We start from the raw sequence: 115,343 nt of genomic DNA, 5'->3' as shown, positions 1-115,343 counted from the left end.
TGTCTTTAAAATCTACATTATGAGCTATAATCCTCATTTTGTAGTCAAGACTTTTTCGAAACTCTTTGGCTTCTTTCTTTTCTTTATCTTCTTCTCTCTCCTTAATAACACTCTTAGGAAGTTTTTCTTTGTGTTCTTTCAAGATAAACTTATCAAGCTTTGGTTTGACCTCCGATGCACGAAGTGTTGCCCCTTTATCATTCGCCTGAAAGTGAATGATAGGGGTATGTTGAATGAGTTCAAATGTTAGTCTTTGCATACCTTTATTAGTTATGTTTTAATTATTACTCTCAGTGCTTATCTCTGCAAGACTTAATGATTTCCTCATTGGACTTTAGTACAGATTGTATTACTCTCTGCCAATCGGCATGATTATTTAAGATCGCATCCTGACGAAATTTATCAATCTTTTCCTCATGCTCCAGCTCTTCTTTTCGGATCTTTAGTTTCATACATCTGTCAATCCAAACAATTGCGACAGAAGCTATTGCTAAAATAGCAACACAACAGCATACACAACAAATAACATTCATAGCTTTTTATTTTTTATGAGTTAAGTAATATCGAATAGGGACAAATAGGCACAAAGCCATAACAAGAAGTGTTACAATATCTCCTGCATGCCATTGGATGTATAAGTCACTACCAAGGAATTCAGAAAAGATTCCTCCCTTTGCAAATGTATTTATTCCCAAAACTCCTGTTAATAGCCCTAAAGGCAGATACAGATTGGCAATTCTATTGAGCTTACTCTGTTCATCTATGTCCAGATAACCAAACAGCTCTGTCATTTCACCTTCTAAAGCTTTAGTATCACGCTCTATATTCATATTTTTTTGGAACATCTCATACATCTCCATACCTTGTATCTGCGATGTAACCTCTCGGAAATAGAGTTCATTCAAAAAACGAATATAGTTTTCATAAAGCTCCTTGATATTGCTACCGGCTTTCCTCTTTCCCCTACGAATCTGACTTGTAAGATAGGATATCTCACCGCTAAATCTTAGGACAGAAGCACGCTGTACCAAACACAAAATAGCCATCTGATAGTACATACTCATAAAATGTCCTTCTATAACATCCCAACCTATGGTGTATACAGCAGAATCTCTCGTAATACCAATCAGGGTACCAGCCTCTATCCATCTCTCATAAGAGCATCTTTTGATCTCTTCCAACTGCAGACGATCACTTGCTACCCCCTTAAAGAGTCCGTCTCCGAACAGATAGCGATACCAGAAATCTCTTTTCTTTCCAACTTCGTATGCATATCCCATCTCCGGCAAAAAGCATAGTCCCCCTTGTATTTTTTCTTCTCTTGAAAAATTCCTTTCACTTTCTTTTAAACTCTCAGCTAGTTCTCTACTATAAAAACAGCTTAAAAAATACATCCTGTCATCCATGACCGGAGATATTCTAATTCGCCCTGTCTCTTCATCGCTATTTCTAAAGACAAACTTACACCGGTCATCTCCGAGTTTATCCGTTGGCTTATAACCAAAAACCTGACGAATATGATCCGGAGGTAAAAATATATCGGTATGATTTATGAGCTGTTCAAACTGACTGAAGTCATCATAAAAGCTCATATCTCCAATACTTCCGGAGATAGAGTTTGCCAAGAAAGTTGTTTTTGCTTTTAAGCGATCATCCGAAGCCATAAACTGAGGATAGAGACGACGTCCAAAATCGTTTATACGTAAAACATCTTCCTCCTCAACATATTTATCATTGTACAGAGAGAAAGAAATAACACCGACACCCGTATTAAAAGCATGAAGAGAGACACTTTCAAGTCTTAACTCATAGGTTACAGACAAAGAACCCGTATTTATATCTATACAGTAACGTCCTCCATCAACCTCCAATTCATAAAAATAGATCGATCTATTTTCTTTGGTACCGTAGAGTGCTTTTCGAGCAAATGGGTGAAAATAAACATACTCGCTATAATGCTCTGCGGAAAGACCTATCTCAAAATAGCGTCGTTTCAAAGGACTGACCTTTGTAAATAGTCGGTCAAAAGCATCCAAATCGGTTCGTTTACCATACGATGTATTCTTCTTTTTGCCGGAAGGGTGGTCTATATAGTCCCACTGAAAAGGGAATATAAAAATATGTCTGCTATGTTTAGGTGTTTCCATAAAGGTGGATATTTAATACGTTTTTGAAAAAAACTCTGAACTCTTCTACCTTCTTCCCTTATTTCTGCCTTTCATAATAGTTAGAGGTATCCAAAAGAAAAAAGTAGAGAATCCATAAGCACTCAACAAAAGCAAAAATAAAAAAAATATCAACTCATTCAAGAGGTTTTCTTCTATTTATATCTTTCTCAATCCAAACTTTTCTCTTACATATTTTCTCCTCTGTAAAGCAAAAATAATGACAATAAATTTGAAATAAAGAGGAGGTCAAAAAGAGAGTGTTTGTGGTATGGAATATATAAAAATGAGGCTTTAGAATTTTCCGGAATAAATCACCCCACACTCTCTTTAGAAAGATGCAAAAGGGGAAGATATAGGATAACAGACTCATAATAAGAGTAATACAGAAAATTCAAAACTTGAGAAAAATTTTTTCTTTGGGCGTCTGATCGCTCTCTCCTGAGTTAACAAAGCAAAAATTAAAGCTATTCAAATGTAAATAAAAACTAATGCAAAATCTAAGACAAAAATGCTCTTTTTGTAGAGAAAAACGCTAACTCTCTAATAATCAATAGCATCAATAAAATTTCTAAACACGTTAATCAAATCCGGTAAACGTGTTTAATGAAATCACTAAACGTGTTCATTGAAAAATTAAACACGTTAAGCCGAAAGAATATGCTCGTTTACCGTTTTTACTTAACAGGCATCGAAATTTATGTTAATAAAACGAGATAGATTTAACAGTTCGCTCATGCTCTGAAAACACCCCCTCCGAGCAAAATAGAAAAAGGGATGAAGAAGAGACGGAATGTATAAAAATGAATTGAGAGACGATGTTTTCCTTTTTCATTATTCTCTTCTAATAAAAAAGTCATCGGTCAAGAAAGAATAATTTTTCTTGACCGATGACTTTCCGGAAACACTCCTTTTTGAGAGTTCCTTGTGAACCACTAAAGAGTAATCCGATAAAGAAAATTTAAGATCTCTTTCCCAATAATATCAATGCCATGAAGCCATAAATTCCGGATAATAGAATCAAGGCGGAAGATAGGGCTAAGAGTGGTAAGGTAACTCGCTTTCTATACCGGATGAAATATATCAGAGCCAGGACAAGAGAGAGTGCAAGGGTGTAAAGATTGCCGAGTTCGCCTCTCGGATAGATACGTGTACTCTCTCCCGAAGAGAAAGTAAGACGAAAAGGAAAAAGGATTTTGCCGATCTGCTCTACCCTGTCCGTCTCAAACTTGATCGTATGACTCGCCACCTGATTGCCACTTTCGGTCTCTATGGCAATAAAGGAGACGCCATCGTTTTGCTGAATACGATAAGTAGTGTAGAACATATTCCCTATTGCCATCCAGCCTTCTTGGGTGTGTTTGAGTTTGGGTAGATCCACCTTCTGAAACGAGTATGGCTGATGCTTCAAGAAGTAGAGTGCGCCATCTTCGGTATAGATGTAGGCGAGCTTGGAACGGTCTGTGAATCCGCACAGCTCCATATATAGAATCGGAGCAGAAAGGTTCTCTGTGGCAATCTGCTCTAAATAGGGTTTTCCCTCTACCTGCTTGAAGTGAAAGAGAGAACCTTTGGAGTCGAGCAGGAGATAACCTTCGTCATACTCCTTTCGAGCGTTTCCATTACCGGCTGTCTTATATATAGGAAAAGAGAGATTGGAGTTCAGAAAAACGGAGTTGAAGCGTTCGTTCTTTTCTTCATCAAGAGCATTGGTTTTGCCATTGATGAAACAAATTCTGTGATTTCTAAATACAAAAATATCTTCTGCCGGATTAAGATTGACACGTCCGGAGGCACTTTCGATCAGCTGATAGGCTTTTGGAGGTGTCCTGTTTATATCTTTAGGCGAAAACCTGTGAATAAAGTTGGTGGCTCGGACAGCCTGGAAGTTAATCTTTCTGCCCAGCAGTGTGTCGGGAAAGCGATTATCCGCGACCAGCTGTCTCGCATAAAAAGTGGGGAGGATGCTGTCGAACTCTACCTCTGTGTACTCTTTTGCCCCATCTATGGTACTTCTGAGAAGTTTATCGTCCTGCACTTCGGTTTTTACAAAAGTCTGTTCCACTTCACTGTACAGAACGAATGGGACTTTATCCGACCGAGTAAAAAGATAACCATAGAGCAGTGGCAAAAAATAGCTCATCAGCAATATGGCAACAGGTATGAGTATGAATCTTATATATTTCATGATGATACTAAGTCTTTTTTGAAAGATACAGGAACACTAATAGACATATCCTCTCCTGAAACGATACACTGCATAGAGAGGCAAAAGAGCCGTAAACAGGAGAATAGATGAAAGCACAACCAACATTCCAATTGTGTAGGCTTCGGGCGCGGTATCCAAAAAGAAGAGACTCTGAAGCCCCACAGAAATAAGAAGAGCTATAGCTCTCATACGCATATTACCTTCGAGAATGATCCAAGAGGTGAGAAAATAGGAAGAAAAACCACCCATACACCAGGGGATAAGAGAATAGAGAATGCGCCCTAAAAGCTCTGAAGGAAGATACATTCCGTAAGAAATAGCAGATCCCAAAAACAATAATAAGACAAAGGAGAAGATAAAACTTGCTCCATAAGCCAACATATAGTAAGTGCTTCTAATGTCCGAAAGAGGCAGGTGAAGTGTCAGCTTCAATCTCTTTTGCAGTACTTCCGGAATCATTTGGGCAGTGGCAAGAACAAATCCAAGAATCATCGGAATATATCTGAGACGATCCACAAAAATGGCATCCCTCTCCAACATCACGCCCCATAAGTGAGCAACATCCTGTATGCGCAGTGCTCTATGAAAATTGTACAGTGTATAGAGAAGAAAAAGAAGAGCGGCAAGGAAAAGAACCACAGTGGTTACCCTGGTTTTAATCCACTCTTTATAGAGTAAGGAACGAAATAGATTCATCTTGTTTTGTGTTAATATTTACCGGTAAGACCTATGAAGATATCTTCCAATGAGAGGTTACGCTCTTCTTCTACTATGACCCTCTCTCCTCCGGAAAGGGTAGTAAGAAGCTGTTCTATCTCTTGGGAGGGTAAGAAACTAAAGAGTTCGACCCGCTTACTTAACAGCCTCGACGGCTGGTACAATGCTTCATGCTGTGGCAGATCATCATGGTTCCACTCAAAGGTATAGCGTCTGAATCTCTCCATAAGCTCGCCTACACTCTTCTGTACAATGATACCTCCATATCCCATTACGATACAATCGTCTATGAGTCTCTCCATATCCTGTATGATATGGGAGGTCAAAAAGATGGTTTTCTGCGTTCCGGCTGTGTACTCTTTCAGTATATCGGTAAAGAGTCTGCGGTAACCGGGATCCAATCCGAGCGAAAAGTCGTCAAGGATAAGCAGATCCGGCTCTTGAGCCAATACTACACCAAGGGCCACTTGAGAACGCTGACCGTTACTCATTGAGCCTATGGTCTGGCGAGGATTGACCTTTAGTCTGGAAGTGAGTGTATGATATATTTCACTATTCCAAGCCGGATAGAATGCGCTGTAAAAACGCTCCAACTGCTCTATACGCATAAAGTTGTACTGAACGTGCCCCTCTATCAAAAGTCCTATACGGGCTTTAGTAGCAGGAGTAAGTCTGTGACACTCTTCTCCAAAAATGGTACAAGATCCGGAAAGAGGCTTCAGGTAACCGTTCAGGATGTTTATGGTTGTCGTCTTTCCTGTTCCATTCTTTCCCAATAATCCCATGATTCGTCCCTGAGGAACAGAGAAGTTGAGATTTTCGTAGATGATACGCTTGCCGTAAGCATGAGACAACTGCTTACACTCAATAACATTAGACATAAAAGTGATTGTAATACACAATAAGTGATAAACTTTGAATACAAAAATGTGTCGGAAGTCTTCGGATAATTAGAATGAATATGCAATGTTGCATGTTCCTTCAAGAGCCTGTCCTAATCCTCTCCAATGCAAAATCTGCACTGTTCCTCCCAAGACCACAGCATTTTGTTTTTTCGCTCCGACCGGTAGCCGAAACTCTTGTTGAAGAGCATAAGCATCATCCGCTCCACGCCTAAAGAGCAGACGATCTCGCTCTATTATATATGTGGGCTGCTCTTTATTGAGCTTCTGTTCATGTTGTCCGGAGATAAGATGCCTGCTTCTGAACATTGTATGGCTGTATAGTGTTTCGTTCCGGTTCTTCCAGCGCAGACTCAATACCGGAGAAAGGCTGCTTTTATCAAAGGATGAAAAAAGAGGTTCACTAAGATGACGAGCATTAAAGTGCTGTTTCTCGTAGTCCAGTGATGTGGAAAAGATGCTGTTTTGAAAATGTTGCAGCCACTTGATTCCGGCAGTTAGATCATACTGAGACTCGGCATAACTCTGCTGAGAAGCGACTAATACCGGTTTAGTCAAAGAGCTGTGTTCGTCTATCTGAACCCTCTTGTAGATTCTCTCTTCTCCCTCTTTGGTTTGTGTTGTGTATGTTCCGTGCAGGGATAGACGGGATCTGCTCCAAGACCAAATATCTGCCTGAAAATCGGTACTGATGCTTCGCCCTCTAAGTTCACTGAGATAAACACCGGCGTCTCTCGTCTCTAAACGGGAAGATGTTCGGAGGTAAGAGAACCCGAGCAAAGCATTTCGGGAAGGCAATATCCATGCTCCCCGTCCGGAAAGAGCCGTGTATTTGTGGCGGTAAGCTCCGTTATCATTTTTCCCTGAATACCTGAAGTTGTACTCTCCAAGAGGTCTCATGATATAAATGAGCTGGGATGAATGCGGCACCAGAACACTATAACTGAGTTGCTGTATCTCCTTTTGTATTACCGTTCCTGCCGTTAAGATGCCGAAACGATTAAGATTCAAACTTACAGAAGATGCGCCATCAACGGTGGAAGATAGATTTTGAACTCGCGGATCTTTCCTGCTATACCGAATCTCTCCTTCGTATCCGGCAGAAAGACCGATAGAAAAAAGACGATTCAGTTTATATCCTGCATCAAAAGAGAGAGTATAGATCTCGGAGTTTGCATTCTGCCTTACGGTATCCGCTATAATGAATGGATAGAAACGATCCGAGTGATTGCTCAAATTGTGCGATAGCTCTTGCTCTCTCTTTTTTCTGAATTGTGCCATTCCTCTCAAGGAGAACAGCCTGCTATCTTTTGCTCCTTGAGCAAAAAGAAGATAAGAATCTTCCCTCTTTGGAATAGAAGATAAGATGCTCGGATAAGAGCTTTTTGAGATATAAGAGACTCCTACATCGGATGGTTTTCCCTTAGGAGCAAAAACAAGAAGAGAGGGCAGCCGGAGCTGCTCACCCACAAGATAATGCAGAGAATCGCTTCTCCAAGTCCAATCAAGAGTAGACGGAAGAGAGGCAGAACTCCTCTGCTGACCTGAAACCTGAGATACAGATGAAACTCCCAGTAAGACTGACAGCAGTAGAAATATTATTCTTCTGTTTGGATGAACGAGTCTCAGCAATACCATATCTTTTTTATTTAAGCCAAGTCCACCTCTTCCCTTTATTCGGAAAGAGGTGGCAGCTCAATGAGTTAGTTAAATAGATTATCCCGACTTACAGAAGAGAAGATGGTTTATCTCTTTCAAAGTCATTCTTAGAGTCGTTGGTATCTACGCATACAACGCGATTGTCCTTGTTTGTTGTCTTACGCTGTATGGTGAATCCTTTACCTGTCTCGGAACAGAAAGTATGAGACTTATCCACAGACGATGGCAATGCTTTTGTTATACCGTTTTCAGCGTTGAAAAGTTCCACACCATCCAATATCCAAGAAGTAGGAATTACAGGTCTCTTAATGGGAGGAATAGTAGGATTAGGGAATGGGAACATCTTTGCATGCTTCTCAAACAACTCTTCCTTGCTCATGTTCAACTTGAAGATAAAGTAAGATGTAAAGCCTCTTGAGTGCAAAGCTGTAATAGTTCTACTCGTTTTGAAAATGATCTCCATGTTAGGAACATCAGGATTGTCTGTTAACTGATAAAGATCATTAGGCTCAAACCACTCGAAGTTTGCTTTCTTCGACAAGTTCGGAGCATTGCTTGCAATCTCATTATGATTCTTAGCCTCCATACAGATCACAATCTCCTTACCCGGTTCCACAGGATACTTTGTCCCATCTCCCGGTATCATGAATGCAAAGTCGGCAACAACTTCATTAGGCAGATATTCACGATATTTATCACTTGAGATCTTAGTGTTTGAAGCAGTCCCTACAAAAACCAGCTTATCTGCGTATAGAGTTACATCCGAATTGTTACGGAGAATAAGGTAGTGCGCAAAGTTATAAGACTTCTTTGTCTCATTATTTGTGGCACCACTGTAAAATATCTCACTTATCACAAATGTACTACCAGTATGGCTAAGCAACATATCCATTACGATATTATCACTCTTCGGAGTAATAGCCACGTTGGAAAGTAAAGCTGTGTATGTGTATGTTGTTTTAACGCTACCCTCTGCCGTGATGTCGTACACACCATAAGGGATTAGCTCTTCTACCTTCTTATCTCCCTTGATACCTGTTATTAGAATCTCCTTGCCGGTATCCTTGTTAAGGATTTTAAGCGAGATGTTATCCAAGATATTCTTATCCCCTTCAGGCATTCTGAAAGAAAAGTTTACCACAACGGTATTTTCGGGTATCTCTCTTTTAAGATCGATGGAAAGTTCTGTCAGCTTTTCTGTTATAGCGAAGTTGTCGATGGCTGCACTATACTTGTGTTTAGCATCTTTGCTTCCTTCTGCGCTGATATCATAGTTGCCAAGCTGAAGTTTTACCGTCTGCTTCTCGTTGCTTTTGAGATTATTCAGAACAATCTCCTGATTTGTGCTCTTGTTTACAAACTTGAGTGTTACGTTGTCAAGATTACCCTCAACATTTTCGGGAAGAGTAAAAGAAACAAGAAGATTCTTGTAAATAATCTCTTCGTGGTCTTTCTTACATCCCACTGTTGCTAAAGCTATCAGCATAGCAACCAAAAGAAATTTAATCTGTTTCATGAATTTTGTTTTACAGTTTATGATTAAAAGATTAGTAGTTCATTTATAGACGTAGCCGGATCTCGCTTCCAAAGAATGGAGTACGCCATGCCTGGTGTGTTGTTTTAAGGTTAGACTCGTATATCGGATCGTAAGTGATCAGATTGTTTACATAGAAAGAGACCTTCAATCTCTTTCCTATCTCTTTCGTCATTTTCAGATTAAGAGAAGCAGAGAGAGGTTCTGTCCAGCGTTCAAACAGATGGTTCGGTACCGGGATAAAGAGTCGCTTCTGCAACGGATCGTTTTTATCGAGCGTACTTCCCTCGTGTTGTTTTCCATACTCATCTACCCAATATACCGGCATTCCGCCATAAGGCAAATCTTGTCGAGCAGTAAACCAAATCGTCTGAATATTGCAAGAGAATATCATCTTAAGGTAAGGGATGTGAGTATCTGTACGCACAAGAGTATGAAGTCTCTCGGTATCCGTATCATTTCGCCCTTCATAGAATCCTACGTAAGGGTAGCTCCTTCCATTGAATATTTCCGAAGGTCTGTAAGCGGTAGGCAGACTATTACCATAGAGAGTCTTATACCATGAACCTTGTACCGTGATGTTGGTCTTAAGACTCTCTATTCTGGGGAAACGAAGCAAGTATTCCACTCCCCTTTTAAGCACTTTGACGCTGTTGTCGGGAGTAGAATATCCGGAAGTCATATCTATTCTCTCCTTGTTGAAAAGATCCAGTGTGGGCTTTCCCTCTCCCACTACACCGTCATAGGTGTATCTGTTGTATGGCGTATAGGCAAGTTGTGTGCGATTTTCAAATCCGGCAGTAGTAAGATGTCTGAACAGATTGATGCTCAACTCTGCCTCCTTCCAACTCATATTCACACCAAGTTCAAACTTATCCTCTCTATTCGGGCGAAGCGAGCTATTGACGCGATCCACCACATAAGTACGCACCCATAAGAGTCTGTTTTCCGGTTTCTCATGGTAGTAGTTGGCCTCGACAAAATCCATATATGCCCTTTCTGGATAGAGGTATCCTAAGGTTGGCATCTTCAAATGACGCCCATATCCTCCGAAGATACTGCTTCTAAAGCTCGAGCCTGCAATCTTAATCTCCGGAGCTGTAACGGATATCTGCGCTCTCGGCTCTATCAGAAATCGTTCGGAAAGATAGCGGTCTGTATTCCGGAGAGCTAGCTCTTGAGTGGCTCTTAATCCGGCACGAACTTCTCCTTTCCACCCGTTTCCGAAATAGTGTCTAAGCGTCTGCTCGGCAAAAAGAGCGAGAGGTACTCTTGCAGGAATATCTCTATATGCGATGGGACGAGAAGATAAAGACGAACCGGGATTAGGAGGTAAAAGAGGATCGTAGACTGCTCCCAAGCCGAAGTTTTTCTCGACACGCAGCTCCGCACCCAGCATCAGAGTACCACTCCACTGCTCACGCATAAAACGATGAGTGGATCTTACCTGAGAGAAAAGCTCGAACGGTCTGCCATCTGTCTTGAATACAGAGAAATATGTCGGCGGAAGATAAGCCCCTTCACCCTCTCCGGTCTCTTTCAGTATAGGCTGTACAAGTGTGCTTTGAGGCGATATGTATCTCTCCTGATCTACCAAATCGTGAGTATAAGAAAGAGACAAAGTACCTTCTATCTGCTCTATAAGATTTGTCTGAGGACGAAGAGAGAAGCGTCCGTTCAGCGTGAAGCGGTCGTAAGTGTTACGATAAATCTCACGAGAAGTCATGATCTCCGGATCAAACTTCTTCTGATCCAATGTACCCGTATAAGCAAAAGACAAAGAGGTATTAGGCTTCCACTCTCCTCGTCCGGAGTATGAATGTTTAAGAAGTGCCGTTATACGGCGATAGCCCGATATGGGACTGACGATATTGCCCAAAGAGTGTGCGTAGTCCACTCCTCCGTAGAAGTTGTGTTCCCTGTTCAGGTTATACCCTTTGCCCAAAGAGAAGAGTTTGGTATAGGGATCGGCTTGAGCTCTGATCTCCCAAGGGCTTCGTCCTACTTTCGTATTCAGGACAACCACTCCGCTGGTGAGGTTTCCATACCTCACGGAGGGGATTCCCTGTATCACTTCTATACTCTCTATATGGTCTATGGATATCTCTCGGAGGTCTATCCCTCTGTTCATGGTACTTTTTTCGGACAGGGCTTGATTATGATTTCCCATCCCTTGCAGGTTGGCATCATTGGATATAGGAGCATCGTCCAACACGATAGCCGTTCCCAAAGCACTATTTACGGAGTTTCTTGTCTCTCTCATCTGAATCTGCTGAACGCCCCTAAGTCCCGGATTACGCACGAGACCACCCGGAGTGAGAAGGAGAGCATCCTGCAGTCCGGTCGGCTGCAGATAGTCGAGAGCCGTCTTACTGATTTTGGTATGACCTGTCTGTTTGGTGGATCTTCTACCCTGCACCTGAACGCCTTCCAGAGCATAAGAGGAGGGATGAAGCATAAAGGTAACCTCTTTGTCACCGGCAAGCGTAACCACAGACTCGTGAGACTTGTATCCCAAATAGGATATCCGAAGCGTGTATCTCTTATTTGGCCGGAACAGACGTATCTGAAACCGCCCATCCGAGCCCGTTCTTAAACGCAGCTCCAACTCCTCAACCTCCACCCTTGCCATGGACAAAGCTGCCTTCGTCTCAGCATCCAAGACGATCGCCTTAAAGATATGGGAAGGCTTTGCTACCTCTTTTTGTTCAGCAGCAACACTCACGCCACACCATACAACAGAAGCGAGAATAAAAGCCCATAGCAGATACATACTTTTCATCAGGGCGAATTTAGAAAGAGTTCACATGGTCAAAAATCACAACATATAGGTAAAATCCGACCTAAAATACCTACATATAACTATCCCCTTTACGCATCGGACAACAGAAAAAAGCATGAGACAAATCCCCTTACCAATGAAAAAGTCTTTCCCCAAAAACACAAAAACAGATCAAGACTTCTTCCTCCGGGATGAGCGGGCACATATCTCTGAGATAGGAAAAGAGAAACAGGAAGAGAAAAACGGAAAGAACAGATTTATAAATAGGCACAGGATAAATCCCTGCCATAGGGAATAAAAATAGTATATCTCCATAGCAATCTTAATAGTATTTATTCTCCTTTTTTGGGGGCTGATTGAGCAGACTTTTCAAGGGAGTTTTTATATAAAAATGAAGTCAGAAAAAGCTCCGAAAAATGCGAATCTCTCCACACCTTGTTACAGATCAGAAGTGAACAATAAGCCATAAATCACTCATAAACAGCAATATATAAAAATATCGTATTCGAGAACTTTTCTCCTCTCGGTCGGATTTAGGGGCTGTTTTTGCGTTAATTGGTGTAAAATTCAATAAAAATTCTAAACACGTTAATCGAATCCGGTAAACGTGTTTAATGAAATCACTAAACGTGTTCATTGAAAAATTAAACACGTTAAGCCGACAAAATATCCTCGTTTAGCTTTTTCGCTTAACAGGTATCAATAATAATGTTAATAAAACCGGGCCGATTTAACAGTTTGGTCATGCTCCGGAAACACCCTCTTTGAAGCAAATAGAGAGAGGATAAAAAAGTGAGCATTTTTCGGGATGGAATATATAAAAATGCTCTTCTAAAAAGGGCTGAAAACAACATCGCTCAAGAGAAAATAAATTCACTTGAGCGATATTATATTTAAGCCCTTTCTTATATAAGAAGTATGCTTCTATTTGAAAGTCATAATCACATCATTTCATCCTTATCCAAGACTGGCGTCATCACAATGTTTTCACTACTACATCCGGTCCAATCCGTTTGAAGCATACCATCAAAGAGCTATTACAGCTTACCTCCGTTTGCCTTCAGAGCCTCTTCCAAAGCCACCTCAATGGCTTGTCCGCGAAGTCCGCGCTTTACAATCTTGCCTTGTGGATCTATAAGCATGATATAAGGAATACCCTGAACACCATAAAGAGTTGGAGCTTCTTCGCTAAGCATCTGTGACCAAGGGATCTCCATATCTCTTACAGCGATCTTGTGATCCTCTACCTTGTCCCACACAACTACTCCGAGGATTTCAAGTCCAAGAGGTTTATACTTCTTGTAGACCCCCATCATTCTCGGCATTTCCTGTCTACACGGCGCACACCATGAAGCCCAAAAATCCACTAAAACATAGTGCCCCTTGCCTACATATTCGCTAAACATCTTGGATACCCCATCTGCATCTTTTCCGGAAAAGTCGGTAAACAGATTTCCTTCTTTCGTTTTTTCTGTATTCTCTATCAGTTCTATCTGAGCCTTAACTATCGGATAGTTCTTAACGTAATCTCCTGCAAAAGGAATGAACCTATTGGCTAGTTCCGGTTTTTCAATGATTAAACTTGAACAATGGCTCCAAATATAAGCTCCGACAGGATCGTTAGGATGCTCTTTAAACATCTTTACGGAGTAATCCATGACCTCATCCTGATAAGCCACAATGCTTGCCTCTTGCAGGCTATCAATATTCTTGCCGATAAAGATAGAGTCATGGTCAAAAGAGTCGATATACTTCATGGTCTTAATCTGAAGCTCTTCAAGATTAGACAAATACTCAAAAAGAGCCTCGTTAAGTGGTGTCCCTCGACCGGAAACATCTGCAAGATTCAACGAGATCTCTCCTGATTCCAATATCGCTGGAGCAAAAAAGCCACCATGATCTTGTTCTATATTAACAATGGAAATACTGTCAATTACCTCTCCTTCAAATCTGAACGAATTGTTTTCTATCTTGGCACTATCCAATATTCTGTTTTGAGTATCGTACATATAGATATACTTCCCGTTGGCTTCTGCCACATCGGGTATGGTACCCTTTATGAAATACTTATCGGAGGTCGTCTTTTGAGAGCATGCACTCCCCAATACAACTGCAAGAGCAATGCTTGCAGCAAAAAAAATCTTCTTCATGTAAAAGATGTGTTAGGTTGTCTATATTTCTTACACGTAAATCTGCTTCTAAAAGTTTAGCTGTTAGAGGATAAACAGATCGTATCATCACGCAAATATAAGGATAATAGCTAACAAACGGCACGACCTTAAAGAATAGCAAGACAAGCAACAAGAATATTAAATATATAATACATATATTTGCATACGTACTATACCTGCAAAATATCAATAAGGAATAAAGCTATGATAAATCATGAGAATAAGACTCTGCTTCAAGGCATAAGGGAGCCTCTATCAACACACTTCAAACCCATTTTTCGCTTATCTCCTTTTCGCTATCCGGCTTGGATTTGAAGAGAAATAGTTCTCTTTATTTGACACCTATATTAAGAGTTGACTGTATCTACCGGATCACAGGAGTCTTTTTCTACTCTACAGACTGTGGGGAAAAACTCTATCAAATAACATGAATAATATGGACTCTTCTTGTATTCTTTCTTATGGTACTATTTAGGCATTACAATACTTCTATTGTACAGCATGATCCAAAAGAACTCTTTAGCTTTATCACCTAATTTTCCTCTTTTTCATCCCATACTATCAATTTTTTCAGGACACATTAGTTTTTTCGAGAGCCATGTCAAGAGCCTCTATAAGTTTTTGCTTTTCATCGCTACCCACCGTTGAAAAACGCAAAAGAGGAATCTGATATAAAACCAGTATATGATCTTTTCTCAAGTCTCTCTGATACTGCTCTGTCTGCTTATTATGGTATAAATATCCATCTGTTTCTATAGCCAAAACCGGCTTTTTGCTGACACGATTGATAATGAGAAAATCAACATGAGTACCATAGTTTGAAAAGTAAGTCTTCTCTTCTTCATCCATAAGAGACGTATCCCTGATGATGCGGTATAGTGGTACATGACAAAGCGGAAGCAAGTGATTATATTCACTGTTCTCTGTGAGGACTTTATCTATCAAGGCAAATGTTAAGTTCTCAGAATCATAATTGGAAATCTTTGGATGATTCTTAATAAAAGCCAAACGTTGTTGGGTATAATGGCTATACAGATAGTCAAAAATAGAGTGAATCTTACTCTCCGTTATCGCAAAATTATTGTACTCAATATAAGATAGAAGTTCGCTTATATTGCCTTTCAATTCCTGTTCATTACCGGAAACAACCAAACAAAATCTCTCTTTTGCTCTTGAAATGGCCACATTCAGAAGATTGGGATCATCACTAAATTCCGTGATCTGATCATCTACAACACTCATGATTATAGTATCCTTTTCTCTTCCTTGGAACTTATGAATTGTTGCCGACTCGACGTCCGGAATCTGTTGTTGCAGCTCCTCAATCTGTGCGTTATATGGAGCTATAATTCCAATATCTTCAACATCAGATAAAACAGGTAATACTTCTCTCTTTATTACATCTATTTCCCTTTGATTATAATGGTTACGTTCATGATTTCCTAAAGATGTCTTAACAGCCCAGAGCGTATCCGGAGCGTCGCTATCCTCTGTCATAATCAAAAGATTTCCACCATAAAACTTTTGGTTGCAGAAGTTGATAATACGAGGATGACAACGATAATGTTCTCTAAGTAGTGTCTGAGGAACATTCGGAACAATCTTGCAAATAGAGTGTAAAAAACTATTCTTAGCACAATCGTATCCTTCCGGAATATCAAACTCTTTGGCTATAAGATCAAGCTTTATTCTATCCTCTTTTGTAACGACATTGGGCAACTGCAATGTATCCCCTACAATTATCGCATTTTTAGCACAAGACATGGCTAAAACTCCGGTTTCAACAGAAACTTGAGAAGCCTCGTCCATTATGAGATAATCAAACAGAATATCGCCGACAATACAGTTTCGTGAAGAAAACGTTGTACTTAGAACAACCGGATACTGCTCTAAAAGAGACTCATAATCGTCCTCCAAGAATAAAAAAGGAAAGACAGTACGAGGCTTCTTCTCATACTTATTGAACAATTTATCCCTAAAAAGCTGCAATGAAACCTGATTAAGTTCTTCAGCCTCTTTCTTGGCATCGTAAGATCTTAGAGATGTCTCTAAGCTTACAATATTTGCTTTCAGTTCAGCGATCCTATGTATATAAAATAGTCTCTGTAGTTCCGGAATGATTGTACTTAATTTCTCTTTTTCAAACTGCATATCAAGCTTCAGAAAATACTTTCCTACCAAGCTCATCCATCTCCATTTCAAAGCTCCTAATAGCTTGGACAAGAAGTTGTGAGAAAGAGATTTTTCATGAGCTTCATACTCCTGAAACTGTATCCACAAACGAAGAAAGTGTGACGATTTTACAGATTTCAAGGGTTGTTCTAACACTCCCTCATCAATCTGTTGCTCCCTACAAAAGTGTTTCCATTCCAATTCAATGGACTGTAACTCTTGCTTCGACATGGCAAGTTTTTCTTGCCAAGAAAAGATTTTATCAAGCTTAGATAGTGTAGAATCAAGCCTATTTTTCACCATTCGCTCTTCCAACCGGCTGAACTTCCACTCTTTTATTTCTACCGGAACCTGAGGTTGATTGGCCATGAACAGATCCCGATTCTCTTTTTTTCCTAACGGAGCAACTATGAACCCAAATCCAAACTTGTTCAACTTCTCATAAACATTGGCTATTGCCGAGTTATTATTAGACACAACCAATACCGTCTGATCCCTCTCTACAATATTTGCAATTATGTTCAGTATTGTCTGAGTCTTTCCCGTACCCGGAGGCCCCTGAATAACACTGATCTGACTTTCAAAAGCCGAAACAACCGCTTTCTTTTGGCTGGCATTACACCCAAATGGGAAAATCAGTTTTGAACTCTTACTCTTCTTTATCCCTCTTCCCGGATTCAAGTAAGAAGCCAAAGCAATATCCTTATCTATAAAGCCGATACTCTCATAATGTCTCTCAAGAATTCCTTCACTGCTCTTACCCTCTTCTTTACCTAAAATATTAGTTGAAGCTACCGCCTTCAGGTACTCAAAAACATCACTTGAACGTTTATCTTTAAGACATGACTCTCTAATAACCAGCTCGCCATCAACAAGGATCTGCTTATAGCCGTTTTTATGTGTTACATGCCAATAATTCCTGTATCCATGAACAAAAACCAAGACCTTTTCTACATCGTAAACTCTCTTGTTACGAATATAAATACGACTATCGCTGATATCGACACCCCTCGGATCTTTTAACCAAAGAATACTCTCACAGCTATATCTGTACTTCTGATCGGATCCGTGAAACTTGACATAATACCACTTCTCTTTCCCATGGATCCACTCCACTTGAGCAGTCTTATTCTCTCCATGTATAAATATAAGATTCTTTGAAGTATCTATCATGACATCTCTATTTTGGGGACATAAATACTCTAAACAAAAAAGCTTCAATACACTAAAAGCTTTTATTAAAATATCGCTTTCCTACGAATGTACAATATCTTTTTCATTTACAAAGAGAGAAACGTGATCAGTTTGAATCAAATAAAGTCCAGATAGAAAACAGGAGTAAATCCCCCCAAGCTCTACGGTACATATCAACGAGTGTAGACAACACTGGGTCAATAAAATTCGTATCTTGGAACTCACAGCAAGATCTCACAACTCTTCACAACAATGAAAGCGAAGCTCATACTCATACTCCCTCTCATCCTCCTCTCTATATCGTGCCGACTAAAGGCGCAGACAAGCCCATTCTTCAACTTTGAAGACGTGTATCACGAATCTTTCATCGGCATCGGCTTTGGCACACTGAAAATGCAAAAAGAGATGGCACCTAATCTCGGTATCGCTCTAAACATCAATCTTTGTGGAGGCTTCATCAGCTACATGATCGGGCTGCCCAGAGAGCAACACTCCACTCGCTTAGGAGAAAAGATCAAGACTAAAGGTACACTTCTTCACGCCGGTTATCAGATCCCTATACACGACAGATTCCGAATTGCTCCACTAATCGGCTACGCCTCATTCCGAAAATATGGCACTGATCTTTCCGAGAGAAAGAGAGGATTCGACTTCGGAGCGATGATGATCATAGACCTCAAGCACCTAAACCTGTATGCAACATACACAAGATTTGGATTCTACGCCGGATGCTCCATTGATGTAGGAAAATATCTTCCACGAACTTTCCCTCTGTGGTAACTCAAAAACGTTACTTGCCGATGCAGCATCATTACCTTTCTATCACTTAGGCGATTAGCCATTTAATCGGTACAAAGCCCCCTAAAATAAATGGAAAAACAGTTTTATCTCACTGTTTTATAAGGGTTTACATACTTGTACCGCATAGCTTAGTTCTCTGTCTTTCAATCTCCTTTTGGGTTTTGTGTTCTGTAAATCAATAGATTACAACACCTCCCATTTGTGCTCAGCACGCTTGCTCACTGCAAAAGTACCTATTTTGGAGCATATCAAAGCAAAATGATGCAGGGAAAATATTATAATCCTCCCCATTGGATATAATTCCTCATTTCTCTGAAATAATATCCCCGAAAAGGGGCATAATAGATTTATATTCCATATATTTGCCACTGATAAGGTATATAATACTTTTTCAGAAGAATTCGAATGCCAAATCACAAGTAAGTAAATGAATATGGGCAAAAGCTATAACATACCTACATTGCCTCTCACCTTTGATGTAGAGAGCAAAGAGATATTACGACAGGTGAACAAGGCCAATCGAGCTTTGGCGGAATTAAAGGGGATAGCAGCAACAATTCCTAACGAAGCGATACTGATTAGCACCTTGACCCTTCAAGAGGCAAAGGATAGTTCCGAAATAGAGAATATCGTCACAACGCAAGATGATCTCTACAAAGCTGAGATAAATATAGAGAAGCAACTTATAACAGCGGCTACCAAAGAGGTCCTTAGGTATCGAGAAGCTTTACAGCGAGGATTTGAATTGGTTAGAAAAGATGCTCTATTAACCAACAGCAGAATAAAGGATATTCAAATGCACCTTGAGGGAAATAGAGCAGGTTTTCGTTCACAAGCAGGGACAATGCTAAAGAATAGTCAGGGAGAAACCGTTTACACTCCACCTCAAAATATAGATGATATAGAGAGGTATATGGCAAACCTTGAGGCTTTTATCAATAATCCTGAGATGTGCGAAGTCGATCCTCTAATCAAGATGGCGATTATACATCATCAGTTTGAGAGTATACACCCCTTCTATGATGGTAATGGACGAACGGGGCGTATTATCAACGTGCTCTATTTGGTGATAAATGACTTGCTTGACTTGCCAATTCTCTACCTGAGCAGGTATATTACTCAAAATAAATCGCAGTATTACTCCTTGATTCAAGCTATTAGGGATAAGGGCGAAGATAACTCGTTGGAGTGGGAAGAATGGATCCTTTTCATTCTTAAAGGAGTCGAACAAACGGCTCGCGACACCATTCGATTGGTGCAAGGTATCTCTAAACTAATGCAGGAGTATAAGCAGATTCTGCGTCCACTATTTGGCAAGAACTATAAACACGAGTTGCTCAACAATCTATTTTATCATCCTTATACTAAAATCGAGTTTATGCAGAGGGACTTGATGGTTCAGCGTAAAACGGCTACTAAGTATTTGAATATGATGGTCGAAGAGAGAGTTTTAATTGTTGTAAAGATTGGAAGAGAAAATTATTACATTAATCATGCTCTTATGGACTTGTTTCTTAATCAGGGTTCTGCATTACCACGACAAGATGAAACGATAGAATCGGTGACAGATAATCAATCACCTTTATGATGTGTACCTGAAAAGCCTTTTTCGGGTACACATTTTCGAAATATGTACCCCAAAGAGGCAAAATGGGTACATATCCTTGGGACGTGTACCCGAAAACGGCATTTTGGGTACATATTCAGAGTATGGGACTTCAAGTAATTGATATAAATGATGCAAGCGAGGACAATCATAGCGCAGTACGTGAAAGAGATGCGCAAGAAATATAAACTGACGCAGGTAGACTTATCAGAGAAAGCAGGAGTAGGACTACGTTTCATTCGTGAACTGGAGCAAGGCAAGACCACACTTCGCCTTGATAAAGTCAACAAAGTATTCGAACTCTTCGGCTCAGAGTGTGGCCCCGTGCCGATAAAACGAGAAGGAGATGAAGTATGAAACAGGCTATTGTTTACTGGAAGACATTTAAGGCTGGGATTCTCACAGAAAGTGATGAGGGCTATTCCTTTGCTTACGACAAGGACTATCTGACTATGCCCGAAGCTCAAGGCATAAGCCTAACAATGCCTTTGCGAGAAGAGCCTTTCCAAAGTAATCCTCTTCATCCATTCTTTGACGGACTTATCCCAGAGGGATGGCTTTTAGACATAGCCCAAAAGAATTGGAAAATAGAAGCAAGAGATCGAATGGCTTTACTGCTGGCTTGTTGCCGAGACTGCATTGGGGCGGTAAGTGTTGAACCTCTAAATACGGCTGAAGATGAAGAATAAATGCCTATACTGCTACGAACCTTTGGTTGATGGAGAGGTGGATTACCATGCAAAGTGTTGTCGTAAATTGTTTGGGACAAACCAAGCGCCGATATTGCCTTATACAAGTAGTGAGGTACGAGCATTGGCAGACGAGGTTGTTCGTTCACAAACCACAATTACAGGAGTACAACCCAAGCTATCTCTTGATTTTGATCAGATGAGCCATTTCCCCAAGCGATTTACCATTGTGGGCTTATGGGGGCGATTTATTCTTAAACCTCAAACAGAGCATTATCCGCATCTCCCCGAGCTGGAGGATGTATCGATGCACCTTGCTGAGATTGCCAAGATAGAGACAGTTCCTCATGGACTGATGCGATTCAGCGATGGCGAACTATGCTACATCACTCGTCGCATAGACCGAACAGGGCAAGGGGAAAAGCTCCCAATGGAAGATATGTGTCAGTTGTCAGAGCGTTTAACGGAGTATAAATACAAAGGCTCACACGAGCAGATAGCCAAGCTGATCTCCAAGTATAGCTCTGTGCCGAAACTTGATCTTGTCAAGTACTGGGAGCGGGTACTCTTTTCGTGGCTGATAGGTAATGCCGATATGCACCTCAAGAATTACTCGCTCTATGCTCCAGAGGGGAACGAATATCAACTAACTCCAGCCTATGACCTGCTGTCTACGGCACTTGTTATTCCTGAGGATACAGAAGAATTGGCACTGACCCTCTGTGGCAAAAAGCGCAAACTCACTCGCCAACACTTCCTCGAAGCGATGACAGCCTCTGGACTGGATGATAAAGTGTGTGACAATATTTTCGCTCGCTTCCAACGTATCCTCCCCGAATGGAAAGCCTGCATCCGCCAGAGCTTCCTCCCTGAGGATATGCAGAGGCAATACATCGAGCTTATTCATCTCAAGCTCACTCAAATTTAAGATTATCCCCAATCGCATTACTTTTGCACATGAGAGTAACTTAGTGCGTATTTAAACTCCTATTACTAAGCTTAAACATATGGCTAACCTCGTACAGTCCGAAACTGCATTAGAGAAGGGGCTCTTAGAGACCCTAGAGAAGATGAACTATCAGAGAGTAGTTATTCCTGATTTAGAGGCGTTGCACACAAATTTTCGTGAGCAACTCTCCAGGCACAACAATGTAGAGCTCTCCGATGCAGAGTTTAATCGCATCATGATCCATCTAGAGGGTGGCAGTACATTTGAGAAAGCCAAGAAGCTACGCGACAAGTACGAGCTTCTGAGAGAGGACGGCACGATCAAGTATATTGAATTTCTGAATAAGCGAGATTGGTGTAAGAATGAGTTCCAAGTAGCGAACCAAATCACCGACCTCGGCAAGACACACAGCCGCTATGATGTGACGATTTTGGTCAATGGCTTGCCCCTCGTACAGATAGAGCTCAAGCGACGAGGTGTAGAGCTCAAAGAGGCTTATAATCAGGTTCAACGCTATCACAAATCTGCTTTTACGGGGCTTTTCTCTTACATTCAGATTTTTGTTATTAGCAATGGCGTGCATACGCGCTATTTTGCGAATAATCCGAATAAGGGCTTCAAGTTTACTTTTCAATGGTCGGACAGGGCTAATGTGCATACCGACCGATTAGATCACTTTGCACATCACTTTCTAGAGCGATGTGTACTAGGTAAGATTCTCGCCAAATACATAGTCCTACATCAGAGTGATGAGGTGCTTATGGTGCTTCGCCCCTATCAATATTATGCCGTAGAGGAGATTCTCTCGCAAGTAGAGAATACCAACCACAATGGATATATCTGGCACACGACTGGTTCGGGCAAGACTCTGACTTCATTTAAGGCGGCAGAGCTTATCGCAGAGCTTGCCGAGGTAGATAAGGTACTCTTCGTAGTAGACCGCCACGACCTGGATGCACAGACCAAGAAAGAGTACAATGCCTTTAGTCCAGACTGCGTTAAGGATATAGAGGATACGCGCACGCTGGTCAAAGAGCTGACAACCTCTACTAATAAGCGCATCATTACTACCATTCAGAAGCTCAACAAAGCAGTCTGTACAGATAGGCACCGCAAGGAGCTGGAGAGTGTCAAGGACAAGAATATCATTCTCATCTTCGACGAATGCCATCGCTCACAGTTTGGCGACATGCACCGCAACATTACGGGCTTTTTCTCTCGTGTGCGTTACTTCGGATTCACGGGCACACCTATTTTCTCTCAGAATGCCAATGACAAGCGCACTACGGCGGATATCTTCGGCAAGCGTCTGCATACCTACATGATTAAAGATGCTATTGCAGACGAGAATGTACTCGGCTTCTTGGTGGAGTATTATGGCTCTTGGACGCGCAAGACTGAGGACGGCTCAGAGATAAGGCGCATAGACACTCGTGAGCTTTTGGAGTCTGATGCCAGAGTAGAAAAGAATGCACAGTTCATCATAGACAATTACAATACTAGCACCTATGGCAAGGACTTCAACGCAATGCTTGCCACAGGAGGCATTCCCCTACTATTGAAGTATTATGACACCTTCAAGCGACTCGGGACGAAGCTCAAGATTGCGACCATCTTCACCTATGTTGCCAATCCCGACACAGAGGACGAGTACACTGGGCAGGATAAAGGTTTTGCGGATAGTGAGACCACGCGCGACAAGCTGGAGCATATCATGCAGGACTATAACGGAATGTTTGGGACGAACTTCGCTATCGATACCTTTGCCGAATACTACGACGATGTAGCCGAGCGAGTGCGCTCTCGGCAGATTGATCTACTTATCGTGTCTGATATGTTCCTCACGGGCTTTGATGCCAAGACTCTCAACACTCTCTATGTTGATAAGAACCTCAAGTATCATGGTCTAATCCAAGCCTTCTCTCGTACCAATCGAATACTGAATGAGAAGAAGAAGTTCGGCAAAATCGTTTGCTTCCGCAATTTGGCGGAAGAAGTCGACGAAGCTATCCTGATGTATAGCGATGAGAATGCCCTGGAGTATGTCAAGATGAAGCCTTACACGGTCTTGCTAGAGGAGTTTGAGGAGCAGGCTAAGGCTTTTACCGATAGATTTGGGCATATTCGCTCTATAAGCGACTTCCGAGACGAAGAGGAGAAGCATCTTTTTGTCATGATGTTTCGCCGTTTGCTCCGCTTGCTTACTCAGATGCAGGCTTACAATGAGCATCAGGAGGAAGAGCTTCCGCTCAGCCCTCAACGAGTAGCAGACTGCAAGAGCGTTTATCTCGATTTAGCCAATTCGATAGTGCCGCACACGCCTACTGATACCCCGACGAGTGTCCTTGGCGATGTAGACTTTGAGCTGGAGCTCCTACGCCGAGACCTGATCAATGTCCATTACATCATCGAGCTCTTGAGGACGCTAAGACCACAGGAGGACAGTTACCCAGAGAAGCGTCGTGCCATCTTGGAGGTTGTAGAGCAAGACCCTGTACTACGCCCCAAGCGAGAGCTTATAGACGAGTTTATTGCTTCCACTATCGACTCCTCTGATGACTTCGACCCCTCGCAGATAGGAGAGGACTTAGATGCGTTTTTTCTGCGCAAGCGTACAGAGGCTGTGCATAGCTTAGCTGAGGAGGAGTCTGTTAGTAGTGAGCTACTCGATACTTTTATAGAGAAGTATGATTATCTAGACATACTGCAAGACGAGTTGATTACTCAAGCTGTTGCAGAGCTAAAAGTAAGATTTATGGAGCGTAGGGAGAAGAAGAATAGGATTCTCTCACGCCTAAAAGATATTATCTCCCTATTCAACCTAAAGTAACACCGATATAAGACAATGAGCGAAGAACAGAAGCGCATACTCAAGGCTCAGCTCTGGGCAATGGCAAATGATATGAGAGGCAGTATGGATGCTGCCCAGTTTATGAATTACTCTCTAGGGCTTATCTTCTACAAATATCTCTCTGAGCGTATCGAACTCTTTTTGGCTGGCGAACTATCAGAAGATAATATCACTTTTGCCGAGGCTTGGAACTCGAACCAAGAGGATCTAAAGGCTGGATTGAAAGAAGAAGCTATTACCCAGATTGGCTACTTCATAGAGCCTCAATTCCTATTCTCCTCTATTGCCGAGCGAGCTGGTCGGGGCGAATTTATCATTGAGGACTTAGGCCGTGCGTTCGACCATATTGAAGACTCTACACTAGGTGCGGAGAGCAAAGATGACTTTCAGAATCTCTTCGATGATGTAGACCTAACCTCGCAGAACCTCGGAAAGACCGTAGACGAGAAGAATAGACTTATCTCTAAGCTTCTCCTTGCTCTTCGAGATATTGATTTCCGCATCGAGGACGCAGAGATTGATGTCCTCGGCGATGCCTACGAGTATATGATTGGCGAGTTTGCCGCAGGAGCAGGGAAGAAAGCAGGCGAATTCTACACGCCCCAAGAGGTGTCGAATATCTTGGCGCAAATAGTAACTGTACATAGCCCACACCTCAAGCATGTTTACGACCCTACTTGTGGTTCTGGCTCACTACTCCTACAGGTAGCCAAGCTCGCTGGTATCGGTGATGTGCGTATCTATGGGCAAGAGAAGAACCCCAAGACCTACAACCTCGCCCGAATGAATATGCTCCTGCATAATGTTCGTTTTAATCGCTTCTCGATTATGCAGGGCGATACGCTAGAGGACGACCTTTTTGGAGAGGAGCAGTTCGATGCCATCGTAGCGAATCCTCCTTTTTCGGCTAAGTGGTCGGCTGATAGCTTGTTTCTCAAGGACGAGCGATTTAATAAGGCTGGCAAACTTGCACCATCGTCCAAGGCTGATTATGCCTTCATTCTACACATGCTCCATCACCTCAATGATGGAGGTACTATGGCGTGCGTAGCTCCGCACGGCGTGCTATTCCGTGGTGCTGCCGAGGGCGTTATTCGTAAGTATCTCATCGAGACACGAAACTGGATTGATGCTGTCATTGGCTTACCTGCAAACCTTTTCTACGGAACAGGTATCCCGACTTGCATTCTTGTCATGCGCAAGTGTCGTCAGGAGAACGATGCTATTTTATTCATTGATGCAAGCCGAGAGTTTGACAAGGTCAAGGCACAGAACAAACTTGCTCCCGAACACATCGCCAAAATAGTTGAAACCTACCGCACCCGAACTGAAATAGAGCGTTATAGCCATGCTGTAACCTTGGACGAAATCCGTGCAAATGACTACAACCTCAATATACCTCGCTATGTTGATACTTTTGAGGAAGAAGAAGAGATTGACATACAAGCCGTCATGTCCGAGATTAAGACCTTAGAGGCTCGCCGTGCAGAGCTCGATAGCCAAATCAATGTATATCTGCGCGAACTCGGACTAATCCAGTAAAGACTATGACGACGAACCAAATAGATGCCCTGAGCCTTGAGCGAGCCTTTGAACTATTCCGTTCGGGAGCAATCGAGCGAATCGAGGTCGGTACCTTTCGGGGACTTTCTCAGATACACCACGCTCTATTCGCTGGGCTATACGACTTCGCAGGCAAACTGCGTACACTCAATATCGCCAAAGGAGGTTTTCGATTTGCTAATTGTATGTACCTCGAGGCTATTCTGCCAGTTATCGAGCAGATGCCCGAGCAAACATTTGAGCAGATTATTGCCAAATATGTCGAGATGAATATCGCACATCCCTTTATGGAGGCGAATGGGCGAGCTACACGCATTTGGCTGGATATGATCCTCAAGCATAGACTTGGACGAGTAGTTGATTGGTCTCAGGTAGATAAGGATCTCTACCTACAAGCTATGGAGCGTAGCCCAATCAATGACTTAGAGCTGAGAGTACTCCTACAGCCAGCACTCACTGATAAGGTAGACGATAGAGAGATGATATTCAAAGGTATTGAGCAGTCCTACTATTACGAGGGCTATAAAAGACAGTAGACTATGGCAACGATTAATAAAATCCCCAAGTGTCCCCCTTTGCGCTTCCCCCAGTTTAGTGACGATTGGCAAATCGTTCCTTTGAAAGGAATGTGTGAATTATATTCTGGGAACACCCCAGATCGCACGAATGAAGCCTATTTTAATGGAGATATAAACTGGTTCTCTAGTGGAGAATTAAAAGATAGGTATCTCCATATGAGTAATGAAAAAATCTCTCAACAAGCAGTTGAAAGTGTTGGATTAAAGATTTTACCTCCTAATACACTTGTAATCGCTATATATGGGCTAGAGGCTAGCGGTGTTAGAGGTAATTGTGCGATAATAGGAACATCAGGAACAATCAGCCAAGCTTGCATGGCATTTATTCCTAAGGTAGGAGTAATGAATGAATATCTATATTCATGGTATCAGAGGTTTGGGAATTACATTGGGCTTAAGTATGCACAAGGCACTAAACAACAAAATTTAAGTTCAGATATAATCGGCAATCTAAGTGTAGCACATCCTACACTCAAAGAGCAATCTAAGATTGTGTGTTTTTTTCGCTTGATTGACGAACACATAGCCAACCTTAGCGAAACAATTAAGGAGCTTAAGACTCAGAAAGCGGGTCTACTGAATCAGCTATTCAGCCAAAAGCTCCGATTTCCCGACTTCAACGACGAATGGACGCAATGTTTTGTATCAGACTTTGGGCAAGTTGTTACAGGATCTACACCACCTACTTCAGATAGTTGCAATTATGATGCCTCTGATTATTTATGGGCATCTCCCTCGGACTTGGGACAAACTAAATACATAAGAAAAACGAAGACGATGCTTTCCTCGAAAGGCTTTTCTTTAACACGCAGTTTACCTTTAGGTAGCGTCCTAGTTTCATGTATCGGTATCATAGGGAAAGTTGGTGTTGCTGTCACAGAAATGTCTACTAATCAACAAATCAATGCAATTATACCAAATCAATCTAAAGTAAATTCAGAATATGTATACTATGCGATTTTGAATAAATCTTTAGCCTATAGTAGGCTGTCAGCTACACAAGTTGTTCCTATTTTAAGTAAAAGAGAGTTTGAAAGAATGCGTAATCAATATCCCTCCCTTGCCGAGCAAAAGAAGATTGCGGACTTTCTGAGTTTGATTGACGAGCGGATAGAGGTAGAAGAGCAACTACTTAAGAAGTATGAAGAGCAAAAGAAGTATCTACTTCGTAAGATGTTCGTCTAGTTCCCTAACCAAATACCTTAATAAACAATAATCCCATCGTTGTGGGACTGCGTTCCCATAATGATGGGAATACAATCCCACAACGATGAGAATACAGTCCCACGCTGATGGGACGGAAAGATTATAAGGATATATAGAAAGAAACCTCTAATAAGAAACTTTGTAAGACTCTTCATAAGAATCAAAAACACCTTCCCTTGGAGTTACTTCAAACTCTGTAAATACCTCGATAACCTGCTCTTGTTGCTCTTTCGTTAGTAGATATTCGCCCGAAGCATAGCGATAGAAATGACTACGACCACAACCTAGTTCGTAACAAATCCTAGCCCGAAAATGCGCAATACTTCGATGTTGTACGAAGCCCATGGCACGTTTGAACCCTCGTGCCATACGCTGTATCTCATTGCTTACATACTGGGCGCAACCTTGTTCGGTGGGCTGTGTGCGAGGGTCTACAAAGCTGTGTGTCTGAAAAGGCTCAGAGTGCGCATAAGCTAGATAACGGAGGCAAGTCGATGCGATTGGGCAATCACTACGAAGACAATAAGAAACGCTTCTGCGCATTAGTTCGGGGCGAAAATCTATAACCATGGTGTTTAAGTGTTTGACTAGACGAACATTTGTCGGAGCAAATACTTCTTTTGCTCTTCGTACTTCTTAAGTAGTTGCTCTTCTACCTCTATTCGCTCGTCAATCAAACTCAGAAAGTCCGCTATCTTCTTCTGCTCCTCTAGAGTGGGTAGAGAAATAGATAATGGCTGAACCTCTGAGATATAATGTCGCTTATGATCCTTCTCCTGTCCTCTAAGATTCATAAATAACAGATAGTTATATATAATCTTGATATTAACACCTTTCTTTGCCGTTAATATCTTAATTGCTGATGATTTTATCTTAAATGGGAAATCAACGAACTTTATATCTAAAGTAAAATCATCGAGGATAATACATTCTCCTTTATCATATATATTTTCTTCGTTTACATAACCAAGCACAAAAGACTTGTTAGCTGTTAAGACGGGAATAAGACTGCTATCATTTGAGTAGTCTGTATTATTGACTATATAGAACGTTGGTTGTTCATAGTCAAGTATCTCGCCGAGTGTTGTCTGCGTCCATTCGTCTGTGAAGTCGGGAAATCGGAGCTTTTGGCTGAATAGCTGATTGAGTAGACCAGCTTTCTGAGTCTTTAGCTCCTTAATTGTTTCGCTACACGACTGAATCCGCTCGTCAATCAAGCTCAGAAAGTCCGCTATCTTCTTTTGCTCGGTGAGGGAGGGAGCACAACTTTCTAATGCTCCAAAAGTGGATTTTGATATAATGGGGACTGCTTGGACTGCGACAGATGTGAGATATTGAGGGAATCTGCTATCAATCGCATAATAAACAAACTCAGGAGAATACTTCTCACACACGACAATTGAGTTTATTTGTTGATTTGTAGCCATTACCGTTTTAGACATAGCCATTTTACCAATTGTCGATCCTATACAAACTACTAAGACTGTGTAGGGCGGAAGCTTTCTCGTAGAATTGAATCCCTTTAACGATAGTGTTGTCTTAGTTGCTTCGATGAACTTGGATTCATTTATATCGGCTGGAGAAGCCCAAAGGAATCCATTCTCTTGATAATTCTCAGGGTCTGATGTTGAAGGAGTCGAGCCTGTAACTATATCTCCATAATCAGAAATACAGCACTGCGTCCAGTCGTCGTTGAAGTCGGGGAAGCGCAAAGGGGGACAATTTGTTTGTTATTCATTAAATCCTAAGGGATTTAGATATATAAGGGTTATTTTGAGGCATTGTTTGTTTCATTAATCCTTAAAATGACATTATGAATCAGAAAGCAAGCACATTCGCCGAAGTGGCTCGTGAGTGGTTGGCGAATAAAGAACAGTTTGTAAAGCGAGGTACATACTCTATCTATGCATTGCAAATCGAGAAACATCTACTGCCCATGTTTCGTGAACATCGAGCCGTGACAGAAGAGCAGATACAGGGATTCATCTTAGAAAAGCTACAACAGGGACTAAGCCTTAAGACAACGAAAGATTTGATTATCCTTCTCAAAATGATACTCCGCCATGCCATCAAGTACTATGGTTGGCAGTATGTAGAAATGGAACTGAAATATCCTACGGCGTGTATTGCTCCTCGTATTGAAGTCTTGCCTCGTGTACATCAACGTAAGATTATGCAATATGTGCGTGAACATTTTACTTTTCGTAATCTGGGCATTCTGATATGTCTCAGCACAGGAATGCGCATCGGGGAGATTTGTGCCCTCAAATGGTCGGATATTGATTTGATAGAAGGGGTGATTCGAGTAAGCCGTTCGCTCCAGCGTATCTATATGCTACGCCCCGATGGTACACGATACACCGAGATCGTAGAGAGTACCCCAAAAACAAGCAACTCAATGCGCGAGATACCTCTGAGCCGAGATCTCAAAGCCATCATTAAGCCCCTAAGCAAAATCGTCAATACCGACTATTATGTCCTAACGAACGAGGGCAAACCCACAGAGCCACGCACCTATAGAATGTATTATAGAGCCTTAATGCAAGAGCTGGATATGCCACAGCTCAAGTTTCACGGGCTAAGGCATAGCTTCGCCACTCGCTGTATAGAGAGCGGCTGCGACTACAAGACGGTGAGTGCTTTGCTTGGTCATGCCAATATCAGCACAACGCTCAACCTATATGTACACCCCAACCTAGACCAGAAGCGCCGTGTCATCGACCAAATGACCAAAAGCCTCGGCTAAGCATCATCAGCTTCATGAGTGTATTTAAGTACTCTGAGAGAGTATACTTATCTTTGTCCAAGATATGTCATTAAGAATATGTTAGGGGCAATTATAGGGGACTTAGCAGCATGGACTTGGGAGCGTGATCAGAGCCTTTTTTATCAAAGGCTTATCGCTCCTAAGGCTAACATTTCGGAGGTTGGACTTGCAGTGCTTGGTCTAACGGAACCGATGCTTCGTGGATCATCCGAGGTTGAATGGGAGAGCCTTTATCTACACATCCGTGAGATAATACAGCGAGATCGCATTACAGATATCAGTCCAGACTTCAACGACTGGACGGAGGCAGGGCATCAAGCCGTTATCCCTAAGGAGGTGAAGAGTGTAATGCATCTTGCAGTATCCATTGTTGGAGGCTGGTGTGATGCTCCTCTAGAAACAACTTTAGCCTACTCAAGAAGGTTTCACGGAGGCAAAGAAGAGTACTATCTCACTCAGATTGCGGAGATCATCTACCGACTACGTCAGGGGGCAACGAAGCAGGAAGCAATGGAGGATATTCATTATATCAAGAACTGGAAACCTCAGGGCAAAGTAAGTTTACTGGGTTATGCCCATCATGCATGGCAATGCTTCCTACAAAGCTGGGACTTTACTTCTGCCCTTCATAATGCTATGCGATGTTCGTATGGAGACAAGCATCTCCTGGGAGCTTTGACAGGAGCTATCGCTGAGGCAATGTATAGTTGTGAGTATGGATTTATCAAGGAGAAGTATGGCAAAGGCAGTGATACTCAGTTTATGCTATCTCTTCCCAAAGAACTTAGTGGACTATATAGAGTGGAGCTTGGGCTAATAGAGTCGAACAAAGAGCTTCTCCGAACTTTCGTCCCCAAGAATAGAGCTTTAACGAATATTGAAGTTTGGCAATGGTTTGATTTACCTAATATCGTAGCTCATAAACCTCTAAGTGAAAGGGAATATCAGCGTATTCGCTTATCTCACGACACTGGATGGGATGCTCGCTATGGCATTTATTGGGACGATGGTTGGTACTATGTCTATCGTAGTGGCTTTCTACTCAATCGCTTTAGAGTAGAAGAGATGCAGGATCATACTTACCGCATCACACGAATACAGTACTGCACACAGCATGAGGAGGACAAGACCTATCATGCTCTCATCGAGACCCTATCTCTTGACAGTCTAAATATGTCGGCTTATTCTCAGTATAAAGACTAGCTTTATAAAAACGATTGCACCTAACAGCATTCTCTAAGATGCTGTTAGGCGACTTCTTATTACTGCTGGAGTTGTTGAGTAAGGGCTTCTTGTTCTTGGGTGAGACGTTGCTGCTGGAGGTGTAGCTCGGCTTGGCATTCGATGGCGAGTTCGTAGTTCGTGACGCGAGAGCGGAGCTTGCGGATGCTGTCGTCTGAGTCTTCGGAGGAGAAAAGGCTATCAAGGCTGGCGATGTTTGGCTGTGTATAGCCGAGCTCCATTCGTAGGATACGATAACGGAGAGCATGACTATCAAGGGCTTGATTGACACCGTAGAGATGTGCTGCCCAACCGATGACGCAGGCAAGGACAGCAACCATCACTCCCCATATGAGCCATTCTGCCCAGCGTTTGACATCGAAAAGGTAGTATTTGGAGAGCTTTATCTCAGGTGTGGTTTGTTTGGTTTGAAGTTCTGTCAAGAGTTTGTCGGTCGCTTCGTCTTGACTTATCCGTACCTCGGCAATGCCTGACTTCATTTCGTGGATGCGCTCTCCAAGTTTAGCAATCACTTGACAAAGTTCCTCTCTAAATTGACGATGAAACTCCAGTTGTTCCTCTAAAATCTTGGCGATTCCTGCGAGATTTTTCCTATTCTCGATTTCACCTTGTGACTCTGTTGGTTGTGGTAAATTGAAGATGCTCGCTTTGAGTTCTCGATTCTGTTGCTTGATTTCCTCCAATACTTCGAGGAGGACATTGATTTGGTCGTTCATAATCTTCTACGTTTTAGTTTCTTATTAGCTTGATTTCTGAGTTTACGTTGGAATACGAGTTCGGCAACATCTACGGCAGGCGCATTGCTGTCGAATAGGTTCTCTCCAAGCTTTTCTATGGCTTCGCTCAATTCTTCGATAAAACCATCCTCTTTTGGTAGCGCAGGCAGAGAAATTGAGCATTAGCTCTCACGCCCTCGGCATAAAGGATTCGGGCTTTACCTTCTTGCTTACCAAGGATATAAGCGAGTACTCCAGAGAAGGATGTCCCTTTGATTATCTTGGCTATCATCTTTTCAAGTTTTTGAGTTGTTCATCGACCAAGAGTTTCAACATTCTTAGTTCAGTCGGTACAGTGGATGCCCCGAACGTATTTAGGCGATGAGCAATCTGGTTGATGTTGTTCGCCATGCCTGAGAGGAGGCGGATTTCCTTCATTTGCTGTACCGTTCTTTTGTTTTATTGATGAGACCATCGGGATTGTTTCGCCCTGAGAGGTGGGCGTTGGGGAGGTTTGGGGTAACCCAAAACACAAACTTGCTTCCATTATCTACGAAGTCCTCTCTTTCGGAGAAGAGGCTTGGTTGAGATGGTCTCTTTGACCACTCGAAGTTCAAGTTTCTCTACCAAAAGTTTAAGTGCCGGATTGTGCTGGATCAACTCGCTCAGCACCGATTCTTTGGTTTTGATCTGAAGGAGATAATCGGCTATATCGTACCCTTCATGTTGGTCTTTGGAAGGAGCATGCCTCTCCAAATAATCGAAGAGTTGAACCTCTGTTCCCATGGATTGCATCATCAACATTTTTTCTTGCCGGTATGCAGTCGCACCGAGATCTGGAAAAAGAATAACGTTCCTGCCCAAGAGAGGAGTGGGCTGCTACTTTTGAAATATCCATGTTTTCCTCCGGTAGCCGGCCAAAGATATTGGGGTAGGTAGTGCGAGGCAATGAGAGCCGTCTTCTCACTCTCGACCAAAGCCACCGGTTTTTGAGTCTCTTGCGACAAAAGATGCTCCCCGAAAAGACATTGACGCAGGTTGTAGTTCGGGCGATTGAGCAGACTATGTACCCACGTAATATGATTGAACGGCTTCTTTATCCTCTTACCTGTTTCGGGATCGTAAAGCATAATCTTACCAGCTCTCACTTGTCCTTGGGTGTCTATTTGCCAAAAGACCGTTGCTCCTGCCCAATGCCCGGAAGTGCCGACATGGTAATGTCGCATAAGTTGTAATGCGTTTTCCGTTCCGAGACGTCCACAGAAAAAGAGATAAAGATTATTGAGTTCGTACCCCTTTAGGGTCTTCTCCATCATTTCTCTATCAATAAAAGAGGACGGAGCCGGAACGACAGGTTTGTGAATAACCTCAGAGGTTGAATGCAGCTCTTCCTTCATTGTTGGGTGTTCTGCGAAATAAGCCTTGGGTATGAAGTGATAGCCACACCTCTACTCATAGTCGCACCGCTCCACATTATCAAGAAACTCTATTTTACCCTCTGTGTCAATATAGCGAGCGAAGCATCGAGGACATTTGAGAAAAGCTAACCAAGCTGAGAGTTTATCCTTCTACAAGTGTCCTCTAAGTAGATATACAGAGATAGAAGTTCTTGGAAAAAAGAGACTCAGTTATTACAATGAACAAATGCGACTACTATGGGGTATTCCCTATAGTAGCCGCATCTTTATTATTGGTATCTGATTTTAAGAATTCTATGCTACGTTTTATCTCTTAATATATTGATAAAGTGTAATGACTTTCCTTCCACTCTCAATTTACTTGTCTTGTTTCCCCGAAAAATCATAAGGAGAGTACACTTGACAGCCGAGGGACAGCCCCAATCGGGTAACATAATTGTCAAAGCATTTGTCATCCTTAACGAGTTTATCCCCCAGAAAATAACGAGCTCTATAATTGAATCCGAACGTTTCTCTACCCGACTTTTCGGTACGAAGAATCCAGAAGTTCAGAGTAAGTAATCCTTGCTTTGTTGTGACAAACTCAGTTCTATAGTATTTATTTTCTATAGAGAATCTTCCAATATCCCTCATAAGAGTTACTAAAGGATGGCTTGGAATTGAGTTACCATCTTGCATTAAATTTCCATGCCAGCTACAATTCCAAAAATGTATGTCAGCCGGGCAGTCTGTCCAAACCTCAAAAATACAGCGATAACCTTGTGGAACTAGCTCATCTTTCTGATTTTTATGGCAGCCACACAAAGGAAAAATCAATAAAAATGCCACAACTATAGACAAGTAGTTAATTTTGATAGCCGACTTAATTAAGTTAATGTAATTATTCATGGAAGTATAAGTTAATCATTTAATTTTGATTGTTAAGATTCCAAACATGTACATTTGAAAATAGAAATGTTTGGGTATCTATAGAAAGTTTGATAAAAATATGGAGACTGTTATTACAAAAATACATTACAGAAAAATACATAAAATGCTTTATTCAAGTCCTCTATGCAAAAATACTCAAAAGAAAGCTTAAACCATCTCTTTTCTTAAAAAAATAATTCATAATTAAAATTTTGCTTGCTTTCATTTCGCTGTACTTTTATTTTGTCCTGTCTATCAATATCGTTCCGTGTTTTATTTGTCCAATATCTTGTCATACATCTAGGCAGGTGTTGGGATGGCAAACAGAGTCCAGCACAAATAAGATACAAGAATGAGCAAAAGAAGAAGTTTCAGTATAAAGCAGTAACGGTATAATCCGGGCTCCGATTATACCGCTACCACTTCAAAATAAGCCAAGTTAAAGAGCTCCCCATATTGCCGGATTGGTAATAATATTTGTGAGAATATATTGAGAGCTAAGCCCGTACCAAAGTTTTTGTTGTTACATCTATGAGAATAGCATTGGGTAGAAATCTTCTGTAAAACTAAATTTAAGAGCGTCAATAAAACCAAAACCAATGATAGTAATCCTAAATCCTCTGGAGATAACAACAATTAAGGATTTTTTATAGTTGCAGAAATAGTAAGGGCTACTTCTTTTGGGGGATATGTGACCCTAATACTATAGATGTGCACTTAGAAACCTCCCTAGAGAATCTAAAGAGGGAGACCCCAAGTCCCAGTGTTGTTCATTATTGTAATTTCTATTCGCTTCTTTTATTTTCTTCTTTTCGGATTTCGACTCTCCTAATAGGACCTCTAAATATCCGTAAATTTTGGTTTTACGAGCCGGAGTTGTTAGTGGAGATAAAGGGCAAGGACGAACTAATGGTGTAGCATAGGTTCGTAACCTATCTTCGTACTCGTTCCAACAGTCAAGTATTGGTTGATTCTCTTTGGGAATAATACGCTCTAATAAAACTTCTAAATCTCCAGCATCTTGATCGTTCGGGAAAAGAAATAAATGATATTGGTTCGACTGAATCCCTATATTTGCTAATTCCTGATTAATTTCTTGTCGTGTATTTTGAACTGAAATATCTGCATCAAAAATTATGAGAGGTTCAACACCGTTATCAATAGCCTGATTAAGTTTATTTTTAACATCGTCTGCTGACCAAAGATTCGTTTTTCCTCCACATTGTATGATATTCTTTTCAGAAACTTCTCCGATAGTTACACCCTTGACAAAAGCAATATACTGTCTGATAAAAGTTGTGTCAGCAATCCCCTCAACAAATATCTTGAAATCCTTCATCCTTATTTTTATGGTTATCTGATTTCGATTCCTTTTTCAATCGCACCTCGTAGTGCTTGAGGTGGATACTTATAAGCTTTGAGTCCTGCCCTCTCGGTCATTTGGATACTGAAAACACTTAAGTCAATAGCATCATTGTCTTCTTCCAATACCATAGCAAGAGTTCTCAAAACTTCTTCATTATGGGTAGTAATAAAGAGTTGGGTATCATTTTCAATAGAAAGTTCAATGAGGCTTTTCCACAGCTGTTTAAGAACAGTATAATGTAGTCCATTATCAATCTCATCAATCAGCACAACCTTATTTTCGGGGTTAATTACAGCAGCACAAATTCCGATAAAATGTTGAAGACCATCTCCAATAAAAGATATTGGGATGAGTTTATCTATGTCTGATAACTGCACAAAAACTCTGTCATTTATAAATTCAATATTAACGACCTCTCCGTTGAATGATTTGATTATATCAACCAACCGATTTTTCTTATTTTTTTGAATAATCTCTTCAATATTTGAAGATAGGTTGGCTCTTATGTTGTTAGAAGGAAGAAAACATGAGCGAATTTTTTCTTGATAACTACTCTTCTTATGTGTTAGTTCTTCTTCTCCTGTATAAAAGCTCTCTTCGTATTCTATTCCTCTATAACTAAAGTTTAATTTTAAACCTTTGATTTTTAGTCCTGATACAGAGTATATTGGAGTTGAGCCATCTCCTTTTTCAAGCCCTAAAATTGGGTTAATTTGAACAGCACGAGAAACTCCATCCAAGATAGATATTGGACGGTCTGTTTTTCCGTTGTAAAATAGCCAACCTAAATCTTCCATAGATGGTACCCCTCCCTCTCTAATGGCATTCACTAAATTTGGCAGTATCGGATTAGACATTCCTGTGAGAAGAAATATGGCTTCAAGAATACTTGTTTTTCCTACATTGTTTTTACCGAGGAATACATTGATTCTCGAGAACTTCTCTATTTTGAATTTTTCAACCCCTCTAAATCCATTTATTTCTATACTGCTGATTGGGTAGTTCATAAAAGTCCGTATTACCGTGTAGTTTATAAAATTACTAATCAAAGATAGTTTAAGTTATCTTACTTGCCAATACAAAAGTTCTTAAAAACATGATGGAGGATGTCGGAAGAGGAGATTTCTCCGGTAATTTCAGCCAAGTGTCGGAGAGCATCTCGGAGGTCCATGCTGACGAGTTCGCCCGATATTCCGGACTCCAAGCCGAGCAGGACACGATCCAGAGCAGAGACGGCATTGGATAGAGCCTCGAAATGACGGGCATTGTAGACGATGAGATCCTCACTTTCTGCCTCACCATACATTTCATTATAAGAAGATACAAGGAGAAAGGTGATGTCGTCTGCATGTGTAAAATGGCGTGCAGATATGGTAAGAACCGAGAAAGAACCGTTAGAAAGAGTGTTCAGCAAGGAGCGTTTGGCGTCTCCTTCGGCTTCCGTGAAGAGATCGCACTTGTTTAGGAGAGCTATCACACGCTTATCCTGCCAATGTTCGGAGAGTTGGGCATACTCCCCTTTTATTACATTATCATCTTTAGTGCCGTCTATCACCCAGAGTATCAGCTCTGCCCGCTGCATTGCGGCAAAAGATCGTTGGATGCCGATCTCCTCTACCGTATCTGTTGTTTCCCTTATACCGGCAGTATCTATCAGACGAAACTCTTTTCCGTCCAGTATTACCGTATCTTCTATGGTATCTCTTGTAGTGCCGTGAATATCGGTAACTATGGCTTTGTCTTCGCCCAAAATCAGATTGAGAAGAGAAGACTTTCCAGCATTTGTAGAGCCTACGATGGCTACCGGGATACCGCTCTTCAGCACTGCTCCACGAGAAAAGCTGTCGGCAAGCCGTTGAAGGTCGGCACGCTGTTGTGAACAAAGAGCTATCAATTCGGATCTATCTGCAAACTCCACATCTTCTTCTGGGAAGTCGAGCTCCAACTCCATCAAAGCACAGAAGTGAAGAAGAGTTTCCCTCGTTGCCTCTATCTTCTTACGAAATCCACCCCTCATCTGCGTCAGAGCCATACGGGCGGAAGAGCGTGTACGTGAAGAGATGAGATCTGCCACTGCTTCTGCCTGACTCAAGTCCATCTTCCCTGCCGCAAAAGCTCTCTGCGTAAACTCTCCTGGAGCTGCCATACGACAGCCCGCCACGAGCAGCGATTGGATGACCTCTTGCAATATGAATGTAGAGCCGTGACAGGCTATCTCCACTACATCGTCCCCTGTGTAAGAGTGAGGCGCACGAAACACGGAGAGTACCACATCGTCTATGGTCTCGCCCGTTCCCGGATGCTTCCACCAGCCGTAGAGCAGTCTGTATCCTTCTGCTTCGGCAACCTTAGATACACCTTTGGCGGGAGTGAAGCATCTGTCTGCAATCTCCAAAGCCTCCGTTCCCGACATTTTGACAACGCCTATGGCGGAGACGCCCATCGGTGTGGCAAGTGCGCAAATCGTATTCATAGGGATAAACGTAACGGTATAAAAAGAAATCTCGGCAAGGGGATGACAGAAAACATCCTCTTACCGAGACTTTTATTTCTTTATTGATAGTCTCTTTACGGCTTTTCTATCGGGCTTATTTCCCTCTCTTACCGTAACGGCTCATGAACTTATCTACTCTACCCGCAGTGTCCACAAGCTTAGCTTTACCTGTGTAGAATGGGTGAGAAGAACTGGAGATTTCTATCTTAAGTAGAGGATATTCTACTCCGTCAATCTCGATAGTCTCCTTTGTTGCTACTGTTGAACGAGTGATAAATACCTCCTCGTTAGACATATCTTTGAACGCTACCAAGCGGTAGTTTTCTGGATGGATCTCTTTTTTCATCGCTATATGCTTTTGTTATTATTATTCAGTCTATTGGATGGTAACCGGATGCGACCGCAAAGTTATCAATTTTCTTTCTAATATGCAAACATCTCTGTGAACAGTTCACAGTGGTAAAAAATCGGAATAATAGGGTTTAGAAGATCGGTTTATAGTGTTAGGAATTTTTGCCGAACGTGATAAAAAGAAGAAACCAAGACCTGATTTGCAGTTTGCAAGCATTGATCCTAAAGAGTCGAGGCGTGATTTCTGCAAATCAAGTCTTGGTTTCTTCTTTTTTTCGGTATCAGCAGACTTTTTGTTCCCGTTAAAATCTTCTTTTGAAAGCGTTTAGCAGAGATTGTTTATCGTACCGAAAGAAACTTTTGTCGGGGAGAGCATGTTTCGTCTTTGCTCTAAGTCCGTTAGAGATGCTCTCCAAGCTTACGGTATTTCGTCTTCTTGACGGCATCTTCACCCAGGCGACGAATCTTGTCTTCCTCGTATTCGGTGTAAGTTCCCTGATAGAAGTAGGTATTTCCATCCCCTTCAAAGGCGAGAATGTGTGTACAAATTCTGTCGAGGAACCAGCGGTCGTGAGAAATGATTACGGCGCAACCGGCAAAGTTTTCAATACCTTCTTCAAGGGCACGAAGGGTATTGATGTCGATATCATTGGTAGGTTCGTCCAGAAGAAGGACATTGGCACCGGAACGCAGAGTCAGTGCCAAGTGAAGACGATTCCTCTCCCCTCCGGAAAGAACACCGCACAACTTCTCCTGATCTGCCCCATTAAAATTGAATCGAGAGAGATACGCTCTTGCGTTTACCTCCTTGTTACCGATCTTTATAAGCTCTTGCCCGCCGGAAACGACTTGATAGACGCTCTTTGCAGGGTCTATATCCTTGTGCGTTTGGTCCGCATACCCGATGGTTACAGTCTCTCCCACTTCAAAAGTACCGCTATCCACGGTCTCTTCTCCAAGAATCATCCGGAACATGGTGGTCTTACCTGCACCGTTCGGACCTATCACTCCCACAATGCCATTGGGAGGAAGCATGAAGTTGAGATCCTTAAAGAGGACTTTATCTCCGAAAGACTTAGAGACATTGGTAGCCTCAATCACCTTGTTACCAAGGCGAGGTCCGTTCGGGATATAGATTTCGAGCTTCTCTTCTTTCTCTTTCTGCTCTTCGTTGAGAAGTTTTTCGTAGGCATTCAGACGAGCCTTACCTTTGGAGTGGCGAGCTTTGGGAGCAAGATTGATCCACTCCAACTCTCTCGCCAAAGCCTTGGCACGTTTGCCCTGAGTCTTCTCTTCCATTGCGAGACGCTTGGATTTCTGATCGAGCCAAGAGGAATAGTTGCCCTCCCAAGGGATACCCTCTCCCCTATCCAACTCTAAAATCCAACCTGCCACATGGTCAAGGAAGTAACGGTCGTGCGTGATACAGATCACAGTGCCCGGGTAACGCTTGAGGTGTTCTTCCAACCAGTCTATACTCTCAGCATCGAGGTGGTTGGTAGGTTCATCGAGCAACAAAATTTCGGGTTGGCTTAGGAGCAAACGACACAACGCTATACGGCGACGCTCACCCCCTGAAAGATGATCCACGAGCCGGTCTGCAGGAGGACACTGCAATGCCTCCATCGCTTTGCTTATACGGGTATCTATGTTCCAAGCATCAATAGCATCGATACGATCTTGCAGCTCTGCCTGACGCTGGATAAGCTTATCCATCAAGTCCGGATCGTCCAACACGTCCGGATCTGCAAATCTCAGATTCACCTCTTCAAACTCTTGAAGCAGAGCAGTAGCTTCTCCGGCTCCTTCCATAACCACCTCTTTCACGGTCTTTCCTTGAGGAAGTTGAGGATCTTGCTCCAAATATCCCACTCTATATTCGGGGGAAGCATAAACAACGTGTCCGTCGTACTCCTTCTCTATTCCTGCTATAATCTTGAGCAGAGTAGACTTACCCGAACCGTTGAGACCGATGATACCGATCTTTGCTCCGTAAAAAAATGAGAGGTATATATTCTTTAGAACCGTTTTGTTGGGCGGGAACGTTTTGCTTACTCCCACCATCGAAAATATGACTTTCTTATCGTCTGACATGCTGTGTCCTATTTATATAGTTGTTTCAAACTCTTTTCTATTGCTTCAAATGTGCGAGCAAAATCTTCTTCCGTATGAGCACCGGATACGAAGATTGCTTCAAACTGAGATGGTGGAAGGTAGATACCTTGTGCGATCATCAGGCGGAAAAACTTTGCAAATAACTCTGTATCGCAAGCTCGTGCATCTTCGGCATTACGTACAGGCTTGCCTCTGAAAAATATGGTAGAGAGTGTCCCGAAAACCGCATAGTACAGATGGTCGGCATAAGGCTCGATCAACCGCCCCACTCCATCGGAAAAAGCTTTCCCCTTAGCCTGCAATGCTGGATAAGTTTCCGGCTTTTGCAACTCTTTCAGCATAGCTATACCAGCCGCAAGAGCAAGGGGATTTCCGGAAAGTGTTCCGGCTTGATACACCGCTCCATCGGGAGAAAGCGCATCCATTATCTCTGCTCTACCTCCAAAAGCACCCACAGGAAGACCTCCTCCTATTATCTTTCCAAGACAGGTAAGATCGGGGATAACACCATAAAGTTTCTGTGCTCCTCCGGCGGAGAGACGAAATCCGGTAATCACTTCGTCAAATATCAGAAGAGAGCCATACTCGGATGTTACACGCCTTACCTCTTTCAAGAAGTTTTCTTCCGGCTTTATTATACCCATATTACCCATAATGGGCTCTATGATCACAGCCGCTATTTGGGAACCATGTTTCTTGAAAAGATCTTCCAAAGAAGCTATGTTGTTAAACTCTGCAACGAGAGTTTCGCTCACTGTGGAAGTGGTAACGCCATTATTCTGTACGGATGAGAAGGTTGCAACACCGGAACCGGCTTGTACAAGAAATCCGTCGGAGTGTCCGTGATAACAACCATCGAACTTCACAATGAGCGTTCTCTTCGTGTATCCTCTTGCCAGACGGACAGCACTCATTGTAGCTTCCGTACCGGAGTTTACCATCCTTACCTTTTCCATGGAAGGGAAGAACGACTTTACAAGCTTGCTCATCTCCACTTCCAAAGGTATGCATGCCCCAAAGCTTGTGCCCTTTGTGGCTGTCTTTTGAATGGCTTCAACAATGGCAGGATGAGCGTGCCCCAAAATATGTGGTCCCCACGAAGAGATAAAGTCTATATACTCGTTGCCATCGACATCAAATATATGACCCTTCGTTCCGGACTCTATATAGATAGGATCCATCCCGACAGACTTGAAAGCTCTTACCGGGCTATTTACCCCTCCGGGTATATGTTTTACCGCTTCTCGAAATAGTTCTATAGATTTGTTCCACTGCATAGCCGTAGAGTTTTATGCGTTATTCTTGAGCCAGATGGCTGCTTCTTTTGCAAAATAGGTGAGGATAATCTTTGCCCCTGCACGGCGAATGGAGAGCAGACTCTCCATCATCACTCGGTCGTGATCTATCCAACCTTTCTCTGCCGCTGCTTTCAACATAGCGTATTCTCCCGATACGTGATAAGCTGCAATAGGCATCTCAAAACGCTCTGCCGCTTTAGCCACAATGTCCAAATAAGGAAGAGCCGGCTTTACCATTACAATATCCGCTCCCTCCTGTATATCCAACTCAATCTCTCTGAGTGCTTCTTTGGCATTTGCAGGATCCATTTGGTAGCCACGGCGATCTCCGAAAGATGGAGCAGAGTCTGCAGCTATACGGAAAGGTCCATAGAATCCGGAGCAAAACTTTGCAGCATAGCTCATGATAGGGATATTTTCAAAGCCTGCCTCATCCAGTGCTTCTCTCATGGCAGCAATACGACCATCCATCATATCCGATGGAGCTACCATCTTTGCTCCACAGCGAGCCATGGATACTGCTTGACGGCAAAGAAAACTAACGGTAGCATCGTTGTCCACCTCTTCTCCATGAAGCACGCCGCAATGTCCGTGATCCGTGTACTCACACATGCAGATGTCTGCAATGGTGATGAGCTCCGGAAGTTCTTTGTGAAGAGCTTTAAGTGCCTGCTGTACTATGCCTTCGTCCGAAAAGGCTTCACTTCCGATACCATCCTTATGGGCAGGTATTCCGAAAAGCATAACGCTACGAATGCCCAAGCTATACAGTTCCTTGCACTCCTCTACCAAGGTGTCCACAGAGAAATGGTACTGCCCGGGAAGAGAAGAGATCTCTTCTTTTATTCCTTTTCCATGAACGACAAAAAGAGGATGAATCAAATCTGATGGGTGAAGATAAGTCTCTTGCACCAAAGCTCTCATGTTCGCTGAAGAGCGAAGTCTTCTCATTCTAATAGTCGGATACATAGTAATAGTAGGTATTATTTCTGTTTATATATTGTCTCAAATATTTTCTCCGGATGTGGTTCGGGACTCTGGATAACATCCTTAAAACCTTCGGAGAGGAGTTTCTTTGTAGTTACGGGGCCTATGCTTATGGCTCGAAATCCTTTGTTTTCACCACCGGAATCCAACCATGCCTCTACTCCGGACGGACTATAAAAGACCACAAAGTCTAAAGATAGTGAAAGTCTTGCAATAGTAGCCGGCATTTCAGGATGTGGGACTGTCTTGTAGATGGGGAGAATAATGTACTCCCTGACATGAGGAGAGATAGCTGCTTCCAAAGAGTGTCCGGCTATATCCGAAGTAGGTTGCAGGATAAATTTATCGGCAGATTCATTTGCATATAAATGCAACCACTCCTCAGCCATCCCCTCTGCATTTTCGGTCTTGCTTTGAAACTCAGGAATAATGCCGTATAGCTGTCTTATTTTGTCAGAAGTAGCCTCTCCAATAGAACCGACTCTAATATCTTTTGAAAAAGAAGGATATAGTTTGTGGAAGTGAATAACCGCACGGGGAGATGTGAACAACACCCAATCGAAATGAGGCGGAAGCTCTGCCGAAATATCCACAGTAGAGATCGCAGGAAGACACAAAGGCTCAGGATAACCGTGCTGATCTATAAGATTCAACAAAGGAAGAGCCATCTCTTTTTCCCTTAAAAGAATACCGGTAAAAGTAAGGTGCTTTTCTGCTTTCATGGATGAAGGGTTTCTTTAAGGTGATTTGCTAAAGATTTGAGTTCGCCGGACGAATAGTTTGTAGGAAGAGTAAAGGAACAACCGGAATGCAGATCTCCTTGAGCATAGAAAGCTTGCCCTTTTACCTCTCCATCTTGCAACTCGCAATAGCAACCAAAAGGAAGTGCACACCCTCCGCCTAAGCATTGCAGCAGTGCTCTCTCCGTATCCGTACAAAGTCTGTCTTCAATATTATTGAGCATTAAAGCGACCCTTCTTGCCACATCATTACTCTCATGTATTTCTATGGCAAGGGCAGCCTGACCCGGTGCGGGCAACAGCTGATGAACAGGGAAGGTATAGACGACATAATCCTGCAGTCCGAGCCTTGCTATTCCTGCCTTAGCCATAATGATCGCATCGTATTGTCCGCTTTTCATTTTATCAATACGAGTCTGTACATTTCCACGAATCGGTTCAAAAGACCACTCCAAGTGTGGAAAGTTTGCCTTAAGCTGTGCCACTCTTCTTGGACTGGAGGTTCCTATTTTCCAGCCTTTGCATTCGTCTAAGTGTGTTATCGGTTTATCGGAAAGAAGTACATCTTCCACAGCAACTCTATCCAGAACAGCTCCAAGAAGGAATCCCTCTTCCAGGCAGACCGGAAGATCTTTCAAGCTGTGTACCGCAAAGTCTATACTGCCATCTTGAAGTCTCTCTTCGATCTCTTTGGTAAAAAGCCCCTTGGACAGTGTATTGCTTTGAAGGGAAATATTAAGGTGCTTGTCTCCGGATGTCTCTATAATCTCTATCTCTACCGGTATCTGAAACTCCGATATGATAATATCCCTTACCAAATGAGCCTGATAGAGAGCCAAGGCACTACCTCGAGTCCCTATTATTAAAGGTCTTTCTGTCTGCATCATGGCGTTTGGAGTATTTTCAGAAGTGCTTCTGCATATCTTGTATCTTCTGTCTCTTCACTTATTCGTCGTACTTTGGAAATAATGGATGAAGATATAGTGGTAGAGAGATGAGTCAAATGCTTTTCAATGAGACTCCTCACTTCGGGGCTGTCTATATTAGCCAAATATTTCAATTCCCCTTCCAGATATATCTCTATTTCCGAGCGAATCTGTCCATACACATCTCTAAGAGCCAGACCGTCTCTCCAAAGCTTAAACTCTTCCACCGCTTCCGTAAGCAGTTCCTTAACGGCAACATTGGACGGGAATCTCTCGTCCACTTCTTCCGGAGAGCCTTCTCGCAGATCATCTATGCCATATAGTCGGACATTGGGAAGGCCTAAGACATCAATCTCCACATTTCTCGGCACGGCAAGATCAAATATTACTATGGGCTCTTCTTCTGCATGCGTTTCCTTCAGAAGTGCTGCATCCACTATCGGAGAAGACGCAGCTGTTGCAACCCAAAGCCACTTCACTTCCTGAAGAGCCGAAGAGAGTTGGTCGCTATGATAATAATGGTCTATGTGATGCTTATTGGCAAACCGAGAAGCTCGCTCTATAGTTCTGTTGTAGATCCTGATATCATTCACGCCCAGCAGTTTCAAGGCTTTAACAACAGTATCCGCCATCTGTCCCGCCCCCAATACGAGTGTCTTTCCAACAGTAATGTCAGATCCGTACTTGCCATTGATCATATTCACGGCCGCTGCTCCGGCAGAAGATTGTGCATGAGATATGGTATAGGTCGATCTTATCCGCTTGGCAACCTCTAAGGTTTTATCCACCAAACGGAGCAGTACGGATGGAAGCAGATTTCCGGAACGAGAGATGCTGACAGCATCCTTGAGCTGCCCTAAGATCTGTGTTTCTCCCCGAACCATAGACTTTAGTCCGGAAGCCATAGAGAAGACATGCAACATAGCCCTCTCCTCTACGAGATAGAAGAAATAGCGGCTCATTTCCGGAGGTTGCTGTTTGTACTCCAACACTTCCGATATTATCTTGTGTATTGCATTATCTCCCACTTCCGATGGAATACAGACAATCTCCATCCGATTGCAGGTAGAGAGAAGAAAACCTCCCTGTATCAGCTTTTTAGCTTGAAGTTTTCTTAAAAAGTCGGCAACTTCTGCAGGAGTGAAAGAGAATGCTTCTCTTATCTCCACAGAAGCTGTTTTATAGTTGATGCCTACTACGGTAATCATAAAATAATAAGGGCTAAAAGAGCCAAACAGTCTATACTTCCAAAGCCTCCAACTGCTTCTTACTACGAGAGTAATGCAGACAATACTCCGAGATTCCACACTGTGCACACAGAGGAGATCTTGCCAAACAGACATACCTGCCGTGAAGAATGAGCCAGTGATGTGCTTTGCTCCACAGCTCTTTGGGAATATACTTTGTAAGTCCGCTCTCCACTTTCTCCGGAGTATTGGAAGTTTGTGGAACAAGACCTATTCGTCTGGAAACTCTAAAGACGTGTGTATCTACGGCTATGGCGGGAACGTCGAAAAAGACGGAAGCAACAACATTTGCCGTCTTTCGCCCCACACCGGGAAGCTTTACCAATTCTTCTTGTTTCTCCGGGACACAACCATTAAAGTCGGATACCACAGCATTTGCCATACCATGCAAGTGCTTTGCCTTGTTGTTAGGATAGCTTACGCTCTTGATGTACTGAAATATATCATCCGGAGTAGAGGCTGCGAGTGCTTCCACGGTAGGAAACACATCGAAGAGAGCAGGTGTAACCAGATTGACACGCTTATCTGTACACTGGGCAGAAAGAATCACCGCCACTATGAGCTGATAAGCATCCGTATAGTTTAGTTCTGTTTCCGGATTGGGATTATTCTCCTTAAACCACCTTAATATATTGTCGTATCTCTCTTTTCTTGTCATTATCCCCTACTTGGCACTTTCAAACTGTTTCAAGAATCTCTTGTCATTCTCCGAGAACAGTCTCAAGTCGCTCACCCTATACTTCAGATTTGTGATGCGTTCAACGCCCATACCAAGAGCAAAGCCCGAATACTTCTTGCTGTCTATGCCACAGTTTTCAAGGACATTGGGATCCACCATACCACATCCCAGTATCTCCACCCATCCTGTGTGCTTACAGAACGAACAGCCCTCTCCTCCACAGATGTTGCAAGAGATATCCATCTCCGCAGATGGTTCCGTGAATGGGAAATACGATGGACGAAGACGGATGCGGGTATTGGCATCAAACATCTCTTGAGCAAAGAAGAGCAGTGTCTGTCTCAAGTCTGCAAAGGTTACATTCTCATCTATATAAAGAGCTTCCACCTGATGGAAAAAGCAGTGTGCTCTGGCTGATATAGCTTCGTTACGATAGACCCTGCCGGGACAGATAATTCTGATAGGAGGCTTCTGCGAAGTCATTACCCGTGTCTGCACAGAAGATGTATGCGTACGGAGAAGCAGCTCCGGAGATGTAGAGACAAAGAATGTGTCCTGCATATCACGGGCAGGATGATCGTCCGCAAAGTTCAAGCTCTCGAACACATGCCAGTCGTCCTCGATTTCAGGGCCCAAGGCAATGGAAAAGCCGAGACGGTTGAATATCCTGCAAATCTCTTCCCGGACAAGACTTAGAGGATGACGCGTTCCCATCGGAATGGGATAAGCGGTACGTGTAAGATCTTCTCCGGAAGTATCTCCTTCGCTTTGCTCCAAAGATCTTTTTACCGACTCATAAAGCTCTGCCACTCTGTTTTTCAAGACATTCATAGCAGCTCCGACATCTTTCTTCTCTTCTGCCGGAACGCTCTTAAACTCAGAGAAAAGAGAGGATATAAGACCCTTTTTGCTCATGAAGCGCAACCTGAAGTTTTCCAACTCCTCATGCGTCTGAATGGATAGACCGGACAGCTCGTCCAGCAATTTCTGTATCTTCTGTTTCATTAGGCTATTATACTTCGTTTTGAGACGGTAAAATTACTAAAACTTTTGCGAAGCGACCAACCGAAGAGTGCTTTTGGCTCACCTCAAATCGAACCCGGAGGCACTTCTGCTCTTGTAGAGGAAGGCAAATATAAAGGTAGTCCAAAAAGAGATTATCGCATAGACCAGAGCCGGCTTCAGCATCTCCTGATTTTGCAAAAGCGTTCCGGTGATCAGCATTGCCAGCGAGCTGTTCTGCACGGCTATCTCTATGGCAGCCGTCATAGAACGTTTTCTGTTGAGATTGCCGAGACGAGCCACTGCCAGCCCTATAAGAAACGCCAGAGTATTGACTCCGAAAGAGAGCGGCAGCAGCAGCAACAGTTCATCCTTCAGAATGCCTGCTCCGCCACTATGTTCTCCGGCGAAAAACTTAATGGCAAACACGACGGAAAGAATGATTATCATTGCGATCTTCAGAGGTCTTTGGAGCTTCTCCCGCCCCTGTTTGATCAGTTTTCTGGTAACTCCTCCGAGAAAAACCGGCACGATGGTTACCAAAAAGATATGAGCCATGCTGTGGGCAAGAGGCATCTCGATGTAGACCTCCTGATGTCCGAAAACGAGGAAAGCCAGATTCACCAGGAAAGGGATCGTAGCCAGTGCCAGCAAGCTGTTGGCGACGGTCAAAGAGAGCGACATCGCCACCTCTCCTCCAAGAAGAAAAGTGATAAGCCCGGACGTGGATCCTCCGGGACAAGCCGCCAGTATCACGAAGCCGATTTTATACTCCGGCGAGATCGGAAGCAGCAGCATCAGCCCGATCATCATCAGGGGCAGAGCCAACATCTGCCCGAAAAGTCCCACCAGTACCGGCTTCGGTTTTGCGACAAGCGAAAGATAGTCCTGCCGGCTCAGAGAGAGCCCAAGACCATACATCACCAAAGCCACGGCACCGGAGATCAGAACATCAACAATTTCGGGAGACCAACTCATACGTCCTCACATCTTAAATATACGCCCTGCAAAGATAGCCATTTCCTTCACGAAAAATCGGGAAAAGAAGCTCTTGCCAAAAAGTTGATCATCAAGCCCCGGCACGATTTGCACAAAAATTCTCTTCTCCGGCAAGGAGAAAAGGTCAAAGCACAGAGAATCAAGCATAAAAGTCCCTGCACCACGTCGGAATCCTTCTTAGGAAACGACAACGTTTTTCGCGAAAAGGCTCTAAAAATTTCGGACACAGCATTTTTTTTGTTCGGATGAAAAATTTTTTTGTTCGGATGAAAACTTATGTTCGTCCGCATAAAAAACTGACACAGTAGCAACAAAAATTTATTTTCACACCCGCGAAAAAGATTTTTTATTCCTATAAAAATAAATCTTTTATGCCAAAGAAAATACTTTTCTTACCTGAAAATTTGATTTGGAACTATCTTGTTGAAGAATAGAATGTTACCGATGAAAGAGTAGTAGATAGGTAACGATTTGGAAATGAGCGAGGTGCTTTTGGTTACTTGTGTTTGTTCTAACAAAGAACGCTTACTTTATCTTCAGCAAAGATACTCTTTTGCGTGAGAAAGTGAGCGTTCCGTCATGAATTTCTTTTTGGGAAAGGAAGTGGCTGTTTTTATATCCTTCGTCCCCGCTTCTTTTTCTTGTTGGCTTCGTGGCGCAGTCTTCGCTGAAAGGCGGTTTCGGCATAATCCTCCCCGTGGACTTGGAAATCCAGCGCACTGCCGACACCTGATGCAATTCCTTCGGCAACATCTACCACGCTTTCAACAAGGCTTGGTGCTGGCTGTAGTTTTTCTTCTTGTAAAGGTTCTTTCTGACTATAAATCGGAACAGAAGAGTGATAGGGGGTAGCATAGGATAGTCCGAATTGTTTCAGCAGCGAGTTATATCCAAACTCTCGTCCTATTTCCGAAGCCTTGAAAGTCTGCCCCTCAAAATGAAACTTCAGTCCATAGACGCTACCTTTCTTGTTTGTCATCTGTTCCACGGTTACTCCTCGTCGTCTCAATTCATATCGAAAATAAGCATAGCCGTTCACTCCGCCATTCGTATATTTTCCCAACAATCCGTAAGCCATCAAGCGTAGTTTTTCTTTGCTCGCCTCCCGTGTCTGATTGGCTCTCGGCTTTTGATACCGTTTCTTTGCCCGTATCTCATTGGCAATCGTCAGACCGTGCTTGCGACTCAGCTTTTCTGCCACTCGTGCTGCCTTGTTGCTCACAAAGGTTGTGTCGTAAACCGCCCCGTTCATATCCATCCGATTGGCAATGATATGAATGTGCAGGTTGTCCGTATCCTTGTGCGTAACGGCAACGGCTTGATGCCTTTCCAATCCCATGGCTTGTATAAATTCAGACACCAGATGTCGGAGCTTCACAGCGTTCATCTTTGCTTCATCTGCGGGAGCAATGCCGATTTCAATTCTCAAGAACTTATTGCGACAACGACTATTGTAGTCACTCAATAGGCACATCTCTTCGTATATCCCTCGTGGTGTGTCTGAACAAAGCTCTTGAAATAAGAGCCTGTTCTTGAGTTTTGCCTCCCTGAAAATATACTCCAAGGCTACCTTTCCATGTGCTATGGCTTTGCACTTAGCGATCATTGCGCTCTATCTTTAAGATGTCATACACCTCGTCTACAACTCGATGGCGAGGATTATAAAACCGCTTAAAAGCCTCCAACGAGACGAGCGAAAGATTCTTTGTCATGACTACCCAAGAGGCATCCTTTGTCTTAATCAGATTAGAGATATGGGTAAAGAAATGGGAGATGCGTTGCAAAATCCGAACAGCTTCCTGTTCGTTTGCCTCCAACTTCGGGATGACGATGACCTCTCCCTTCAGAAGCATCTCACGAGAGAATTCGGATAGTTTCTTCCCCGATTGCTCTGCTCGCCTTCGTATCTTTCGTTGTTCCTCTTCGGAGCAACGTACCCGAAGAAGGCAGGTCTTATTGGACTTCTTATTCCTTTTCTCTTTATCTGTTTTTGGTTTCATCTTAGCTTGTTTATTAAGGCATCCCGGCCGATGAGAACGAAGTGATTACGGCACCCTCCCGAACCAACGAGTGAGGGGGCAAGCGCAGTTTGTGGCTACAAACTGACGTCTTGCACTACTACCGATGAATACCCTTTGCGTCTGATACGATTGGCTTTCATCTCTCCTTCCTTTCCCTTCTGAGAATGCTGATGGCTCATTTCATTACTGATGGCTCGGAATATCAAGATTAGAGTTTGCGCCAGTGTTCTATGTCGTCTCCGTACTCTTCCAAATGTTGGAGAGCTATGCACTCCAAGAAACTCGAAACATTCGCCCCGTAATCACCCAAGCGACGGACAACGAACTCCAAGTGTTCCCACGTGGAGCGACTAAGATAGGTTGCCTTTCGGTCGATGATTTTGTGGGGAACGAGAAAGGATTCCCGATAGCTTTCCAAGTTCTCTTTACGTTGCTTATGGCTGATACGTCTTTGAATGCTTGGTGTCGCTTGTTCCTTCTCTTGTTCGGATTGCTCTGCTTTCAGGTTGTCTTTCTCTTCATTCAGAGACTCGGAAGGCAGTGTTTGCTCAGATGTCGAAGAGAGCTTGGTGGACTCGGATGGTTGGGATCGCTCCGACTGTTTCTCTTGAGTTTCTTTCCCTACGTTCAAATAGTGGGATAAATCAAATCCTTCTTTCATGGCTTATCTGATTCTACGTTTTGCAATGGAAGGCTTTACTTGTTGTACTTCTTGTTGTCGCTTACTTTGGGCTACGTGATACTCATTGAGGTCTTTATGATGTGGATAGAGACACCTGCTCATATCCTCCACTTCTATGCCTGTGGCACGAAGTGCACGAAGAGCTTGTCGCCCTGCTTCATCGTTATCGAAGAAGGCTTTGACCGAACAGATTTTTACTTCTTGCAGGTAAGCCACGGCTTTGTGCAGATTGCTTACCGAGTTCAGGATAAGACAAGGAGCGGTTTCTTTTCCCTTCATCGTGAGAAGGGAGAGAAAGTCTATAAAGCCCTCGAAAAGACAAGGCGTTCCATCGGTTTCTCCGTTAATCAGAGAAATATCTTTCGGAGCGATACTCCCTTTGAAATTTCTATTATCTCGAAGCTCATAACCTCCCGAACGATTGGGAAAGCCGATAGCAGCGTACTCGCGTCCTCCGATGGTGTAACGAATATGGCGGAGATAAGGGCTTGCCACGGCAAGGTCTATCTTATGCGCTCCGTGGAGATAGTTTTTCAAATGCGGGGGCAGCTCTTCATCGATGGAGAGGATGCGCCTTGTATTTGATGGAGAATTACTTGCTTGGGAAGGTATTGCACGATGAAAGGCGGAAGGGTTACGCTTTTGTTGGTCAGACAACTCTTCATCGGCAAGATGTGCCATGGCTTCATAGGCACTGCATCCTCTCATCAACATCACAAGGTCGATGATGCTTCCGCCCTTACCTATTCCGTAGTCGTGCCAGAGGTTTTGTCGAAAGTCCACTTTCAGGCTGGCATTGTGGTCATTTCGATAGGGCGCATGATAAAGGGCATAGTGCGTGTATTCTTTGGCAGGAGCAATACCGCAGGATTTCAGGTAAGCCGATATAGGCTTCTGTTTGATGGTTTGAATGTCGTAATATCTTGGTTTCATAAGTCGATAGAATGAAATGATGAGAGAGGGGGAGAACGGTGAAAGGAGAACGAGCGTGCCCTCACGGAGGTCGGGAGGGTTGAGTCTGTTTACCCTTCAATGGACAAAAAGAGATTTCCCCTCTTTTCCCTTTCACTGTATATATATTCTTACAGTGAAAGAAGAAGAGTGAACTGTTTTCATTTTGTTGCCGATGGCTTTTCCCTTTCATTGTTCCCATTACCTCTTTTTTCTTGATTTTGAACTTTCACCCGAAAACGGATGCTGAAACCAAGTTAGAGAGCCGAGAATGAGAAGACAAGATTTGCGAGTTTGTTGCTTTCGGCTGCTATACAATGCTCCGAAAAAGAGAAGGGAAAAGAGCGGAAATCAGGACAAAAACACCTCAAAAACGAATCGGACAAAGAGAGACTGCTCTCAAGCGACAGCATCGGATTGCATACCTCTACATCCTTTTGCATCGGGAGAGGAATGAGATGCATCTTTTATCGGGAAGAAAGCCATTTCATACCTTATCAAGGCCACAAGTACGTACTTAGCCGAAAGCCTTTCCTGTGTAGATATGTGCCTCTATATTTGCCTGCGAGTTCCCTCTATTTCCTCGGTTATCCCTGACTGAAAGAACGAATGGAGAAGCTTCCTACATTTGCATCAAAAGGCAAAAACAGAGTAACAAAAACAGCATTCCGATATGAGATTTACCGCCATTGATACCTCCGCTTGGGAGGAACTGAAAAAGAGCATCGAAGAGCTGGCTCTTTGCATGAGAGAACATTTCGGCACGAAGCCCGAAGTCCCCGACTTGTTGCACAACGGAGATGTCTGTCGCATCCTGAATATCAGCAAACGGACGCTCCAGCACTATCGGGACACGTCCGTGCTACCCTTTATCCAAATCGGGCATAAGTGCTACTACAAGCGAGAGGATGTGGAGGCTCTCCTCGAAAAGTCTAATCACAAGAAACAGTAACCATGGAACACGAGATTGTAAACAGAGAAACGCCCGAAATGAAAGAGCTCATTTCGGGCATCAAGGAGATGACAAAGCGGCTGAAAGAGGTTGCTGAGACACATCGTCCGCTTTTCGGAGGAGAAATCTACCTCACAGGGCGAGAAGTCTGCGAACGTCTTTTCATCAGTCATCGCACCTTGCAGGACTATCGGGACAAGAGCGTTATCTCCTATACCCAAATTGCAGGGAAAATACTCTATCGGCTCTCTGATTTAGAAAAGATTTTGTCCGAAAGATATCAACGATAGGATATTTACAGACATAAGTCATACGTAAAAATCCTACCGCTTATTTTCGATATCTCTTTGTGCTTCCGTATTTATGGAGAGCTTTTGATTTGTGCTTCTCATACGGTAGAAAACTAGAATCAATGCCAGCCCATAGAAGATCTGGCGCATATTAGCTGCAATGGCCGAGGGCATCCCGACAAAGCGAAGTGCCTCGGGAAGTAAAACTAAGAAAGCTGCCGCATAAAAGATGTGCAACAAACGTCTCATGCCACCGATAATCACAATACTTAGAATAAAAATAGACTCATCTACGGTAAAACTGCTCGGATCAATATAGCTGATGTAGTGTGCATAAATCACCCCAGCGATAGAGGCCAGCATCCCGCTGATCACAAAAGAAACAGTCTTGGCCCCTGCCACATCTTTTCCCAAGCTCTTCGTGTAGACCTCATCTTCGCTGAGCGCAATGAGCACTCGACCAAAGGGCGAATGCATCAGCCGATGTAGCACGCCCCACACCAGAGCCGCCAAGGTCATACCAAGGAGGCAATAGGCGATCTTGCTCTCCAGCTCCACATCTGGCACTATGGCAAAAGCTGGGATACCAGGGATCCCCAAGGGACCATGAGTTACGCTCTGCCAGTTATTCATGATTGAGTAGATCACAACCTGAATGCCCAAAGTGATGATGATGTAGTAGTCATCGACCGTCTTGGCCGCCACACGAGCCACAACCCAAGCTAAGCCTCCCGAGAGTAGCATAGCCACAGGAATATTCAGCATCGCAGGTGTCCCCCAGTGTATCGACATCAGAGCTGTCGTATAAGCTCCCAAACCATAGAAGCCCGCATGCGCCAGAGATACCTGACCGCTATACCCTGCTACTAGACTAAGAGACTGTGCCAAAATCGTGTAGATACAGATTAGCACAAACAGATGTAGCAAATACTCCATTAGATCTCTGCTTTTTTGAGTTGCTTGCCACTAAAGCCGTATGGACGGAAGTAGAGGAATACAATCAAGATGACATAGGCCGTGGCATTCATCCATTTGCTATCGATGTAGTAGGCCGAGAGATGCTGTGCTGTGGCTAGCAGGAGGGCACCAAGGAGGAGGTAGCGCATCCGCCCCATTCCCCCAATGATCATGGCTACCACGCCATAGAGGAGCCAGTTGAAGCCCATCGTCGGGGTCATATCGATGTCGGCCGCAATCAAAATCCCAGCACAGGCAGCCAGCCCCGTGCCAATCCCCATGCTCCAAGCTACGGCCTTGGTCTCAGAAATCCCTAGCACGCGACTGAGCTCAGGATTGGAGGCCACGGCCTTAATCTGACGACCAATGTGCGTACGCTGCATGAAGAGGTGGCTAAGAAGCAACAAGATGCCCGAACTCACGATCGTGATGATCTGCACATCGGTTATGTAGGCTCCCATAAATTCGTGCCCGACCTTAATCTCCCATGTCCTAAAGCTCAGCGTACTATCCCCCCAAATCATGGAGATCACATTCTGCAGCACCACGTACAGCCCCAGCGAAGCGATCATCATCTGCCAACTCTCAAGCCCTTGTCGTTTCAGTGGACGATACACCCACTGGTTAATCCCCAGCATCAGCAAAATGACCACTGCAATAGCCAGCGGCACAGCCAGCCAAAGCGATACTCCCCAAAGCACGCTCACCGTATAAACCATATATGCCGCCAAAGTCAAAGATATAGCGTGGGCAATATGAAAGGATCTAACGACAGAGTATATATTGAAAAAGGAAATCCCCACAATGAGATATGTAAACAGAATATACACTATACTAATTAAGTGTGACATTTTACACTTCCTCTAATGTCTATTTTTGAAACTACTCTTGCATTAGGACATTTGCCCTTCTTTCATTAATTCCTCTATAAACCCTTTCATTTTTGTTGAAATATGTTTGTTATCAAAACTAGTTCCTTCAAATGTTGTCGTCACCCCCTTATTACTAAAGCTCCCTAAATAATAGCGTCCTTTGGTAATATTTACAGTAGCAAAAAAACCGCCAAATAGAGAGTCTCTAGGGTCTCTCTGCTCTTCGATTCCGATATACGAAAGATCTTTCCAAATAAGAGATTTGGGATTAACACCTACAATTCTATCACGATAGTCCCTTATCAGGTTATAATTTTTGACAACAAAATTGATTTTTCTAGGCACCTCCTCTCTATCTATTTTAGAATATTCCTTTTCTAAAAATATCTTATACATTTGATCATGAGGAGTTGTGAAAATTTCATCCAAATAATTCTTGTTAACATTCATATTTACTTTGTACCCCTCAGGATCTATTTTTTGTCCACTACAACATAAAAAACCAAAATTAAACACGACCCCTTGGGATGTTTTTTTTTGTATAATCTCATACAATATATCAAGACGATTCTTACCCTCATCGGTAATTGTAAGACCTGCACAAAATGTTGGAGCCAATAAGTAAATTTCATCTCCATTTTCTGCCTCATCGATCATATCAATATTCATGCTAAGCCAATCTAAAACAGTGATAGTTTTATCCCTTGTAACTGTGATTAGAACTTTTGCAGAAATAAAAATTCCCATTATAGTTAACAAGATAGAGGATATTGCAATTACTGTATCACGATTACATCGTTTAAATATAGCTTCACGATCGTAAAAGAAAAGGTATAAAATCCCCGAGAATAAAATTAATCCAATTAAAACAAGTAATGATTCAGTTTTTCTCTTGTTTATTCTACAAAAAAATGGAAAGACATTACGCTTTATGGTTCCTATGTTTCTGTATACCAAAAGAACAGCGCAACTCAATGTGAGAAGTAACAGTAGAGCAATAATCTTATCTCCCCAATCAAAAATTCCCAAATAGATGAGTACAGACATTTTGGGGAACGACGCTTCCCAAAGGAGGACCACAAAAAGAGGGAAAACTAGAAAAAGGTAATACCAGCCTTTACGCCCCATCAGATGCGCAAATTTAATCAAAACATTCTTTAATTGATCCATATTATTTTGATTTTACACAATTGTACTATTCAGATAAGATACCTACAGTCGTAATGTTTTTTCACCCAAAAACGTCCTATCTCTAATACTGTTTTTTCGGGAAGTTCTAGATAAGTAATTTCCGACTTAAGTTTATCAATAAATCCTTTCATTATTTTCCCGTGGGGTGAGTTGTCGGGTTTTTGTCCGTCTAACTCAATAAAGACTAAAGTCTTTATTAACTCTAGAATTCGGTTGATCTTATCTTGGTTGAGTCTATATTCCATTTCATTCCTGAACAAGTCCTTAATCTGTTGAGAGAATAGAGAGAAAGGAGGGGTATCAAAGACTCGATTGTAGTCATTCAGAAGATAAGTTATCCTATCAAAGCCAAATCCTCCTCCAATGGCTATATTAGTCATCGGATGTAATTTGCCCTCAGAGAATAAGTATTTATATATATTAATTGAAGCAATCTCTGTAAAATCTTCTCCTCTCTTATAAAATATCTCAATGCTATTACCAGCTGGTCGCCCCACTCCATTGCTAAAGATAAAATTCTGTCGTCCTTTTGTTTTCACGATATTAAGAGGACTTATACCATGATCTAGAAGGCATTCGTAAGAGATCGTGTCAGCAGGATATTTCTTATGTAATACAGACGCCCCCTCGCTTACCGAGAAATAGATCTGATTCATATCAAACCCGAATAACTCTATTAGATCTATCACATCTCGAAGAATGCTCAGAAGCTGTTCTTTTATATGATCAATATAGCCAAACACCCCCATCACCCCCATCTCGAACATAAGAAGATGGTAATTGCTTGACCCTAATTTTTCCAAATCGATACGCCTTATACAGATTTCATTAATAGCTATTTTGATTAGTTCTTCCTTTTCCTCGTTCCGAAGGATAGGTATAACATATTGATGCCCTGCACTCAAATTAAATTCGTTGTTGAAGTAAGGAGAAATCAAATTACTCCGCTCTTTCTTTGCATATCCCCTCTCTCTTGTAAATTGGAAGAACTTTTCAATAACTTCTTGTTGAGTGATCATTGTTTTATTTTTTTATCCTTGACTGAAAAAATATCGATATCAGGGAGTATATCATTGCTTGCAGAAATCGTAATCGTTTCTCCCAGACCTTCAAATGACTCCATTGTGGCAAGTTGCCTAGCAATGTCTTTTATCCCCCCCTCTCTCGCACATTTATTGATGGCTTCTGTAATCAACAAAGCAGAGTTAAAAAAGATCATTTCACTTATCGTCATATCTTTCCCAAACATCTTTTTGTAATCCGCCTGTATTCGATTATACTTTTCATCAGGATCGCTATCCTTAAAGTCTATATAAGATAGATTACTAGGCTCTTTTAACTGATTAAAAGCACCGCCCACTTTGAATCCAAGTGTCGTAATTATCTCGTTCTTGTAACCCTGTTCTCGTAAAATATTTACAAGTTGGTATAGTTCTTTGCCATTGCCTCCAATCACTACCCTATACGGCTTCTTGTGAATAATCTTCGAACAGACACCTCTAAAATTTTGGTCACTTATATTGAATGCAAGTATATTTTCTTTCGCAATAAAATTATCACGACCAAATTCTCTAGCTAATGCATCTCCGTAGTCATCTGATGTATGAAGCAAGATTGTTAATGCGGAATCCAAACCTATATATCGCTTCAAAAGAGCAAACTCCTGTGTTACAGTGGGAGAATGCCTAAAAAACAAATCGTTTACATCTGACAAAGATGGATGTGTCGCATGCGAAATGAACAGAAACCCTTTTTCCTTCTGCTTTGGAACTAAAGATAGGTCTACTGCACTCACTATTGAGAATATAATATCAATATTCTGAACTTCCGTCAAATGAGTTAAGGCAGAAATAGAAATTGCAGGAATTCCCTTGCCATCCTCAAAAACAAATTCTATTTTCTTCCCTCCTTTCAGTAGATTTTCATCATTGATATATTTTTGGGCTAATATGAGTCCATTCTGCCCAGACTCCCCCAAACTAGCCATATTACCCGTTAAAGGAAGAATTGCTCCGACTTTAATAATCCCTTTATCTTCTGCTTGATTACATGTAAAGGCTAGGTATCCAGCTACGACAATCAAAACAGCAAAGATAACTAGCTGCAAAGATATTTTTCTATTCTTGTTCATACGAGGAATTGTTTGATGTTATCTAATGTGCTTAAATCTCCAGTGTATAGTGTGCCGAGCCTAAGCCCGAGGACTCGATCGACGTGATCGATGAACTCTCGGATGCGATGCTCAATGAGCACGATACTCGTTCCCTGTGCTTTGAGTTTTTGGATATAGTCGAGTACCTGCACTGTATTGTCTCCGCTAAGCCCAGCAAGTGGCTCATCGTAGAGCAAGAGACGAGGCCTATTGGCCATAACCATCCCTAGGCTGAGCATTTTACGCTCTCCACCGCTCAGCCGTCCTGCTGTTTGGTTCGATCGCTTCTTGAGTAGTGGCATTTGCTCTAGCACTTCCTCCATACGCTGGTCGATCTCGGATTTGCACCCGAGGTGCAGGAGAGAGCAGTATAGATTATCTCGAACGCTCATATCCTCATATAATTCGCCCTTTTGAGGGATATACATCAGTCCTCTGCCAATCAATCGAGAGGCTGGTGTATGTAGCTGTGGCGACTGAAGCAAGGCCCCCTCAAAGGATATTTCGCCCGACCAAGCCTCCAGCAAACCATAGATGACCTTAAAGAGCGTACTCTTCCCCGAGCCATTGGATCCTGCCAATAGGACGACCTCACCCTCCCCGATCTTTAGCGATATATCGTGGAGAACTTGCTTCTGCCCGTAGCCCGAGTTAATATGGCGAATATCTAGAAGTGTACTCATACGTAGGCATTTTGGACGATTTCATTCTCTCTAAAAGCCTTATAACTCTCATACTCCGATATCTTTCCCTCATTGAGGAATAGGATCTTATCAGCCACGAGCTCAATGAAGTCTCGGTTGTGCTCGATGATGAGCAGTGCTTTGCCTGCATCACGCAGCCCAAGAATAACTTGAGCCAGCAAGTCTCTGTACTTAGGATTGACTCCAGCTACTGGCTCGTCTAGGAGCAAAATCGGAGCATCGCTCGCCAAACAGCAAGCTAGATTGAGGAGCTTCTGCTGCCCGTAAGAAATTTGACCAGCAAGACTGTCTGAGACATCCTCAATAAAGCAAGTTTTAAGAATCTCATTGGCCTTTTGCATAAGCATGTTTTCTTCCTCTCTATTTGAAAAAAACACACGCCACCATGCCTCGCCACGTTGCTGCGAGAATGCAAGTAGGACATTCTCTCGGACACTTAGCTTGCTGATGAGCCGCATGTCTTGAAAGGTACGAGAGAGTCCCATGCGAGCAATTTTGTACGGGCTGAGAGACTTTATCTGTTTACCATTCAAACGTACCTCTCCGATGTTTGGCCTGAGAAATCCAGAGATGATATTAAACAAAGTCGTTTTGCCCGATCCATTCGCCCCCATCAACACAGAGATTTGTCCAAATTCAAGAAATAGAGAAGCTCCATCCAAGACGTGGTTATCTCCGAATGCTTTGGAAATATGCTTAACTTGAAGAATCATATCGAATTAACGCTACGAAGTTAGTTATTTATATTTGCTTTTGCATTGATTTTTCAGTCTAAAGTAAAATTTGTTTTGAATTCTTTTTCTATCAACTTATTTATATCCCTTGCAATCTTTTGGTCTGTGATTTGAGCGTAGATTTGCGTGCTGGAGATGGAGGCGTGTCCCATCATTTTGGCGATGCTCTCCATAGGGATACCTGCCTCCAAGGTCAATGTGCCGAAACTGTGTCTTGCGACGTGCCAAGTCAGCGGAGTGCGAATGCCACACGCCAAACCTATGGATTTGAGGTGGGCGATAAGTTGGTTTTTGCTCATCGTGTCGGGAAATACCTTGTGATTGCTGCTGTCGCCTTCTTTCAAGTAGAGCTCAAGTATCTGTTCCGCTATCGGATGCAGGGGTATCAGGCTCTCAACCTCTGTTTTCTGTCTCGCCTTGCGGACATATCGTTTTCCTTCGCTATTCGTTTCTATTTGTGAAACTCGCAGGCTCTGTAAGTCAGCAAATGCCAAACCCGTAAAAACGGCAAAAAGAAACATTCTTCGGCTTAGTTCTGCCCCTTCATCCTGCAATGGGAAAGCCAAGAGCTTCGCCACGTCGCCCTTGGAGAGGAAGCGAGGTTTGCGCTCCACTGTCTCATACTTCACACCCTCAAACGGATTGAAACGGACTGTCCCTTGGCTGACGGCTCGATACATCAATCGGCTCAACCAGCAGAGATGTTTGTTTATCGTTGCAGGAGCATAATTCTCTCTCTTCAGATAGAAGCGATAATCATCAAAGAATCCCGTCGTAACGGCCGTAAGAGGCAGATCTTCTTCGCTTCGACTTCGCACAAAGTTTCTCAACTGCCTATCCGAATAACCGTTCTGCCGATAGGTGCTTTCGCTCTTGTATTTTTCAACTTCCTCGCTTTGTCGTTGCACTTCAGCCCGACTCGTTGCCAAAAGTGTTGTCGGAGCTTTTCCCACACCCTGCAAATGATTTTTCAGCAGTTCCGCACTCACCGCCCCATACCGATAGAGCAAGTTGTTGTACCCCTGCTCGATTTCTTCCCGAAAGGTTTGCAGGCGTTGGTTCGTCTTCTTATCGGTTGTTTCTCCTCGTTTCACGCTCCACTCGTGGGGAGCAAGGCTTTCGCCCGTGCTCATTACCACGTTTGCTCCGTCGATGGTGATGCGACAAAGGATGCCTGTCGTACCGTCTGTTTTGACTTTACTCTTATTGATATAGAATAGGATTTTGAATGTACTGCGCATAATCTTTTCGTGTGCTGTATGAATGGTAATTACTTTGCCTCCAAAAGCTCCTAAGCTTTCAGGCAAAAGCTTTATTGCTTTCTCGGAAAAGCTTAGGTGCTTTTCGGTGCATATTCTTGAATGTCACAAAGAGAGTCGTAAATCTTCGGTGAAAGAGAGAAATCGCTCGAACTCATCGAAGAGCTTCTTCGGGGTAACGTGGGCATATCGTTCCGTGGTTTTGATGCTTCCATGCCCCAACATTCGGCTCACGGTTTCGATGGGGACACCTCGTTCCAACGTTATGAGCGTGGCAAAAGTGTGGCGACCGACATGTGCCGAAAGTGGAACAGCGATGCCTGCCCGAAGCTGCAAAGCCTTGAGTTGAGCAAGGTAAGCCGAATAGGCAATGGGGGCAAAGAGCGTGATTCGTTCCTCTGATTGATACCGCTCTATCAAACGCACCGCTTCGGGCAGAAGCTTAACACGGCAAAGCGCATCGGTCTTTTGTCTGCGGAACTTCAGCCACCATGCCCCTTCATCATCCGTAAAAAGATGCTCCCTACCAAGGGTAACCATATCGCAATAGGCAACACCCGTGAAACAAGAGAAAAGAAACAGATCGCGTGCCATCTCCAGTGCCGATTCGTGGGCGTCGAAAGTCAAAGCCCGCAAATTCTCCAACGATACCTTGTCCAATGCACGAGGTCCTCTGTTCTCGCCTCGCTCTATTTCGACCGTATCGAACAACAAGCGGTCGATAAGTCCCTCTTGATATGCCAAGCGGAGAATCTTCTTGGAATACAAGGCGATTCGTCTGTAACTGCCTTGCGACAGCCCCGACACGCCCTTGACATAATGCTCGAACTGCGAGAGGAAATCATCCCCGACCTGCCCGAAAGCGATGTCCGAAGAGTGGAACTGATGGAGGATGAAACGTTGCAAATGCTTTCGAGTCGAGCGATAGGCATACAGCGAAGAGGCTTTGATTTCCACCCCGACCAGTTTCTCCATCTCTTCAAACATACGGTCGTACCGCTCCAAGAAAGTCGTCTGACTCTGCATAATCCCCTGAAACAACTCCTTGATGTCCGTTGCCGTAAATGCCGCACCTCGTTCGCAAAGTCTCCGATAAGCCGAATGCACCGAGAGGAGCAAACGATCCAACTTGCCATTCGTAACCACTGCCTCATGACTCTTGCCGTTCAATCTGCTCTCACGAGCGTTCCACAAATCGGGGTCGCATGAAAGTTTGCAACTGAACTGCGCCATGGTTCGCCCGTACGTTATCCGCCCCATGATTGGAGCTTGCCCCGACTTGTCCAATCCGCTCTTTTTCAGGTAGAGCAACACCTTGAATTTGTCTCTATTCATACGCTTCTGTTTTTATGGGCAAAGTTACCCGTTACCGAAGCGTTCTCTGTTACGCAAAACTTTGTGGCATAGAGCATCAGCACCGCAGAAGAGGAAAAATTCATGACCGACGAAACCCTCTTCGGTTACCTCCTTTTGCCCCACCGTTACCATTCAACGAATCGACTAATGATTTGGTAACGGAACTTCTGCATAAATCCACACCTTCTGCTCTTTACACTCCAATGCAAACCACCGCAACACTCCGCAAATCCCTCTCACTCTCATCCACTTACCCTCCATCTGCTCCTCAGTACCCTTTCTTCTAATAGTTCCTTACCTACGAAAATATTTTTCCTTACCTACGAAAATATTTTTCCTTACCTACGAAAATATTTTTCCTTACCTACGAAAATATTTTTCCTTACCTACGAAAATATTTTTCCTTACCTACGAAAATATTTTTTCTTACCTACGAAAATATTTTTTCTTACCTACGAAAAATTTTTTTCGTGCGCACAGAATTTTTTTTTCGTGCGCACAGAATTTTTTTTTCGTGCGCACAGAAATTTTTTTTCGTGCGCACAGAAATTTTTTTTCGTGCGCACGGGAAATTTTTTCCTATACTACACTCTGTAGTTTCGGATCGTACAAAATACAACAAGCCCAGTATCGAAACCTCCGAAAAGGAGCGATACCGGGCTTGTTTATGAGATGGGGCGTTATCAGCTGAGTCCTTCGATCTGTCCTTTGACGATGTCTATCTGATTGGCCGACGGAGCCTTGGGAAGTCCCGGCATACGCATCACATCACCCATGAGCACGACGATCATCTCTGCTCCCGCGTTGAGCACTACGTCCGTTACCTTGAGGTCGAATCCGGACGGTGCGCCGTAGAGCTTGGCGTTGTCGGTGAACGAGTACTGTGTCTTGGCGATGCAGACCGGGAAATGAGCGTACCCAAGCTCCTCTATGCGCTTGATCATCTTGGTGGCTCTGCCGGAGAACTCTACCATGTTGGCTCTGTAAATCTCGTGGCTGATCTTTTCGACTTTTGTGCGAATGGAGTCTTCCAAATCGTACACATACTTCAAAGGCTTGGACGGAGTCTCCTCCACCATTCTCACAACCTCTTTGGCAAGTGCCACGGCTCCCTCTCCACCTTTGGCAAATGCCTCGTTGATGGCAAAAGAGACACCTTTCTTCTCGCAATAGTCCGCAACGGCTTGGATCTCGTCATCGGTATCCGTCGGGAACCTGTTGATGCAGACACAAACGCTTTGACCAAACTTCAAAAGGTTCTCGACGTGGCGGTCCAGGTTGCAGAATCCTTCCTGAAGAGCGGAGACGTTCTCGGTCTTGAGGTCTGTTTGCGGCACTCCGGCGTGGAGCTTGATGGCCTGAACAGTGGCAACAAGAACGGTCAACGCCGGTTCAAGCTCTCCCACACGACACTTGATGTCGAAAAACTTTTCACCACCGAGATCCGCTCCGAACCCCGCCTCCGTAACAACATAATCACCATACTGAAGAGCCGTCTTTGTAGCCACAAGAGAGTTGCAGCCATGAGCAATGTTCGCAAAAGGTCCGCCGTGAATGAGGGCAGGGGTCTGCTCGATGGTCTGAACAATGTTCGGGTTAAAAGCATCCTTCAACAGCACCGTTATCGCTCCTGCAATGCCCAGATCCTTTACGGTGAAGGGTGTGCCGTCGTTCAAGTAACCGAGCACGATGTTCTCTATCCTTCTGCGAAGATCTCTGAGGTCTTTCGCCAAGCAGAGAATAGCCATCACCTCAGAAGCGGGAGTGATGTCGAACCCTGTCTCGGCAGGTATCCCGTTGTTGATGCCGCCAAGCCCGGTTACCACCGTTCTCAAGCTGCGGTCGTTCACGTCCAAAACCCTCTTCCAAACCACCTGCTTGAGAGCCTTTTCTGTATTTCTGTTCTGATAGATATAGTTGTCCAAAAGAGCAGAAATCATATTGTTGGCCGAAGTGATCGCATGAAAGTCTCCGGTGAAATGGAGGTTTATCTTTTCCATCGGGAGCACTTGCGCGTACCCACCACCGGCAGCACCACCTTTCATACCGAAACATGGTCCCAACGAAGGCTCGCGAAGTGCAACGAATGCGTTCTTGCCTATCTTATTAAGCCCTTGAGCCAAGCCGATGGATACCGTTGTCTTACCGATACCGGTCTTTGTCGGAGTGATCGCAGAGACAAGGATGAGTTTTCCTTTAGGCTTATCATCGACACTCTTATCCAGAGCGTCCAGATTGATCTTACCCATGTTCCTGCCATAAGATTCTACGGCATACTCCGAGAATCCTGCCCTTTTCGCAACCTCGATTATGGGTGAAAGGGTTGCCTCGCGAGCTATTTGAATGTCTGTTTTCATTTAGTGCTAATATTAAAATTTGAATAAGTAGTATAGTTTCAGCGAATAAGTCTGTTCGGAAGACTTCCCGAAGTAATCCTTCCTTTTATTTCCATATATCTCTCCAAGAGCATAAACGTAGGTCGCTCTAAGACCAAGCACCCACTTTTTGGACTGATACTCCAACCCGGGACCTCCCCCTATTCCCCATGCAAACTTGTTCTCCACCGGCATGCTGTGCTGCCGGGTTACAACAGAGTAAGATCCTCCCTCCTTGTAGGTAGACTCACTGCTTTCGGAGAGCAGCCACCCGAAATTGGGTCCGACATCCAGAGTCAGCTTTACCGGGCTGTTAAAGGCATCTATAATAAGATGTGTCATAAAGGGGATATTGATCCAGCGGAGAGTACGGGAGTATTTAAGATTAGGATAATCATCGTTCTGCTCTGTCCATCCTCTGTCCGAGTAAGAAGCCTCAAGCCATATACCTGCTTCGATAGATGTCCATGGAAGTTGCCCCATATCTGCTCGCAATACAATTCCGGCGTCGTAGCCGAAACGTATCTTCTGCTTAACATCGGGCTGAAAGATCATATACTGCCCATTGGCACCGGCAATCACCCCTGCCATGAACTGCGTCTTGCCACGGCTGTATCCGAGCATCTGCTTAATTTCAGTTACGCTCTGTCCTCTGACCGGAAGCATCCAAAGAGAACAGAGTGAGAGGAATAGAAAAAATCTCTTCAGCATATCTTTTACTCTACGGAGAGCTGTCCCTCCCTGTATGTTACGAATAAGACTCCATTGTTAATATGTGCCACACTCTCTTCAGAAGTAGAAAAGCCCAAGTTGCTCTGCACTCCGCGAAGCTGCGGATAAGTAATATATCCGGAATGATCTGTCTCTCCGTCACTCTTTCCATAGGCCATAAAGTAACGGGTAATATCATATCCCAAAAGTCCGTATCTCGGATAGACATTCGCCATATTGCGTCCGAACCATGTAAAGTATTCGCGAGAAAGGTGTCTGTATTCGGGGGAGTTCTGATCTACATAAAACATTGAGTAGTAAGAGACAGGCACTCTACGGAACAGCGGCTTCAGCGATGTCTCATACATTTGCCAGTCTGGATAGCCGAATACTTCGATAGAAATCTCTTCATTCTGAACCTTGGCAACAGTTTCCAACAGCTCTTGGAGCACCACCTTGGTAGCGGCAGTAGGTACCACAACTATCTTTCCTCCTTTAGAGAGGGCTATCTCCGTAAGCTTTTCAGTAGATAAAGTCTCTTCCGTGTTCAGATAAAAGTGTCGAACCTGCTTGCGAGTCATCTCTCCGGTCAAAACATTCAGAAAAGCATCTTTTCTCTCATCGCTTCTGCTCTTGCTGCTGTTGAAGATCAAAACGGGAAGATTGCCGTACTTCTCTACAAACTTTTCCGCAACCAGCCTATGCGTGCTCTCGTGAGGAGGGTTTATTTGAAATAATGAACGATTTTCTTTCGCGCCACTCTCTACCTTTGATGCAAAAGGCAGCACATACTTTGCTCCCTTCTCTTTTGAGAATGCAGACAGTTGGGCGATAGAAGCATCCGAAACCCCGCCAATAACGACATCCACTCGTTTGGTCTCGCGAAGAGCTGTGAGGGAACTTTCCATTTCGCTGTCCGAACAGTCCACCACATGAAGCTCCACGTTTCTGCCTCTATCCTTTTCATGCTTCAGAGCCAAAAGCAGTCCTTCATAAAACTCCACATAACGGCGAGAAGCATCCTCTTTGAAAGGGAGAGCCAAAACCATACTCGTTACTCCGAAAAGAGTGGGAACAGCAGGAGATATTGTTCTTACCTCTCCGGAAGTCGGATAAGATGGCAGATGAGGCATACTATCATCGGGAATCAAGATCACCTGACCGGCAATAAGTCCTTTCTTCAAAGCAGGATTGTATCTGTATAGTTCATCTTCCGTCCATCCCGTGATAGAGAGAAGATTATATATTGTCTGCCCCGATTGGACGGTATAATTCTTCAACTTCTTTGTCTGTACAGGAATTGCCGGAGAGTTATCCGTATCCGAAAAGTTCCGAGAGACGGGAGGAATTTTGAGTACCATGCCTACGTAGATGCTTGCATCATCTTTCAGGTTCGGATTGGCTCGCATTAGATCCTCCATCGTAACGCCATAGCTCTTGGCAATGAGTAGGAGGGTCTCACCTTTCTCCACGCTGTGATAGGTGTCTTTTCTTACCGGAGCAACCTTCTTGCCACTCTGAGCCTCCGGTATCAAGAGGGTCTGTCCGGTTACGATCTTCTCTCTTGCTCCCGGATTGAGAGCATAGAGCTGCTCGGTGGAGATGTTGTACTGCTTTGCTATCCTGTAAGCATTTTCCCCGGCCTGCACTATATGTTTACGCGTCTGCTGAGCATAGAGACCGCATACAGATACTACTGCCAATGTAAGAACAAATAAAAGTCGTTTCATATTTTCACTTTATCCGTTTAGTCTTAGACGATAAAGAGCCGAATACTCCTGTAAACTGCTTTCCATAGTCTTAGGGTACAAAGATATAAACTTCGTACACACTATGGTATCAACGAGGAAGAAATAATTGTTATATTTGCTCACATAAACCATCTAAGCTTCTATCATTATTATGTATTACATCGTCGTCAATGAAAAGAAAGTAGGTCCGGTATCTCTGGAAGGGCTCAAAGATTTTTACTTGAGAAATGACACATTGGTCTGGAAAGAAGGACTCGAAAAATGGACCACGGCAGAGACTCTGCCGGAGCTGGCTCCCTATATCTCCTCATACGGAAAGCCTGCTGCGATGAGAGCAACAGCCACTCCCTCCGAACCAAAACCTTTTTCTGCCATGGGAGTGGAAAAAACTCCGGAAATGCCTTCTTCCAAAGAGAACAACGCTCCTAAGACGGGTACCGACACCAATCCGCTGTTCAACATAATGCCTCGAACATGGTTGTTGGAGAGCTTCATCATAACATTTTTCTGCTGTAATATCTTAGGAATAATAGCTCTCACCAAGGCATTGAGAGTCGAAAGCAATTTCCTTGCAGGCAGACAAGCAGAGGCCTTGAGATACTCAAAAGAGGCAAAGAAATGGATACTTGTGGCTCTGTTTACAGGTATAGGACTTTACGCAATCTTTATCCTGCTCTACTTCCTTATATTTGCAGCCATCATCGCAGAAGGAGCCTTTGGAGGAATCAATATTTGATAGAGAGAGCGACAGATGAATAGGAAAAAGATATTCTTGTACCTCTCTCTCATTATCATCAGTATTGTCCTCGTGGGAGTTTATCTCTTCATAGATCCCGAAAGCTCAAGGTTCTTTCCCAAATGCCCTTTTCTTTGGGCATCGGGGTATTCTTGTCCCGGATGCGGTAGTCAAAGAGTGGTGCATGATCTGCTTAACGGAGATATAGTAGGAGCTTTCCGGCACAATGCACTCTTGACACTCTCCATTCCGTTGCTGTTGCTACTGCTTATTGCAGAGATACAACACAAAAGATGGCCCAAGCTCTATGGTATGTTGAATAGCAGTAAGTTCATCTTTGCTCTCATTCTCATAGTGATCCTTTGGTGGATAGGACGAAATATTTTTAATATCTGACAACGACATCTATATGAAGCTTCTTAGGAAGCGACACATTTACAAAAAAGGGGGGAGAGAACTATCAGATTCTCTCCCCCTTTTTCCGTCCATTGGGGAGTGCACTTTTATATAAAAACAGAAGCACCAACCCTCTGCTTTTTTCATTGCCGACAAAAATCTTCTTTTCATCTAGGAGGTCCGATAGAGCGATAAACAACTATCTGTCAAAACAATATAAAAATCTCGAATTTGCGAACTTTTTTCCTCTTGGTCGGATTTAGGGGCTATTTTCGCGTTAATTGAAGTGAATTTTAACACCTCTATCTGCAAAGAAATCCTAATGCAATTTTGAGCCAAAAAGTAGCAGAAAAGAGGAAGAAATAACTAAAACACTAATAACCATACAAGTAAGCAAAAATTCTAAACACGTTAATTGAATCTGGTAAACGTATTAAATGAAATCAGTAAACGTGTTCATTGAAAAATTAAACACGTTAAGCCGACAAAATATGCTCGTTTAGCGTTTTGGCTTAACGGGTTTCGGAAATTGTGTTAATAAAAAAGCCCCGATTTAACAATTCGGTCGTGCTCTGAAAACGCCCCCTTCAACCAAAATAGAGAGACCGAAAAAAGTGAGCATTTTTCGGGATGGAATATATAAAAATCGAGTCAGGAAAATCCCTCTAAATTCTCTTCCAAAGATCTTATAAGACTATTTTATTTTTCTCTCTCTTTTTCAAAAAACGCACTGACGGGATCTAAATCTCTCTATCCTTTTTTGGTCTTAAATCCGAATGCGGGAAAAACTCAATATTTACCTCTAAACACTGTTTCTCGTGTACCATCGTAACAATATTTAGAGTACCTTTGCGAGTAGTGAGGATCTCTTCAGATGACGACACAATGCGTCTTAGTCCACAGACCCCAAAGAAGTAAAGACAGAGAGTAAGCGGCTGTATCTTTAGCTTACATCAACATTACATGAAAAATATAACGACAATGGCAACCGGAAACCTTAAAAAGAAGTGGGTCTTAATCCTACTCTTTTCCGCGATATGTCTTGCTAAGACATCGGCACAGGAGACAAAATCCGCCTCCGATACAGAAAATGCCACAAGCCCTAAAGTGGCTCTGACGTTGGAGAAGGCTCTTGAGATAGCGTTCGATAAAGGACCTATGGTAAAGATCTCCGAAATGGACATACTCAAGAGCAAGTATGACAGCAAATCCGTTTGGGCAACACTCCTTCCCAGAATAGATGCCTCCGGAGACTATGGCTATACCATCAAGAAGCAGGTGATGTATTTGGGAGGGAAGGGCAGTATGCCTTCTTTTCCCGGCATGCCGGATCTTTCCAAAGGGATAGAAGTGGGAAGGACACACAACATCAACGGCGGTGTTACGATAGGTATGCCTCTGATAGCGCCTCAACTCTGGAACAGCCTGAAGCTGAACAAGCAAATGGTGGAAAGCGCACTGCTGGAGTCCGAGCTATCGAAAGTATCTCTTACCAACAATGTAACGAAGGCTTTTTACGCTCTCATGCTTGCAGAAGAGAGTTTTAAGGTGATGGAACTGAGTTGGAACTACGCAAAGTCCACCTACGAAGACGCTTCAAAAAAGTATGAAGCCGGCATCATCCCGCTCTACGATAAGATACGAGCGGAGGTTCAGATGGGAAACATCGAGCCAAATCTCGTTAAATCCAGAAACGCTGTATCCTCTGCAAGGTATATGCTCAACATCCTCATGGGTGTGGATATAGAGACTCCCACAACCATCTCTCCGCTTGAAGAGGGATTTTTGGAACGTGAAATGGCAATGGAAGCAGAGGAGATGAAGAAAGGTGTACTCTCCATGATCTCCAACAATATAGATCTTAAGAAAACAGACCAACAGATAAAGATGCTAAAAACACAGGAAAGCCTGGTAAAGTCTGCATATCTACCCTCTCTTTCTCTTGGGGGATATTACAGGGTAAGTGCTATGGACGATACCTTTGTTCTCAAAGATTACCAATGGACTCCATCTTCTGCCGTTTCGCTTTCTCTTAAAATACCGATCTTCAGCGGTGGAGAGCGGTTGATGAAACTCAAAAAAGCAAAACTGACAACGGATCAGGCGATGCTTAGAAGAGAGCTTCAGAAAAACAATCTGCTTTCTGAAGCGATCACCCTAAACCAAAAGCTCGAAGGTGTATTCTCCAATATGCAGAGTGCTCGCAATACTGTAACGATGGCAGAAAAGGGGTATCAGATAGCCAAAAAGAGATACGAGACCGGAGCATCCACTTTGGTAGAGCTGAACGATGCCGAACTTGCTCTGCTGCAAGCTCGTCTGAACTATCAGCAGATCATATACGAATTCTTCTCCCTAAGTGCAGACAAAAAGAAGATGAACGGATACTACTTCCAAACAAGAGATATTGAACAGTAATAATTTAAGCAACGATATACGATAATCGCTATGAAAAAGACAGTTATGTACGGGCTTATGCTCTTTAACATACTATTCCTTGCCTCTTGTGAAGGTAAGAAAGCAGAAGACTCGAACCAGGATCAAAATGGCATAAAAAAGGTAACAGTCGGAGAGGTAGTACCTGATACGGTTCGCGTTACAGAGGCATTCACCGCCAATCTTGAAGCGTATGTTACCAATAAGATAGCTCCTCAAATTCCGAACAGAATATCCAAAATCCTTGTGGAAGTGGGACAAAATGTGTCTCAAGGACAGCTATTGGTAACTCTTGATGAGGCTAACATGACCCAACAGAGGCTTCAACTCGAAAACATGGAGGCAGACTTCAAGCGTATAGATGAGCTTTATGCTGTCGGAGGTATCTCCAAAGCGCAGTGGGAAGCCAAGAAAACAGCTCTCTCCGTTACACGTACGGCATTCAAAAATCTCTCTCAAAATACAATGCTTACAAGTCCCGTTGCCGGTGTTGTTACACAAAGGAACTATGACAATGGAGACATGTTTGCACAGATACCTATTTTGGTCATCGAACAGATCTCTCCGCTCAAGATGCGAATCAATGTGAGCGAGAAACATTTCTCGAAAATACGAAAAGGCATCAAGGTCTCTTTGGAAACAGATGTCTATCCGGAAGAAGAGTTTGGAGGGGTCGTTGCTCTTACATATCCTACGATAGACCCGAAGAGTAGAACATTCGAGACAGAAATCGAAATCAAAAATGCCAACCGGAAACTTCGTCCGGGGATGTACGCCAAAGCGACATTGGACTTCGGTACCAAGCCTGTGCTTTTAGTTTCGGACAAGGCGGTAAATACGCTTGCCGGTACCAACAAAAAGTATGTGTTTATTATAGAAAACGGCACAGCTATTCAGAGAAATCTCCGGCTGGGAAATCTGTATGGCAACCAATATGAAGTGTTGGAAGGCTTACAGAATGGAGACAAAGTAGTAACAGCAGGTGCTACTAATCTTAAAGATGGTGATAAAGTAGAGTATTAACTCCTCCCCTAAAAATATAGTCTTATGAGTTTATACAGTAGTGCGGTAAAGAGACCTGTTACTACGGCTCTCGTCTTCGTAGCAATAGCTATACTGGGTCTCTTTTCTCTTACAAATCTCTCCATAGACCTCTATCCCAAGATAGAGATCAAGAATGTGATGGTAGTAGCATCCTATCCGGGTGCAGGAGGAGAAGATATAGAAAACAACGTAGCCCGACCTCTCGAAAACTCCCTTAATAGTATCTCGCAACTCAAACACATCAAGTCTTCTTCAAAAGACAATTTTGTGGTGATTACAATGGAGTTTGAAGAAGATGCCGATCTGGATGCTGCGTCCAATGATATACGGGATAAGCTCGATGCGGTAAAGGGCATTCTACCAAAAGAGGTATCCAGTCCGCTGATATTTAAGTTCAGTTCGGATGATATTCCCGTTATGCTCATCTCTGTACAGGCAAAACAGAGTGCTGTAGGTCTCAATAAGATCATAGAAGATAAGGTAACGAACAGACTTGCAAGAGTGAATGGCATAGGTTCTGTCAACTTTGCCGGGGCAAGTCCACGAGAAATACAGGTTTACTGCGACCCATACAAGCTGGAAGCCTATAATATCCCAATCTCGACAATAGCCCAAGCGATTGCCGCAGCGAACAAGAATGTTCCTATCGGAAGCATAGACATTGGTAGCAAAACCAACTCCATACGTGTACAGGGAGAGCTATCCTCTTCCGATGATCTCAGGAATATTGTCATTGGTAACTTCCAAGGGAAAAATGTATATCTCTATGATGTTGCCAGAGTCGATGATAGCATCAAAGAGAAGTATCAGCAATCCTATGCTAATGGAATAAGCGGAGGTATCGTGATGCTCTATAAACAGAGTGGCGCGAACTCGGTATCCGTATCCAACAAAATCAAAGAGGAGCTTCCCGATATACAAGCTTCTCTTCCGAGTGATGTGAATCTCCAGGTTGTAATGGATACTTCGACCAATATTACGAATACGATCAACAGTTTGATGGAGACTATCATCATCACGTTCCTTGTGGTTATATTGGTTGTACTATTCTTCCTTGGACGTTGGAGAGCCACGTTCATTATTATTCTTACTATTCCTATTTCTCTTGTTGCAAGCTTTATATATCTGTATGCGACGGGCAATACGCTGAATATTGTTTCGATGAGTGCCCTCTCCATAGCTATTGGTATGGTTGTGGACGATGCCATAGTGGTTTTGGAAAATATTACCACCCATATCGAAAAAGGAAGTTTTCCAAAACAGGCATCCATATTTGCGACAAATGAAGTAGCAATATCCGTTGTCGCTTCAACACTGACCATGTTGGCTGTATTCCTGCCCCTTACTCTTGTACAGGGTATGACGGGGATTATGTTTCGCCAGTTAGGATTTATTGTCAGTATCGTTCTTATCGTCTCCACAGTAGCGGCACTCACCCTGACACCCATGATGAGTTCAAACCTTCTACGACGTACTCCAAGAGACAGTAAGGCATATACCAAAATATTCAGTGCCATCAACAGATTCTTAGATAAGATTTCTGCCATATATGCAAAAACGATTGGATACACCGTTCGTCATCGTACACTGACCATTGTAGTATCTTCTCTCGTATTCCTTGGATCTGTCATGATGATTCCTTTACTAAAAACAGAGTTTTTCCCGGAAGCAGACCAAGGACTTGTTACAGCTACTATTCAGTTTGCTCCTGCTACAAATCCAGAGACAGTGAAAGAGTTTACATCAAAATATACAAGCTCTCTAAGGGAAAGATTTAAGGATGATATAAAAATCATCAACTACAATGTCGGTGCACCTGAAGACGATAATGCAAGATCCGCTATGTTCTCTGCCGGAGGAAGCGGAGCCAATTTATGGTTTACAATGACCCCGTATGAGAGCAGAAAGTTATCCAGTTTGGAACTTACGGAGATCATACGTAAAGAACTCTCTCAGTTCCCTGAGATTGTAGAGTCGCAGGTAACCAATGGTATGGGTAACAGCTTCGGAGGAAACGGTGTAGACCTTGAAGTATATGGTTATGACTTCTTGAACACATCTTATTTGGCTAAAACTTTTGCAGAAAAGATGAGAGCAACCGGTGTTGCAAGCCAGGTTACCATATCGAGAAAAGCAGATGTGCCGGAATACAGACTGATTTTCGATGATGAAAAGTTGGCGATGTACGGACTCACCAAAACTACTGCCGCCACTCAGGTTAGAAGTGCAGTGAATGGTATTGTTGCTTCGTACTTCAGGCAAGATGGCGATGAGTACGATATACGAGTGAGATACTCTCCCGAATTTAGAAAAGAGCTTAAATCCATCATGGAGATTATGATCATGACTCCAATGGGTACAGGTATCCGGGTACAAGATTTGGGACGAGTGGAAGAAGTGTCCATGCCGCCATCCATCGAGAGAAAAGACCGGGAGAGATACGTTAGTGTAAACTGCATGCCTGCAAAAGGATATGCATTGAGCGATCTTGTGGAAACATCGAACCGTATCATGAAAGAGATTGGAGATGTTGAAGGCACCTCATGGAAGCTGGCGGGAGCTTTTGAAAATCAGCAAAAGTCTTTCCAGGATCTCTTCTTACTCATGGTGCTCATCATTATTCTGGTTTACATTGTAATGGCTGCACAGTTTGAGAGTCTCATGGATCCGTTCGTCATTATGTTCTCTGTACCATTCGGGTTTACGGGAGTAATATTAGGTCTATATCTTACCAATACGCCTCTCGGAATCATGGCACTCATCGGAGCAATAATGCTCATCGGTATCGTTGTAAAGAATGGTATCGTTCTCATAGACTATACCCGTCTCTGCCGGGAAAGGGGTATGGGTCTCATCCGAAGCGTTATTACAGCCGGAGAGTCTCGTCTTCGTCCGGTACTTATGACTACGGCAACCACAGTGTTAGGTATGATTCCTTTGGCGATAGGTATAGGCGAAGGATCCGAAATGTGGCAGTCCATGGGTATGACAGTGGCTACCGGATTGGCTTTCTCTACTTTGGTTACACTTGTTCTTATTCCTACGATTTACACCATAGTGGGTGGCTATAAGATTAAACGCCAACGCAGAAAAGAGCTTAAGGGTAGAAAAGAATCTCGAATCATAAAAACAGGACAAGCATGAAAGCCGTATTCATATCTTTCAATCAAGCCTACTTTGAATTCATAAAGGATATTTTGGACAAGCTTCATCTGAAAGGATTTACCTATTGGGAGGAAGTCAGAGGAGAGGGATCCCGTACTGGAGAGCCTCATATGGGAACTCATGCGTGGCCGACTCTGAATGGAGCACTGCTTGTCATGGTTAGCGAAACCAAAGTATCTCCTCTGCTTGATGCTCTGCACGCATTAGACAAGAGAGCTGAACAGCAGGGACTGAGAGCTTTTGTGTGGAATATAGAACAGACCATCTAAGCAGATCGAATGGATAAATACATTTACAACATCACTTTCCACGTCAGTAAGGCTGTGAGCAAAGAGGTCTTGGAATACATCAAGACCTCTCTCATCCCCATCTGGAACGGCTACTCTCACTGGGATACCCCTCGTCTCATGAGGGTACACACACCACAAGAAGATGTAGAAGCCTTTGCCCTTCAATACGAAATAAAGAGTATAGACAGGCTGAGCGAGTTCAACGAACATACGGATAAAGCTCTGCTTCTCCTTTTGGATGCCTATCCTCAAAAAGTGATGCCTTTTTCTGTTTTGATGCAAGAGGAGGTCTGGGATGCCTGACACGAACAAAGAAAAGATCATCATAGGGATAGATCCCGGAACGGTTGTAATGGGCTACGGTATTCTTTCCGTAAAAAGGAGGAAAGCATCCGTTGTCGCACTTGGAGTACTGATGCTGAGCAAATACGAAAACCAGTATGTGCGTCTCCAAAAGATCTATGAAGGCGTCCTATCGCTCATAGATCGTTACCGCCCCGATGAGCTTTCCATTGAAGCGCCATTCTACGGACAGAATGTTCAGAGTATGTTAAAGCTGGGGAGAGCACAGGGTGTTGCCATTGCTGCATGTATGTCGAAGTCCATTCCGGTGCATGAATACGCTCCTTTACAGATAAAAAGAGCGATCACCGGGAATGGTTCTGCATCCAAAGAGCAGGTAGCAAAGCTCCTCCAGAGCATGCTAAACATTTCGGACGAACAGATGTTGCCCCAGCTCGATGCAACGGACGGACTGGCGGCTGCATACTGCCATTTTCTGAAACTCTCCAATCCACTCACGGTCACTAAAGGCAATTCCGACTGGAAAAGCTACATCAAAAACAATCCCGACAAAGTAAGAGGAGTATAAGAAACAGAAACAAATGACATCACAATACGACGTTATAATTATAGGCGCCGGCATCACAGGACTATCCGCAGGGAATAGTTTGGTGAATGCCGGCGTTTCCTTTGCCATACTGGAGAAGGAAGAACGAGTAGGGGGACAGATAGAAACCCTCTCCCAAAACGGATTCACCTTCGAGACAGGCCCTAATACAGGAGCAATAGCCACGCCCGAAGTGGCAGAGCTATTTGAAGATCTTATCGGAGAAGTAGATTTAGAGGTCGCCCATACCGGTGTTGCCAACAACCGTTGGATATGGAAAAAAGACAGGTTCCACCCCCTCCCCTCAGGACCTGTATCCGGTTTGCTCACTCCCCTCTTCTCGTTCAAAGATAAGCTTAGAATCTTGGGAGAACCTTTCCGACCCGCAGGAAACAATCCCGATGAAACGCTTGCCTCCTTGGCAGAAAGAAGACTGGGAAAATCGTTTGTACAGTATGCCGTAGAGCCATTTGTGGGCGGTGTATATGCCGGAGATGCCAACACCCTCATCGTGAGGCACGCATTTCCCAAGCTGTATCGGCTCGATGCCGAGCATGGAGGGTTCATCCGAGGCTCTATCAAGAAGATGCGAACGCCCAAAAGCGAAAGAGAGAAGAAAGCCACAAGGGCAGTATTTTCTGCCTTAGGCGGATTTCAGAACCTCATATCCGCACTGGAGAGCAAACTCAACAGAAACGGAGAGATACAGACGGGAGTGGACATTCTGAATATAGCATTCGACAACACGCAAAAGATATGGAAAGTGGAGATTCGGGAGAGAGCATCGGGCATGGAGAAAACGCTCCGGTCAAAATCCATCCTCTCCACCGTACCGGCATATACCCTCCCCTCTCTCATGCCTTGGCTTTCGGATCCTCTCAAGAATGCCTTGCAAAATCTGGTCTATGCTCCTGTGATAGAGGTCTCTATCGGGTTCGACCGTTTTCCCGGACATATCAACACAAAAGCATTTGGCGGACTCATCCCTCCCGTTGAAAACAGAAAGATTTTGGGCATACTCTTTCCCTCATCCACCTTTACAGGACGCACACCGCATCCGGATAGTGCTCTTTTTACTATCTTTATGGGTGGAGTGCGCTTTGGAGAGCAGCTTCTGTCCCAGAGCAACGAGGAGATCACAGAGACTGCACTCGGTGAGCTTTACTGTATGCTTGGCATACCATCTTCGCTAAAGCCCTCTCTCCTCTACGTGTCGAAGCATCCCAAAGCCATTCCACAGTACACGCTCCACATGAATAACCTTCTCCCTTTGGTGAAGGAAGCAGAAGAAAACTTTCCGGGACTACTGTTGGCAGGAGGACTCCGAGATGGTATAGGTTTAGCAAACAGAATTACGCAAGGAAGAAGTATTGGAAACCGCTTAGGCGCGCAATACTCTAAAACAAAACAGACTCATGAGTAAAGATAGATCTAAAGTGGTGGCTATTGCCGATGTAGATACCGAACAGCAAGCCGTCTTGATGCAACAGCAGCTCGAAATGGCAGGTATCCGCTGTATGCTGAGCAACCTTCTGAGCACCACCATACTTGGCAAAAATCAAGGCAATGCCGTTATATCCGTCATGGTTCTGGAAGAAGATGTGGAGCAAGCAAGAGAAGTCCTCATAGAGAGTGGTTACGGGCACGAGCTCTATCCCGTCGGAGGGGTTACTCTTGAGCATCTCTCTCCCGAACAGAAGAGAAGCAGAGTAAAGAATGCCCTGTTTTACATCCTCATTGCTCTCATCGGGGTGGTGTTGTATTGGATCTATGTCCTTACAGAAAAGCCTTAAGCCGAACAGCCGCTTGCACCAAAGATGAGACCCAAACGGAAGAAACTCAAACCTCTACACATAGCCGTAGCCATTGCACTATGGGTTGCGATGGTAGGCTATATCCTTATGTATACGAAGAAGATAGATGGTCCTATCGTATTGACGATACTGATGAGCGGAGCATTTATCGGGGTGGCTATCTACAACAACTCGAAGAAAAAATCCCCCTAAAGAGACCGTTTTCCAACCGATAATATAAAGCTAAAAAAGGTCAATCACCTCTGTTCATATTCCGATATGGGCAGAGGTGATTTTCAATACAAAATCAGAGGATTTTTTCTATAAATGGAGCGGCTTCAGTCGGGATGTTTTATATAAAAACGGAGCTGTGAATTTTCCCCTTTCAGGTGGCTCTTGCGCTTCTCTATTTTTGATAACCGGATCAGTTCACCACCTTAATCACATAGTTTTCAATCTATTATTGAAAATCTCAAATTCGGAAAAATTTTTTCTTCGTCCATTTGATGGGCTGTTTTCGAGTTAATTGGTGTAAAATTTAACGCCCATCTCTGTGAATAAATCCTAATGCGATTTTCTGCTCAAAAACGGCAAAAAAGAGAAGAAAACAGATAAAACACTAATTATCAACACTATAAGTAAAAATTCTAAACACGTTAATCGAATCCGGTAAACGTATTAAATGAAATCGGTAAACGTGTTCATTGAAAAATTAAACACGTTAAGCCGAAACAATATGCTCGTTTAGCGTTTTCGCTTAATAGCTATCGGAATTTCTGTTAATAAAACAGCCCGAATTTAACAATTCGGTCGTGCTCCGGAAACGACCCCTCCGATCAAAATAGAGAGCGAGAAAAAAGTGAGCATTTTTCGGGATGGAATATATAAAAATACCCTTTTCAAAAGGTTTTACAATAAGACCTATTTTTAAGCTTTCATAATGATTTAATGTTCTATTCCCGAGCAGAAATCATACCGAAAATGTGAATGATTATCACTATATTTGTGCGTTAAAGCCCTCAGATATTCAGAATGGGCTATCACGTAACAGAGAATATAAGAACAGACAATATTGCAATGGAAACAAATACGGTAGACGTACGTGCTCTGACAGAGCTTATAGAGAGAGAATCTTCATTTATCCAAGCCCTCAATAACGGGATGGGCAGAGTGATTGTAGGGCAACGCCACTTGAGAGAAAGCCTCCTGATAGGTCTGCTTGCAGATGGACACATTCTGCTGGAAGGTGTTCCCGGTCTGGCCAAAACGTTAGCCATAAAGACCCTTGCTTCTCTAATGAATGCAGATTACAGCCGTATTCAGTTCACTCCCGACCTTCTTCCTGCCGATGTTATCGGTACGCAGATATACAGCCAACGCAATGAGCAGTTCAGCGTAAAGAAGGGTCCGATATTCGCAAACCTTGTCCTTGCGGACGAGATCAACCGTGCTCCGGCAAAAGTTCAGAGTGCACTTCTGGAAGCAATGCAGGAAAAGCAGGTTACGATAGGCGAAGAGACATTCAAGCTACCCTCTCCATTCCTCGTGATGGCAACGCAAAACCCTATAGACCAAGAGGGTACTTATACTCTTCCGGAAGCGCAGAGCGACCGCTTTATGCTTAAAGTTACCGTAGGCTATCCGGACAAAGAGGAAGAAAAAGAGATTGTCAAAAGCCAGATGTTGGCGGAGCAAGAGAGCATCTCTCCGGTAGTATCCATATCGGATATTGCTCATGCAAGAGATATTGTACACCAAGTCTATATGGACGAAAAGATTCGTCAGTACATCGTGGATATTGTACACGCCACCCGCTTCCCGGCTCAAGCAGGCATCAACACCCTTTCCAACATGATAGCCAACGGAGCTTCTCCTCGTGCCAGCATCAATATGGCGTTGGCTTCCCGTGCTTATGCCTTCATCAAGAGGAGAGGATTTGTCATTCCGGAAGATGTACGTGCAGTGTGTCATGATGTTCTTCGCCACCGTATAGCGCTCTCTTACGAAGCGGAAGCGAACAACCTCAAGACAGAAGAGGTGATCAACGAAATATTGGACAAAGTTCAAGTCCCTTAACCTCGCCGCTCTATCGGTTAGATTCCCATAGAAAACCAGAGATATGTCCGAACATATTCAATTGGAAGATCTCTTACGCCGTATCCGTCGCATAGAGATAAAGACAAAAAGACTATCCAGCAACATCTTTGCGGGAGAGTATCATACCGCCTTCAAAGGACGCGGTATGGTCTTTAGCGAAGTACGAGAATACAGAGAAGGAGACGAGATAAGGGATATAGACTGGAACGTTACAGCCAGATACTCCAGACCGTTCGTCAAAGTGTTTGAAGAGGAGAGAGAGTTGACTCTGATGCTGATGGTGGATGTCTCCAACAGCGGCCTCTTCGGAACCCATGGCAGAACAAAACGGGAGCTGATAGCCGAAGTGGCAGCAACTTTGGCATTCTCCTCCATACAGAACAATGATAAAGTGGGCGTGCTGTTCTTTTCGGACAGGATAGAGAAGTTTATCCCTCCCGGAAAAGGACGGAAGCATGTCCTCCACATACTTAGTGAGATACTGACACTAAGGCCGGAAGGCAAAGGGACAAACATAGAGCACGCACTCTCTTACATCCGAAACATGATGAAGAAGCAGTGTTCCGTCTTTTTGCTGTCCGACCTCATAGATGAAAATCCCTACGAAACAGCCCTCTCTCTTATAGCAAGAAAGCATGACTTGCGAGTGATCAGGGTATATGACCGACACGAGGCGAATCTGCCCGATGTGGGTTTGGTTCGGGTGGAAGATGCGGAGACCGGAAAGATGAGAACGATAGACACATCCAACCGAAAGACCCGCGAAAGCTTTGCACGCAGATGGAAAGAGCAGACCATCGGTATAGAGACGATGCTCAACAAGTATGACATCGGACATGTAACCATGCTCACGGATGCAGACTATGTTCCGGGACTGCTACAACTGTTTGCAAAAAGATAACATAAAGCGATACGATGAACGTTTGCAAGACAAAAGATACTTTTAGACCCTGTACAAAACCGCTACTTATGCTTCTTGTACTGCTTCTCTTCTCTGTAAAAGCAGTAGCCCAAGAGCCTCTCCGTAGTACGGATAGCCGTGTGAGAGTGGTTACAAGTATAGATCCTGCCTCCATTTTGGTTGGAGAACAGAGTGTGCTGACCATCAAAGTATATACTCCCAAGGGTGCTAAAGTCAATATCAATCTGCCCGAAAATGCGCTTTTGAATGGTGTCGAGGTGCTCTCTGCCCCTGTTCTGAAAGACTCCTCAATGATCAGCGACGATATTGCAGAACGCATTTACACTGTTCCCGTTACGGCTTTCGACTCTGCCACTTACGAGGTAAAGCCTGTGGATGTGTTGGTGGACAACCAAGTCTATTCGCAAGAAGAGGCTCCCCTGCTTCAGGCTACAAACATTCCGGTAGATGTCAGCAAGCCGGATCAGTTCTTTGGCATAAAAGAGAATTGGAAAGTTCCTTTCGTGTGGAAAGACTATCTCTGGATTCTCTATCTGCTTGCAAGCTCTCTTCTATTCATTGCCGCAGTGGTTCTTCTGGTAATATACATTGCTCGAAAAAGAAAGACGGCAGTAGCTCTTCCTCCTGATATCCCCGTTACAGACCCTTATACAGAAGCGAAATCCACACTGGAAGAGCTGAGAAAAGCGGAGCTGTGGAGACAAGGTAGCGTAAAAGAGCACTACACGATACTCTCCGACACCATCAGACGCTACCTTGAAAGGACATTGGGACTATCCACAATGGATAAGACTTCTGCGGAGATCGTAGAGCAGATGTCCCTTCGCAAAGAGGTAAAGCACGAACATGTGGGAGAGCTTAGAGCATTGCTTTCCGAAGCAGATCTCGTGAAGTTTGCAAAGTATAAACCGAGCGAGTCCGAAAATATAGGATCTGTCAATGCCTCCAATAAGTTTATAGACGATCTACATGAGGAGCATAAGGCTTATATTGAAGAGCTAGCTCGTGCAGAGAAAGAAGATATGTCCAAAACAGAAAACAGATCTGAGTCATGACCTTTGCACATCCTCTATACTTCATACTCCTGTTGGCTGTCCCGGCTCTCGTGGCTCTCTATATCTACAGAGAGCGTGTAAGACCTGCAACATTTACCCTTTCTTCTTTGCGTAATCTGAAGAAGATAAAGCCGGGACTGAGAGTATCTCTCCGCCATCTGCCGATGATCTGCCTGATGTTGGCTTATACCTCCGGTGTGATAGCACTGGCAAGGCCCCGATTGTTCAACTCCAGCACGACCAGTAGTACCGAAGGGATCCATATCATGATGGCTATGGACATCTCTACAAGTATGTTGGCGGAAGACTTGCAACCCAACAGGTTTGAAGCGGCAAAAGAAGTCGCCGCGCACTTTATCAATAACAGACCCAATGATAATATCGGTCTGGTGGCTTTTGCAGCCGAAAGTTATGTGCAGTGTCCCATGACTACGGATCATGCCACCCTGCTGAACCTGCTCAATGCTCTTGAAATGGGTATCATTGATGACGGTACTGCGATAGGAGATGGACTGGCAACGGCAGTGGGAAGGCTGAAAGACTTGGATGTGGAATCCAAAGTGGTGATCATGCTAACGGATGGAGCCAACAACAGGGGGGCTTTATCGCCAAGGACTGCAACGGAAATGGCAGAAGCTCTTGGGGTAAGAGTCTATACGATAGGCGTGGGCAGCAAAGGCACTGCTCCCTATCCGGTTCAGACAATGTTCGGTCTCCAATACCAAAATATCGAGGTAGATATAGATGAACCGGCACTTCGACACATTGCAGAAAATACCGGAGGAAAATACTTTAGAGCCACCGACAACGAAGAACTTAAAGGTATATATGATGAGATAGACAAGCTGGAAAAAGTCAAAATCAAGGTCGATACTATAAAAGTACAGCGAGAACTGTTTATGCCTTTCGTATTGGGTGCTTTGTTCTTCCTCGTATTTGCTCTACTGGGACGTATAACCATCTTTAGAGTAGTACCATAAACCATTTTAGAGATATGAGATTTTTACATCCCGAAATATTGTGGCTGCTTGTTCCGATAATAGTATTGGGACTCTTCTCTCTCTATCGCATCGTTACTCTGAGAAAGAATATCAAACGGTTTGGAGAGTATGAGTTGGTTCGTCGACTAATGCCGGATCTTTCTCTCAGAAGGCGAATGAACAAAGACTTTATGCTTCTTTCGGTGGCAACACTCCTTGTTCTTGCAGCAGCTCGTCCTCAAATGGGAACCAAAGAAGAGACTATAGAAAAACGAGGTATAGAGGTAATGATCTGTTTGGACCTCTCTAACTCCATGCTCTCACAAGATGTTGCTCCGTCAAGACTCTCTATTGCAAAAAATATTGTTTCCAGATTAACGGATAAGTTGACTGAAGACAAGCTCGGACTTATCTTCTTTACCTCTTCGGCTTATGTTCAACTCCCCATTACAAATGATATAGTCTCCGGGAAGATGTTCTTGGAACACGCATCTCCGGAAATCATGCCGGATCAGGGAACAGACATAGCCAATGCTCTAAGACTTGCTTCTCGAAGTTTCTCTACATCCGAAGATGAGAAGATCGGACGCACGGTAATAGTAATCTCCGATGTGGAAGACCATTCGCAAAAAGCGGTAGACATGGCAAAAGAATTGGCTCAGAAAGGGATTGCAGTCAATATCATTGGAGTAGGATCCGATAACGGTGGTCCTATTTCAATTCCGGGAGAAGGATATGTACAGGATGCGGAAGGGCAGATGGTAATAAGCAAGGTTAATGACGAACTCGGAAAAGAATTGGCATCAGCAGGAAACGGACTTTATGTTCGTGCAACAAATGTATCTGGAGCGGTATCTGTCTTGACAAAAGCTTTGGAAAAGATGCAAAAGGCAGACTTTAAGCAGACAATCTACTCTACTTATGACGAAAAGTTTGCTTGGTTTCTTCTTCCGGCTCTTCTTCTTCTAATCGTGGAATCTATCTATCTCAACCGGAAGAACAGATGGATAAAAAGAGTGAATCTCTTCGATTCTGCAAAAAAATGAGACTAAGAAATGAGAAAGATAATACTATACATATTTGCATCCACAGTACTGGCATTCGGCTTTTCCAACACAACTTTTGCTCAAAGGAAAGTGAGACAAGAGGTTAGAAAAGGGAATAAAGCCTTCCAAAAAGAGAGCTATAACGATGCCGAGATAGCTTATCGAAAAGCTCTCTCTATCGCTCCAACAGACTCCACTGCCATGTACAATCTGGCTGCAACCCTGCTCCAAACAGAAAGAGGAGAGGAAGCTTTCGATCTGTATAAAAGATTAACGGAAGTGGTAAAGAGAGGCAACAGTTCTGCCGATGTGCATCACAATATCGGGGTAATGCTCATGGCTCAGAAGAAGTATGCAGAGGCAATAGAGCTTTACAAGGAAAGCCTGCGAGCAAGACCGACAGACAACGATACCCGATACAATCTCATCCTTGCACAAAAGCTCTTGCAACAAGAGAATAAGGGCGGAGGAGAAAACCAGGATAAGAATCAGGAACAACAAGATAAGAAGGAGCAAAATCAGAATAAGGAGAAACCCAACGAGGATCAGCAAGAGAACGATAAGAGAGATCGCGCTCAAGAAAAACCCTCAGAGGCTCAGGAGAAGATGTCTAAAGATAATGCCGAAAAAATCCTGAAAGCTTTCCTTGAAGATGAGAAGAAAACTCAAGAGAAGGTAAACAAAGCTCAAAGTCAGCACGCAAACAGAAAGCGAGCAGATAAAAACTGGTAAGCATTTGACTCATGAACAGATATTATACCCGAATGCTACAATGGGGTCTTACCATTGTTCTTTTATTGACAACGACCATAGCTGTATCACAGAATGGAACTTCCGGTAAAAGCCTAAAGCTTTCCGTTGATGTCGAGTCCGCACCACGTGTTGGAGAGCCATTCAAAGTCTCTTTTACGATTGATGCAAAAGCAAGAGGAATAAAGTTGGGAAGCTTAGATCCTTCCTTGAAAATCATATTAGGTCCATCCATTGCATCGGGAGAAAGACAGATTATATCCAATGGGAAAAGAGAGTCTTCCTCTTTCTCTTCGTTCTCATACATGATTATGGCAGAAAAAGAAGGGACATTTAAGATCCCGGCAGCCTCTGTCAAGGTCGGTTCTGCTACTTATAACTCGGCGGTTCAAACATTCAAAGTCTTTCCGGCAGATACTAAAAAAGGCTCGGAAACAACAGCTGCAGACGGATCGACAAAGCATATAGACTTGAATAAGGGAGTGTTTTTCAAGCTTATCTTATCCAAGACAACCATGTATGAACAAGAGGGTTTCCTTGCCTCTTTCAAGATATATTCCCTGTATGATTTCAGCTTTAACGATGTAAAGTTTCCGGAATTCGATGGTTTTCTTTCCCAATCTATCGAAAGTCCCGGACAGATTCAGCTCACGCCAGAACAGTATAACGGACGACTTTATCTCACCGGTATCATAAAACAGTTCTTCCTAACTCCTCAAAGATCAGGGGAACTTATTATTCCGGTTGGGAAATTCGACTTGACCGTATCCGTTCCCGTCCAAAGAGCTCAAGATGATATGGATGCAATATTCGGGAATTATCTGGGATCTTATCAGAATATCGAGAAAACTTTTAGCTCTCAAGCAACACGAATAAAGGTCAAACCTCTTCCGATACCCGTTCCGGAAGGATTCAATGGAGCCATAGGACAGTTCAGCATGGACGCGTCCGCTCCTCTGTCTGTAATTAAATCGGGAGAAAGTTATAAGATTGTCGTAAAAGTTTCTGGGAAAGGCAACCTGAAGTTGATGGATATACCCAAACCTGTATTCCCTACAGACTTTGAAGTGTACGACCCTCAAGAAAATCAGGATATCACGATCTCCGAATCGGGTGCTTCGGGACAGAGAGAAGTCTCATACTTTGCCGTTCCTCGCTCTCAAGGCGATTATACCATACCGGCAATACGTTTGGTTTACTTCGATCCGGCTCAAGGTCAGTACAAGACAATCTCCTCCAAGCCTTTCAAGCTTCATGTCGATAAAGGGGATGGTACTCAGGTAGCATCTGTATCCAATTTCACACAGAACGAAGATGCTTCAATACTCAGCACGGATATCCATTATATTAAAAAACTACCTTCCAAAGCTCATACATTACCCTCTCGAAACAGGATAGGGTACATCCTCTCCTATATTGCCATCGTCCTATTGACAATAGCGATATTCTTTATACTCCGATCAAAGAACAACGAAAAGACAGATAATGTGGCTTATCGCAGTAAAAGAGCAGGCAGTGTCGCAAGAAAATGGCTAAAGCAAGCAGAAGAAAGTCTAAAGAGAGGAGATTCCGACGAATATTATGAGACACTGCTTAGAGGTATGGTAGATTACCTTGGAAGCAAGCTAAATATCCCCATGTCCACATGGAGCAAAGAGACTGCGGAGGAGAAACTTTTAAGTTTTGGAGCATCAAAGGAGCTCCAACAAGAGACTGTCAGCCTGCTTTCTCAGCTTGAGTTCAGTCGCTATGCACAAGATCAGTCTATCTCCCAACGGGAAGAGCTGTACAGACAGTGCGTTTCACTTATCGGACAAATCGAAGAAATAAAAAAGAGATGAAGCATACCTATATACTCCATGTTCGTTCAATGCTGCTCATGATCCTGCTCTGTCTTCCGACGTTAGGAGCAAAGGCGCAGCAAGAAATGCTTATTGATGAAGCGAATACCGCATATTCACAGACCGACTTTGAGAAAGCGATAGAGATTTATACCCAAATCATCGAATCCGAAGCAACGCCTACCGCAGAGTTGTATTACAATCTTGGTTGTGCTTATTTCAAGAGCGGAGATATTGGGAGAGCTATTCTGAACTTTGAGCGAACGCTAAGACTAAAACCCGGAGATAAGGATGCTCTACACAATCTCAAGATTGCTCAAAGCCGCACATTGGACAAAATCGTGGACACGGAAACTCCTTTTGTGTACAAGATCCTTGACAGTATAGCTCTCTCGGCACAGATCTCCACGTGGATGATACTGGCTCTTCTCTTCTTTTTGGGAGTCTGCATCTTGGGGATCCTCTTCTTTTTCAAGAATGGTTTGCCTCTGCAAAAGAGACTGTTCTTTTACGGAGCAATTCTCTCCCTGGCTCTCACTCTTGTTTTTAACCTTCTTGCATGGCGAGCATCGGTGGTAATCTACGATGAAACCAAAGCCATCATCACGACAGAAGTGGTTACTCTCAAAAGTTCACCGGACAATGCTTCGGAAAATCTATCCATCATTCACAACGGGATAAAAGTTACCTGGCTTCAAGAGCTTAACGGCTACACGGAAGTTTCGCTTCCGGATGGAACAAGAGGCTGGCTGAAAAGCTCGGATATAGAACAGATATTACCTTCCAACCTTATACAAAGCAACTAAACACCCGGCTACGATGATAGAACAATTGGTTCCATTAGAACAGGATCTCTTTCTTTGGTTAAACAGTCTGCATACTCCATATTTGGATGGAGTGATGTACATGATATCCGATAAATTTCCATGGATCTTTATTGGTGCCATCTATCTTTTCCTTGTGTGTTACAAGCAAAACTACAAAGAGGTACTGCTGCTCATTCTGGCACTCTCCCTGCTTATTCTCATAGGAGATCAACTCTCTTCACATATTATTAAGCCTTGGGTGGGACGTCTTCGCCCCTCTCATCATCCGCTGACGGCAGACCTGGTACACACTGTACTCGACTATCGAGGCGGTAGATATGGTTTTATCTCCGGGCATAGCACCAACTTTCTATCCTTTGCCTGCTTTACCGCACTGCTTTGGCGCAACCGTTTTTACAGCATCATAGCCATTCTTACCGGGCTTACCGTTGCCTATTCAAGGATCTATCTTGGCGTACACTTTATTACGGATGTCATTCCGGGCATAGCAGCCGGTGTTGCCATCGCATTTCTCGTTTATGCCATATACATCTTCCTGAGAAAACGAGTAATGAAGCTCTCCTCCCAAGAGGCAAAGATCCCCTACATTCAGCCGTCCGGCATGACCAAAGTATTCGGATATATGTTGCTGTTATTCTACATCGGGCTTTGGACAGTCTCTCCCATATTATTCCCCCTTTACTATTAGTATCATGCCATGAAACCTTATCTCAATCTGCTACAAGAGGTACTTGATACCGGAACTCGAAAAGAAGACAGAACCGGAACCGGCACTATCAGTTCCTTTGGACATCAGATGAAGTTTGATCTGAAAGAGGGATTTCCCCTTGTTACCACAAAGAAGCTGCACCTCAAGTCTATCATACACGAGCTGCTTTGGTTTATCAAAGGAGACACCAATGTAAAATATCTGCAAGACAATGATGTTCGCATCTGGAATGAGTGGGCTGATAAAAATGGAGATCTCGGACCAATTTATGGCAAACAGTGGCGCAAATGGAGAGATTATAATGGTGGAGAGATAGACCAACTTGCAGAAGCCGTACGAGATATTAAAGAGAATCCTCAAAGCAGACGCATCATCGTATCATCCTGGAATGTTTCCGATCTTCCCGATATGAAGTTGCCCCCCTGCCATGCCTTCTTCCAGTTTTACGTTTCCGGTAACGAACTGAGCTTGCAGCTCTATCAGCGGAGTGCAGATCTGTTCTTGGGCGTTCCTTTCAACATCGCCTCCTATGCGCTTCTTCTCTGTATGGTCGCACAGGTTACAGGGCTGACACCTCGCTACTTCGTACACACATTGGGAGATGCACACATCTATCTGAACCATTTGGAGCAGGTAAAGCTTCAGCTCTCCAGAGATCCTTATCCTCTTCCTACCCTTCGTCTCAATCCGGAAATAAAAGAGTTGGATCGGTTTACTTTTGAAGACATATCAATAGAACACTATATCTCACATCCCACAATAAAAGGAGACGTTGCAGTATGAAGAATGAACACTCCCCTCTCGTATCGATGATTGTAGCCATGGGGCTGAACAGAGAGATAGGACAACAAGGAGATATGCCTTGGGGACGCTCTCTCCGTGCCGACCTTGCCTTCTTCAAGCAGACAACGTTAGGGCATCCTATCATCATGGGACGAAAAACTTTTGAAAGTTTGCCCAATGGAGCATTACCCGGAAGAAGGAATATCATACTCACTCGCTCCAAAGATTATACAGCTCCATCTTGTGAGATAGTACATTCGATAGAAGAAGCAATATCTGTTTGCAAGGACGAAAAGGAGCTGTTCTTCATCGGAGGTGCAGACATATTCAAGCAAGCTTTTCCTCTGACCGATACGCTGTACATCACAGAAGTGGATGCCACTTTCGACCAAGCAGATACTTTTATGCCCCCTCTATCGGACGAATGGACGGAAGTATCTGCTGTTCATCATCCGAAAGACGATAAAAATCACTACAATATCACGTTCCGTAAATTCTTACGCAAGCAATAACTGCACAACAGACTCATTACCCAAAATGGCACAACACACTACAAGACATTGGTGGAAGTCTATCATCTCTTTCCTGATGGTTCTTTTCACCATGCCACTCGGTCATGCTCTCATGGCCATAATGGAACACCTGCTTGTTCCACCGTATCTGCACTATGCCTCTTTCTCTTTAGGTTTTGTCGGGCTTCTTATGGTAATCTTTGGAGTATTCGCAACCGGAGATACAAGACAAACTTTGTGGGGCTTCTTCGGAGGACTGCTCTTCTGGACCGGATGGGTAGAGTTCATATTCGTTTACTATGCCCAACGCTTCGGCGTACAAGCCGAGATCGTGAATGGAGAAGTGGTTACCAGACCCGAATACCTCATTCTTCCTGCCACTTTTGGGCTATGGGCTATGTTCATGGTGCTTTATCTGTTCAGCGTTAAGACGGGATGTAACTTTATCAACTGGTGGCAAAGAGTCCTTTTCAGAGGGAAGAAAAACGACATTGTTGTACGTCCGATGACCAGACATACCTCTATCGTAACCTTCATGGAGCTCAATATGATGCTCTGGTCATGCTATCTGCTGCTCATGTTCTGCTACGATGATCACTTTTTAGGAGAGTATCATCCCGTCACTTGGATCGTGTTTGCCGTATGTCTTATAGGCTCTCTATTCATGTTCAAAAAGCAGCTGAAGTTTGGATCCTGGGGTGCCAATATTCGCTTCTCGATAGCCACGGTCATCGTTTTTTGGACTGCCGTAGAAATTCTCGGACGGGTAGAGTTTTTCAAAGAATTTTGGACAGATCCACTCTCCCACCGCATGGAGATGATTCTTATCCTGCTACTCTTTGTTGGATTGGCGGTATATCTATGGATCAAGAGCGTAGCAAAAAAGAAAGAAACACTCCGGTCTCAAGAAGAGAGTAGCAGTTAGAACACTGCGCTCTCAATACCGAATCAAATAAGAAATGGTCTCGTCCCGATAACATTACAATAGTTATCGGGACGAGGCTTTTCTATAAAATGACGTTCAGAGGGCTGAAACAAGTTCGGCTTCCGTATTCCATACCTGCACAGGTTCGGGATTAAACAAAAAACAGATGGTTGTACGGCTATCGGTTTTCTGCAAGACTACTTTTTCTGAACCTTTATAAAGACTCTTCTTAACCCGTTCATATCTCTTCCTGAACAGATTAAGAAAAGAGATTCAAGGCTTGATGATCACAAATGAAGAGTTGATTTGCACAAATCGAACCATGAAAACCGGTGGTCGAGTCGTGCTTTGTACTCTTGAATAGCTTTACGCTCTTTTCTTAATACGTTCAAATATTTTTCTGAACGGCTTTATTTTGAAAACTTTCCTCTTTTAAGACGAAAAGAGATCAAACAGACACAACAAAAACAGCCAATTACCAGATCATTCAGATTCCGATAATTGGCTGTTGAGATTATATAGACGAAGCCGTTATGGCTTCCTATAAGCTGATATTAAGGAGTTACCTCTGCTTACTGCTCGCCATACCAAGAGGCATACATCTGATAGTTTGCAGCGATCTTCTTATTCATTTCGGTGGCTTGCTCTATTGCCACCTCTTTGATAAACTTAGCCGGCGAACCTGCATACAACGCTCCGGGAGGGATCTGAGTGCCACTAAGCACTACGCTGCCTGCGGCAACAATTGCTCCGGATCCGACCACAGCATGATCCATAACGATGGCTCCCATTCCGATAAGGGCGCCCTCTTCGATGGTTGCTCCGTGAATGATTGCATTATGACCTATGGAGACGTTGTCTTTTATTATGCTCACAGATTTCTGATAGAGCGTATGCACCACCGCGCCATCCTGGATATTGACATTGTTACCTATTCTGATACTGTTTACATCACCGCGTAAAACAGTACCGAACCATATACTGCATCCCTCTCCCATCTCTACATCTCCCACAACTACCGCATTGGTAGCAAGGAAACAACTCTCCGGGATCTTGGGGGTAAAGCCTCTGACGGTCTGTACTATTGCCATACTCTTCTATGTTTTACTCAAGCAGAGAGCGGAGCAGTCTTGGCTTTTAGCCATGCCGACTCTTCTGCGGTCAGTGAAGGACTAACCTCTGCATAAACCTGTGATTGGTAATCGTTGTACCACTTGATCTCTTCGGGAGTCATAAGAGAGACATCTACCAGATTGTTGTCCAAGTAGCACATTGTGAGCGTATCGAACGCGTAGAATGAGCCAAACTCGGTCTCTTTGTATGGAACACAGAGGATAAGGTTCTCTATACGTATTCCGTACTCTCCTGCAATGTAGAGTCCCGGCTCGTTGCTGGTGAAGCAGCCAAGCTCAAGAAGGGCAGGATTTTCGTCCATACGGATATTTTGAGGGCCTTCATGAACGTTGAGGAAGTGTCCCACGCCGTGTCCCGTTCCGTGTCCGTAGTTTTGACACACATCCCATAGAGCTTTACGCGCCAAGATGTCCAGCTGCGAACCTCTTGTTCCTTGAGGGAAGATAGCTCTTGCGATAGCGATGTGCCCTTTCAGTACACGGGTATAGTCTGCTTTCTGACGAGCCGTAGGGTTGCCATCCAAAGAGACTGTTCGGGTAATATCCGTAGTTCCGTCGCGATACTGACCGCCGGAGTCCAGCAGCAAGATACCTTTCTTCTCTACTCTCTTACAGCTATCTTTCTGTGCGCTGTAATGCACAATGGCTCCATTGCCGTTATATCCGCAAATGGTGGAGAAGCTATCGCTCACATAAAGATCTCCCTGCGCTCTGAACTCTGCCAGCTTAACTCCAATTTCATATTCCGAAGGCGTTCCCCCTGCATTCAACACTTTTTCCAGCCAGATAAAGAAACGAGTGAGAGCTACCCCGTCTCGCTGCATCGCCTTACGGTATCCTTCCACTTCCACTGCGTTTTTGATCGCTTTCAGACGAGTGATGGCAGAGGTCTTTATCACTCTTGGTGTGTGCGCCGGGATGGATTTGAACAAAGCGTAATTCGTTCTTGCATTATCGAGCAGTACCACCTCTTCTGCCGTAAGACCGGTAACATCCTTGTAGATGTCATTGTATGTACGCACCATTACACCGGCTTCGGATAGAGAGGCTTGCAGTTCGGCAGGTATCTTACCCTCCATTGTATAGATGTATGCAGCCTTTGGTGTAACAAGACCGTAAGCTATACCCACCGGGTTGTAAAGCACATCAGTGCCTCTTACATTGAAAAGCCAGGCAATCTCATCAAGCATGGTGATAATGCAAGAGTTGGCTCCATCTGCAAGAAGAGTCTTTCTAAGCAGAGAAAGTTTATCTGCAACAGACATTCCCGCATACTTTAGAGGCTGCTCGTAGAAAGGAAACATCGGGAGAGTGGCAGGCTCTTCGTGCAAAGGTGCTATAAGATCTTTGTTCCACACAACCTCTATACCGTAAGGAGCAAGGGCATTTTGCGTACCCAATGCTTCTGCTGCCGACATGGATTTTCCGAAAAATCCCACTCTGCGGATAGTGGCTTTATGATCTCTGATATATTCAGGAATGGTTGGCGTAGCAGGCATTCCCATCTTGTAAAGCTCAATGGTGGTTCCTTTCAACTGCTCCGAGCCTTGCAAAAAGTAGCGAGAGTCTGTCCACAATCCTGCATGATCTGCGGTAACCATCACTGTTCCGGCAGAACCGTTAAAGGAAGAGATCCACTCTCTATCCTTCCAACATTGTGGGGGATATTCGCTCAAGTGATGATCCGAACTCGGAATGATGTAGGCATCTATTCCTTCCTTTTTCATGCTCTCTCTTAAACGAGAAAGTCTGTTTATAATGATTTGCTTGTCCATGTTTATTGAATTTGTTTGGTATTTGTCTATCTGTGTGAGTCTCTAAGGAGATCATTGATGGTCTTTACCGGATTGAATGTTTCGGCAGGCACTTCCACAAATGCGGTGTTCCACCCTGCCATTGCGCCATTCCAAAGTCCGGGAAGTTCGAGAGCCTTTAATCTCTCTCCGCCTTTGCTCTTTTCCGCAATAAATCCGGTGTTTTCATCTATAAACGCAGTAAGGTCAAAGAATTTTCCCTGATAATCTTTGATACTGCAAACTATATCTACGGGATTGAAGTGTGTACCCGATAAAAGGAGCTTTTGGCCTTCTTCTGTAGAGGTGTCTATTTGTGTTCCTTCCAAGATCTGAAGGGATGTGGTTCCATCCTCATGCTCGATAATATAAGGCCCGCCACCGGGTTCCCCCTCATTTTTTACCATTCCGCATATACGAATGGGACGGTTGAGTTTCTCGCGGATGATTCTTACCGCATCTTCCGGATGCAGTCCCTCAATATTTATATCCACCGAGAAGTAGCGATAAAGCAGATCTCTTGCCTGCTCGATGGTATCACGAGAGATGCGTCCCTTGGTCAAACTCTCCATCAGACGATAAACCTTGTTGCGAAGAAAGACCAGGAAGCCGCCCAGTACTTTCTTATAAATCACCGTCTCGCACTTATGATGATCGGGCACTACATTATCTATATTCTTGATGAAAATAATATCCGCATCTATTTCGTTCAGGTTCTGAATGAGAGCACCATGTCCGCCGGGACGAAATACGAGTCTGCCCGTTTTCGGATCCCTTAAAGGCTGATTGTCCATATCCACTGCAATGGTGTCCGTTTCCTTTTTCTGGATGCTGTATGAGATATTGTAGTTTACGGAATAGTGCTCCTCCATGAGAGTTTTCTTCTGATTCATCAGCTCATTGAACGGTGCTATATGTTCGGGAGAAAGAGTAAAATGCAGATGTACATCGCCTTGAAGATCCTTTGCATACATTGCTCCCTCTGCAAGATGCTCTTCTGCCGCTGTTCTGTTTCCATCCTTATACTTATGAAAAAGGAGAAGAGCCTTCGGAAGATTTCCGTAATTGAGTCCCTTTTCTTCTATCAGATAAGATATGACTTTACGATACTCTCCCTGTGCCAACATTCTTGTACAGGTCTTAAACTCGTTTTTCAGACAAACACTATTGAGTGCATCGAAAAATGCAAAGAGATGAATCTGATCCAGAACCGACTTCACAGAATCCGGAAGCTCTTCCATGCTGCACTCCTGAGGGTTTGAAAGCACCTCGTACAGCTCTTTGAACATCCGGGAAGCGGCTCCGGAAGCAGGAATAAACTTTATAATCTTCTTCCCGGAAGAAGATTGTGCCTTGCTCCACTCTTCTAAATACTTAACCTGTTCCTCTTTTGACAGTCTTGTAATGCCGTCTCCTACCGTGGCGGATCGTAATACCTTGAGATAAGGAAAGCCATTTGTAAGACGTTTGATCTGCTTCTCTATTTCTTTAAGAGAGAGTCCTTGCTCTTCGATCTGAAGCAAGTCTTCTTGCGTTAAGTAATCAGGGATTTGCATAGGTCGTTTCTACTGTTTTTACACTCCTACAAATATAGACAGAACCAAGAAGAAAACCTAATTATAAACCGGTTCTTAACAGAGCTTATCGGGCATTATCCTCTGCTTATTCTTACTTTACCAGAGAGCATAATGCAAAGAGACCGCTTGAGCATGATGCTCAGGCGGTCTCTTCTATGATTAAGTATGTTGCGTTGTTGCAACTCTTCGGGTTCTCCGGTCTTATTTTTCCTCGAAACGAGCAGTAAAGAAGCGGAGTTGCTTCGGTTCATAAACGAAACGCAGACCCTTGATGTCCTCTTTGTGTTTGAAGAGTTTGATCACTGCATCCGCTACAAGATCCATATGCTTATAAGTGTAAACACGACGAGGAATAGTAAGACGAACAGTTTCGAGCTTAGGTCTGTGATTTTCTCCGGTCTTAACATCTCTACCGGCAGACACGATACCACGTTCCATTGCACGTACACCACCTTCCACGTAAAGGTTGGCAGCAAGACTTTGTGCAGGGAAATCGTCTTGTGTCAAATGCGGACAGAAGCGTCTTGCATCCAAGAATACAGCATGACCTCCAATAGGTTGTATCACAGGAATACCTGCTTCAATAAGACGCTGACCAAGATAACGCACTTGCAATACACGGTGTTGGATGTACTCGAACTGCATACTTTCGCGAAGACCGATAGCCATAGCTTCCATGTCGCGTCCTGCCATCCCCCCGTAAGAAGGCATACCCTCGTAAACAACAACCAATTCTTTTGCACTTTGGAAAAGCTCTTCGTCGTTCATACAAAGGAATCCACCGATGTTCACAAGACAGTCTTTCTTACCACTCATGGTACAACCATCTGCATAGCTAAACATTTCGTGAACAATCTCTTTGATGCTTTTATCTGCAAAGCCCTCTTCTTGTTCTTTGATGAAATAAGCATTTTCAACGCAGCGAGTAGCATCGTAGAACACCTTGATGCCATGCTTTTGTGTAAGTTCTCTCACTGCTCTCATGTTCTTCATGGAAACAGGCTGTCCACCTGCCAAGTTCACCGTTACAGCTAAACAAACATAAGCAATGTTTTCAGCGCCTTTTTCCTGAATAAGCTTCTCTAACTTCTCCAAGCAGATATCTCCCTTAAATGGGATTTCAAGACCGGCATCGTGAGCTTCATCTCTGATGATATCAACGAAGATACCGCCATTTCTTTCTTGGTGATAGCGAGTGGTGGTGAAGTACATATTACCAGGCACATATTGTCCCGGCTTAATAGCGATCTGGCTCAACAAGTTTTCCGCACCTCTGCCTTGGTGAGTAGGCACAACATGCTTGAAACCAAAAAGCTCTTGTACGGTAGCCTCCAAGTGATGGAAGTTTTTACTACCGGCATAAGCCTCATCACCGATCATCATACCTGCCCATTGCTTATCGCTCATTGCGTTTGTTCCACTGTCGGTAAGCAGGTCGATGTAAACATCTTCACTGTTGATAAGGAAAGTATTGTACCCTGCTTCACGGATTACACGTTCACGTTCTTCACGTGTATTCATTTTCACGGTTTCTACCGCTTTTATTCTAAATGGCTCCGCAGGAAAGTTTTTTAAATCCATAATAAATGATTTGAAATAGTTAATAATGAATCTGGACAAATATACACAAAGATTTCATATCTTAGCAGTCTCTTACAGAGAAAATCACTTAATACTTACAGAAGAAATATGAACCACGAAAAAATCGAAAAAGCAGGCTTTGCAACAAAAGCTATTCACGGAGGATCAGAAAAAAATGCCTACGGAGCACTTGCAACACCGATCTTTCAAACCTCAACATTTGTATTCGACTCGGCAGAACAAGGAGGAGCTCGCTTTGCCTTGGAAGAACCGGGATATATTTACTCTCGATTAGGAAACCCATCCTGCACCAAGGTAGAGAAGAAACTCGCTCTGCTCGAAGGCGCAGAGGCAGCAATGTCCACCGCATCAGGTATAGGAGCAGTAACTTCTGCTATTTGGATACTGGTACAGACCGGAGATCACATTGTGGCACACAGGACTCTTTATGGCTGTACACATGCTTACTTCACTCACGGTCTGTCCAGATACGGAATAGAAGTAACTTATGTGGACATGAGAGACCCGCAAGAGGTTGCCAAAGCAATGCGCCCGAATACCAAAGTGGTATATCTTGAAAGCCCTGCAAACCCTAATATGGATATGATAGACATTGCCGCCGTGGCAGAGATAGCCCACCGCCAAGAAGGCGTACAGGTGATGGTGGATAACACTTACTGTACCCCTTACATCTGTCGTCCATTGGAACATGGTGCGGACATCATTATCCACTCTGCCACCAAGTATCTTAACGGACACGGAGATGTCATAGCCGGATTTGTTGTCGGAAAAGAGGAGTACATCAATCAGGTACGACTATTGGGAGTAAAAGACCTTACCGGTGCATCGCTCAGCCCATTTGACGCATTCCTTATAGACAGAGGTATGAAGACTCTTCCGATACGAGTGGAAAAGCATAGTGCAAACGCACAAAAGGTTGCCGAGTTCCTCGAAAAGCATCCACAGGTTTCATCCATCTCATATCCGGGACTCGAAAGTTTCCCTCAAAGAGATCTGGTAAAGAAATATATGTCTCTTCCGGGAGGCATGATCTCGTTTGAACTCAAAGGAGGAATGGATGCCGGAAAGAAACTTATCAATGCAATGCAGATGTGCAAAGTGGCAGTGAGTCTTGGAGATGCGGAAACGCTTATCCAACACCCTGCCAGCATGACCCACTCTCCATACACACCGGAAGAGAGAGCCATGGCAAATATTTCGGACGGACTGGTAAGACTCTCCGTTGGTCTTGAAGATGCAGAAGATATCATAGCCGATCTCAAGCAAGGATTGGATGCGCTTTAACAGGTGATAACAGCCACATCGCGAAGACACTATGATAAGGGGAAAAACGCTCCCCGATGAAAATCATAACTCAATGGGAACTCCTTCCTCCATGCAAGCTCACAGCAACACTCCTTGCTGTGAGCTTGTTGTTTGTGGATCCTCTTCTTCTTTGATGGATTTTATCTCAAAAAACCGACGGATTGGCAAGCAATGACGAAGATATAAAAAGAAGCCTCTTTCCATAATCGTATCTTCCGAAAACGAGAAAGAAAATATGCCGTTCAGAGCGAAATTTTTATATAAATCCGAATCAGGGAAATCAGGCTCTCCTTTCCCCTCTCGTCTCCTCTCTTCTCCTATCAAAAAGAAGAAGAATGAAGATAAAACACACCATATCAACAGATTATAAAACCAGCCCAATCTGAGAAAAAAACACGTTAATCGAATCCGGTAAACGTGTTTAATGAAATCACTAAACGTGTTCATTGAAAAATTAAACACGTTTAGCCGACAAAATATGCTCGTTTACTGTTTTGGCTTAACGAGTATCGGAATTTGTGTTAATAAAACAGCCTGAATTTAACAGTTCGGTCGTGCTCTGAAAACGCCCCCTCCGATCAAAATAGAGAGCGCAAAAATGGACACATTTCTGCGGTATGGAATATATAAAAACAGCTCCACAAAAGGGAGCTGAAAACTGAAACGAGAAAATATAAATAGCAACACTTTTTCTTTATACCTTTGTCGGATAAAAGGCGTCGGGAGCCTTTTTCCCAAAAGACTCCCGACAAAAATTTGTATTTATCACTTTTAGTATGGTTCCTTTGTGTCAGGAAATATGCTCGCGATTGTGGGAGTGCTCCATCATCGGAATCTCCACTTGTCCTCACGAAGGGACATATTTAGTTAGTTCAGCCTATGTTTGGCAAAGCGATTATTGTATTACTATTACGCTGACAAAGTTATCTCCTATGATAAAATATGCAAATACCTAATAATATTGATTTTGAATAAAATCCGTACCTAAAAACTATCATTGCTTATCTCGACCATATATTGTAATTTTGATACGAAATAGTTAGACGAAATATTTTTCGCAGTATAAAAGATATAAATACAGACATATAGAATGAAGACAATATATAATGGTCGTAGTAAAATGGCAGATCTGATCAGCGAAAACTACAATATGCTTCTGCTGATGAACAGGTTTGGCATCCCTTTGGGTGTGGGAGAAAAAAGCATCGCAGAGGTCTGCAGGGAAAACAGCGTGGATCTGGAGACATTCCTCTACGTGGTACACTACCTCTCTTCTCGTACAACGGGAGACAATATGGATTTGCATAGAAGAATATCCATACCGCAGCTTATTGTTTATCTACGCAATTCGCACGACTACTTCCTGCATTACCGCCTTCCGGAGCTAAGGAGCAAGCTGCTGAATGCCCTCGAAGAAGCTCCCCAAGATGTCGTGTATGTCATTATCAAATTCTTCGATGAATACGAGGACGAAGTACGTAAACACATGAGTTATGAAGACAAATATGTATTCCCTTATGCAACGAAGCTGATAAATGGAGAGAAAGATAGCAAGTACAATATAGATATATTCCGCAAGAAACACGACCAGATAGAGCTTAAGATCAAAGAGCTGAAAAATATTCTTATCAAATACTACCCAACACAAAGCGGGTATAAACTTCACAGCGTACTATACGATATTTTTGCATGTCAGATAGAACTTTATGACCACAACCATGTAGAAGATCATGTCTTTATACCTGCAGTGGCGAAGCTAGAAGAAGAGATGTCGGATAGTTTAGTATAAATCTATATTTTTGAACATAAAATCGAAACTCCTGACATGCAAAAGAAAATAGTCATAGCCATCCCATATCCTCTTCTTCGCATAGGCTTGGAGAATACTATAAAACGAGTAGAGATACTAGCCAAATCGCACTACTTCGTTCTTCACAGCCCCGAAACTTTGGGGGAAGTCCTTTTGGCAGAAAAGCCCGATTTGGTTTTGGTCTCTTCCTCTATCATCGGAGGGATTATGGTACAAACCCTTAAAGAGCAAACCTCTTGCCCCCACACTCATTTCGTAGTGGTAGGAGGGCTTCCGGGAGAATCTATTGAAGCCAAATATTATGATGCATCCATCCTTTTCACCGACACGGAAGAGGAGATAGAGAAGAAGATCTCTCGCCTGTTTGAACAGGAAGAAAAGGAGAAGAAGAGCAATGAAGAGCAACAAGTACTCACCCCAAGAGAGAAAGATATTGTGATATGCGTCGTGAAAGGACTTACCAATAAGGAGATAGCCGATGAGCTTTTCCTTTCAACCCATACGGTCATCACTCACAGGCGTAACATTGCGAAAAAACTACAGATACACTCCCCTGCCGGTCTCACAATCTATGCGATAGTGAACAAGCTTGTGGAGCTTAAAGATATCAAGCAAAACATCGACCCGAACTCATAATATCCTCTCTCCGGAATGTATTTTTTGATCTTCGGAGGGTGGATTATGGTTCTGGAATATCTGTTTACAGGAATATTGGCTTGCGTATCCATGAATCGGTATTGCTTGGGATCGCAGTGCTTGAGAATAGTCTCTCATATCTTGTTTCCGTACTCTTACAAGGTAGTTTCAAAGGACAACTTCTCTTTTTTTAGCCGTCTAGGCAATGTTTTTGGAGTTGCTTAGCGTGGGTCGGATCATATAGGCAATTCACATTACATTTGGTATTTTTCTCTTTTGTACAATCATAGGCATACCGCTTAGCAAAAAACATTTTGCTCTTATCGAGTTATCGCTTGTTCCTTTTGGGAAAACCTTTGTAACGGCATCGTTCACTTCGCGTATCTGAACCGCTTTTGCAACAGGCTGAAAAGGATAAAGAGTGTCGAGTAATAGAGTAAAAGGGCAGGTATTCCAATCATGAGCTCTCCATCAAGTCCGGGAATAGAAGCAAAGTAAGAAGTTACAGCCGTTAGGGTTTCCAGTACCCGATTCACTCCCAATCCTATAATGGGAGATAGAATAGGAAGAAAGAGCAAAGAAAGCACGAGGAACAAGCCCAATACGATAGCGATGGTAGCGAGTAGCGTTACCGGAATATTGCTCCAGAGAAAGACCAGGCTCCAACGATTGGTAAAGTATGCGAGCCATGCCCAAATACCCAAATGAGCTGTGATAGAAATCCACAGAATATTGAACAAATAGACCAATATGGGATGTTCGGGCTTCAAAATCTTTTTGCAAAAAGGATAAAAGTGAAGTATGCCCCAGACAGCAAAGACACTGAGAAGGAATCCCATATTGAAAATATAGTAAGGGGCTACCATGAGAATCGCAACAACAGTTCCCGTCCATATTTGTACGGCATCGGCTCTCCTGTTCAAACTCTTATAAAGAAGCAGAAAAGCAATCATCACGAAAGCCCTCACAGTGGATGGAGAAGCTCCCGTGAGAAGCGTGTAGGAGAGCAGAAGCGGTAAAGCTATAAGATAACGGTATGACCGATGACGGTATTGGGGCAATAAATGTTTGAGCAACCAGAGCAGACAAGAGGCAATAACGCCAAGATGAAATCCGCTTATAGCCAAGACGTGTGCCACTCCCGATGCTTCAAATGAATGGCGTACATCGTCATAGTCTTGATTTTTATACCCTAAGCATAATGCGTAGAAGAGAGAGCGTGACGATGGAGATAGTATCTCGCCAAGAGCCTTTTCCGTTCGGGAGATGATTTTCTCTCTGTAGTTTTCGAACTTATCTCTGATGCTCTCTCCGGCTTTTTCTTTTCCGGCAGCAACGATTTCAGACTTATCTAACCATGCGTACCGGAAATAGCCTTCCCCTTTGAGGTAGGTGTAGAAAGAGTTATTCTCCGGTGCATTCTTGCCAAAAAGATCGTGAGGAGAAGATAAAAGGGTTACGGCATCCCCTTTGGTATATAGAGGTAAATCTGCCGAAGAGCTGCCTCTAACCGTTGCGTAGACTTTTCGAGGAAGAAAAATATTTTCCGAAAATGGCATCAAGGAGAGAGTGATTGCCCCTTTCCGGTTCAGCGTTCTTTCTGTGATGATATACTTACGACTCTGATCCCATCCCGACGGACTATTGATACGATAACCATAGAGTATGCCAAATGCCATCATAAGCACTGTCCACAGCAGTGCAACAATCCAAGGGGAAGCATACTTGAAAGCAAAAAGAAGATCCGGAGAGCGTTCTTCCCTATCCCAAGGAAAAGTACTCTCCGGATCTTTTTCTCTTCTACCTGATATTGAGCTAATATAAATCCCTGCCGTCAGTGCCACAAATGCAATGGCGGCTACAACCGGCAAAGAGACTCTTGAAGCGTAAAAGTAGACCCAAACGAGCGCAACAACCAGAGCCGATAGCAGGAAATACGCCGGTCTGGAAGCATATCTTGTCGGAGTCATCTGCTGTTCCGATACTTAGCAAGAGAGCAGTGTCTCTATTCTCTCCTCAGGATTCTCTGCCGCAAAGACATAATTCCCGGCAACTAAAACATCCACTCCACAAGAGATGAGTTGTGCTCCGGTCTTTTCATTGACTCCACCATCCACTTGGATAAGAGTATTCAGTTCTTGCGCATCTATCATCTCACGAAGCTCTTTGACCTTATCGTAAGTCCTTTCTATAAATTTCTGTCCTCCAAATCCCGGATTTACGGACATCAAAAGTACCATATCCGCTTCTCGGAGAATATCTTTCAGCAAAGCCACAGGTGTATGCGGATTCAGAGCAATACCCGCTTTCATCCCCTGTTCTTTGATTGCAGTAAGGGTTCGATGCAGATGCGAACAAGTCTCATAATGCACGGTGAGCATATCTGCACCGGCACTCTTAAACACCGAGATGTATGGAGTGGGATCTACTATCATTAAGTGTACATCGAGAAACTTTGATGTCATACTCCTTACGGCTTTTACCACCGGGACTCCAAAGGAAATATTAGGAACAAAGACACCATCCATAATGTCCAAGTGCAACCATTCCGCTTTGCTTCTATTAAGCATGGCAACATCATCTGCCAGATGAAGAAAGTCCGCAGAAAGCAAAGAAGGAGATATTATACGTTTGCGATTCATAATATGTTTAGCATTTAGGTTTTTATCATCAATTATAAACAGATGGGAGATCTAATGCTTATCTCCATCTATTCGGATCACACGGATCACATCATTATGTTCTTTGAGTGTAACCATAAGGTCTTCCAATTGCGCCACATCCGAAACACGGATGGTCATCTGCCCTTCTGCCATTTCTCTATTGGCACGGAAGTTAATATCCCAAAGTTCGATACCTTTATCCTTGAGGGTTGTAAGGATGTTGAGCACAAAGAAATCTATATTGACGCCATATATACCCAAAGTTACTCTGAAAGGCGAATGCACATGCGCTCCCCACTCTACATTGACAATACGATTGCCGTGAGAAGCTTTTTGATTTATTGCCACCTGACAATATCTCTTGTGTATCACCACCTGATTGTGTTCATTCAGGATACCATGTACCTCTTCTCCCATTATGGGTCTGCAACATGAAGGGCGGATATAATTTCTGTACCCTTCCTGAGAAGTAAGGGTATAGGTCTCTTTAATTTTGCCAAGATCCATCGCCGGAGTAGTACGAAGAACCACCAATGGGTCGTGCGGATCCACAACTTCATCATTCTGATGTGCAACAATGCCATCCAATAGTTCGGTTGTAAGCTTTACCACTCCATGCGCTATATCTATAAGCATATCTTCAAAAGAGAGATAACCGGGAAGAGGAGATGCCTTGCACTTCTCCACAAGAGCTTTATCCTGATTGTTCTTCTCACAAAACTCTTGCAGAATTTCCCGTCCTTTCTTAATGTCGTTCTCTCTCTGCTTATTCAAGTATCGGATAATATGACGCTTCACGGAGGGATTGGTTACAAACTTCAACCAAGTCTCCTTGGGACGTGTCTTGGATGTGGTTATTACTTCAACCTGATCTCCATTGGAGAGACGATAGTCCAATCCCACCATTTCATGATTCACTTTTGCACCTATACAATGATCACCAAGCTCCGTATGTATAAGGTATGCAAAGTCGAGTACGGTAGAACCACGTGCGATACCTATCTGATCTCCTTTGGGAGTAAAGACCAACATCTTTTCGTTTGACATATGAAACATCATGTTCTCATAGTCGTCAGATGCACTCGGACCGGGATTGCTGAGAAGTTCTTTGACGTTATTCAGTATTCGTTCTTCTACTTCGTCCACCTTGAAAGCTTCTGCCTTATAACGCCAATGGGCTGCGAGTCCTTTCTCAGCCATCTGGTGCATCTGTCTGGAGCGGATCTGTACTTCTATCCACTCGCCCGAAGGTCCCATTATGGTGATATGAAGTGCTCTGTAACCATTCTCTTTAGGACGTGTTACCCAGTCTCGGATACGATCATCTTTGAGTCTGAAATGAGAAGCTAACACCTGATATATTCTGAATATATCGGTATACTCCGTCTCCGGAGAGGTAGGGGTAAAAATGATACGTATGGCAAAAATATCGTAGATCTCGGAGAAAGGAACCTGCTTGCTCTTCATCTTTCTCCAAATAGAGTAAACAGACTTGATGCGATAGTGCATCTCATAGTTTAGACCTATATTATTAAGATCTTTCTTGAGAATGTTCTCACAAAGTAAGAAGAGGTCTTCCCTGCTCTGCTTGGTATTTTCGATATTTCGCTTTATTTCTGCATACTCTTCCGGGTGATCGTATTTCAGGGAGAGATCTTCAAACTCGGTTTTGATGTCGTACATTCCCAGACGTTCTGCCAAAGGAGAGTAAAACAGCCGTGTCTCTGCTGCAATTTTCGCCTGCTTCACTGCCGGCATACTGCTGAGCGTACGCATATTGTGAAGACGGTCAGCTATCTTGACCAAAATCACACGAATATCTTTATTGGCTGTAAGCAACAATCTTCGTATGTTCTCAAGCTGTGCCGAAGTATCCTGCGTAACCACATCGACGGATTTTGCCAATATCTCACCGGAAAGTTTGGTAAGACCATCCACGATTACCGCAATGGTAGGACCAAACATATCTTCAATATCTTTGATAGTGTACTCTGTATCTTCCACCACATCATGCAAGAGAGCAGCAGAGATACTGGTAGAACCGAGACCTATTTCATTGCAACAGATATCTGCAACGGCAATAGGATGCAAGATATAAGGCTCTCCGCTTTTTCGTTTAGCCCCGGCGTGTGCATCCTTAGCCAGCTGGAATGCCTTGACGATAACATCTGTACGTTTACGGTGATTGCTATTCCGGTAATCTTGTATCAGCTTATCGAATGCTTTCTGGATAAGAATCTGACCTTCTTCTTCACTTATGATTTTTGTATCCTTTTTGGTCATGGCTCTGTACTCTATAGTTGTTAATAGAACAATAACAAATATAGCAATTCTTTAAGAATATACATCTTGTGTCAGCTTCCTGAAACGACGATGCAGCAACAATCCCAAAGCCGAGAGACTGACAGGGAAAGCCATCCAAACACCCAAGACTCCCAGTTCCAACTTTATGCCCAAAACGTACACTAAAGAGAGGGCAAGAAAAATATGACAAAAGAGAGCGCAGACAGCCATATACTTAACGTCTCTTATCCCTCTGAGAGCATTGGCATAGAGGATCTGCGTGAGGTCGCCAAACTGATAGACAATAACGGGAAAGATGAGCAGTGAAACCGTAGAGACAATATCTATACTGTCTGTAAAGAGATAGCCGATATAGTTCCTTGTCAGGAGTAGGACGACTACCGTAACAAGAGCAAGAAAGATGAGCATATTGCGTCCGCCTTGAACCACTCGCCTCATCTCCGAGACAAGTCCTTCGCCATAGTATTTACTCATCAGTATGGTTACGGCAGCCGAAAGTCCGTAAAAGATCATAAATCCGAGCGTAGAGATCACACTCATGATCTGATGTGCCGCCAAAGCATTAGCCCCCATCCATCCCACCATCACTACGGCAAGAGAGAAAGAAGCTGTCTCCATTCCCATCTGAGCTGCTGTGGAGAGCCCTAATCCGAATAGAGATTTTACATGCACGCGCTTCACCTGTCCTCTCTCCTTAGGTAATGATTCATAGAGCTTCACGAATGAACGCCCCTTGTAACAGACTACTCCGAGAGCGACAAGACAAAACAACCTCGCAATAAATGTCGCCAGACCTGCACCTGTAAGCCCAAGCTCCGGAAAGCCCAGCTTACCGTATATCAGCAGATAGTTCAGTACAATATTCAGTCCGTTGGACAAAAGCATTATGATCATAGGAGCAGACGGATTGCCCGCGCCCTCCGCATACTGCTTGTAACCATTGAACAGCATCAGCACCGGAATGGATGCCAGCTGTATAATATAGTATGGTACAATAAGCGGAATAAGCTCCTCCGGTTGGTTGAGAAGATCTATCCTCAGCAGCAGAAAGCCCATAACCAAAACCAGAAAGAGGGCAATGATAAGGTTGGCAAGCAGTGAGCTCTTCAACAGAGAGAGATGCTCGCCGTCTTTTCCGGTTACGGAGGTGGCGATCAGAGGAGAAAGCCCGTAAGAGAAACCCAGCCCGAAGATAAAGGCAAGGTTCATGAAGTTGTTTACGAAAGAGGCAGAAGCAAGCTCCGGAGTACCATAATGCCCGACCATCATATTATCTATGAAGCCGACAAGAATAAGACCGACCTGACCCAAAATGATAGGAAGGCCGAGCTTCAGGAGTGGTTTGTAATACGGATTTTGAAGCCGACAACGGGAAAAAGACATCTGAATCTCTTGCAAATAACAGATACGACAACAGAACAAAAAAGAAGTAATCTCTTACTTCTTCTTTTTCTTCAATATCACCACCTTCTTGATGTAGACGGGCGACACCGGCTGATCTGCTCCGTCCGTCGAGACAGACTGTATCTTTTCTACCGTATTCATTCCCTTCACCACCTCTCCGAAGACCGTGTAATTTCCATCCAGATGCGGAGTGCCTCCCATCATTTTGTAGGCTTCTTTGATCTCATCTGTAAAGGTTAGGCCTTTGCTTGCTTCGTACCTTTTGAGATCCGAATCCAGATAACACTTACCCGTCACGATGTAAAACTGAAAGGAGGATGACTTCTTCTCCGGATTGACATCATCTCCGGTGCGAGCCGCCGCCAACGCTCCATATTTATGGAAATACTTCGGATACACTATCTCAGCCGGGAGAAGCTCCGAGTGTTTCTCTTCCAATCGTGTGGCGGAGAGGGAGTCTCCTTTGAGCACATTGCCGCCGGCTTGCACCATGAACTGCTTGATCACACGATGGAAAATGACCTTATCGTATGCCTTTTCCCGCACGAGACGGATGAAGTTGTCCCTATGCAAAGGCGTCTCATCGTACAGACGCACCTCCACACTTCCCTTATTGGTTACGATCTTCACATAAGTGGCTGTATCTTGCGGTGCATCAGTGGCAAAAGCGAGACCGGATAGCGATAAAAACGCAACAATGGCGCAAAGTATTTTTCGAGACATAATCTTAATCTTTTTAATCGAGACATCGCGACCTTCCGTGTGGGGGTGCTTTATCTCCAAAACCAAACTTCGTCGCAAAGATACCAAAACAGACTCAATAAGAGCCTCTTCCCTGCCGTTGCGGGAAGAAAAATCTTCTCGAATATCGGGAGAAAAGCAATAAAAATCACCATTTCTTGCGATTGTGAGCCGTCGTCGGATTCGATACATTTGCAGATATTTCACACAACCGACATTCACAATCATGGACCTCTCCTTCTTCACAACACTAAAGCCCGGCTGGCTCAACACATGGATTCTCTCACTGGGAGCGCTGCTCGTACAGTTCGTATGGATGGCACTTTTCCGCGAAGGAGGCAGGCGGGCGGTGGACACCTCCTGGTACACAGCCAAAGACAAAATCAACGCCTCCGTCAGCACCTCATTGCAGATCCTCCTGATCCTGCTCTCGATCTTCGTCCCCTTCAAGTGGGGCACGGCATGGTTCACGGTCGGCATCATCGTCTTCTCCGTCTCCTTGCTCGCCTCGATATACGCCTATCACAGCTACGCCGCAGGCGAACCGGGAAAAACCATCAGGGGCGGACTCTACCGCCGGTCTCGCAACCCGATGTACTTCTTCTTCTTTCTTTCGATGTTCGGGCTCTGCATCGCCTCGGCATCTTTATGGATGCTGCTCGTGATGGTACCGTTTGCCATCTCAACCCACCTGACCGTCTTGGGAGAAGAGCGTTACTGTGCAGAGACTTACGGCGAAGAATACCTCCGATACAAAGCAAATACGCCGCGATACTTCCTATTCTTCTGACAGCAGACGCAGGCACGTCCCCGGTCATTTCCGTATAACAAAGATCCCGATGCAGGCACTCTTCGCATCGGGATCTTTTTGCTTTTCGGAAGACACCTCCGCCGAGATGGAGAAAAAAATGATTCGGAGAAGGAGAAAAAGCAGTAGAAAAAACCTTTTTTCTTACCGTGCAAAAAGTAAGAAATAATCGGGGAAAAACGCATATCCTAATTACCAATTCTATATTTCACGGCGAGAAACCAATATTTCACGGCGAGAAACCAATATTTCACGGCGAGAAACCAATATTTCACGGCGAGAAACCAATATTTCACGGCGAGAAATATAGAATTGATAAATAAGAACAGAACTTTTACTCAGCTGCTTTTTAGTTTCAGGTCATTGGAAACAAAACTTTTACTCGGCTGCTTTTCAGTTTCAGGTCATTGGAAACAAAACTTTTACTCGGCTGCTTTTCAGTCTCCGATCATCGGGAACAGAACTTTTACTCAGCTGCTTTTCAGCCTCCGATCATCGGGAACAGAACTTTTACTCGGCTGCTTTTCAGTTTCAGGTCATTGGAAACAGAACTTTTACTCGGCTGCTTTTCAGCCTCCGATCATCGGGAACAGAACTTTTACTCAGCTGCTTTTCAGCCTCCGATCATCGGGAACAAAACTTTTACTCGGCTGCTTTTCAGCCTCCGATCATCGGGAACAGAACCTTTTTTGAGCTGTTTTCAGGACAAATCCGCATCCGGGCAGATGCCGAGATAAGCATCAAAGAAAACCCCGCCGACCTCTTTTGCAAGATCGGCGGGGTTTCTTTTATGAATAGTTTAATGAATGCGGAAAGATCAGGCTGCAAAGAAAACCATCAATCCTCCTATGATGATGTATCCGAGAGCATAAGGCAGTGCGGAGCGGAGAATATCTCCATCCTTGCCCGGCATGTCGCAGGAAGCTGTCGCAATGGCAATGCTCTGCGGAGAGATGATCTTGCCACCGGTTGCTCCCGTAGTGTTTGCCGCCACGAGCCAGTTGGGATCGGCATAGTGGAGCTGACCTGCAACGTTGGCTTGCAGCTTGCCGAAGAGGATATTGGAGGAGGTGTCGGAGCCTGTTACAAAGGTTCCGATCGCCCCGATCAATGGTGCAAAGAACGGATAATAAGCTCCCGTTGCGCCTGCCAATGCGGTTGCAATCACAAGAATCATTCCGGCATAGTTCATCACGGATGCCATGGCAACAAGACTGATAATGGTTACTGTCGTTTTCCTCAGATTGACAATGGTCTTCGCCAGTACCACCATGAGCTTTTTGAATGAAAGTCCTTGTATAAGTCCTCCAACAATGGTGCCGAGGAACAACATCAGTCCGGCATTGGAGAGCCAGCCGAAAGCGAAATACTTGCCTTGTTCATAGATGGGAAGATGAATCTTGGAGACCAGTGTGGACTTTAGAAGTTCGTTGATCGGCTTTACCAACGGTCCGCTCAGTACAATGAAGAGAAGGATGAACAGGTAAACACTCCATGCCTTGAAAGCACCGTAAAGCGTCGTCCCGGAAGAGGTGTTCTCTTCTTTCTTTGGTGCAAAAATCTTGGCATAGGCTATAATCGCCAGGATTGCAGCAATACTTCCCAAGATCGCAGGCGTCTCTGCTCCGAGATTCTTTGCAACCACATACTGCACGACAAGAGAGATACCTCCCACCCAAAGAGATAGTAGAATGTTCTTGACAATCTTCTTTGCGGAAGGATCCGTAATGGTGAGTATCACAAATGGTATGAGTATCATCAGAGGAGAACACTGCAAGACGAATTTTGCAGAGATGTCGCACACTTCCGCCTGAGTAGCCACACCGTTGGCAGCAACCTCATTGGCAAGAGTAGTAACCGGAACGCCTACGGCACCGAAACCTGTCGGAACGCTGTTGGCTATCAGCGAAACCAATGCAGAGAAGCCGGGCTTGAAGCCTAACCCTATAAGTATCGCCGCAGGTATGGCTACCGCTGTTCCAAAACCTGCCATCCCTTCCAACAATCCGCCAAATCCCCAAACAAGCAGGAGCACCATTATTCCCTTGTCGTCCGTAAGAGAGGTAAACTGTTTCTTTATCACCTCTATCTCTTTGCTTTCAAGCAGGACATTATAGCTGTATATAGCCATGAGAATGATGATAAGGATAGGGAAAACTGCTTTCAAAATGCCTTCCACAACAGCCCAACCTACTCCCGGCATAGAGAAACCATCCTTTGCAAACCCAAGAGCCGGAGCAGCAAACAATGCTATAAGAATGGTGATACAAAGAGTAATGAATGCGCTTCTGTGTCCGGGCTGCTTAAGCCCCAACATGAGCACAAACAGAAGCAAAATAGGTAATACGGATAATAAGACTGCCATAATTCTACTATTATTTAATTACACATATATACACCTTCTCTCTTGTCAGATCAACAGCACCACAGATTCTTTTGCCCCGTGAGCTCCTTTTACCAAAGCCTGTTCGATATCTGCCGTCTTGGAGGGACCGGATATGAATCCTCTGAATTCTCCCTCAAACTTATGAGAGATGCGCGGCATTGCTTCGTGCATAGTATCTACCAATTCACTCTTAGGCAGAATAAAAAGAAGAGACTCGGCAATGAAGTAGATGGCTCTCTGCTTATACTGTTGCTCGTAATAGATTGCTCCATTTTCGCAGACGCCAAAGATCCCCCGACAAACAACAAGGTCCATTCCATTGAGTTCCGCAGGAGTATTGACATTATCCGGATTGAGCGTGGCACAAGTTACTTCCGGCATATTACAAGCGATGCTCTTTGCTTCCGGATATATGCGCTTTATCGCTTCGTCTATGGTTTCTCCATCTTGAAGCTCATACGCTTCGCCTCCCACTCCACGACATATCTCTTTGAACTGATCTACTTTATTTTCAAATCTCATGTGAGAGATACGGATCTCCGGCTTCGGGAAGACCTCCAGGATGTTCTCTCTCAAACTTTGTAGTATCGTATCTTTACTGTTCATAGGATCTGCTTTGTCTTATTTGTTTCGTATTTGAGTCTCTTTCCACCAGCTCTCAAAAGACTGTTTGGCAAATATCGGCATCTCTCTCCCTTTACCCCAGCCGTTAAGACCGTTATAGATCAAGAAACGAGGCATATTATTGGCTATCGGAGCCATCTTCAGAGTACGGTGAAACAGCTTAGGTCTTTCCATCAGGAACTTCATTCCACTACACATAAGCTTCTTCTCTTTGCTCGCTTTTCCTATGCCGTCAAGCTTTTGACGCCAAACATATATCTGCTCACCGAGATCTATCATTACAGGACAGACAAAAGAGCAAGACAAACAAAGAGAACAGGCAGAGACATTACCGCTATACTCTTTCGGATTATGCAGCATACCTAAATTTATACCTATCGGACCGGGAATGAAATAGGAGTAAGAATATCCTCCACTTCTGCGATACACCGGGCAAGTGTTCATACAAGCACCACAACGTATGCAGTTGAGTATCTTACGATGCTCTTTCATGCCCAATATCTTGCTTCTTCCATTATCTACGATGATGAAGTGTTGTTCCCCTCCTTCTCTTGGTCGTCCGAACATGGAGGTATAGGTAGTAATAGGCTGTCCGGTCGCAGAACGAGCCAATAAGCGAGTAAACACACCTGCACTCTCCAAATCGGGAATAAACTTATCTATACCAAAAGCCGTAATATTCAGCTTCTGGCAAGCCATCCCCATATCTGCATTGCCTTCATTGGTACAAACCATCACCTCTCCGGTAGAAGCTATTGCAAAGTTTCCTCCCGTCATTCCAGCATCGGCATTCAAGAAATCCTGTCTGAGAGCCTTGCGAGCCTGATGAGTGAGATAGGTAGGATCGTAATTTCCTTTTTCCGATCCCAACTTTTCTTCAAACAAAACACCCACGGCTTCTCTCTTGATATGTATGGCAGGCATGACAATATGACTGGGATGCGCCTCCATAAGTTGCAAAATACGCTCTCCAAGGTCTGTTTCCACCACATCTATACCTTTAGATATAAGATAAGGATTGAGTTCACACTCTTCGGACAGCATAGACTTGCTCTTGACAAGCTTCTTGACGTTGTGTTTATTAAGAATGCTCTCGATAATCAGACGATACTCTTCATCATCCTTGGCAAAATGAACATGACAGCCATTTGCCACGGCATTCCGTTCAAACTGCTCTATAAGTTCGGGCAGATGAGATGTGCTATACATCTTGATCTCCCTTGCCATGTGTCTCAACTCTTCCCATTCCGGTATTTGATGAGACTGTCTATCTCTCTTCTCTCGTACAAAATAGAGAGTTTTATCGTGCCAGCTTGCATTCTCCTTATTCTTCAAGAACGCTGCTGCGGCTTTTGAATGATACGTACTCATAGCTGCGATGTTAGTATTTCAAGAAAATGGATAGTCTTTATAGGTAACTTCTCTCTGTCTATGACTCCCTGCATGTGCATTAAACAGGAACTATCTGCTCCGGTTATAAAAGAAGCTCCCGTTGCAAGATGGTTTTTCACTTTATCTTGCCCCATGCACACAGAGACATCATGCTCTTCCACGGAAAACAATCCTCCGAAACCGCAACACTCATCTATACGCTCCGGTTCTTTTACTGTTATTCCATCTACTTTTTCCAAAAGAGCCCGAATCTTGTTGAAGTAAGGAACAGTCAGCTCGGAGGCGGAAGAAAGTCCCAGCTCTCTTACACCATGACAGCTGTTATGCAGGCTCACTACATGAGGGAAGCTCGCGGGTATTCTCTCCGGCTGTATTACATCGTGAATAAATTCCGTGATGTCGTATATATGTTTTGCACTACGACATTCATGGTGTCCATGTTCAGCAAGAAGACGGGGGTGATTCTCTTTTACAAAAGAGACACAACTGGCAGAAGGACCGACTATATAATCATAGTTTTGAAAAAGCTCTTCAAATCTCTTAGCCAACTTAACAGATTCTCCCTCAAATCCTCCATTTGCCATTGGCTGTCCACAGCAAGTCTGTCCAAGTGGATAATCCGCATCGACTCCCAGTTTTTTGAGTAACTCAAAACACGCTATTCCAACCTGCGGATACACTGCGTTGATATAGCAAGGGATAAATAATCCTACTTTCATAATCGCTTTTGTAATAGTTATTCTATTTTCAAATGTATTGTAATTCCACTAAAAGAGCAAATCAAACCACTCATTATTATCTTAAATTAACAAGAGATACATAATAAAGGATGCAAAAAGTGGAGCTTAAAAAACAAAAAAGAAGCATCTTTCAGGTAAAGATGCTTCTGCAAACAAGTTCTAAATTTCTATTGTTCAGTATCAAGATAAGTAGCAAAATCTACTGCTTCAATCCCAATACAATTTTATTCTGAAGAGCGATGGACTCATCATGTATGAGATCGAATATAGCTTTTATAAGAGCTTCCGAAAGTTCTTGACTTTTAGAGAACTGCAATCTCTCTTGCAAGAGAGAGTTGTAGCGTTCCGGCTGTACCACCGATATATCGTTAAGGGCTTTCAGCTTAGCTATCTCGGCAGAGATGGTCATGCGTTCGGAGACAAGTTCTATGATCGAATGATCCAATCCGTCTATCTTCTCTCTCAATGGAGCAAGGATAATCTCAGCATTGGAAGGAGACTCCTGAATGCAGATATGTTGCAATATCTCCGAGAAACCGTCCGGAGTGAGCTGTTGAGCCGCATCGCTCAGCGCCAAGTCCGGAGAGGGATGTACCTCCAACATGATGCCATCATAGTGGAGATGTATGAGTTGCCGGCATAAGCTGGGGATGAGATCCCTTCGTCCTGCCATGTGACTGGGGTCTCCCACCAAAAGGAGATTCGGAATACGAGATCTCAGTTCCATGACGAGGCTCCAATGTGGAGGGTTTCTGTACAACCCTCGTCCCAGACTTGAGAAACCTCTATGGATAGCTGCTATCCTACGCAAACCTGCATTGTACAAGCGATCTATGGCTCCGATCCAAAGCTCGATATCCGGGCTGACAGGGTTCTTCACCAACACCGGAATATCTACCCCTTGAAGAGCATCCGCAATCTCCTGCATCATAAAAGGATTGGAAGTTGTACGTGCTCCTATCCAAAGGGCATCCAATCCGTACTCAAGGCAGAGACGCACATGGGTAGCCGTGGCAACCTCAGTGCAGAAAGTCATATACGGAAACTCTTTCTTGAGTTCCCGTATCCATGACAATGCTTCCTCTCCCATGCCTTCAAAGCCTCCCGGACGAGTACGAGGCTTCCACACTCCGGCTCTAAACCATGTAACACCCATGGCAGAAAGAGCAAGAGCTGTTTCTCTCATCTGCTCATAACTTTCGGCACTACACGGACCGGCAATCACCCAAGTACAAAGAGAGTGTGCACTTGGATCTTCTATTATAGG

The 115,343-nt window shown here is 43.7% G+C and carries 103 protein-coding genes (2 of these 103 cut by a window edge); 41 read left to right on the top strand and 62 right to left on the bottom strand.

Annotation, left to right across the window (positions count from 1 at the left end; all coding sequences use genetic code 11):
* The 11 genes from HQ43_RS09975 to HQ43_RS08205 all read right to left on the bottom strand — a co-directional run.
* Nucleotides 1–259, bottom strand: the start of a protein-coding gene (locus tag HQ43_RS09975; RefSeq protein WP_036792083.1) for a hypothetical protein. It extends 980 nt beyond the left edge of the window; the window shows 259 of its 1,239 coding nt (coding positions 1–259); its start codon is at nucleotides 257–259; its stop codon lies beyond the left edge, outside the window.
* Between the two features lie 31 nt (nucleotides 260–290).
* A complete protein-coding gene (locus HQ43_RS09940; RefSeq protein WP_161785900.1) occupies nucleotides 291–452 on the bottom strand; it encodes a hypothetical protein in 162 nt (53 codons plus the stop codon).
* Nucleotides 453–539: 87 nt separating this feature from the next.
* On the bottom strand, nucleotides 540–2,147 hold the full coding sequence (locus HQ43_RS08245; protein ID WP_036792078.1) for a hypothetical protein: 1,608 nt from the start codon (nucleotides 2,145–2,147) through the stop codon (nucleotides 540–542).
* A 979-nt stretch (nucleotides 2,148–3,126) separates the two neighbouring features.
* Nucleotides 3,127–4,353, bottom strand: coding sequence for a DUF4857 domain-containing protein (locus HQ43_RS09555; protein ID WP_052103160.1), 1,227 nt, complete (start codon nucleotides 4,351–4,353; stop codon nucleotides 3,127–3,129).
* A gap of 36 nt (nucleotides 4,354–4,389) precedes the next feature.
* Complete coding sequence (locus tag HQ43_RS08235; RefSeq protein WP_036792076.1) at nucleotides 4,390–5,070, bottom strand: hypothetical protein; 681 nt, start codon at nucleotides 5,068–5,070, stop codon at nucleotides 4,390–4,392.
* A gap of 11 nt (nucleotides 5,071–5,081) precedes the next feature.
* Nucleotides 5,082–5,972, bottom strand: coding sequence for an ABC transporter ATP-binding protein (locus HQ43_RS08230; RefSeq protein ID WP_036792073.1), 891 nt, complete (start codon nucleotides 5,970–5,972; stop codon nucleotides 5,082–5,084).
* A 69-nt stretch (nucleotides 5,973–6,041) separates the two neighbouring features.
* Entirely contained in the window at nucleotides 6,042–7,631 is a 1,590-nt protein-coding gene (locus HQ43_RS08225; RefSeq protein WP_036792070.1) for a DUF6850 family outer membrane beta-barrel protein, read from the bottom strand.
* 88 nt (nucleotides 7,632–7,719) lie between these two features.
* Nucleotides 7,720–9,168: a DUF4876 domain-containing protein gene (locus HQ43_RS08220; protein WP_036792067.1), complete on the bottom strand. Its 1,449-nt coding sequence runs from the start codon at nucleotides 9,166–9,168 to the stop codon at nucleotides 7,720–7,722.
* 43 nt (nucleotides 9,169–9,211) lie between these two features.
* Nucleotides 9,212–11,968 (bottom strand): TonB-dependent receptor, encoded by a 2,757-nt coding sequence (locus HQ43_RS08215; RefSeq protein WP_036792064.1) that lies wholly within the window; start codon nucleotides 11,966–11,968, stop codon nucleotides 9,212–9,214.
* Nucleotides 11,969–13,005: 1,037 nt separating this feature from the next.
* Nucleotides 13,006–14,118 (bottom strand): TlpA disulfide reductase family protein, encoded by a 1,113-nt coding sequence (locus HQ43_RS08210; protein WP_036792061.1) that lies wholly within the window; start codon nucleotides 14,116–14,118, stop codon nucleotides 13,006–13,008.
* A gap of 591 nt (nucleotides 14,119–14,709) precedes the next feature.
* Nucleotides 14,710–17,484 (bottom strand): AAA domain-containing protein, encoded by a 2,775-nt coding sequence (locus HQ43_RS08205; protein WP_036792058.1) that lies wholly within the window; start codon nucleotides 17,482–17,484, stop codon nucleotides 14,710–14,712.
* A gap of 273 nt (nucleotides 17,485–17,757) precedes the next feature.
* Between HQ43_RS08205 and HQ43_RS08200 the strand changes: the two genes are divergently transcribed.
* The 9 genes from HQ43_RS08200 (at nucleotide 17,758) to HQ43_RS08160 (ending at nucleotide 27,727) form a co-directional block, all read left to right on the top strand.
* Nucleotides 17,758–18,285 (top strand): hypothetical protein, encoded by a 528-nt coding sequence (locus tag HQ43_RS08200; protein ID WP_036792055.1) that lies wholly within the window; start codon nucleotides 17,758–17,760, stop codon nucleotides 18,283–18,285.
* Nucleotides 18,286–18,733: 448 nt separating this feature from the next.
* On the top strand, nucleotides 18,734–19,894 hold the full coding sequence (locus HQ43_RS08195) for a Fic family protein (RefSeq protein WP_081964576.1): 1,161 nt from the start codon (nucleotides 18,734–18,736) through the stop codon (nucleotides 19,892–19,894).
* A 150-nt stretch (nucleotides 19,895–20,044) separates the two neighbouring features.
* Nucleotides 20,045–20,269 carry a helix-turn-helix transcriptional regulator gene (locus tag HQ43_RS08190; protein ID WP_036792834.1) on the top strand — a complete coding sequence of 75 codons (225 nt, stop codon included), beginning with the start codon at nucleotides 20,045–20,047 and terminating at the stop codon, nucleotides 20,267–20,269.
* Nucleotides 20,266–20,601, top strand: coding sequence for a HipA N-terminal domain-containing protein (locus HQ43_RS08185; protein ID WP_036792052.1), 336 nt, complete (start codon nucleotides 20,266–20,268; stop codon nucleotides 20,599–20,601). Before HQ43_RS08190 ends, HQ43_RS08185 begins: the two co-directional genes overlap by 4 nt.
* A complete protein-coding gene (locus HQ43_RS08180) occupies nucleotides 20,591–21,529 on the top strand; it encodes a HipA domain-containing protein (protein WP_036792046.1) in 939 nt (312 codons plus the stop codon). The genes HQ43_RS08185 and HQ43_RS08180 overlap by 11 nt, the downstream gene beginning before the upstream one ends.
* Nucleotides 21,530–21,608: 79 nt before the next feature.
* A complete protein-coding gene (locus tag HQ43_RS08175; protein WP_036792043.1) occupies nucleotides 21,609–24,380 on the top strand; it encodes a type I restriction endonuclease subunit R in 2,772 nt (923 codons plus the stop codon).
* A gap of 15 nt (nucleotides 24,381–24,395) precedes the next feature.
* On the top strand, nucleotides 24,396–25,943 hold the full coding sequence (locus HQ43_RS08170) for a type I restriction-modification system subunit M (RefSeq protein WP_036792041.1): 1,548 nt from the start codon (nucleotides 24,396–24,398) through the stop codon (nucleotides 25,941–25,943).
* A gap of 5 nt (nucleotides 25,944–25,948) precedes the next feature.
* A complete protein-coding gene (gene fic / locus HQ43_RS08165; protein WP_036792037.1) occupies nucleotides 25,949–26,500 on the top strand; it encodes a protein adenylyltransferase Fic in 552 nt (183 codons plus the stop codon).
* A gap of 3 nt (nucleotides 26,501–26,503) precedes the next feature.
* Nucleotides 26,504–27,727 (top strand): restriction endonuclease subunit S, encoded by a 1,224-nt coding sequence (locus HQ43_RS08160; RefSeq protein ID WP_036792034.1) that lies wholly within the window; start codon nucleotides 26,504–26,506, stop codon nucleotides 27,725–27,727.
* A 147-nt stretch (nucleotides 27,728–27,874) separates the two neighbouring features.
* On the opposite strand, the gene HQ43_RS10060 is transcribed toward HQ43_RS08160, so the two are convergent.
* Together HQ43_RS10060 and HQ43_RS09725 are read right to left on the bottom strand one after the other, a co-directional pair.
* Nucleotides 27,875–28,291: a DUF6078 family protein gene (locus HQ43_RS10060; RefSeq protein ID WP_235305970.1), complete on the bottom strand. Its 417-nt coding sequence runs from the start codon at nucleotides 28,289–28,291 to the stop codon at nucleotides 27,875–27,877.
* A gap of 44 nt (nucleotides 28,292–28,335) precedes the next feature.
* Nucleotides 28,336–29,460 carry a restriction endonuclease subunit S gene (locus HQ43_RS09725; protein ID WP_081964575.1) on the bottom strand — a complete coding sequence of 375 codons (1,125 nt, stop codon included), beginning with the start codon at nucleotides 29,458–29,460 and terminating at the stop codon, nucleotides 28,336–28,338.
* 101 nt (nucleotides 29,461–29,561) lie between these two features.
* Here HQ43_RS09725 and HQ43_RS08150 point away from each other — a divergent pair, with 101 nt between their 5' ends.
* On the top strand, nucleotides 29,562–30,494 hold the full coding sequence (locus HQ43_RS08150) for a site-specific integrase (RefSeq protein WP_036792031.1): 933 nt from the start codon (nucleotides 29,562–29,564) through the stop codon (nucleotides 30,492–30,494).
* A gap of 78 nt (nucleotides 30,495–30,572) precedes the next feature.
* Complete coding sequence (locus HQ43_RS08145) at nucleotides 30,573–31,718, top strand: ADP-ribosylglycohydrolase family protein (RefSeq protein WP_036792028.1); 1,146 nt, start codon at nucleotides 30,573–30,575, stop codon at nucleotides 31,716–31,718.
* Nucleotides 31,719–31,777: 59 nt separating this feature from the next.
* On the opposite strand, the gene HQ43_RS08140 is transcribed toward HQ43_RS08145, so the two are convergent.
* From HQ43_RS08140 to HQ43_RS08040, 23 genes are all read right to left on the bottom strand, one after another.
* Nucleotides 31,778–32,269, bottom strand: a complete 492-nt coding sequence (locus tag HQ43_RS08140) for a hypothetical protein (protein ID WP_235305963.1) — start codon at nucleotides 32,267–32,269, stop codon at nucleotides 31,778–31,780.
* A gap of 331 nt (nucleotides 32,270–32,600) precedes the next feature.
* The gene (locus HQ43_RS09970) at nucleotides 32,601–32,765 is read right to left on the bottom strand and encodes a hypothetical protein (protein ID WP_160217651.1); all 165 of its coding nucleotides are present in this window, start codon (nucleotides 32,763–32,765) and stop codon (nucleotides 32,601–32,603) included.
* Nucleotides 32,762–32,911, bottom strand: a complete 150-nt coding sequence (gene mobC, locus HQ43_RS08135; protein WP_394358428.1) for a plasmid mobilization relaxosome protein MobC — start codon at nucleotides 32,909–32,911, stop codon at nucleotides 32,762–32,764. Before mobC ends, HQ43_RS09970 begins: the two co-directional genes overlap by 4 nt.
* Nucleotides 32,912–33,019: 108 nt before the next feature.
* Complete coding sequence (locus tag HQ43_RS10055; protein WP_235305962.1) at nucleotides 33,020–33,271, bottom strand: hypothetical protein; 252 nt, start codon at nucleotides 33,269–33,271, stop codon at nucleotides 33,020–33,022.
* Nucleotides 33,271–33,870: a DUF6371 domain-containing protein gene (locus HQ43_RS10050; protein ID WP_235305961.1), complete on the bottom strand. Its 600-nt coding sequence runs from the start codon at nucleotides 33,868–33,870 to the stop codon at nucleotides 33,271–33,273. Before HQ43_RS10050 ends, HQ43_RS10055 begins: the two co-directional genes overlap by 1 nt.
* A gap of 378 nt (nucleotides 33,871–34,248) precedes the next feature.
* Nucleotides 34,249–34,779 carry a hypothetical protein gene (locus HQ43_RS08125; protein ID WP_036792020.1) on the bottom strand — a complete coding sequence of 177 codons (531 nt, stop codon included), beginning with the start codon at nucleotides 34,777–34,779 and terminating at the stop codon, nucleotides 34,249–34,251.
* Between the two features lie 724 nt (nucleotides 34,780–35,503).
* Nucleotides 35,504–36,139 carry a DUF3226 domain-containing protein gene (locus HQ43_RS08120; protein ID WP_036792017.1) on the bottom strand — a complete coding sequence of 212 codons (636 nt, stop codon included), beginning with the start codon at nucleotides 36,137–36,139 and terminating at the stop codon, nucleotides 35,504–35,506.
* A gap of 14 nt (nucleotides 36,140–36,153) precedes the next feature.
* Entirely contained in the window at nucleotides 36,154–37,173 is a 1,020-nt protein-coding gene (locus HQ43_RS08115; RefSeq protein ID WP_036792015.1) for an AAA family ATPase, read from the bottom strand.
* 59 nt (nucleotides 37,174–37,232) lie between these two features.
* Nucleotides 37,233–38,639, bottom strand: a complete 1,407-nt coding sequence (mnmE, locus tag HQ43_RS08110; protein WP_036792012.1) for a tRNA uridine-5-carboxymethylaminomethyl(34) synthesis GTPase MnmE — start codon at nucleotides 38,637–38,639, stop codon at nucleotides 37,233–37,235.
* Between the two features lie 115 nt (nucleotides 38,640–38,754).
* A complete protein-coding gene (locus HQ43_RS08105) occupies nucleotides 38,755–39,006 on the bottom strand; it encodes a type B 50S ribosomal protein L31 (protein ID WP_036792009.1) in 252 nt (83 codons plus the stop codon).
* Between the two features lie 404 nt (nucleotides 39,007–39,410).
* Nucleotides 39,411–41,105, bottom strand: coding sequence for an energy-dependent translational throttle protein EttA (ettA, locus tag HQ43_RS08100; RefSeq protein ID WP_036792008.1), 1,695 nt, complete (start codon nucleotides 41,103–41,105; stop codon nucleotides 39,411–39,413).
* 8 nt (nucleotides 41,106–41,113) lie between these two features.
* Complete coding sequence (gene hemL, locus HQ43_RS08095) at nucleotides 41,114–42,403, bottom strand: glutamate-1-semialdehyde 2,1-aminomutase (RefSeq protein ID WP_036792005.1); 1,290 nt, start codon at nucleotides 42,401–42,403, stop codon at nucleotides 41,114–41,116.
* 12 nt (nucleotides 42,404–42,415) lie between these two features.
* Nucleotides 42,416–43,393 (bottom strand): porphobilinogen synthase, encoded by a 978-nt coding sequence (hemB, locus tag HQ43_RS08090; RefSeq protein ID WP_036792003.1) that lies wholly within the window; start codon nucleotides 43,391–43,393, stop codon nucleotides 42,416–42,418.
* 14 nt (nucleotides 43,394–43,407) lie between these two features.
* On the bottom strand, nucleotides 43,408–44,133 hold the full coding sequence (locus HQ43_RS08085) for a uroporphyrinogen-III synthase (protein ID WP_036791999.1): 726 nt from the start codon (nucleotides 44,131–44,133) through the stop codon (nucleotides 43,408–43,410).
* Nucleotides 44,130–45,038, bottom strand: a complete 909-nt coding sequence (gene hemC / locus HQ43_RS08080) for a hydroxymethylbilane synthase (RefSeq protein WP_052103159.1) — start codon at nucleotides 45,036–45,038, stop codon at nucleotides 44,130–44,132. Before hemC ends, HQ43_RS08085 begins: the two co-directional genes overlap by 4 nt.
* Entirely contained in the window at nucleotides 45,035–46,285 is a 1,251-nt protein-coding gene (gene hemA, locus HQ43_RS08075) for a glutamyl-tRNA reductase (protein WP_036791997.1), read from the bottom strand. The genes hemC and hemA overlap by 4 nt, the downstream gene beginning before the upstream one ends.
* Before the next feature lie 31 nt (nucleotides 46,286–46,316).
* Entirely contained in the window at nucleotides 46,317–46,982 is a 666-nt protein-coding gene (gene nth / locus HQ43_RS08070) for an endonuclease III (RefSeq protein WP_036791993.1), read from the bottom strand.
* 6 nt (nucleotides 46,983–46,988) lie between these two features.
* Nucleotides 46,989–48,008 (bottom strand): phenylalanine--tRNA ligase subunit alpha, encoded by a 1,020-nt coding sequence (gene pheS, locus HQ43_RS08065; RefSeq protein ID WP_036791990.1) that lies wholly within the window; start codon nucleotides 48,006–48,008, stop codon nucleotides 46,989–46,991.
* A 78-nt stretch (nucleotides 48,009–48,086) separates the two neighbouring features.
* Nucleotides 48,087–48,983: a bile acid:sodium symporter family protein gene (locus HQ43_RS08060; protein ID WP_036791988.1), complete on the bottom strand. Its 897-nt coding sequence runs from the start codon at nucleotides 48,981–48,983 to the stop codon at nucleotides 48,087–48,089.
* Between the two features lie 634 nt (nucleotides 48,984–49,617).
* A complete protein-coding gene (locus tag HQ43_RS08055) occupies nucleotides 49,618–50,610 on the bottom strand; it encodes a relaxase/mobilization nuclease domain-containing protein (protein ID WP_036791986.1) in 993 nt (330 codons plus the stop codon).
* Nucleotides 50,600–51,004 (bottom strand): plasmid mobilization protein, encoded by a 405-nt coding sequence (locus tag HQ43_RS08050; protein WP_036791984.1) that lies wholly within the window; start codon nucleotides 51,002–51,004, stop codon nucleotides 50,600–50,602. Before HQ43_RS08050 ends, HQ43_RS08055 begins: the two co-directional genes overlap by 11 nt.
* 229 nt (nucleotides 51,005–51,233) lie before the next feature.
* On the bottom strand, nucleotides 51,234–51,686 hold the full coding sequence (locus HQ43_RS08045) for a DUF3408 domain-containing protein (RefSeq protein WP_036791982.1): 453 nt from the start codon (nucleotides 51,684–51,686) through the stop codon (nucleotides 51,234–51,236).
* A 3-nt stretch (nucleotides 51,687–51,689) separates the two neighbouring features.
* Nucleotides 51,690–52,640, bottom strand: coding sequence for a toprim domain-containing protein (locus HQ43_RS08040; RefSeq protein ID WP_036791980.1), 951 nt, complete (start codon nucleotides 52,638–52,640; stop codon nucleotides 51,690–51,692).
* Between the two features lie 691 nt (nucleotides 52,641–53,331).
* Here HQ43_RS08040 and HQ43_RS08030 point away from each other — a divergent pair.
* Both HQ43_RS08030 and HQ43_RS08025 read left to right on the top strand, forming a co-directional pair.
* Entirely contained in the window at nucleotides 53,332–53,610 is a 279-nt protein-coding gene (locus tag HQ43_RS08030) for a helix-turn-helix domain-containing protein (RefSeq protein WP_036791975.1), read from the top strand.
* Nucleotides 53,611–53,612: 2 nt separating this feature from the next.
* Nucleotides 53,613–53,900 carry a helix-turn-helix domain-containing protein gene (locus HQ43_RS08025; RefSeq protein ID WP_036791973.1) on the top strand — a complete coding sequence of 96 codons (288 nt, stop codon included), beginning with the start codon at nucleotides 53,613–53,615 and terminating at the stop codon, nucleotides 53,898–53,900.
* A gap of 33 nt (nucleotides 53,901–53,933) precedes the next feature.
* Here HQ43_RS08025 and HQ43_RS08020 read toward each other — a convergent pair whose 3' ends face one another.
* From HQ43_RS08020 to HQ43_RS07965, 12 genes are all read right to left on the bottom strand, one after another.
* Nucleotides 53,934–54,836 carry a branched-chain amino acid ABC transporter permease gene (locus HQ43_RS08020; protein ID WP_036791970.1) on the bottom strand — a complete coding sequence of 301 codons (903 nt, stop codon included), beginning with the start codon at nucleotides 54,834–54,836 and terminating at the stop codon, nucleotides 53,934–53,936.
* Nucleotides 54,836–55,708: a branched-chain amino acid ABC transporter permease gene (locus HQ43_RS08015; RefSeq protein WP_036791966.1), complete on the bottom strand. Its 873-nt coding sequence runs from the start codon at nucleotides 55,706–55,708 to the stop codon at nucleotides 54,836–54,838. Before HQ43_RS08015 ends, HQ43_RS08020 begins: the two co-directional genes overlap by 1 nt.
* Nucleotides 55,709–55,750: 42 nt before the next feature.
* The gene (locus tag HQ43_RS08010; RefSeq protein ID WP_036791963.1) at nucleotides 55,751–56,899 is read right to left on the bottom strand and encodes a hypothetical protein; all 1,149 of its coding nucleotides are present in this window, start codon (nucleotides 56,897–56,899) and stop codon (nucleotides 55,751–55,753) included.
* Between the two features lie 29 nt (nucleotides 56,900–56,928).
* Nucleotides 56,929–57,939 (bottom strand): alanine--tRNA ligase-related protein, encoded by a 1,011-nt coding sequence (locus HQ43_RS08005; RefSeq protein ID WP_036791960.1) that lies wholly within the window; start codon nucleotides 57,937–57,939, stop codon nucleotides 56,929–56,931.
* Complete coding sequence (locus HQ43_RS08000) at nucleotides 57,936–59,051, bottom strand: ABC transporter substrate-binding protein (RefSeq protein WP_036791957.1); 1,116 nt, start codon at nucleotides 59,049–59,051, stop codon at nucleotides 57,936–57,938. Before HQ43_RS08000 ends, HQ43_RS08005 begins: the two co-directional genes overlap by 4 nt.
* A complete protein-coding gene (locus HQ43_RS07995; protein WP_052103157.1) occupies nucleotides 59,048–59,755 on the bottom strand; it encodes an ABC transporter ATP-binding protein in 708 nt (235 codons plus the stop codon). Before HQ43_RS07995 ends, HQ43_RS08000 begins: the two co-directional genes overlap by 4 nt.
* Nucleotides 59,752–60,489: an ABC transporter ATP-binding protein gene (locus HQ43_RS07990; RefSeq protein ID WP_036791953.1), complete on the bottom strand. Its 738-nt coding sequence runs from the start codon at nucleotides 60,487–60,489 to the stop codon at nucleotides 59,752–59,754. The genes HQ43_RS07995 and HQ43_RS07990 overlap by 4 nt, the downstream gene beginning before the upstream one ends.
* Nucleotides 60,490–60,542: 53 nt before the next feature.
* Nucleotides 60,543–61,751 (bottom strand): site-specific integrase, encoded by a 1,209-nt coding sequence (locus HQ43_RS07985; RefSeq protein WP_036792821.1) that lies wholly within the window; start codon nucleotides 61,749–61,751, stop codon nucleotides 60,543–60,545.
* A 123-nt stretch (nucleotides 61,752–61,874) separates the two neighbouring features.
* Nucleotides 61,875–63,104: a site-specific integrase gene (locus HQ43_RS07980; RefSeq protein WP_036791950.1), complete on the bottom strand. Its 1,230-nt coding sequence runs from the start codon at nucleotides 63,102–63,104 to the stop codon at nucleotides 61,875–61,877.
* A gap of 704 nt (nucleotides 63,105–63,808) precedes the next feature.
* Complete coding sequence (locus HQ43_RS07975) at nucleotides 63,809–65,482, bottom strand: formate--tetrahydrofolate ligase (protein WP_036791948.1); 1,674 nt, start codon at nucleotides 65,480–65,482, stop codon at nucleotides 63,809–63,811.
* A gap of 12 nt (nucleotides 65,483–65,494) precedes the next feature.
* On the bottom strand, nucleotides 65,495–66,211 hold the full coding sequence (locus HQ43_RS07970; RefSeq protein WP_081964573.1) for an outer membrane beta-barrel protein: 717 nt from the start codon (nucleotides 66,209–66,211) through the stop codon (nucleotides 65,495–65,497).
* A 5-nt stretch (nucleotides 66,212–66,216) separates the two neighbouring features.
* Nucleotides 66,217–67,941, bottom strand: coding sequence for a PBP1 and LysM peptidoglycan-binding domain-containing protein (locus HQ43_RS07965; RefSeq protein ID WP_036791944.1), 1,725 nt, complete (start codon nucleotides 67,939–67,941; stop codon nucleotides 66,217–66,219).
* A 172-nt stretch (nucleotides 67,942–68,113) separates the two neighbouring features.
* On the opposite strand from HQ43_RS07965, the gene HQ43_RS09550 reads away from it, so the two are divergent.
* The 23 genes from HQ43_RS09550 (at nucleotide 68,114) to HQ43_RS07845 (ending at nucleotide 91,158) form a co-directional block, all read left to right on the top strand.
* Nucleotides 68,114–68,698 (top strand): CD225/dispanin family protein, encoded by a 585-nt coding sequence (locus tag HQ43_RS09550; protein WP_052103155.1) that lies wholly within the window; start codon nucleotides 68,114–68,116, stop codon nucleotides 68,696–68,698.
* Between the two features lie 15 nt (nucleotides 68,699–68,713).
* A complete protein-coding gene (locus tag HQ43_RS07955; protein ID WP_036791941.1) occupies nucleotides 68,714–69,094 on the top strand; it encodes a DUF2752 domain-containing protein in 381 nt (126 codons plus the stop codon).
* Between the two features lie 981 nt (nucleotides 69,095–70,075).
* Nucleotides 70,076–71,512 carry a TolC family protein gene (locus HQ43_RS07950; protein ID WP_161785898.1) on the top strand — a complete coding sequence of 479 codons (1,437 nt, stop codon included), beginning with the start codon at nucleotides 70,076–70,078 and terminating at the stop codon, nucleotides 71,510–71,512.
* Nucleotides 71,513–71,542: 30 nt separating this feature from the next.
* On the top strand, nucleotides 71,543–72,553 hold the full coding sequence (locus tag HQ43_RS07945) for an efflux RND transporter periplasmic adaptor subunit (protein ID WP_036791935.1): 1,011 nt from the start codon (nucleotides 71,543–71,545) through the stop codon (nucleotides 72,551–72,553).
* A 24-nt stretch (nucleotides 72,554–72,577) separates the two neighbouring features.
* Nucleotides 72,578–75,718: an efflux RND transporter permease subunit gene (locus tag HQ43_RS07940; protein ID WP_036791932.1), complete on the top strand. Its 3,141-nt coding sequence runs from the start codon at nucleotides 72,578–72,580 to the stop codon at nucleotides 75,716–75,718.
* On the top strand, nucleotides 75,715–76,008 hold the full coding sequence (locus tag HQ43_RS07935; protein WP_036791929.1) for a PG0541 family transporter-associated protein: 294 nt from the start codon (nucleotides 75,715–75,717) through the stop codon (nucleotides 76,006–76,008). Before HQ43_RS07940 ends, HQ43_RS07935 begins: the two co-directional genes overlap by 4 nt.
* A gap of 9 nt (nucleotides 76,009–76,017) precedes the next feature.
* The gene (locus HQ43_RS07930; RefSeq protein ID WP_036791926.1) at nucleotides 76,018–76,332 is read left to right on the top strand and encodes a DUF4286 family protein; all 315 of its coding nucleotides are present in this window, start codon (nucleotides 76,018–76,020) and stop codon (nucleotides 76,330–76,332) included.
* Entirely contained in the window at nucleotides 76,325–76,900 is a 576-nt protein-coding gene (gene ruvC, locus HQ43_RS07925; protein ID WP_036791923.1) for a crossover junction endodeoxyribonuclease RuvC, read from the top strand. The genes HQ43_RS07930 and ruvC overlap by 8 nt, the downstream gene beginning before the upstream one ends.
* Before the next feature lie 13 nt (nucleotides 76,901–76,913).
* Nucleotides 76,914–78,341, top strand: a complete 1,428-nt coding sequence (gene hemG, locus HQ43_RS07920) for a protoporphyrinogen oxidase (RefSeq protein ID WP_036791920.1) — start codon at nucleotides 76,914–76,916, stop codon at nucleotides 78,339–78,341.
* Nucleotides 78,334–78,711 carry a putative signal transducing protein gene (locus HQ43_RS07915; RefSeq protein ID WP_036791917.1) on the top strand — a complete coding sequence of 126 codons (378 nt, stop codon included), beginning with the start codon at nucleotides 78,334–78,336 and terminating at the stop codon, nucleotides 78,709–78,711. The genes hemG and HQ43_RS07915 overlap by 8 nt, the downstream gene beginning before the upstream one ends.
* Before the next feature lie 24 nt (nucleotides 78,712–78,735).
* Entirely contained in the window at nucleotides 78,736–78,924 is a 189-nt protein-coding gene (locus HQ43_RS07910) for a hypothetical protein (protein WP_036791914.1), read from the top strand.
* An 864-nt stretch (nucleotides 78,925–79,788) separates the two neighbouring features.
* On the top strand, nucleotides 79,789–80,787 hold the full coding sequence (locus HQ43_RS07905; RefSeq protein ID WP_036792814.1) for an AAA family ATPase: 999 nt from the start codon (nucleotides 79,789–79,791) through the stop codon (nucleotides 80,785–80,787).
* A gap of 55 nt (nucleotides 80,788–80,842) precedes the next feature.
* Complete coding sequence (locus HQ43_RS07900) at nucleotides 80,843–81,709, top strand: DUF58 domain-containing protein (protein WP_036792812.1); 867 nt, start codon at nucleotides 80,843–80,845, stop codon at nucleotides 81,707–81,709.
* Between the two features lie 68 nt (nucleotides 81,710–81,777).
* Nucleotides 81,778–82,785 carry a hypothetical protein gene (locus HQ43_RS07895; RefSeq protein WP_036791909.1) on the top strand — a complete coding sequence of 336 codons (1,008 nt, stop codon included), beginning with the start codon at nucleotides 81,778–81,780 and terminating at the stop codon, nucleotides 82,783–82,785.
* The gene (locus HQ43_RS07890; protein WP_036791906.1) at nucleotides 82,782–83,765 is read left to right on the top strand and encodes a vWA domain-containing protein; all 984 of its coding nucleotides are present in this window, start codon (nucleotides 82,782–82,784) and stop codon (nucleotides 83,763–83,765) included. Before HQ43_RS07895 ends, HQ43_RS07890 begins: the two co-directional genes overlap by 4 nt.
* 14 nt (nucleotides 83,766–83,779) lie before the next feature.
* The gene (locus tag HQ43_RS07885; protein ID WP_036791903.1) at nucleotides 83,780–84,811 is read left to right on the top strand and encodes a vWA domain-containing protein; all 1,032 of its coding nucleotides are present in this window, start codon (nucleotides 83,780–83,782) and stop codon (nucleotides 84,809–84,811) included.
* Nucleotides 84,812–84,820: 9 nt separating this feature from the next.
* Complete coding sequence (locus tag HQ43_RS07880; RefSeq protein WP_036791900.1) at nucleotides 84,821–85,543, top strand: tetratricopeptide repeat protein; 723 nt, start codon at nucleotides 84,821–84,823, stop codon at nucleotides 85,541–85,543.
* 11 nt (nucleotides 85,544–85,554) lie between these two features.
* Nucleotides 85,555–87,402, top strand: coding sequence for a BatD family protein (locus HQ43_RS07870; RefSeq protein WP_081964572.1), 1,848 nt, complete (start codon nucleotides 85,555–85,557; stop codon nucleotides 87,400–87,402).
* The gene (locus HQ43_RS07865) at nucleotides 87,399–88,208 is read left to right on the top strand and encodes a tetratricopeptide repeat protein (RefSeq protein WP_052103153.1); all 810 of its coding nucleotides are present in this window, start codon (nucleotides 87,399–87,401) and stop codon (nucleotides 88,206–88,208) included. Before HQ43_RS07870 ends, HQ43_RS07865 begins: the two co-directional genes overlap by 4 nt.
* A gap of 13 nt (nucleotides 88,209–88,221) precedes the next feature.
* The gene (locus tag HQ43_RS07860) at nucleotides 88,222–88,917 is read left to right on the top strand and encodes a phosphatase PAP2 family protein (RefSeq protein ID WP_036791891.1); all 696 of its coding nucleotides are present in this window, start codon (nucleotides 88,222–88,224) and stop codon (nucleotides 88,915–88,917) included.
* 9 nt (nucleotides 88,918–88,926) lie between these two features.
* Nucleotides 88,927–89,721, top strand: coding sequence for a thymidylate synthase (locus HQ43_RS07855; RefSeq protein ID WP_036791888.1), 795 nt, complete (start codon nucleotides 88,927–88,929; stop codon nucleotides 89,719–89,721).
* Nucleotides 89,718–90,233: a dihydrofolate reductase gene (locus tag HQ43_RS07850; protein ID WP_036791886.1), complete on the top strand. Its 516-nt coding sequence runs from the start codon at nucleotides 89,718–89,720 to the stop codon at nucleotides 90,231–90,233. Before HQ43_RS07855 ends, HQ43_RS07850 begins: the two co-directional genes overlap by 4 nt.
* A 25-nt stretch (nucleotides 90,234–90,258) precedes the next feature.
* Complete coding sequence (locus tag HQ43_RS07845; RefSeq protein WP_036791883.1) at nucleotides 90,259–91,158, top strand: hypothetical protein; 900 nt, start codon at nucleotides 90,259–90,261, stop codon at nucleotides 91,156–91,158.
* A gap of 572 nt (nucleotides 91,159–91,730) precedes the next feature.
* Here HQ43_RS07845 and HQ43_RS07840 read toward each other — a convergent pair.
* The 4 genes from HQ43_RS07840 to HQ43_RS07825 form a co-directional block, all read right to left on the bottom strand.
* On the bottom strand, nucleotides 91,731–92,249 hold the full coding sequence (locus tag HQ43_RS07840; RefSeq protein ID WP_036791880.1) for a gamma carbonic anhydrase family protein: 519 nt from the start codon (nucleotides 92,247–92,249) through the stop codon (nucleotides 91,731–91,733).
* A gap of 17 nt (nucleotides 92,250–92,266) precedes the next feature.
* The gene (locus tag HQ43_RS07835) at nucleotides 92,267–94,066 is read right to left on the bottom strand and encodes an aminopeptidase P family protein (protein ID WP_036791877.1); all 1,800 of its coding nucleotides are present in this window, start codon (nucleotides 94,064–94,066) and stop codon (nucleotides 92,267–92,269) included.
* A gap of 26 nt (nucleotides 94,067–94,092) precedes the next feature.
* Nucleotides 94,093–95,640: a DUF4301 family protein gene (locus HQ43_RS07830; protein ID WP_036791875.1), complete on the bottom strand. Its 1,548-nt coding sequence runs from the start codon at nucleotides 95,638–95,640 to the stop codon at nucleotides 94,093–94,095.
* Between the two features lie 222 nt (nucleotides 95,641–95,862).
* Nucleotides 95,863–97,242: a tyrosine phenol-lyase gene (locus tag HQ43_RS07825; protein ID WP_036791873.1), complete on the bottom strand. Its 1,380-nt coding sequence runs from the start codon at nucleotides 97,240–97,242 to the stop codon at nucleotides 95,863–95,865.
* Nucleotides 97,243–97,350: 108 nt separating this feature from the next.
* Here HQ43_RS07825 and megL point away from each other — a divergent pair, with 108 nt between their 5' ends.
* The 4 genes from megL to HQ43_RS10150 all read left to right on the top strand — a co-directional run bounded on the left by megL (nucleotide 97,351) and on the right by HQ43_RS10150 (nucleotide 101,402).
* Nucleotides 97,351–98,547: a methionine gamma-lyase gene (megL, locus tag HQ43_RS07820; RefSeq protein ID WP_036791870.1), complete on the top strand. Its 1,197-nt coding sequence runs from the start codon at nucleotides 97,351–97,353 to the stop codon at nucleotides 98,545–98,547.
* Between the two features lie 1,111 nt (nucleotides 98,548–99,658).
* Nucleotides 99,659–100,357, top strand: coding sequence for a hemerythrin domain-containing protein (locus tag HQ43_RS07810; RefSeq protein ID WP_052079414.1), 699 nt, complete (start codon nucleotides 99,659–99,661; stop codon nucleotides 100,355–100,357).
* A 36-nt stretch (nucleotides 100,358–100,393) separates the two neighbouring features.
* Nucleotides 100,394–101,014: a response regulator transcription factor gene (locus tag HQ43_RS07805; protein ID WP_036791865.1), complete on the top strand. Its 621-nt coding sequence runs from the start codon at nucleotides 100,394–100,396 to the stop codon at nucleotides 101,012–101,014.
* A gap of 247 nt (nucleotides 101,015–101,261) precedes the next feature.
* On the top strand, nucleotides 101,262–101,402 hold the full coding sequence (locus HQ43_RS10150; protein WP_081964622.1) for a YccF domain-containing protein: 141 nt from the start codon (nucleotides 101,262–101,264) through the stop codon (nucleotides 101,400–101,402).
* On the opposite strand, the gene HQ43_RS07795 is transcribed toward HQ43_RS10150, so the two are convergent.
* Genes HQ43_RS07795 through HQ43_RS07775 form a run of 5 tightly spaced genes read right to left on the bottom strand, consistent with a single transcriptional unit; the run spans nucleotide 101,386 to nucleotide 108,108 of the window.
* Nucleotides 101,386–102,984 (bottom strand): ComEC/Rec2 family competence protein, encoded by a 1,599-nt coding sequence (locus HQ43_RS07795; protein ID WP_036791859.1) that lies wholly within the window; start codon nucleotides 102,982–102,984, stop codon nucleotides 101,386–101,388. The genes HQ43_RS10150 and HQ43_RS07795 overlap by 17 nt on opposite strands.
* A gap of 15 nt (nucleotides 102,985–102,999) precedes the next feature.
* Nucleotides 103,000–103,656, bottom strand: coding sequence for a ribulose-phosphate 3-epimerase (rpe, locus tag HQ43_RS07790; protein WP_036791855.1), 657 nt, complete (start codon nucleotides 103,654–103,656; stop codon nucleotides 103,000–103,002).
* Between the two features lie 51 nt (nucleotides 103,657–103,707).
* Nucleotides 103,708–105,960: a RelA/SpoT family protein gene (locus HQ43_RS07785; protein ID WP_036791852.1), complete on the bottom strand. Its 2,253-nt coding sequence runs from the start codon at nucleotides 105,958–105,960 to the stop codon at nucleotides 103,708–103,710.
* Nucleotides 105,961–106,011: 51 nt separating this feature from the next.
* Complete coding sequence (locus HQ43_RS07780; protein WP_036792804.1) at nucleotides 106,012–107,364, bottom strand: MATE family efflux transporter; 1,353 nt, start codon at nucleotides 107,362–107,364, stop codon at nucleotides 106,012–106,014.
* Between the two features lie 54 nt (nucleotides 107,365–107,418).
* Nucleotides 107,419–108,108 carry a peptidylprolyl isomerase gene (locus HQ43_RS07775; RefSeq protein WP_036792802.1) on the bottom strand — a complete coding sequence of 230 codons (690 nt, stop codon included), beginning with the start codon at nucleotides 108,106–108,108 and terminating at the stop codon, nucleotides 107,419–107,421.
* A 244-nt stretch (nucleotides 108,109–108,352) separates the two neighbouring features.
* On the opposite strand from HQ43_RS07775, the gene HQ43_RS07770 reads away from it, so the two are divergent.
* Nucleotides 108,353–108,916, top strand: a complete 564-nt coding sequence (locus tag HQ43_RS07770) for a methyltransferase family protein (protein WP_036791849.1) — start codon at nucleotides 108,353–108,355, stop codon at nucleotides 108,914–108,916.
* A gap of 835 nt (nucleotides 108,917–109,751) precedes the next feature.
* On the opposite strand, the gene HQ43_RS07760 is transcribed toward HQ43_RS07770, so the two are convergent.
* From HQ43_RS07760 to HQ43_RS07740, 5 genes are all read right to left on the bottom strand, one after another.
* Nucleotides 109,752–111,299, bottom strand: a complete 1,548-nt coding sequence (locus tag HQ43_RS07760) for an L-lactate permease (RefSeq protein WP_036791844.1) — start codon at nucleotides 111,297–111,299, stop codon at nucleotides 109,752–109,754.
* 45 nt (nucleotides 111,300–111,344) lie between these two features.
* Nucleotides 111,345–111,926: a LutC/YkgG family protein gene (locus HQ43_RS07755; protein WP_036791843.1), complete on the bottom strand. Its 582-nt coding sequence runs from the start codon at nucleotides 111,924–111,926 to the stop codon at nucleotides 111,345–111,347.
* Between the two features lie 15 nt (nucleotides 111,927–111,941).
* The gene (locus HQ43_RS07750) at nucleotides 111,942–113,315 is read right to left on the bottom strand and encodes a lactate utilization protein B (RefSeq protein ID WP_036791841.1); all 1,374 of its coding nucleotides are present in this window, start codon (nucleotides 113,313–113,315) and stop codon (nucleotides 111,942–111,944) included.
* The gene (locus tag HQ43_RS07745; RefSeq protein WP_036791839.1) at nucleotides 113,312–114,055 is read right to left on the bottom strand and encodes a (Fe-S)-binding protein; all 744 of its coding nucleotides are present in this window, start codon (nucleotides 114,053–114,055) and stop codon (nucleotides 113,312–113,314) included. The genes HQ43_RS07750 and HQ43_RS07745 overlap by 4 nt, the downstream gene beginning before the upstream one ends.
* A gap of 220 nt (nucleotides 114,056–114,275) precedes the next feature.
* A protein-coding gene (locus tag HQ43_RS07740) for a chorismate mutase (protein WP_081964571.1) crosses the window boundary here: on the bottom strand, nucleotides 114,276–115,343 show its 3' portion. Its footprint extends 39 nt past the window's final position; 1,068 of the gene's 1,107 nt are visible here — the last part of the coding sequence; its start codon lies beyond the right edge, outside the window; the stop codon is at nucleotides 114,276–114,278.

Source organism: Porphyromonas canoris, assembly GCF_000769115.1.
Taxonomy (GTDB): Bacteria; Bacteroidota; Bacteroidia; order Bacteroidales; family Porphyromonadaceae; genus Porphyromonas_A; species Porphyromonas_A canoris.
Note: the sequence above shows the minus strand (reverse complement) of the source record. Positions and strands in the feature narration are given on the sequence as shown.

Bases quoted from the DNA above. Each gene is read 5' to 3' on its own strand.
- HQ43_RS08040 (WP_036791980.1), bottom strand. From the start codon at position 52,640: ATGAAACCAAGATATTACGACATTCAAACCATCAAACAGAAGCCTATA.
- HQ43_RS07825 (WP_036791873.1), bottom strand. From the start codon at position 97,242: ATGGATTTAAAAAACTTTCCTGCGGAGCCATTTAGAATAAAAGCGGTA.
- HQ43_RS10060 (WP_235305970.1), bottom strand. From the start codon at position 28,291: ATGCGCAGAAGCGTTTCTTATTGTCTTCGTAGTGATTGCCCAATCGCA.
- HQ43_RS08230 (WP_036792073.1), bottom strand. From the start codon at position 5,972: ATGTCTAATGTTATTGAGTGTAAGCAGTTGTCTCATGCTTACGGCAAG.
- HQ43_RS08215 (WP_036792064.1), bottom strand. From the start codon at position 11,968: ATGAAAAGTATGTATCTGCTATGGGCTTTTATTCTCGCTTCTGTTGTA.
- HQ43_RS07775 (WP_036792802.1), bottom strand. From the start codon at position 108,108: ATGTCTCGAAAAATACTTTGCGCCATTGTTGCGTTTTTATCGCTATCC.
- HQ43_RS07845 (WP_036791883.1), top strand. From the start codon at position 90,259: ATGGCACAACACACTACAAGACATTGGTGGAAGTCTATCATCTCTTTC.
- HQ43_RS07785 (WP_036791852.1), bottom strand. From the start codon at position 105,960: ATGACCAAAAAGGATACAAAAATCATAAGTGAAGAAGAAGGTCAGATT.
- HQ43_RS08000 (WP_036791957.1), bottom strand. From the start codon at position 59,051: ATGAACAAGAATAGAAAAATATCTTTGCAGCTAGTTATCTTTGCTGTT.
- HQ43_RS08210 (WP_036792061.1), bottom strand. From the start codon at position 14,118: ATGAAGAAGATTTTTTTTGCTGCAAGCATTGCTCTTGCAGTTGTATTG.
- HQ43_RS08010 (WP_036791963.1), bottom strand. From the start codon at position 56,899: ATGGATCAATTAAAGAATGTTTTGATTAAATTTGCGCATCTGATGGGG.
- HQ43_RS07975 (WP_036791948.1), bottom strand. From the start codon at position 65,482: ATGAAAACAGACATTCAAATAGCTCGCGAGGCAACCCTTTCACCCATA.
- HQ43_RS07890 (WP_036791906.1), top strand. From the start codon at position 82,782: ATGACCTTTGCACATCCTCTATACTTCATACTCCTGTTGGCTGTCCCG.
- HQ43_RS07950 (WP_161785898.1), top strand. From the start codon at position 70,076: ATGGCAACCGGAAACCTTAAAAAGAAGTGGGTCTTAATCCTACTCTTT.
- HQ43_RS08020 (WP_036791970.1), bottom strand. From the start codon at position 54,836: ATGGAGTATTTGCTACATCTGTTTGTGCTAATCTGTATCTACACGATT.
- HQ43_RS08105 (WP_036792009.1), bottom strand. From the start codon at position 39,006: ATGAAAAAAGAGATCCATCCAGAAAACTACCGCTTGGTAGCGTTCAAA.
- HQ43_RS08055 (WP_036791986.1), bottom strand. From the start codon at position 50,610: ATGATCGCTAAGTGCAAAGCCATAGCACATGGAAAGGTAGCCTTGGAG.
- HQ43_RS07995 (WP_052103157.1), bottom strand. From the start codon at position 59,755: ATGAGTACACTTCTAGATATTCGCCATATTAACTCGGGCTACGGGCAG.
- HQ43_RS07805 (WP_036791865.1), top strand. From the start codon at position 100,394: ATGCAAAAGAAAATAGTCATAGCCATCCCATATCCTCTTCTTCGCATA.
- HQ43_RS07915 (WP_036791917.1), top strand. From the start codon at position 78,334: ATGAGTAAAGATAGATCTAAAGTGGTGGCTATTGCCGATGTAGATACC.
- HQ43_RS07770 (WP_036791849.1), top strand. From the start codon at position 108,353: ATGGACCTCTCCTTCTTCACAACACTAAAGCCCGGCTGGCTCAACACA.
- HQ43_RS07840 (WP_036791880.1), bottom strand. From the start codon at position 92,249: ATGGCAATAGTACAGACCGTCAGAGGCTTTACCCCCAAGATCCCGGAG.
- HQ43_RS08015 (WP_036791966.1), bottom strand. From the start codon at position 55,708: ATGTCACACTTAATTAGTATAGTGTATATTCTGTTTACATATCTCATT.
- ruvC (WP_036791923.1), top strand. From the start codon at position 76,325: ATGCCTGACACGAACAAAGAAAAGATCATCATAGGGATAGATCCCGGA.
- HQ43_RS10050 (WP_235305961.1), bottom strand. From the start codon at position 33,870: ATGAAGGAAGAGCTGCATTCAACCTCTGAGGTTATTCACAAACCTGTC.
- HQ43_RS07750 (WP_036791841.1), bottom strand. From the start codon at position 113,315: ATGAGTACGTATCATTCAAAAGCCGCAGCAGCGTTCTTGAAGAATAAG.
- HQ43_RS09940 (WP_161785900.1), bottom strand. From the start codon at position 452: ATGAAACTAAAGATCCGAAAAGAAGAGCTGGAGCATGAGGAAAAGATT.
- HQ43_RS08120 (WP_036792017.1), bottom strand. From the start codon at position 36,139: ATGAAGGATTTCAAGATATTTGTTGAGGGGATTGCTGACACAACTTTT.
- HQ43_RS09555 (WP_052103160.1), bottom strand. From the start codon at position 4,353: ATGAAATATATAAGATTCATACTCATACCTGTTGCCATATTGCTGATG.
- HQ43_RS07965 (WP_036791944.1), bottom strand. From the start codon at position 67,941: ATGAAACGACTTTTATTTGTTCTTACATTGGCAGTAGTATCTGTATGC.
- HQ43_RS07810 (WP_052079414.1), top strand. From the start codon at position 99,659: ATGAAGACAATATATAATGGTCGTAGTAAAATGGCAGATCTGATCAGC.
- HQ43_RS07755 (WP_036791843.1), bottom strand. From the start codon at position 111,926: ATGAACAGTAAAGATACGATACTACAAAGTTTGAGAGAGAACATCCTG.
- HQ43_RS07980 (WP_036791950.1), bottom strand. From the start codon at position 63,104: ATGAATAGAGACAAATTCAAGGTGTTGCTCTACCTGAAAAAGAGCGGA.
- HQ43_RS07910 (WP_036791914.1), top strand. From the start codon at position 78,736: ATGAGACCCAAACGGAAGAAACTCAAACCTCTACACATAGCCGTAGCC.
- HQ43_RS07885 (WP_036791903.1), top strand. From the start codon at position 83,780: ATGAGATTTTTACATCCCGAAATATTGTGGCTGCTTGTTCCGATAATA.
- HQ43_RS09970 (WP_160217651.1), bottom strand. From the start codon at position 32,765: ATGATAGCCAAGATAATCAAAGGGACATCCTTCTCTGGAGTACTCGCT.
- HQ43_RS07930 (WP_036791926.1), top strand. From the start codon at position 76,018: ATGGATAAATACATTTACAACATCACTTTCCACGTCAGTAAGGCTGTG.
- HQ43_RS08115 (WP_036792015.1), bottom strand. From the start codon at position 37,173: ATGAACTACCCAATCAGCAGTATAGAAATAAATGGATTTAGAGGGGTT.
- HQ43_RS08145 (WP_036792028.1), top strand. From the start codon at position 30,573: ATGTTAGGGGCAATTATAGGGGACTTAGCAGCATGGACTTGGGAGCGT.
- HQ43_RS08190 (WP_036792834.1), top strand. From the start codon at position 20,045: ATGCAAGCGAGGACAATCATAGCGCAGTACGTGAAAGAGATGCGCAAG.
- HQ43_RS08030 (WP_036791975.1), top strand. From the start codon at position 53,332: ATGAGATTTACCGCCATTGATACCTCCGCTTGGGAGGAACTGAAAAAG.
- HQ43_RS08200 (WP_036792055.1), top strand. From the start codon at position 17,758: ATGAAAGCGAAGCTCATACTCATACTCCCTCTCATCCTCCTCTCTATA.
- HQ43_RS07895 (WP_036791909.1), top strand. From the start codon at position 81,778: ATGCTTCTTGTACTGCTTCTCTTCTCTGTAAAAGCAGTAGCCCAAGAG.
- HQ43_RS07830 (WP_036791875.1), bottom strand. From the start codon at position 95,640: ATGCAAATCCCTGATTACTTAACGCAAGAAGACTTGCTTCAGATCGAA.
- HQ43_RS07745 (WP_036791839.1), bottom strand. From the start codon at position 114,055: ATGAAAGTAGGATTATTTATCCCTTGCTATATCAACGCAGTGTATCCG.
- HQ43_RS08160 (WP_036792034.1), top strand. From the start codon at position 26,504: ATGGCAACGATTAATAAAATCCCCAAGTGTCCCCCTTTGCGCTTCCCC.
- hemA (WP_036791997.1), bottom strand. From the start codon at position 46,285: ATGATTACCGTAGTAGGCATCAACTATAAAACAGCTTCTGTGGAGATA.
- HQ43_RS08005 (WP_036791960.1), bottom strand. From the start codon at position 57,939: ATGATCACTCAACAAGAAGTTATTGAAAAGTTCTTCCAATTTACAAGA.
- HQ43_RS08150 (WP_036792031.1), top strand. From the start codon at position 29,562: ATGAATCAGAAAGCAAGCACATTCGCCGAAGTGGCTCGTGAGTGGTTG.
- HQ43_RS08235 (WP_036792076.1), bottom strand. From the start codon at position 5,070: ATGAATCTATTTCGTTCCTTACTCTATAAAGAGTGGATTAAAACCAGG.
- HQ43_RS08180 (WP_036792046.1), top strand. From the start codon at position 20,591: ATGAAGAATAAATGCCTATACTGCTACGAACCTTTGGTTGATGGAGAG.
- nth (WP_036791993.1), bottom strand. From the start codon at position 46,982: ATGACAAGAAAAGAGAGATACGACAATATATTAAGGTGGTTTAAGGAG.
- HQ43_RS07855 (WP_036791888.1), top strand. From the start codon at position 88,927: ATGAAACCTTATCTCAATCTGCTACAAGAGGTACTTGATACCGGAACT.
- HQ43_RS07880 (WP_036791900.1), top strand. From the start codon at position 84,821: ATGAGAAAGATAATACTATACATATTTGCATCCACAGTACTGGCATTC.
- HQ43_RS07760 (WP_036791844.1), bottom strand. From the start codon at position 111,299: ATGGCAGTCTTATTATCCGTATTACCTATTTTGCTTCTGTTTGTGCTC.
- HQ43_RS08050 (WP_036791984.1), bottom strand. From the start codon at position 51,004: ATGAAACCAAAAACAGATAAAGAGAAAAGGAATAAGAAGTCCAATAAG.
- HQ43_RS07795 (WP_036791859.1), bottom strand. From the start codon at position 102,984: ATGACTCCGACAAGATATGCTTCCAGACCGGCGTATTTCCTGCTATCG.
- HQ43_RS07905 (WP_036792814.1), top strand. From the start codon at position 79,789: ATGGAAACAAATACGGTAGACGTACGTGCTCTGACAGAGCTTATAGAG.
- HQ43_RS07860 (WP_036791891.1), top strand. From the start codon at position 88,222: ATGATAGAACAATTGGTTCCATTAGAACAGGATCTCTTTCTTTGGTTA.
- HQ43_RS07850 (WP_036791886.1), top strand. From the start codon at position 89,718: ATGAAGAATGAACACTCCCCTCTCGTATCGATGATTGTAGCCATGGGG.
- HQ43_RS08185 (WP_036792052.1), top strand. From the start codon at position 20,266: ATGAAACAGGCTATTGTTTACTGGAAGACATTTAAGGCTGGGATTCTC.
- ettA (WP_036792008.1), bottom strand. From the start codon at position 41,105: ATGTCAGACGATAAGAAAGTCATATTTTCGATGGTGGGAGTAAGCAAA.
- hemC (WP_052103159.1), bottom strand. From the start codon at position 45,038: ATGATGCAGACAGAAAGACCTTTAATAATAGGGACTCGAGGTAGTGCC.
- HQ43_RS08225 (WP_036792070.1), bottom strand. From the start codon at position 7,631: ATGGTATTGCTGAGACTCGTTCATCCAAACAGAAGAATAATATTTCTA.
- HQ43_RS09550 (WP_052103155.1), top strand. From the start codon at position 68,114: ATGTATTACATCGTCGTCAATGAAAAGAAAGTAGGTCCGGTATCTCTG.
- HQ43_RS08125 (WP_036792020.1), bottom strand. From the start codon at position 34,779: ATGAATAATTACATTAACTTAATTAAGTCGGCTATCAAAATTAACTAC.
- HQ43_RS07970 (WP_081964573.1), bottom strand. From the start codon at position 66,211: ATGCTGAAGAGATTTTTTCTATTCCTCTCACTCTGTTCTCTTTGGATG.
- HQ43_RS07985 (WP_036792821.1), bottom strand. From the start codon at position 61,751: ATGCGCAGTACATTCAAAATCCTATTCTATATCAATAAGAGTAAAGTC.
- HQ43_RS10055 (WP_235305962.1), bottom strand. From the start codon at position 33,271: ATGATGCAATCCATGGGAACAGAGGTTCAACTCTTCGATTATTTGGAG.
- HQ43_RS07955 (WP_036791941.1), top strand. From the start codon at position 68,714: ATGAATAGGAAAAAGATATTCTTGTACCTCTCTCTCATTATCATCAGT.
- HQ43_RS08045 (WP_036791982.1), bottom strand. From the start codon at position 51,686: ATGAAAGAAGGATTTGATTTATCCCACTATTTGAACGTAGGGAAAGAA.
- HQ43_RS08060 (WP_036791988.1), bottom strand. From the start codon at position 48,983: ATGAGTTGGTCTCCCGAAATTGTTGATGTTCTGATCTCCGGTGCCGTG.
- hemG (WP_036791920.1), top strand. From the start codon at position 76,914: ATGACATCACAATACGACGTTATAATTATAGGCGCCGGCATCACAGGA.
- HQ43_RS08195 (WP_081964576.1), top strand. From the start codon at position 18,734: ATGAATATGGGCAAAAGCTATAACATACCTACATTGCCTCTCACCTTT.
- HQ43_RS08025 (WP_036791973.1), top strand. From the start codon at position 53,613: ATGGAACACGAGATTGTAAACAGAGAAACGCCCGAAATGAAAGAGCTC.
- mnmE (WP_036792012.1), bottom strand. From the start codon at position 38,639: ATGAATACGATTTGCGCACTTGCCACACCGATGGGCGTCTCCGCCATA.
- rpe (WP_036791855.1), bottom strand. From the start codon at position 103,656: ATGAATCGCAAACGTATAATATCTCCTTCTTTGCTTTCTGCGGACTTT.
- HQ43_RS08085 (WP_036791999.1), bottom strand. From the start codon at position 44,133: ATGAAAGCAGAAAAGCACCTTACTTTTACCGGTATTCTTTTAAGGGAA.
- HQ43_RS08170 (WP_036792041.1), top strand. From the start codon at position 24,396: ATGAGCGAAGAACAGAAGCGCATACTCAAGGCTCAGCTCTGGGCAATG.
- HQ43_RS07990 (WP_036791953.1), bottom strand. From the start codon at position 60,489: ATGATTCTTCAAGTTAAGCATATTTCCAAAGCATTCGGAGATAACCAC.
- fic (WP_036792037.1), top strand. From the start codon at position 25,949: ATGACGACGAACCAAATAGATGCCCTGAGCCTTGAGCGAGCCTTTGAA.
- hemL (WP_036792005.1), bottom strand. From the start codon at position 42,403: ATGCAGTGGAACAAATCTATAGAACTATTTCGAGAAGCGGTAAAACAT.
- HQ43_RS08245 (WP_036792078.1), bottom strand. From the start codon at position 2,147: ATGGAAACACCTAAACATAGCAGACATATTTTTATATTCCCTTTTCAG.
- pheS (WP_036791990.1), bottom strand. From the start codon at position 48,008: ATGAAACAGAAGATACAGAAATTGCTGGACGAGCTGTCCGGTCTATCC.
- HQ43_RS07940 (WP_036791932.1), top strand. From the start codon at position 72,578: ATGAGTTTATACAGTAGTGCGGTAAAGAGACCTGTTACTACGGCTCTC.
- hemB (WP_036792003.1), bottom strand. From the start codon at position 43,393: ATGTATCCGACTATTAGAATGAGAAGACTTCGCTCTTCAGCGAACATG.
- HQ43_RS08175 (WP_036792043.1), top strand. From the start codon at position 21,609: ATGGCTAACCTCGTACAGTCCGAAACTGCATTAGAGAAGGGGCTCTTA.
- HQ43_RS07935 (WP_036791929.1), top strand. From the start codon at position 75,715: ATGAAAGCCGTATTCATATCTTTCAATCAAGCCTACTTTGAATTCATA.
- HQ43_RS08205 (WP_036792058.1), bottom strand. From the start codon at position 17,484: ATGATAGATACTTCAAAGAATCTTATATTTATACATGGAGAGAATAAG.
- HQ43_RS08220 (WP_036792067.1), bottom strand. From the start codon at position 9,168: ATGAAACAGATTAAATTTCTTTTGGTTGCTATGCTGATAGCTTTAGCA.
- megL (WP_036791870.1), top strand. From the start codon at position 97,351: ATGAACCACGAAAAAATCGAAAAAGCAGGCTTTGCAACAAAAGCTATT.
- HQ43_RS07945 (WP_036791935.1), top strand. From the start codon at position 71,543: ATGAAAAAGACAGTTATGTACGGGCTTATGCTCTTTAACATACTATTC.
- HQ43_RS07780 (WP_036792804.1), bottom strand. From the start codon at position 107,364: ATGTCTTTTTCCCGTTGTCGGCTTCAAAATCCGTATTACAAACCACTC.
- HQ43_RS07865 (WP_052103153.1), top strand. From the start codon at position 87,399: ATGAAGCATACCTATATACTCCATGTTCGTTCAATGCTGCTCATGATC.
- HQ43_RS07835 (WP_036791877.1), bottom strand. From the start codon at position 94,066: ATGGACAAGCAAATCATTATAAACAGACTTTCTCGTTTAAGAGAGAGC.
- HQ43_RS07870 (WP_081964572.1), top strand. From the start codon at position 85,555: ATGAACAGATATTATACCCGAATGCTACAATGGGGTCTTACCATTGTT.
- mobC (WP_394358428.1), bottom strand. From the start codon at position 32,911: ATGAAGGAAATCCGCCTCCTCTCAGGCATGGCGAACAACATCAACCAG.